This window comes from Streptomyces sp. NPDC058274, assembly GCF_042881375.1.
GTDB lineage: Bacteria > Actinomycetota > Actinomycetes > Streptomycetales > Streptomycetaceae > Streptomyces.
On the sequence record NZ_JBHVXW010000002.1, the window covers coordinates 416,572 to 530,196 of the forward strand.

101 protein-coding genes and 1 pseudogene (1 of these 102 only partly in view) are annotated in these 113,625 nt (G+C 71.6%); 66 read left to right on the top strand and 36 right to left on the bottom strand.

Annotated features, from left to right (window positions below; genetic code table 11):
- The first annotated feature begins 79 nt into the window (after positions 1-79).
- Complete coding sequence (locus tag ACFVYF_RS06330; protein WP_389451567.1) at positions 80-1,156, top strand: hypothetical protein; 1,077 nt, start codon at positions 80-82, stop codon at positions 1,154-1,156.
- 8 nt (positions 1,157-1,164) lie between these two features.
- Here ACFVYF_RS06330 and ACFVYF_RS06335 read toward each other — a convergent pair whose 3' ends face one another.
- The 3 genes from ACFVYF_RS06335 to ACFVYF_RS06345 all read right to left on the bottom strand — a co-directional run bounded on the left by ACFVYF_RS06335 (position 1,165) and on the right by ACFVYF_RS06345 (position 3,647).
- Positions 1,165-2,151, bottom strand: a complete 987-nt coding sequence (locus tag ACFVYF_RS06335) for an NAD-dependent epimerase/dehydratase family protein (RefSeq protein ID WP_389451570.1) — start codon at positions 2,149-2,151, stop codon at positions 1,165-1,167.
- A gap of 85 nt (positions 2,152-2,236) precedes the next feature.
- Positions 2,237-3,484 (bottom strand): amidohydrolase, encoded by a 1,248-nt coding sequence (locus ACFVYF_RS06340; RefSeq protein WP_389451573.1) that lies wholly within the window; start codon positions 3,482-3,484, stop codon positions 2,237-2,239.
- Between the two features lie 4 nt (positions 3,485-3,488).
- Positions 3,489-3,647: a hypothetical protein gene (locus ACFVYF_RS06345; RefSeq protein ID WP_389451575.1), complete on the bottom strand. Its 159-nt coding sequence runs from the start codon at positions 3,645-3,647 to the stop codon at positions 3,489-3,491.
- A gap of 149 nt (positions 3,648-3,796) precedes the next feature.
- Here ACFVYF_RS06345 and ACFVYF_RS06350 point away from each other — a divergent pair, with 149 nt between their 5' ends.
- Together ACFVYF_RS06350 and ACFVYF_RS06355 are read left to right on the top strand one after the other, a co-directional pair.
- Entirely contained in the window at positions 3,797-5,140 is a 1,344-nt protein-coding gene (locus ACFVYF_RS06350) for a tetratricopeptide repeat protein (protein ID WP_389451578.1), read from the top strand.
- Between the two features lie 321 nt (positions 5,141-5,461).
- A complete protein-coding gene (locus ACFVYF_RS06355) occupies positions 5,462-7,456 on the top strand; it encodes a TerD family protein (protein ID WP_389451581.1) in 1,995 nt (664 codons plus the stop codon).
- Positions 7,457-7,478: 22 nt separating this feature from the next.
- Here ACFVYF_RS06355 and ACFVYF_RS06360 read toward each other — a convergent pair whose 3' ends face one another.
- The 5 genes from ACFVYF_RS06360 to ACFVYF_RS06380 form a co-directional block, all read right to left on the bottom strand.
- Positions 7,479-7,706 carry a hypothetical protein gene (locus tag ACFVYF_RS06360; protein WP_389451584.1) on the bottom strand — a complete coding sequence of 76 codons (228 nt, stop codon included), beginning with the start codon at positions 7,704-7,706 and terminating at the stop codon, positions 7,479-7,481.
- 54 nt (positions 7,707-7,760) lie between these two features.
- Positions 7,761-9,215 carry a transglycosylase domain-containing protein gene (locus ACFVYF_RS06365; protein WP_389451587.1) on the bottom strand — a complete coding sequence of 485 codons (1,455 nt, stop codon included), beginning with the start codon at positions 9,213-9,215 and terminating at the stop codon, positions 7,761-7,763.
- Between the two features lie 224 nt (positions 9,216-9,439).
- Positions 9,440-10,369: a hypothetical protein gene (locus ACFVYF_RS06370; protein WP_389451589.1), complete on the bottom strand. Its 930-nt coding sequence runs from the start codon at positions 10,367-10,369 to the stop codon at positions 9,440-9,442.
- A complete protein-coding gene (locus tag ACFVYF_RS06375) occupies positions 10,366-11,082 on the bottom strand; it encodes a sigma-70 family RNA polymerase sigma factor (RefSeq protein ID WP_389451592.1) in 717 nt (238 codons plus the stop codon). Before ACFVYF_RS06375 ends, ACFVYF_RS06370 begins: the two co-directional genes overlap by 4 nt.
- A 159-nt stretch (positions 11,083-11,241) precedes the next feature.
- Positions 11,242-12,234, bottom strand: coding sequence for a L,D-transpeptidase (locus ACFVYF_RS06380; RefSeq protein WP_389451595.1), 993 nt, complete (start codon positions 12,232-12,234; stop codon positions 11,242-11,244).
- A gap of 135 nt (positions 12,235-12,369) precedes the next feature.
- Between ACFVYF_RS06380 and ACFVYF_RS06385 the strand changes: the two genes are divergently transcribed.
- The 3 genes from ACFVYF_RS06385 (at position 12,370) to ACFVYF_RS06395 (ending at position 15,225) form a co-directional block, all read left to right on the top strand.
- Positions 12,370-12,894 carry a SigE family RNA polymerase sigma factor gene (locus ACFVYF_RS06385; RefSeq protein ID WP_389451598.1) on the top strand — a complete coding sequence of 175 codons (525 nt, stop codon included), beginning with the start codon at positions 12,370-12,372 and terminating at the stop codon, positions 12,892-12,894.
- Positions 12,884-13,597 carry a L,D-transpeptidase gene (locus ACFVYF_RS06390; RefSeq protein WP_389451601.1) on the top strand — a complete coding sequence of 238 codons (714 nt, stop codon included), beginning with the start codon at positions 12,884-12,886 and terminating at the stop codon, positions 13,595-13,597. The genes ACFVYF_RS06385 and ACFVYF_RS06390 overlap by 11 nt, the downstream gene beginning before the upstream one ends.
- Before the next feature lie 899 nt (positions 13,598-14,496).
- Positions 14,497-15,225: a GAF and ANTAR domain-containing protein gene (locus ACFVYF_RS06395; RefSeq protein ID WP_389451604.1), complete on the top strand. Its 729-nt coding sequence runs from the start codon at positions 14,497-14,499 to the stop codon at positions 15,223-15,225.
- Positions 15,226-15,245: 20 nt separating this feature from the next.
- Here ACFVYF_RS06395 and ACFVYF_RS06400 read toward each other — a convergent pair whose 3' ends face one another.
- Positions 15,246-16,061: a hypothetical protein gene (locus tag ACFVYF_RS06400; protein WP_389451607.1), complete on the bottom strand. Its 816-nt coding sequence runs from the start codon at positions 16,059-16,061 to the stop codon at positions 15,246-15,248.
- Positions 16,062-16,551: 490 nt separating this feature from the next.
- Here ACFVYF_RS06400 and ACFVYF_RS06405 point away from each other — a divergent pair, with 490 nt between their 5' ends.
- The 7 genes and pseudogenes from ACFVYF_RS06405 (at position 16,552) to ACFVYF_RS06435 (ending at position 24,380) form a co-directional block, all read left to right on the top strand.
- Positions 16,552-16,755 (top strand): cold-shock protein, encoded by a 204-nt coding sequence (locus ACFVYF_RS06405; protein WP_010986199.1) that lies wholly within the window; start codon positions 16,552-16,554, stop codon positions 16,753-16,755.
- Between the two features lie 199 nt (positions 16,756-16,954).
- Positions 16,955-17,233 carry an SCO5918 family protein gene (locus ACFVYF_RS06410; protein ID WP_389451609.1) on the top strand — a complete coding sequence of 93 codons (279 nt, stop codon included), beginning with the start codon at positions 16,955-16,957 and terminating at the stop codon, positions 17,231-17,233.
- Positions 17,234-17,793: 560 nt separating this feature from the next.
- Entirely contained in the window at positions 17,794-18,690 is an 897-nt protein-coding gene (locus ACFVYF_RS06415) for a hypothetical protein (RefSeq protein WP_389451612.1), read from the top strand.
- Positions 18,691-19,169: 479 nt separating this feature from the next.
- Positions 19,170-20,270: a ferredoxin reductase gene (locus ACFVYF_RS06420; protein ID WP_389452120.1), complete on the top strand. Its 1,101-nt coding sequence runs from the start codon at positions 19,170-19,172 to the stop codon at positions 20,268-20,270.
- Between the two features lie 66 nt (positions 20,271-20,336).
- Positions 20,337-21,392: pseudogene (locus ACFVYF_RS06425) on the top strand (fatty acid desaturase family protein).
- Positions 21,393-21,753: 361 nt separating this feature from the next.
- On the top strand, positions 21,754-23,451 hold the full coding sequence (locus ACFVYF_RS06430; protein ID WP_389451615.1) for a hypothetical protein: 1,698 nt from the start codon (positions 21,754-21,756) through the stop codon (positions 23,449-23,451).
- Entirely contained in the window at positions 23,448-24,380 is a 933-nt protein-coding gene (locus ACFVYF_RS06435; protein WP_389451618.1) for a YbhN family protein, read from the top strand. The genes ACFVYF_RS06430 and ACFVYF_RS06435 overlap by 4 nt, the downstream gene beginning before the upstream one ends.
- A 69-nt stretch (positions 24,381-24,449) precedes the next feature.
- On the opposite strand, the gene ACFVYF_RS06440 is transcribed toward ACFVYF_RS06435, so the two are convergent.
- Genes ACFVYF_RS06440 through modA form a run of 3 tightly spaced genes read right to left on the bottom strand, consistent with a single transcriptional unit; the run spans position 24,450 to position 27,276 of the window.
- The gene (locus ACFVYF_RS06440) at positions 24,450-25,541 is read right to left on the bottom strand and encodes an ABC transporter ATP-binding protein (RefSeq protein ID WP_389451621.1); all 1,092 of its coding nucleotides are present in this window, start codon (positions 25,539-25,541) and stop codon (positions 24,450-24,452) included.
- Positions 25,538-26,434, bottom strand: coding sequence for a molybdate ABC transporter permease subunit (gene modB / locus ACFVYF_RS06445; protein ID WP_389451624.1), 897 nt, complete (start codon positions 26,432-26,434; stop codon positions 25,538-25,540). Before modB ends, ACFVYF_RS06440 begins: the two co-directional genes overlap by 4 nt.
- Positions 26,431-27,276 (bottom strand): molybdate ABC transporter substrate-binding protein, encoded by an 846-nt coding sequence (gene modA / locus ACFVYF_RS06450; protein WP_389451627.1) that lies wholly within the window; start codon positions 27,274-27,276, stop codon positions 26,431-26,433. The genes modB and modA overlap by 4 nt, the downstream gene beginning before the upstream one ends.
- Before the next feature lie 173 nt (positions 27,277-27,449).
- Between modA and ACFVYF_RS06455 the strand changes: the two genes are divergently transcribed.
- The 3 genes from ACFVYF_RS06455 (at position 27,450) to ACFVYF_RS06465 (ending at position 29,978) form a co-directional block, all read left to right on the top strand.
- Complete coding sequence (locus ACFVYF_RS06455; RefSeq protein ID WP_389452146.1) at positions 27,450-27,641, top strand: hypothetical protein; 192 nt, start codon at positions 27,450-27,452, stop codon at positions 27,639-27,641.
- Positions 27,642-27,716: 75 nt separating this feature from the next.
- Complete coding sequence (locus tag ACFVYF_RS06460; protein ID WP_389451630.1) at positions 27,717-28,652, top strand: LysR substrate-binding domain-containing protein; 936 nt, start codon at positions 27,717-27,719, stop codon at positions 28,650-28,652.
- A 150-nt stretch (positions 28,653-28,802) separates the two neighbouring features.
- Positions 28,803-29,978 (top strand): NAD-dependent formate dehydrogenase, encoded by a 1,176-nt coding sequence (locus ACFVYF_RS06465; RefSeq protein WP_389451633.1) that lies wholly within the window; start codon positions 28,803-28,805, stop codon positions 29,976-29,978.
- A gap of 29 nt (positions 29,979-30,007) precedes the next feature.
- Here the strand turns inward: ACFVYF_RS06465 and ACFVYF_RS06470 are convergent, their stop codons facing one another.
- From ACFVYF_RS06470 to ACFVYF_RS06480, 3 genes are all read right to left on the bottom strand, one after another.
- Positions 30,008-30,403 (bottom strand): molybdopterin-binding protein, encoded by a 396-nt coding sequence (locus ACFVYF_RS06470; protein ID WP_389451636.1) that lies wholly within the window; start codon positions 30,401-30,403, stop codon positions 30,008-30,010.
- 111 nt (positions 30,404-30,514) lie between these two features.
- A complete protein-coding gene (locus ACFVYF_RS06475) occupies positions 30,515-31,186 on the bottom strand; it encodes a DUF6445 family protein (RefSeq protein ID WP_389451638.1) in 672 nt (223 codons plus the stop codon).
- A gap of 95 nt (positions 31,187-31,281) precedes the next feature.
- Complete coding sequence (locus ACFVYF_RS06480; protein WP_389451641.1) at positions 31,282-31,926, bottom strand: MarR family transcriptional regulator; 645 nt, start codon at positions 31,924-31,926, stop codon at positions 31,282-31,284.
- 175 nt (positions 31,927-32,101) lie between these two features.
- Between ACFVYF_RS06480 and ACFVYF_RS06485 the strand changes: the two genes are divergently transcribed.
- Together ACFVYF_RS06485 and ACFVYF_RS06490 are read left to right on the top strand one after the other, a co-directional pair.
- On the top strand, positions 32,102-32,617 hold the full coding sequence (locus tag ACFVYF_RS06485; protein WP_389451644.1) for a YceI family protein: 516 nt from the start codon (positions 32,102-32,104) through the stop codon (positions 32,615-32,617).
- Positions 32,618-33,789: 1,172 nt separating this feature from the next.
- On the top strand, positions 33,790-34,188 hold the full coding sequence (locus tag ACFVYF_RS06490) for a DUF5994 family protein (RefSeq protein ID WP_389451647.1): 399 nt from the start codon (positions 33,790-33,792) through the stop codon (positions 34,186-34,188).
- A 57-nt stretch (positions 34,189-34,245) separates the two neighbouring features.
- Here ACFVYF_RS06490 and ACFVYF_RS06495 read toward each other — a convergent pair whose 3' ends face one another.
- The 5 genes from ACFVYF_RS06495 to ACFVYF_RS06515 form a co-directional block, all read right to left on the bottom strand.
- Complete coding sequence (locus tag ACFVYF_RS06495; RefSeq protein ID WP_389451649.1) at positions 34,246-34,812, bottom strand: hypothetical protein; 567 nt, start codon at positions 34,810-34,812, stop codon at positions 34,246-34,248.
- 975 nt (positions 34,813-35,787) lie between these two features.
- Positions 35,788-36,327: a hypothetical protein gene (locus tag ACFVYF_RS06500; protein ID WP_389451651.1), complete on the bottom strand. Its 540-nt coding sequence runs from the start codon at positions 36,325-36,327 to the stop codon at positions 35,788-35,790.
- Between the two features lie 72 nt (positions 36,328-36,399).
- Positions 36,400-37,422 (bottom strand): slipin family protein, encoded by a 1,023-nt coding sequence (locus ACFVYF_RS06505; RefSeq protein ID WP_389451653.1) that lies wholly within the window; start codon positions 37,420-37,422, stop codon positions 36,400-36,402.
- A 120-nt stretch (positions 37,423-37,542) separates the two neighbouring features.
- Positions 37,543-37,827: a hypothetical protein gene (locus tag ACFVYF_RS06510; RefSeq protein WP_389452123.1), complete on the bottom strand. Its 285-nt coding sequence runs from the start codon at positions 37,825-37,827 to the stop codon at positions 37,543-37,545.
- Positions 37,828-37,832: 5 nt separating this feature from the next.
- A complete protein-coding gene (locus ACFVYF_RS06515; RefSeq protein ID WP_389451655.1) occupies positions 37,833-38,381 on the bottom strand; it encodes a DUF5994 family protein in 549 nt (182 codons plus the stop codon).
- A gap of 747 nt (positions 38,382-39,128) precedes the next feature.
- Here ACFVYF_RS06515 and ACFVYF_RS06520 point away from each other — a divergent pair.
- From ACFVYF_RS06520 to ACFVYF_RS06530, 3 genes are all read left to right on the top strand, one after another.
- Entirely contained in the window at positions 39,129-39,857 is a 729-nt protein-coding gene (locus tag ACFVYF_RS06520; RefSeq protein WP_389451657.1) for a DUF4232 domain-containing protein, read from the top strand.
- A gap of 360 nt (positions 39,858-40,217) precedes the next feature.
- Entirely contained in the window at positions 40,218-41,222 is a 1,005-nt protein-coding gene (locus ACFVYF_RS06525) for an ANTAR domain-containing protein (protein ID WP_389451660.1), read from the top strand.
- Between the two features lie 80 nt (positions 41,223-41,302).
- Positions 41,303-42,019: a GAF and ANTAR domain-containing protein gene (locus ACFVYF_RS06530; protein WP_389451663.1), complete on the top strand. Its 717-nt coding sequence runs from the start codon at positions 41,303-41,305 to the stop codon at positions 42,017-42,019.
- A gap of 58 nt (positions 42,020-42,077) precedes the next feature.
- Here ACFVYF_RS06530 and ACFVYF_RS06535 read toward each other — a convergent pair whose 3' ends face one another.
- From ACFVYF_RS06535 to ACFVYF_RS06545, 3 genes are all read right to left on the bottom strand, one after another.
- The gene (locus ACFVYF_RS06535; RefSeq protein ID WP_389452149.1) at positions 42,078-42,251 is read right to left on the bottom strand and encodes a hypothetical protein; all 174 of its coding nucleotides are present in this window, start codon (positions 42,249-42,251) and stop codon (positions 42,078-42,080) included.
- A gap of 32 nt (positions 42,252-42,283) precedes the next feature.
- Entirely contained in the window at positions 42,284-42,640 is a 357-nt protein-coding gene (locus ACFVYF_RS06540; RefSeq protein ID WP_389451666.1) for a PRC-barrel domain-containing protein, read from the bottom strand.
- 356 nt (positions 42,641-42,996) lie between these two features.
- Positions 42,997-43,347, bottom strand: coding sequence for a hypothetical protein (locus ACFVYF_RS06545; RefSeq protein ID WP_389451668.1), 351 nt, complete (start codon positions 43,345-43,347; stop codon positions 42,997-42,999).
- Positions 43,348-43,879: 532 nt separating this feature from the next.
- Here ACFVYF_RS06545 and ACFVYF_RS06550 point away from each other — a divergent pair.
- The 18 genes from ACFVYF_RS06550 (at position 43,880) to ACFVYF_RS06635 (ending at position 65,142) form a co-directional block, all read left to right on the top strand.
- Positions 43,880-44,842 carry an ABC transporter ATP-binding protein gene (locus ACFVYF_RS06550; protein ID WP_389451671.1) on the top strand — a complete coding sequence of 321 codons (963 nt, stop codon included), beginning with the start codon at positions 43,880-43,882 and terminating at the stop codon, positions 44,840-44,842.
- Positions 44,839-45,633 carry an ABC transporter permease gene (locus ACFVYF_RS06555; protein WP_389451674.1) on the top strand — a complete coding sequence of 265 codons (795 nt, stop codon included), beginning with the start codon at positions 44,839-44,841 and terminating at the stop codon, positions 45,631-45,633. Before ACFVYF_RS06550 ends, ACFVYF_RS06555 begins: the two co-directional genes overlap by 4 nt.
- 73 nt (positions 45,634-45,706) lie before the next feature.
- Positions 45,707-46,654, top strand: coding sequence for an ACP S-malonyltransferase (locus tag ACFVYF_RS06560; protein WP_389451676.1), 948 nt, complete (start codon positions 45,707-45,709; stop codon positions 46,652-46,654).
- Positions 46,641-48,167 carry a class I adenylate-forming enzyme family protein gene (locus ACFVYF_RS06565; protein ID WP_389451679.1) on the top strand — a complete coding sequence of 509 codons (1,527 nt, stop codon included), beginning with the start codon at positions 46,641-46,643 and terminating at the stop codon, positions 48,165-48,167. Before ACFVYF_RS06560 ends, ACFVYF_RS06565 begins: the two co-directional genes overlap by 14 nt.
- A complete protein-coding gene (locus ACFVYF_RS06570; protein WP_389451682.1) occupies positions 48,148-48,402 on the top strand; it encodes an acyl carrier protein in 255 nt (84 codons plus the stop codon). The genes ACFVYF_RS06565 and ACFVYF_RS06570 overlap by 20 nt, the downstream gene beginning before the upstream one ends.
- Before the next feature lie 5 nt (positions 48,403-48,407).
- On the top strand, positions 48,408-49,613 hold the full coding sequence (locus ACFVYF_RS06575) for a PLP-dependent aminotransferase family protein (RefSeq protein ID WP_389451685.1): 1,206 nt from the start codon (positions 48,408-48,410) through the stop codon (positions 49,611-49,613).
- Positions 49,610-51,964 carry a lantibiotic dehydratase gene (locus tag ACFVYF_RS06580; protein WP_389451687.1) on the top strand — a complete coding sequence of 785 codons (2,355 nt, stop codon included), beginning with the start codon at positions 49,610-49,612 and terminating at the stop codon, positions 51,962-51,964. The genes ACFVYF_RS06575 and ACFVYF_RS06580 overlap by 4 nt, the downstream gene beginning before the upstream one ends.
- A complete protein-coding gene (gene sbnA / locus ACFVYF_RS06585) occupies positions 51,961-53,022 on the top strand; it encodes a 2,3-diaminopropionate biosynthesis protein SbnA (protein WP_389451690.1) in 1,062 nt (353 codons plus the stop codon). The genes ACFVYF_RS06580 and sbnA overlap by 4 nt, the downstream gene beginning before the upstream one ends.
- Positions 53,019-54,047 carry a 2,3-diaminopropionate biosynthesis protein SbnB gene (gene sbnB, locus ACFVYF_RS06590; protein ID WP_389451693.1) on the top strand — a complete coding sequence of 343 codons (1,029 nt, stop codon included), beginning with the start codon at positions 53,019-53,021 and terminating at the stop codon, positions 54,045-54,047. Before sbnA ends, sbnB begins: the two co-directional genes overlap by 4 nt.
- Positions 54,044-54,805 carry a 3-oxoacyl-ACP reductase FabG gene (fabG, locus tag ACFVYF_RS06595; protein ID WP_389451696.1) on the top strand — a complete coding sequence of 254 codons (762 nt, stop codon included), beginning with the start codon at positions 54,044-54,046 and terminating at the stop codon, positions 54,803-54,805. Before sbnB ends, fabG begins: the two co-directional genes overlap by 4 nt.
- A gap of 51 nt (positions 54,806-54,856) precedes the next feature.
- Positions 54,857-55,147 carry an acyl carrier protein gene (locus ACFVYF_RS06600; protein WP_383286218.1) on the top strand — a complete coding sequence of 97 codons (291 nt, stop codon included), beginning with the start codon at positions 54,857-54,859 and terminating at the stop codon, positions 55,145-55,147.
- A 2-nt stretch (positions 55,148-55,149) separates the two neighbouring features.
- Positions 55,150-55,683: a 3-hydroxyacyl-ACP dehydratase FabZ gene (fabZ, locus tag ACFVYF_RS06605; protein WP_389451699.1), complete on the top strand. Its 534-nt coding sequence runs from the start codon at positions 55,150-55,152 to the stop codon at positions 55,681-55,683.
- A gap of 114 nt (positions 55,684-55,797) precedes the next feature.
- A complete protein-coding gene (locus ACFVYF_RS06610; protein ID WP_389451702.1) occupies positions 55,798-57,846 on the top strand; it encodes a GNAT family N-acetyltransferase in 2,049 nt (682 codons plus the stop codon).
- A gap of 181 nt (positions 57,847-58,027) precedes the next feature.
- Positions 58,028-59,071 (top strand): aminomethyl transferase family protein, encoded by a 1,044-nt coding sequence (locus ACFVYF_RS06615; RefSeq protein ID WP_389451704.1) that lies wholly within the window; start codon positions 58,028-58,030, stop codon positions 59,069-59,071.
- Positions 59,071-61,386 carry a beta-ketoacyl synthase N-terminal-like domain-containing protein gene (locus ACFVYF_RS06620; protein WP_389451707.1) on the top strand — a complete coding sequence of 772 codons (2,316 nt, stop codon included), beginning with the start codon at positions 59,071-59,073 and terminating at the stop codon, positions 61,384-61,386. Before ACFVYF_RS06615 ends, ACFVYF_RS06620 begins: the two co-directional genes overlap by 1 nt.
- On the top strand, positions 61,386-62,216 hold the full coding sequence (locus ACFVYF_RS06625) for a hypothetical protein (protein WP_389451710.1): 831 nt from the start codon (positions 61,386-61,388) through the stop codon (positions 62,214-62,216). Before ACFVYF_RS06620 ends, ACFVYF_RS06625 begins: the two co-directional genes overlap by 1 nt.
- The gene (locus ACFVYF_RS06630; RefSeq protein WP_389451712.1) at positions 62,213-63,580 is read left to right on the top strand and encodes a hypothetical protein; all 1,368 of its coding nucleotides are present in this window, start codon (positions 62,213-62,215) and stop codon (positions 63,578-63,580) included. Before ACFVYF_RS06625 ends, ACFVYF_RS06630 begins: the two co-directional genes overlap by 4 nt.
- Before the next feature lie 59 nt (positions 63,581-63,639).
- Complete coding sequence (locus ACFVYF_RS06635; RefSeq protein ID WP_389451715.1) at positions 63,640-65,142, top strand: DHA2 family efflux MFS transporter permease subunit; 1,503 nt, start codon at positions 63,640-63,642, stop codon at positions 65,140-65,142.
- Positions 65,143-65,164: 22 nt separating this feature from the next.
- On the opposite strand, the gene ACFVYF_RS06640 is transcribed toward ACFVYF_RS06635, so the two are convergent.
- Entirely contained in the window at positions 65,165-66,160 is a 996-nt protein-coding gene (locus ACFVYF_RS06640; protein WP_389451717.1) for a LuxR C-terminal-related transcriptional regulator, read from the bottom strand.
- A gap of 343 nt (positions 66,161-66,503) precedes the next feature.
- On the opposite strand from ACFVYF_RS06640, the gene ACFVYF_RS06645 reads away from it, so the two are divergent.
- From ACFVYF_RS06645 to ACFVYF_RS06655, 3 genes are all read left to right on the top strand, one after another.
- Positions 66,504-66,806 carry a hypothetical protein gene (locus tag ACFVYF_RS06645; protein ID WP_389451720.1) on the top strand — a complete coding sequence of 101 codons (303 nt, stop codon included), beginning with the start codon at positions 66,504-66,506 and terminating at the stop codon, positions 66,804-66,806.
- A gap of 595 nt (positions 66,807-67,401) precedes the next feature.
- On the top strand, positions 67,402-69,264 hold the full coding sequence (locus tag ACFVYF_RS06650; protein WP_389451722.1) for a BTAD domain-containing putative transcriptional regulator: 1,863 nt from the start codon (positions 67,402-67,404) through the stop codon (positions 69,262-69,264).
- Positions 69,265-69,494: 230 nt separating this feature from the next.
- Positions 69,495-70,025 carry a GNAT family N-acetyltransferase gene (locus ACFVYF_RS06655; protein WP_389451725.1) on the top strand — a complete coding sequence of 177 codons (531 nt, stop codon included), beginning with the start codon at positions 69,495-69,497 and terminating at the stop codon, positions 70,023-70,025.
- Positions 70,026-70,052: 27 nt separating this feature from the next.
- Here ACFVYF_RS06655 and ACFVYF_RS06660 read toward each other — a convergent pair whose 3' ends face one another.
- Positions 70,053-70,547: a hypothetical protein gene (locus ACFVYF_RS06660; RefSeq protein WP_389451728.1), complete on the bottom strand. Its 495-nt coding sequence runs from the start codon at positions 70,545-70,547 to the stop codon at positions 70,053-70,055.
- A gap of 255 nt (positions 70,548-70,802) precedes the next feature.
- On the opposite strand from ACFVYF_RS06660, the gene ACFVYF_RS06665 reads away from it, so the two are divergent.
- Together ACFVYF_RS06665 and ACFVYF_RS06670 are read left to right on the top strand one after the other, a co-directional pair.
- The gene (locus ACFVYF_RS06665) at positions 70,803-71,153 is read left to right on the top strand and encodes an SCO4225 family membrane protein (RefSeq protein WP_389451731.1); all 351 of its coding nucleotides are present in this window, start codon (positions 70,803-70,805) and stop codon (positions 71,151-71,153) included.
- An 83-nt stretch (positions 71,154-71,236) separates the two neighbouring features.
- On the top strand, positions 71,237-71,593 hold the full coding sequence (locus ACFVYF_RS06670) for an SCO4225 family membrane protein (protein ID WP_389451734.1): 357 nt from the start codon (positions 71,237-71,239) through the stop codon (positions 71,591-71,593).
- A 41-nt stretch (positions 71,594-71,634) separates the two neighbouring features.
- Here the strand turns inward: ACFVYF_RS06670 and ACFVYF_RS06675 are convergent, their stop codons facing one another.
- Positions 71,635-72,231: a DUF6461 domain-containing protein gene (locus ACFVYF_RS06675; protein WP_389451737.1), complete on the bottom strand. Its 597-nt coding sequence runs from the start codon at positions 72,229-72,231 to the stop codon at positions 71,635-71,637.
- A 261-nt stretch (positions 72,232-72,492) separates the two neighbouring features.
- Here ACFVYF_RS06675 and ACFVYF_RS06680 point away from each other — a divergent pair, with 261 nt between their 5' ends.
- The 6 genes from ACFVYF_RS06680 (at position 72,493) to ACFVYF_RS06705 (ending at position 77,927) form a co-directional block, all read left to right on the top strand.
- A complete protein-coding gene (locus tag ACFVYF_RS06680; protein WP_389451739.1) occupies positions 72,493-72,711 on the top strand; it encodes a hypothetical protein in 219 nt (72 codons plus the stop codon).
- A gap of 92 nt (positions 72,712-72,803) precedes the next feature.
- Positions 72,804-73,151: a DUF6233 domain-containing protein gene (locus tag ACFVYF_RS06685; protein WP_389451742.1), complete on the top strand. Its 348-nt coding sequence runs from the start codon at positions 72,804-72,806 to the stop codon at positions 73,149-73,151.
- Between the two features lie 123 nt (positions 73,152-73,274).
- Positions 73,275-74,069 (top strand): hypothetical protein, encoded by a 795-nt coding sequence (locus ACFVYF_RS06690; RefSeq protein WP_389451745.1) that lies wholly within the window; start codon positions 73,275-73,277, stop codon positions 74,067-74,069.
- 116 nt (positions 74,070-74,185) lie between these two features.
- Complete coding sequence (gene sigJ / locus ACFVYF_RS06695) at positions 74,186-75,130, top strand: RNA polymerase sigma factor SigJ (RefSeq protein WP_389451748.1); 945 nt, start codon at positions 74,186-74,188, stop codon at positions 75,128-75,130.
- A gap of 102 nt (positions 75,131-75,232) precedes the next feature.
- On the top strand, positions 75,233-76,462 hold the full coding sequence (locus ACFVYF_RS06700) for an NAD(P)/FAD-dependent oxidoreductase (protein ID WP_389451752.1): 1,230 nt from the start codon (positions 75,233-75,235) through the stop codon (positions 76,460-76,462).
- Between the two features lie 265 nt (positions 76,463-76,727).
- Positions 76,728-77,927, top strand: a complete 1,200-nt coding sequence (locus ACFVYF_RS06705; protein ID WP_389451755.1) for a serine hydrolase domain-containing protein — start codon at positions 76,728-76,730, stop codon at positions 77,925-77,927.
- 107 nt (positions 77,928-78,034) lie between these two features.
- Here the strand turns inward: ACFVYF_RS06705 and ACFVYF_RS06710 are convergent, their stop codons facing one another.
- The 3 genes from ACFVYF_RS06710 to ACFVYF_RS06720 all read right to left on the bottom strand — a co-directional run bounded on the left by ACFVYF_RS06710 (position 78,035) and on the right by ACFVYF_RS06720 (position 81,243).
- Positions 78,035-79,198, bottom strand: a complete 1,164-nt coding sequence (locus ACFVYF_RS06710; protein WP_389451758.1) for a serine hydrolase domain-containing protein — start codon at positions 79,196-79,198, stop codon at positions 78,035-78,037.
- 105 nt (positions 79,199-79,303) lie between these two features.
- The gene (locus ACFVYF_RS06715; protein ID WP_389451761.1) at positions 79,304-80,014 is read right to left on the bottom strand and encodes a response regulator; all 711 of its coding nucleotides are present in this window, start codon (positions 80,012-80,014) and stop codon (positions 79,304-79,306) included.
- Entirely contained in the window at positions 80,011-81,243 is a 1,233-nt protein-coding gene (locus ACFVYF_RS06720; RefSeq protein ID WP_389452126.1) for a sensor histidine kinase, read from the bottom strand. The genes ACFVYF_RS06715 and ACFVYF_RS06720 overlap by 4 nt, the downstream gene beginning before the upstream one ends.
- A gap of 269 nt (positions 81,244-81,512) precedes the next feature.
- Here ACFVYF_RS06720 and hisS point away from each other — a divergent pair, with 269 nt between their 5' ends.
- Positions 81,513-82,832: a histidine--tRNA ligase gene (gene hisS / locus ACFVYF_RS06725; RefSeq protein WP_389451764.1), complete on the top strand. Its 1,320-nt coding sequence runs from the start codon at positions 81,513-81,515 to the stop codon at positions 82,830-82,832.
- A 389-nt stretch (positions 82,833-83,221) separates the two neighbouring features.
- Positions 83,222-84,574, top strand: coding sequence for a PLP-dependent aminotransferase family protein (locus tag ACFVYF_RS06730; protein WP_389451767.1), 1,353 nt, complete (start codon positions 83,222-83,224; stop codon positions 84,572-84,574).
- Here the strand turns inward: ACFVYF_RS06730 and ACFVYF_RS06735 are convergent, their stop codons facing one another.
- Positions 84,575-85,504 (bottom strand): LuxR C-terminal-related transcriptional regulator, encoded by a 930-nt coding sequence (locus ACFVYF_RS06735; protein ID WP_389451770.1) that lies wholly within the window; start codon positions 85,502-85,504, stop codon positions 84,575-84,577.
- Between the two features lie 681 nt (positions 85,505-86,185).
- Here ACFVYF_RS06735 and ACFVYF_RS06740 point away from each other — a divergent pair.
- The 11 genes from ACFVYF_RS06740 (at position 86,186) to ACFVYF_RS06790 (ending at position 98,539) form a co-directional block, all read left to right on the top strand.
- Complete coding sequence (locus ACFVYF_RS06740) at positions 86,186-87,490, top strand: MFS transporter (protein ID WP_389451772.1); 1,305 nt, start codon at positions 86,186-86,188, stop codon at positions 87,488-87,490.
- Between the two features lie 25 nt (positions 87,491-87,515).
- The gene (locus ACFVYF_RS06745; protein WP_389451775.1) at positions 87,516-88,733 is read left to right on the top strand and encodes an acetyl-CoA carboxylase biotin carboxylase subunit family protein; all 1,218 of its coding nucleotides are present in this window, start codon (positions 87,516-87,518) and stop codon (positions 88,731-88,733) included.
- A 52-nt stretch (positions 88,734-88,785) separates the two neighbouring features.
- A complete protein-coding gene (locus ACFVYF_RS06750) occupies positions 88,786-90,069 on the top strand; it encodes an ATP-grasp domain-containing protein (protein ID WP_389451778.1) in 1,284 nt (427 codons plus the stop codon).
- Positions 90,070-90,217: 148 nt separating this feature from the next.
- The gene (locus tag ACFVYF_RS06755) at positions 90,218-91,036 is read left to right on the top strand and encodes a class I SAM-dependent methyltransferase (protein WP_389451781.1); all 819 of its coding nucleotides are present in this window, start codon (positions 90,218-90,220) and stop codon (positions 91,034-91,036) included.
- Between the two features lie 9 nt (positions 91,037-91,045).
- Positions 91,046-92,071, top strand: a complete 1,026-nt coding sequence (locus ACFVYF_RS06760; RefSeq protein ID WP_389451784.1) for an LD-carboxypeptidase — start codon at positions 91,046-91,048, stop codon at positions 92,069-92,071.
- Positions 92,072-92,178: 107 nt separating this feature from the next.
- Positions 92,179-93,543, top strand: a complete 1,365-nt coding sequence (locus tag ACFVYF_RS06765) for an ATP phosphoribosyltransferase regulatory subunit (RefSeq protein WP_389451787.1) — start codon at positions 92,179-92,181, stop codon at positions 93,541-93,543.
- A gap of 78 nt (positions 93,544-93,621) precedes the next feature.
- Positions 93,622-94,161 (top strand): hypothetical protein, encoded by a 540-nt coding sequence (locus ACFVYF_RS06770; protein WP_389451790.1) that lies wholly within the window; start codon positions 93,622-93,624, stop codon positions 94,159-94,161.
- 11 nt (positions 94,162-94,172) lie between these two features.
- Complete coding sequence (locus ACFVYF_RS06775) at positions 94,173-95,162, top strand: hypothetical protein (RefSeq protein ID WP_389451793.1); 990 nt, start codon at positions 94,173-94,175, stop codon at positions 95,160-95,162.
- Entirely contained in the window at positions 95,155-96,345 is a 1,191-nt protein-coding gene (locus ACFVYF_RS06780; protein WP_389451796.1) for a cytochrome P450, read from the top strand. The genes ACFVYF_RS06775 and ACFVYF_RS06780 overlap by 8 nt, the downstream gene beginning before the upstream one ends.
- A gap of 29 nt (positions 96,346-96,374) precedes the next feature.
- The gene (locus tag ACFVYF_RS06785; RefSeq protein ID WP_389451799.1) at positions 96,375-97,286 is read left to right on the top strand and encodes a hypothetical protein; all 912 of its coding nucleotides are present in this window, start codon (positions 96,375-96,377) and stop codon (positions 97,284-97,286) included.
- A gap of 221 nt (positions 97,287-97,507) precedes the next feature.
- Entirely contained in the window at positions 97,508-98,539 is a 1,032-nt protein-coding gene (locus tag ACFVYF_RS06790) for an amino acid--tRNA ligase-related protein (protein ID WP_389451802.1), read from the top strand.
- A gap of 317 nt (positions 98,540-98,856) precedes the next feature.
- On the opposite strand, the gene ACFVYF_RS06795 is transcribed toward ACFVYF_RS06790, so the two are convergent.
- Genes ACFVYF_RS06795 through ACFVYF_RS06820 form a run of 6 tightly spaced genes read right to left on the bottom strand, consistent with a single transcriptional unit; the run spans position 98,857 to position 110,926 of the window.
- Complete coding sequence (locus tag ACFVYF_RS06795; protein ID WP_389451805.1) at positions 98,857-99,552, bottom strand: formyltransferase family protein; 696 nt, start codon at positions 99,550-99,552, stop codon at positions 98,857-98,859.
- Between the two features lie 34 nt (positions 99,553-99,586).
- Positions 99,587-99,769, bottom strand: a complete 183-nt coding sequence (locus ACFVYF_RS06800; protein ID WP_389451808.1) for an MbtH family NRPS accessory protein — start codon at positions 99,767-99,769, stop codon at positions 99,587-99,589.
- Complete coding sequence (locus ACFVYF_RS06805) at positions 99,769-101,007, bottom strand: cytochrome P450 (protein ID WP_389451811.1); 1,239 nt, start codon at positions 101,005-101,007, stop codon at positions 99,769-99,771. Before ACFVYF_RS06805 ends, ACFVYF_RS06800 begins: the two co-directional genes overlap by 1 nt.
- The gene (locus tag ACFVYF_RS06810) at positions 101,004-102,788 is read right to left on the bottom strand and encodes a beta-ketoacyl synthase N-terminal-like domain-containing protein (protein WP_389451814.1); all 1,785 of its coding nucleotides are present in this window, start codon (positions 102,786-102,788) and stop codon (positions 101,004-101,006) included. Before ACFVYF_RS06810 ends, ACFVYF_RS06805 begins: the two co-directional genes overlap by 4 nt.
- A gap of 36 nt (positions 102,789-102,824) precedes the next feature.
- On the bottom strand, positions 102,825-104,645 hold the full coding sequence (locus ACFVYF_RS06815) for an amino acid adenylation domain-containing protein (protein ID WP_389451817.1): 1,821 nt from the start codon (positions 104,643-104,645) through the stop codon (positions 102,825-102,827).
- Positions 104,642-110,926, bottom strand: a complete 6,285-nt coding sequence (locus ACFVYF_RS06820; protein ID WP_389451819.1) for an acyltransferase domain-containing protein — start codon at positions 110,924-110,926, stop codon at positions 104,642-104,644. Before ACFVYF_RS06820 ends, ACFVYF_RS06815 begins: the two co-directional genes overlap by 4 nt.
- A gap of 736 nt (positions 110,927-111,662) precedes the next feature.
- Here ACFVYF_RS06820 and ACFVYF_RS06825 point away from each other — a divergent pair.
- The 3 genes from ACFVYF_RS06825 to ACFVYF_RS06835 all read left to right on the top strand — a co-directional run.
- A complete protein-coding gene (locus tag ACFVYF_RS06825) occupies positions 111,663-111,917 on the top strand; it encodes a hypothetical protein (protein ID WP_389451822.1) in 255 nt (84 codons plus the stop codon).
- On the top strand, positions 111,914-113,260 hold the full coding sequence (locus tag ACFVYF_RS06830; RefSeq protein ID WP_389451825.1) for an MFS transporter: 1,347 nt from the start codon (positions 111,914-111,916) through the stop codon (positions 113,258-113,260). The genes ACFVYF_RS06825 and ACFVYF_RS06830 overlap by 4 nt, the downstream gene beginning before the upstream one ends.
- Before the next feature lie 206 nt (positions 113,261-113,466).
- On the top strand, positions 113,467-113,625 hold the 5' portion of the coding sequence (locus ACFVYF_RS06835) for a hypothetical protein (RefSeq protein ID WP_389451828.1). 144 nt of this gene lie beyond the right edge of the window; 159 of the gene's 303 nt are visible here — the first part of the coding sequence; it begins with the start codon at positions 113,467-113,469; its stop codon lies beyond the right edge, outside the window.

The following is a 113,625-nucleotide window of genomic DNA, read 5'->3' on the forward strand; positions in this document are numbered from 1 at the left end:
GATTCCCGCCCACCGCCGTCCCCCTTTGCACGCGCAGCGGTTACGGTGCTGCGGTACGTGATCGATGGGGGGAGGGACGATGCCCGGAACCGTGCTGCTGCTCGCGGCCTCGCCGGTGGGCAAGGGATGCCTGGTGGACGCGGCGTCGGTGCTTCCCGTTCTCGCCGCCGTGGCCCCGTCCGTGCTGTCCGGTACGGACACGGCGAACGTGGTGGAACTCGCCGACCCCCTGGAGCCGCAGGCGGTCCTCACCCGGCTGCGCGCCGCGGCGACCGCGCCCGGCCCGCTGACCGTCTATCTCGCCGGCCAGCTCCAGCTCGACCGCCGCCAGCACCTTCCCCACCTCGCCCTGGCCCGCACCACACCGTCCACGGTCCGCTACACGGCCTTCCCCTGGCACTGGGTGCGGGAGGAACTGCGGCTGCGGCCGCCGGGGACGACCACCTTCTTCGCCGATCTCCACGCGGACGCGGACGCCTGGCAGCACCTGGTGTCCCACCCGCTCACCGCGGGCCCGGGCGTGACGCTCTACGGCCGGATCGCCCCGCCCCCGCCGCGCCGCGCGGTGGCGACACCCTCGTACATGAAGGCCCTGGCCACGCTGTTGCGCAGCGGACAGCGGCCGGTGCCCGCGCAGTTGCACCAGCACGCCCTGACGCGGGCGTGGGGCGAGGGCGAGCCGGCCGGGATGGTGCTGGCCGCCGAGGCGCAGGTGCCCGCGGCGTCCGATCCGCACGCTGTCATCACGGCCGCCGTGCAGGCGGGTCGGCACGGGGAGGCGGCGGCGCTCGCCGCGCGGTGGGAGCAGTCGGCGGTCCGTGCGTACGGTCCCGGGTCCGGGCAGGCGCTGCACTGGATGGAGGTCCGCGCGGATCTGGCGATGTTCGCGGGGGACCCGGTGCTCAGCTGCCGCGTCTGGCTGGCGGTGGCCGCCGCACGGCTGGGGGCCGGGGAGTCGCCGGACACGCCCGCCGTCGAATCGGCCGTCGACCGCGCCCACCACCAGTGGGGCAGCATCCGGGACGCGGCCCGCGCCCGTGAACTCGGCCCCGCCCTGGCCGATTTGCGCCGGCGCGTCCCCGGCCGCCGCGAGGGCGCGCTGCGGCACATCCGGCAGCACCTGGACGAACTGGGCGCCGCCCAGCTCACGGGCTGACACACGCCCTACGGCCGCTCCCCCGCGAACTCCTTCATCCCCGCCGCGAAGGTCACCTCCGGCCGCCAGCCGAGGTCGGTGCGCAGCCGGGTGGAGTCCGCGGTGATGTGGCGGACGTCGCCGAGCCGGTACTCGGCGGTGACGACCGGGTCGGGGCCGCCGTGGGCGGCGGCGAGGGCCCCGGCCAGCTCGCCGACCGTGTGGGGGTCGCCGCTGCCCGTGTTGTAGGCGGTGAAGGTGCCCTCCGCCGAACCGGCCTCCAGAGCCAGTGCGTTCGCCGTCGCCACGTCCCGTACATGGACGAAGTCGCGCCGCTGGCCGCCGTCCTCGAAGACCCGCGGGGACTCGCCCCGCGCCAGGGCCGACCGGAAGAAGGCGGCGACCCCCGCGTACGGGGTGTCGCGGGGCATACCGGGGCCGTACACGTTGTGGTAACGGAGCGCGATCGCCGTGCCGCCCGTGCTGCGCGCCCATGCCGCCGCGAGGTGCTCCTGGGCGAGCTTGGTCGTCGCGTAGACGTTGCGGGGGTCGGCGGGCGCGTCCTCTGTCACCAGTCCGGGGCTCAGGTCCTGCCCGCAGGAGGGGCAGGCCGGCTCGAAGCGGCCGGCCGACAGGTCGGCCGCGGAGCGCGGACCCGGCCGCACGACCCCGTGCCGCGCGCAGTTGTAGCGGCCCTCGCCGTACACGACCATCGACCCCGCGAGCACCAGCCGCCGGACGCCCGTATCGGCCATCGCCGTCAACAGCACCGCCGTACCGAGGTCGTTGCGCGAGACGTACTCCGTCGCGTCGGCGAATCCGTCGCCGAGGCCGACCAGCGCCGCCTGGTGGCACACCGCGTCCACTCCGGCGAGCGCCTCCGACACGGCGGCGTGATCGCGCACGTCCCGGCCGTCCCGGAGGTCGTACGAGACCGCCTCGTGCCCTCGCGCGCCCAGCGCGGCGACGACCTCCGACCCGATGAACCCGGCTCCGCCGGTGACCAGTACGCGCATACGCCACAAGCTAGGCGCGCGGACCGCCCGGACGGCGCGCCCGCGCCCGCACGTCACCACTCCGTAAGAACGGGGGCGGTGCGGCTCAGCGCACGAGGTAGGACAGCGCCCCCGACACCAGGGTCCGTACGCCCGGAGCGAGGGTCGACAGGTCCGGGGCGAAGTGCGGGCTGTGGTTGCTGGGGACGGCAGCGAACTTGTCCATCAGGTCGGTGCCGGGCGCCGCGTTCCAGACGTCGGCCGGAGTGCAGGTCACGAACCAGTAGGAGTACGGCAGCCGGGTGCCCTCGTGCTGTGCGAGGTGGGCGAAGTCCTCGCTGCCCATCGCGGGGCCGGGGTCGAGGATGGTGGCGGCGCCGAAGACCTGGCCGTGCACGGCGGCGATCCGGCGGTCGGTCTCGGAGTCGTTCACCGTCACCGGGAAGGTGTTGCCGACGGTGACCTCCGGCTCGCGGGGGCAGCCCGCGGTCCGGCACTCCCCCGCGGCGATCCGGCGGATCGCGGCGATCATCCGCTGCCGGACCTCCTCCGACTGCGTGCGGATGTTGAGGGCGATGCGCGCCTCGGACGGGATGATGTTGTGCCGGGTGCCCGCCTCGATGCGGCCCACCGTCAGGACCGCGGACTCGCGGGCCGCGATCTCCCGGCTGACGACGGTCTGCAGCCGGGTGACCAGGTAGGCGGCGGTGACGACCGGGTCCACCGTCGCCTCCGGACGGGAGCCGTGGCCGCCGCGCCCGTGGACGACGATGTCGACGTCCGTGGAGGCGGACATGATCAGGCCCGGGGAGTGGGCGTAGAGGCCGGCCGGGCCCGGGACCGCGTGCTGGGCGAGCAGGACGTCGGGGCGCGGGAACCGCTCGTACAGCCCGTCCGCGGTCATCAGGGCCGCGCCCTGGCCGGTCTCCTCGGCGGGCTGGCCGACCACCAGGAGCGTGCCGGACCAGGTGTCCCGGCCGGCGGCGAGCGCCTCGGCCGCTCCGGTCAGCCAGGTCACGTGCAGATCGTGGCCGCAGGCGTGCATCACACCGTCGTGCTCGGAGGCGTACGGCAGGCCCGTCTCCTCGGTGACCGGGAGCGCGTCCATGTCGGCGCGCAGCAGGACGGTCGGCCCGTCCCCGTTGCGCAGCATCCCGACCACGCCGGTCCCGCCGACGCCTTCGGCCGTCTCGTACCCCGCGGTGCGCAGCCGTCCGGCGAGGCCCGCCGCCGTCCGGTGCTCGGCCAGCGACAGTTCGGGATGGCGGTGCAGGTCCTGGTAGAGGTCCTCCAGGGCCGGGACCGGGAGGTCGGCGGTGAGGTCCCGTGCGGTGCGTGCGGCGGCAGAGGTCACGGGATCAGCGTAGGCGTGCGACCTCTGCGGGGGCGGTGTGCGGGGCGTGCGGGGGCTGGGCGGCCCTGGCCGGACCGGCGTTCGCGGCGGTGACCAGCGCGGCCACGGCGACGACCGCGGCGCCCAGTCCGCGGAAGTAGCGGGCGGAAATGCGTCGAAGCACGGCGACCTCGCAACAGCGGCGTATTAAGCACGTTTAATACGTTGCTTAACGTAGAGGCTGCTTAAGCCCAAGGGCAAGAGTAGGTAAGGGAGTTGGACAAAGGTCAGGACTCGCCTGAGAGTAAGTCGCCTTAATGGCATGCTTAATTCATGGCGGAGCGCGACGACCCGGGAATCATCGGGCGCAGGGTCCAGAATTTGCGTACGGAACGCGGGCTGACACAGAAGCAGCTGGCGGAACCGGCGTACACGCCCGCCTACATCTCCACCCTGGAGGCGGGCCGGGTGCGCGCCTCCGAACCGGCGCTGCGGCACATCGCCGAGCGCCTCGGGGTGGCGTACGAGGAGCTGGCGACGGGCCGTCCGGCGCACCTCGCCACGGATCTGCGGCTGCGGCTGACGGACGCGCAGCGGACGCTGGCGACCGGTGAGGCCGAGGTGGCCGCCGAGCAGTACACGGCGCTGCTCGCGGAGGCCGACGCGCACGGGCTCGTCGCCGAACAGGCGGCCGCCCTGCTGGGCCTCGGCGAATGCGCCCTGGAGACCGGCGACCTGGAATCGGCCCGCACCCGCTTCGAGCAGTCGGAGCAGCGGCTCGGGGACGCCCCGCTGCCGTTGCGCGTCCCCGCCCTGCGCGGCCGGGCCGTCTCGCACTACCTCGCGGGCGAACTGCGCTACGCCTGCTACCTGTTCGAGTCCTCCCTCGACGAGCTGAACCGCACCGGACTGCACGACCCGGACGCGCTCCTCCTCCTCTATACGGGCATCATCGCGCCGTACATGGACATGGGCGCGCACGCCCGCGCCGCCCAGGCCGCCGAGTTCGCGCTGGCCCTCGCGCCCCAGGTCGGCGACCCCGCGCTGGTCGCCCGGATGCACCGCTCCGTCGCCCGTACGCTGCTCGCCGAGGGCCGCACCGCCGAGGCCGACGCGTCCCTGGCCAAGGCCGCCGAGCTCTACCGCCAGCTCCAGATCCGTACGGAACTGGCGAACTGCCACTGGATGCGCGGCTATCTGTACGCGCAGAACGGCGAACTGGAGCGCGCCGAGAGCGAGTTGCGGGAGGCCCGGGCCATGCTGTCCGCCAAGCGGGCCGCCCTGTACACCAGCCAGGTGGTCGTCGAGCTCGCCGACGTACTGCACCGGCGCGGCAAGTCGGATGAGGCGGCCGGGCTGCTGCGCGAGGTGCTCGGGGACCTCAGCTCCGAGCGCGGCGCCGTCCACTCGGCGGGCGCGCACCGGCTGCTCGGAATCATCGCCGAGGACGCGCGGGACACGGAGGCGGCCGAGGAGCACTACGTCAGGGCGCTCAGCCTGCTGGAGCGCGCGGGCGCGGCGGGCGATCTGGCCGACCTGTGCCGGATGCTCGGGGATCTGCTGCGCAGGACCGGCCGGGTCGAGGCCGCGCTGGACGCGTACCGCACGGGCCTCGGCCACCGCACCGCCCCCGGCACGACGACCCTGGGGCCGGCCCCCGCGCAGCCGCCCCTGTGACGCCTCCGTCCTCCTGCCGCCGCACACCGTCCCCTCTTTGCCCTCTGCGGGGTGCCCCACAGCGCCGGTGATCCCTGACATCAGCGGGGTGCCGCACAGCGCCGGTGAAACGGCACGTCCTCCGGCGGACGCAATGCGTCGAACGGCTGGATATGCCGGTGGAAAGAATCCGCACGGCGCTCACGCGTGGCCCGGGGCCGCGCTAAGGTGCGACCAATACGCCAAATGTGGCGTGCGTCACATGATGGACGCGCGGCGCTCAAGGCTACGAACAAGGGCCGCCGGGAGGCTTCCCGGGCGGCCGTGCATCTGGGGGGCCTCATGCACGAGATGGTCAAGGGCGCCAATGTCGGTCTGGCGTCCTTAAGCGAGGACATCGGCTCGGTGATGGTGAGTCTGAGCTGGAGCAGTCCGACCGGGGAGGGCGACGCGGACGTCTCCGTGCTGTTGTTGACCGCGGACGGCAAGGTACGCAGCGACGCGGACTTCTACTTCTACAACAACCCCGTCGCGCCCGACGGGAGCGTGCAGCTCCTGGGCAAGGCGCCCACGGCGAACGGCAACGAGGACCGCATCACCTTCGACCTGACCGCGATTCCGCCGGACGTCGAACAGATCGTCGTGGCCGCGAGCCGGGACGCGGGGGACCGGTTCGCAGACCTGGAGGACCTGCGGCTGACGCTCGCCGACGGCGCCGGTCAGAGCCTGCTCCGGTTCGCCGTCGAGGGGGTCGACGAGGTCGGCGCGCTGCTGTTCGGGGAGTTCTACCGGCGGAGCGGCGACTGGAAGTTCCGCGCCATCGGCCAGGGTTACGCCTCCGGTCTGGCCGGCCTGGCCCCGGACTACGGCGTCGACATCGACGACGAGGCGGAACCGGAAGAGGCGGCCGAGGTGGCAGCGGTGGCCCTGGAGGCCGCCGCGCCGATCGTGGCGTCCCTCCCGGCGCAGGCCGTGAGCGGACCGGTCGAGGTCGTGCCGAAGGCGGCACCCCGGCCGCGTACCGCCAAGAAGAAGGTCACGCTGCCCAAGGTGACGAGGAAGTCCCTCGCCGAGAACGAGACCTGGCGCACCGCCCGGCTCTTCCCCGTCTCCGCGCTCAAGAGCGACCGGGAGCGGGAGACGAGAGCGACGTCCGTGCTGCTGTCGGTGATGGCGCAGGTACCCGAGTTCGGCCGCCGGCTGACGGCGGCGTTCGGTGCACCGGCCGGGCGCATGGATACGTTCACCGAGGTCTCGCTGCCGAACGGCGACTCCCCGAGGCGCCCTGACGGCGTCATCCGGGTCGAGCGCGCGGGCAAACTGTGGACGGCGCTGGTCGAGACGAAGACCAACGGCAACTCCCTCAAGCGCGACCAGGTGCAGGCGTATGTCGACATCGCCGCCCGGCGCGGATACGAGGCCGTCATCACGCTCTCCAACGACGTGGAACTCGACGGCAGCCCGCTGCTGGACGTGAAGGTGGACGGACGGCGCAAGAACAAGGTCGCCCTGTGGCATCTGTCGTGGGCCGAAGTGACGCACCAGGCACAGATGTTGATCCGCCACGAGGGTGTGGGAAACGCCGCTCACGCCTGGCTCCTCCAGGAACTCCTGCACTATCTCCAGCACGAGAACTCCGGCTGCCACGGCTTCCAGAACATGGGCCCGGCCTGGGTACCCGTGCGCAACGGGATCGACGACGAGACCCTGTGCCAGGGCGATCCGCGGGCGATGGAGGTCGTGGAGAGCTGGGAGCGCCTGGTCCGGCAGGTCTGCCTGCGACTGGGCGGCGAACTCGGGCAGAAGGTGCTGCCGGTGCAGCGGGCGAAGCGGGGGACCGATCCGCGGCTACGGCGGGCGGCGCTGGCCGACCGGCTCTGCCGGGACGGCAGACTCGACGCCGAACTCCGGATCGAGGGGACGGCCGGCATCCTCGCCCTCTGCGCCGACCTGCGAACAGGCAAGCTGCGTACGTCCATTGAGATCGCCGCTCCCGAACAGGGCTACCCCCTCACCTGGGCCAAGCGGCTCGTCCGACAGCTGGCCGAGGCGCCGGCCGACCTGCACGTCGAAACCCTCGTCACCGGTGACGCGGGCGGCCCGCGCGGAACGCTGGAGCGGCTGCGCCCCGAACCCGCCGACATCGTCCCCAAGAACGGCGCGCCGATCACCGGCTTCCGGCTGTCCCTGTTCCGCGGCATGGGCAACACCCGCGGTAACGCCGAGTCCGGCTTCATCCGCAGCGTCGACGAGTCCGTCGACCGCTTCCACGCCCTGGTGGTCGTCCCCTTGGACGGCCGCACCCAGCGCACCCGGCAGCCCGCCGCAGTGGGGTGAACCCTCGCAGCCGCGCGGGCACCTACTTGTCCGCGCGGTACAGCTGGAGGGCGCTGTTGGCGAAGAGGTGGACGTAGCCGCATTGCCAGCAGATGAGGCCGGTGGCTGTTTCGTCGGCCCAGGCCAGTTTCATGAACTCCATGCCGGTGCTGTTGAGTTTGATGCCGCGTCCGCGGAAGCGGTCGCTCTTGCAGACCTGGCAGGTGATCCAGTGGTCGCCTATCGCGGCCCTGACCGGCTTGGGTGCCATGAGTGGTTCCTTTCCCCCGAGTTGAACAGCGGTACAGCCTACGGCGGGCGTCGGTCAGGGGAGGAGGGCGGTGCGGGCGGTGGCGGCCAGACCGGGGGCCAGTTCGGAGGCCGCGGTGGGGAGCGGGGCCGGGGTGGGTGGGTGTTTGCCCTTGGCGGGATGTTCCGCGAAGAGGGCGACGGTGACGGTGAGTCGGTCGTCGTAGGTCGTGTGCCAGCGGGTGCGCGGGCCTGCCGTGCCCGTGTAGATGGTCAGCGGGTCGTAGGGGTCGTAGGCCGTCTGCCGGCTCTTGGTGAGGGTGTCCGCCAGGGTGGGCGGCATCGTGGGTGTCGTGCGGGGGCGGGCCTTGTAGAGGGTGTCGGCGGCCCGGGTGATCTTCGAGACGGTGTACGGCGTCGCGTAGCTGCCGCGGGCCGCCACCGTGGCGTAGGCCGAGGCCAGGCGCAGCGGCGTGGGGGCCGCGGTGCGGGGGAGGCCGGTCAGGGGTGCGGCGAGTTTCATGCCGCGGAAGGGCTCGAGCGCGGTGCCTGCCTCCACCGCCCCGTCGAGGGCGTCGTTGAACGGCTGGCGGGCGTAGTCGGCGCCGCCGTACAGCACACGGACCGCCCCGTCGCCGGGGACCATCGCGACGACGGCCGTGTGGACACGGGTGTTGTCGGGCACGCCCTTCGTGCCCTCGTCGACCCGTTCCGCGGTCTCGTCCTGCGCGGCGAGGTCGAAGGTGGTGTGCACGGTGTAGCCGCCCCGGGCCAGTTGGTCCTCGGTGATGCCCAGCCGTCCCGCGGCCTCCGAGGCGGCCGCGTCGATCAGGTACTGGCGCTGGCCGTCCGTGTCGCCCGGCGGATAGAAGCGGAACGCCGGGAACGTGGCGGCGGCCCGCCGCGCCGCCGTGATGTCCCCCGATGCCGCCATCGCGTCCAGGACCCAGGCCCAGCGGCGCTGCAGGGTCGCCGTCACCTTCGCGTCCGAGCCCGTCCTCTCGTAGTACGACGGCAGGTTGATGATCGCCGCCAGCGCGGCGCCCTGCGCGAGGGTCAGGTCGTGGGCGTCCACACCGAAGTAGTTGCGCGCCGCCGCCTGGATGCCCGCCGCGCCCCGGCCGAAGTACACGGTGTTGAGGTAGCCCTCCAGGATGTCGTCCTTGGAACGGGTGCGGTCCAGCTTGACCGCGATCAGCGCCTCGCGCGCCTTGCGGCTCAGTGACTGCTCGGGGCTCAGCAGGGCGTTCTTCACGTACTGCTGCGTGATCGTGGAACCGCCCTGCCGCGCGCCGCCCGTCATCGCGGCCAGGGTCGCGCGGGCGATGGCGCTCGGCGAGATCCCCGAGTCCGTACGGAACGAACGGTTCTCCGCGGCGATCACCGCGTCCTGCACCGGCCGCGGGACCTGGGCGAGTGCCACGTCCTGGCGGTCCACCGGGCCGCGCCGGCCCAGATAGGCGCCGCTCGCGTCGAGGAAGACCGTGCTCTGCGTCACCGTCTCGGGATGCGGCTCGGGAACGTCCGTCATCTCGTACGCCACCACGACGGTGCCGCAGACGACAGCGAGCAGCGCGAGAACCGCGACCCCCGCCCGCCGCAGCCTGCGCCCCCGGGAAAGCGGCCCACGCGAGAGACGGCCGAGTGGAGGACGCCCACGCGAAAGGCGGCCTCGGGTGCGGGCGGCACGTGTACGGGGCCTTCGGATACCGGAGGTTCGGCCGCGGCGGACCTCGCGCAGCCGCTCGTAGGCGTTCATCCGGCGAAGTCCGTCCGTGCGATCACCCCGCCCGAGGAGTCGTACACCGTGACTCTCCCGGTGACGCCGGAGAGCGCCGCCGATCCGCTCGTGCCGGAGCCGGGCAGCTTCACCTCGGCGTACCAGACGCCCCAGCCGGGATCGCCCGCCAGGGTCAGGAGTGAGCCGCTGAACCGGCCGCCGGCCGTCTCGATCTCGACGCGCGCCGCCTCGCCGGCCCCGTGGTAGACGCCGGACACGAACCAGTTGCCGTGTTTTCCCTCTTCCTGGAGGGTGATGCCGGGCTCGTCCTTGGTGGTCCCGGCGTACGTGCCGGTGCGGACGGGCTGGGGAGCGTCCGGTGCCGACCAGTGCTCGCCGTCCTTGGTGAGCCACACCTTGACGCCGGGGGCGACCGGCACGCGCTCGCCGGGAGTCACGATCCGCACACTCCCGCCGAACGACTCGGCGGCGTTCGCCCCCGCGGACCCCGACGCCCCCGACGACCCCGCGGAGCCGCCCGCCCCGGAAAACAGGTCCGTGCCCAGTGCCGCACCGCCCGCCGCGATCAGCAACAGCCCGCACAGCGCGCCCAGTACGACGCCCCGGCGTCGCCGCCGCAGCCTCCGCCCGCCACGGGTGACGGCGGCCAGCGGCACGGCCGACGGCACGACGCCGTACACGGCGTCGGCGAACACCCCACGCAGCCAACGGGATTCGGGGTCGCTCTCGTGCGGCTGTCCGGTGCGGCTCGCGAGGTCGTCCTCACGTGGCTGTCCGACGCGGTTCGCCGCGTCGTCGCCGTGCGGCCGTACGCCCCGGTCGTCGGCGGTGGTCCCGCAGGGCTGCACGCTCCAGTCGGCCGTGGGCGCCGGGCGAGGTCGTACGGCCCGGTTCACGGTGGTCGCCTCGCGCGGTCGTACGGCGTGCTTCGCGATGTGGTTCATCGGTGGCCTCCGGAGAGGGTGTGGGGGGTGAGTACGGAGTGGAGGAAGAGGTCGGCGTGGAGGGCGAGTTCGGGGTGGGCGCGCAGGGCTCCCAGACCGCGCCGGGCCTGTCTCCTGACCGCGCCGGCCGAGCAGCCGAGGAGTTCCGCCGTCTCGGCCTCGCTCAGCCCCTCCCAGTGGCGCAGCACCAGCACGGCACGCTGCCGGCCGGGCAGCGCGGCCAGCGCCCGACGCACGGCGTCCCGTCCGCCGACGTCTTCCGCGGACCCCGGCCACGACCTCGCCCCCGGCCACGACCTCGCCCCCGTTCCGGAACCCGCCCCCGTTCCGGAACCCGCTCCCGCCCCGGGTCCCGCTCCCGTTCCGGGTCCCGCTCCCGTACCGGAACCCGCCCCCGCCCCGGGACCCGGTCCCGTCCCCGCCCCCGGCCCCCGGAACGCCACCAGCCGCGCCACCCCTCTCCGCCGAGCCCGCCCGAGATGGCTGCCGACCAGCGACCGGCGTGCGCAGAAGTCGACGTCGGCGCGCGCGATGCGGCGGCGGCCGGCGTACACCTCGGTCAGCGCGGCCCGGACGAGATCCTCCGCCTCACGGAGGTCGCCGGTGAGCAGGTGCGCGGTGCGGACCAGACGGGGCCACGCCTCGGTGGCGTACGCGGCGAAGTCGCCGTCCTGGACGGGGAGTTCGGAAGCGGGGGTTTTGTGGTGGGGCACAGCCGGCGGTCCCTCGGGATCGGGTGCGGGTGGGGAAGGCGGGTCCCGGTGAGCCGGCGGACGGGGGCGGGGGACCGGACGTGGGGCCGGTCCCCCGCCCCGGCTCGGCTCAGCGGAAGGGGCGTCTGCGGCGGGGGGCTCTCGTGAGCGGTCTTCGGGTCACGTCAGCGCGCTGCCCGTCCGCCACTGGTCCCAGGAGAGGTTCCAGTCGCCGTAGCCGTTGCCCGCCGCCACCGTCTCCGTGGAGCCGGTCACCTTCACGACGTCGCCGGGGATGACCTCGCCGTAGAAACGGCTCGCGGTGCCGTCGGTCGCGAGACCGATGCAGCCGTGGGTGACGTTCTGGCGGCCGGCGTACGTATTGGCCTTCGGATTCTGGTGGAGGTACGTACCCGAGGTGGTGAGATGCACGGCGTATGCGTAGTAGCCGGCGTACGAGTCGCCATAGCCGACCGTGCGGGAGTCCATGAACACGCGGCGCTGTTTGTCGGAGACGACCATCGTGCCGTTCCAGGTGTCCATGCCCGGGGCACCCGCGGTCACCGGTACGCGCCGGGTCGAACCGTCCTTCTCCACCGTCATGGTGTGGGTGCGCACATCGACCGTGGCGACGAGGGAACGGCCGACCGTGAAGCGGCGGGTGAGGTCGGCCCCGGCCCGCACGGTGACCTCCGTGCCGGGCTTCCAGTACGTACGCGGCCGGAAGTCCACCCGCTGCCCGTCGAGGAGGTTGCGGTCCTTGATCCAACTCCATGATCCGGTCGTGCCGTTCGAGGTGGTGACCTTCAACTGGCGTTCGGTGTCGGCCCGTTCGGCCGCCGGCACCGGACGGCTGAACGTGACGGATATCGGCATGCCGACCCCCACGGTCCCCCGGTCGGCGATGTTGACGCGCGCCCCCGCGAGGGACTTGAGAGGCTTCGGCTTCGGTTGGGCGGCCGGGACACCCGTGGTGCCGCCGGTCTTCGCCGCCGCGTCCGCACCGGTCCCCTTGCCCCCGCCTGCCACGGCCTGTGCCGAGCAGCCGGTCAGCGCGAGCGCGCACACGGCCAGCGCGGCCCCCCACACCCGCACCCGCCCGAGGCGCCCGGCCCCGGCCGCTCCCGCCGATCCCGCACGTCTCGTGGTCCCCGTACTTCCCATGGTCCCCATGCCCCCCGTACTCCCCGTGGTCATTCCGCTCCCCCTGTGGTGTGTTTCGATGTGCGACGTACGGGACCTGTACGCACGGCGCGGTCGGCCGGGTTGCACGGGACCGCGGAAAATCCGCACACTCCGGCGAGGGGCATGACCGAGGACGAGTTCGACACGTTCTACGCCGCCGCGTTCCCCCGGCTGACAGGCCAGCTCTACGCCTTCACCGGGGACCACGGCGAGGCGCAGGATGTCGTCCAGGAGGCGTTCGTACGCGCCTGGGACCGGCGGCGGGATTTCCTCGCCGAAGGGGCACCCGAGGCGTGGATACGGACCGTGGCGATGCGGCTCGCGGTCAGCCGCTGGCGCCGCGCGCGCCGCTGGCTGGAGCTCGTACGCCGCACCCCGCCGCCTGAGCACACACCGGGCCCCGACCCCGAGCGCATGGCGCTGATCGCCGCGCTGCGCACCCTGCCCGAACCGCAGCGGATGGCCCTGGTCCTGCACCATCTGTGCGACCTGAGTGTCGAGCAGGTAGCCTCCGAAACCGGTGCGCCCGTGGGCACGGTCAAGGCCCGGCTGTCCCGCGGCCGGGCGGCGCTGGCCCGGGTGTTGTCGGAGGGGGAGGCCGCCGCCGCGGCCGGCGAGGGTGAGAAGGAGGACGACCGTGTCCGATGAACTCACCACTGAGCTGCGCGAGTTGGCGGAAGCCGGCGTGACGCCACCACCCGTGTCCGGTGCCGAGATCCGCCGGCTGGCGGTCCGCCGCCGACGTCGCCGCCGTACGACCGCCGCCCTCGCCGGAGTCTCCGCGGCCGCGGCGCTGGCCCTCGGTCTGACGCTCACCGTGACCCTCGGCGACCGTGCCGAGGAGCGCCCGTCCCCGGCCGCGAGCCCCACCGGCACGCCGAGCGCCCTCCCGGTGCGGGCCGACGCCACCATCGACCTCCGCCGGCTGGTGCTCACGATCGACGGCCGCATGCTGCCGATCTCGGCGGGCACCGTCAAGGCGCCCACGCCGACCGGCCGGATGACGGTCACGGCCAAGGAGGAGGCCAAGACCGTCGCGTCCGACGGCATCGCCTTCCCCAGTGGCTACAACCTCAAGGCCCTCTGGGTGCTGGAACTCCGTGCCGCGGACGGCCGTACGACCTATCTCGCCGCCCTGACCTACGACGACAAGGCGCCCGGCAACTACGACACCACGGGCGGCTGGATCGGCCTGCGCACCGCCGACGCCCAATGGCTCTACGGCCAGTTGCGGAAGGGCTCGGTGGTCGATGTCGAGAGCTCGTTGCCCGCCGCGACCGTGCGGCCGCCGGCCGCGACGTCCCCGTCCGCGAGCCGCACCCGTGCCCCGGAAACGGCCCCCGCCGGCTGAACCGCACGTGGCCGACTTGGATCTGTTCGGCTGGGTACCCGGACGCCGGCACGCACTCCACCCGAGAAAGCCCGTCGCAGGGCGGGCGGCGGAAGGAGGCGGTGGTCGTGCGGTCCGAGAAGGAGGGTCACGGCTCCGGTGCCCCGGAAGCCCACGGCCCCGACCGTGAGAACGACGCATACGGCACCCGGCTGCCCCCGGAACCGGACACCAAGCCGGAGCCGAGCCGCAGCCCTGGTCCGGACGGAGGCGCGGACTTGAAGCCAGAGCCGGACTCCGCCGCTTCCGGGAACCCCGGCCCGGGGAACCCGGACCCGGACTCCGCCGCTGACGGAAGCGCGGGCTCGGGAGGCGCGAACCCGGATTCCGCCGCTTCCGGGAACCCCGGCGCGGGGGAGCCGGACCACGATTCCGCTGCTGACGGAAGCGCGGGTTCGGGAGGCGCGAACCCGGATTCCGCCGCTTTCGGGAACCCCGGCGCGGGGGACCCGGACCCGGACTCCGCCGCTGACGGAAGCGCGGGCTCGGGAGACGCGAACCCGGATTCCGCCGCTTTCGGGAACCCCGGCGCGGGAGGCCCGGACCCGGACTCCGCTGCTGACGGAAGCGCGGGCCCCGGGGACCCGGAGCCGGAGCATGACTCACCGGAGCCGGACTCCGCCGTGGGGCCCGACCCGGGAGCGGAGCCGCACGAGGGCTCTCGGTCCCTGCCCCCTGCACAGCCCCCTGCAGAAGGGGACGTGGGCGCGCACCCGGATGCCGGCCTCGGGCCGTCCCGGGACCACGGTCCGCCGGGTCGCCCGTCCCCGGGCCACGGTCCGCCGGTCGAGCCGCCCCCGGGCCAGGGAACCCCGGGCCACGGGCCGCCGGTCGAGCCGCCCCCGGGCCAGGGGACCCCGTTGGAGCCGCCCCCGGGCCGCAGAACCTCACTCGACGTAGCCGCGCTGATCCGTGACGCCGTGCGGAACCTGACCCCCGAGGAGGTCCCCGCACGGCTGTGCGCGCTGGCCGTCGACCTGCTGCCGGTCAGTGGCGCGAGCATGTCGCTGCGCAGCGACGGCCTGCCGGTACGGCTCGGCGCGAGCGACGCGACGGCCGCCCGGATCGCGGACGTACAGGGCACGTTGGGGGAGGGCCCCGGCCTGGACGCCGCGTCGGCCGGGCGGCCGGTCCTCGCCTGCGACCTGACGAGCGGCGGCGACGCGGTCCGTTGGCCGGTCTTCGCCCAGCAGGCCACGGAGGCGGGCGCCCGGGCCATGTACTCGCTGCCTCTGGGCGACGCGGCGGTGTGCGTCGGCACCCTGGACCTCTACTGCGACGTCCCCGCCGAGCCGACCGGAAGCGACCTGCGCACCGCGCACCTCGTGGCCGGAGTCGTGACGGTCGCCCTGATGTCCCTGCCCCGCGGCGAGTGGGCGGCGGCCCGCGGGGACGACTCCTGGCTGAGCACACTGGCCTCGGACCACGACGAGATCCACCAGGCGATCGGCATGATCATGGCCCAGCTCGGCGTCTGCGCCGACGACGCACTCGCCCGGCTGCGCGGATACGCCTTCGCGCACAGCCGTACGGCCGGATCCGCGGCCCGCGAGGTACTCGCGCACCGCAAGCGGTTCCACCCCGAGTGAGACCGTGAGGCCAGAAGGGCTTAGCCCTCCTGGGCCGCCGGTGACGCGGCGGCCGGCGTCTTTCCGGCGGCGACGTCCTTCAGCCGCTGCGTGCCGAGCTGGGAGGCCAGTCGGGTGGACTCGTCGTCGGCGCCTTCGAGGCCGCCGTCGGTGAGGGTGAGGGCACTGTCGCCGACGCGTACGGAGGCGATGTCCAGGGTGAGCGTGGCGGGGGCGCCCTCCAGGTCACCGGTCATCATCATGCGCAACCCCTGCCGTGCGTCGCCCAGTTCGGGAAGCGAGGAGTCGACGACCTGGACCGCCCACCGGGTGCCCTTGGCGTTCGTGGCCGTGAACTGGCCGCACTTCACCGGCATGGTCTGCAGCCAGGTGATGCCGGCGTCCAGCTGGGGCCGCCCGTACGCGGCGACCTCGTAGCGCAGCTGCCCCCCGCTCTCACCGTCGTCGAAGCCGGTGACGACCCGCGCCCCCGACGGCTCACCGAGCAGGTCGTCCTCGTATAGGCCGTCGAGCAGCCGCTGGCAGTCCGGGCGGTCGGCCCGTGCCTTGAGGACGGCGTCGTGCCAGGTGGCGGCGCCCTCGCTCGGCGCCCACCGGGGGCCGAGATCACCGGCGGTGACCATCGCCGCCCCCGCCTGCGCCTCGGTGAGCGCGGCCGGAGCGGCGGAAGCGGACGCCGGTGCGCTCGGGGCCTGCCGGGCCGCCGGGGACGCGGACGCCACCGCGTCCCCCGCTCCACGGCCGCCGCCCCCGCCGCCGCCCGAGCAGGCCGCCGCCGACGTCAGCAGCGTGCCCGCTGCCAGAGCGGTGGCGAGGACGCGGGGACGACGGTTCATGGCGGTACCTCCGGCGCGGGTCATGGCGGTGCGTGTCACGGGGGGTGCGGACACGGTGATCGTCCGTGGCTCCCTGCCCCAAGGCACCACTCCTCGTACGCGTCCACCACCGCGCCGGACCGTACGGGTGATGTCCCCTGCACCGGGCCCGCGACGACCCTGTGAAGCCGCCTGCCGTACCGTCGCTGCGGAGCATCAGCCCGACGGCGGAATATCTGTCATGGCGGCCGTAGAAATATCCGCGATGCGCCGACAGGTTTAGGTATTCCCCCGGACGAGGTGACATAGTGGGCCGTCCCCCTTGGCCTGTCCCGTGCTACTGTCGATTTCAGTTGCAGTTGTGGTTCCCAAAGTCTTGGGGCGTGCCTACCGGTCAGTACCGGGCGGCTCGCTTCTGAATTTCCGGTCTTTTCCGGACGGGGCAATCATCGCGGCGACGCGGGCCCACACAGTGTGGGTCCACGAGCACTGCTCCCGAAGGAGAATTGACATGGCTACTGGCACCGTGAAGTGGTTCAACGCGGAAAAGGGCTTCGGCTTCATCGAGCAGGACGGCGGCGGCGCCGACGTCTTCGCCCACTACTCGAACATCGCCACCCAGGGCTTCCGTGAGCTCCAGGAGGGCCAGAAGGTGACCTTCGACGTCACGCAGGGCCAGAAGGGCCCGCAGGCCGAGAACATCGTCCCCGCCTGACCTGGGACACGGCTGACGCCTGACCCACGGGTTGGCTGACGCGTACAGGTGGCCGGGGCCCGCACCACGGGGTGCAGGCCCCGGCCACCTGCTTTTTCGTTTTCCGGGCATTTTCGAGTAGAGGTTCCGGCGTTTTCTCCAGCACGCCACTCACCGTCCCCGTCCGGATCAGCATTGAATCTCAACCCGCGGAGGCACCATGCGTTGTGTGATCGCCCGATTCCCGTTCGACCTCATCAAGAGCGAGGTGGAGCAGTCGATGTCCGGCATCCGCCCCGAGCCCGTCACGGGCTCGTCCGTGACCATCGGCTCGCACACGTACCCCGTCAAGCAGGTCGGCGAAGTGATCACCAAGCAGGACCGCCGCGACTTCACCGAGTTCGAGGTCGCCCGCGCCCTCACCCGGCTGGGCTTCACCTGCCGCCCCGCCGCCGCTCCCGCCCGCCCCGCCGCGGCCGGCTGGACCGAGACCGCGTAACTCCGTACCTCTCAGGCGAATCGTCGCGGTGCCACTCCCGCGACGCACTCCGGCGCCACCCCTGCGGGGCGGCGCCTCCGCCATGTGGCGCGCATCTCATGACGCGCTTCCGTGGCGTGACTCCGTGAAGCGCTTCCCGCGACGTGCTCCCCTGACGTGACTCCGTGGCCGGCCCGGACCTTGAGTTCTGGGCCGCCTGGTCTCCCGGGCCCGCACCGCATCGCGCCCGGCCCCGCACCGCATCGCATGTATCGCAGGTACGGAGCCCCGGTGCATCGCGTCCTGCCGCACCGCGTTCCTCTGCCCCGCACCCCGCCGCGGCGCTCCGCGCGCCGGCCGGAACGTGTGGTTCCTAATGGGGTCAAAGGGTGAGGGCATGTGAAGTCGCCGTGTTTTCACCGAGGTTGACACCGTTGCCACGGTGATCGACGATGTGGTCCCTGTGGCACATGTGACCTGTGTGCCCAGTGTTCATCACTGTTCCCGGTGCGACCGGCCCCCGGCGTTGCTGTGCTGCCCGCTGCCGTCGTCCGGGTCCCGCAACGTCAGATGGGATCCGTATGTCCATAGCGAGACGTGTCACGATGCGCTGCCTGGTGGGGACGGGCGTCGCGGTCCTCTCCCTCTCCGCCGTCTCGACCAGCGCGTGGGCCACCGGTACGCCGGGCGGCGACGGCTGGGACAAGGGCGGCCGCGCCTACTCGTCGGGGCAGGGTCCGGGCACGGTGACGGAGACCGATCACTGCCAGTTCTCCCTGAACGGGACGGACTTCGCCGACTCCGTCGGTCTCGACGACCAGAACCTCAAGCCCACCGAGGACGGCAAGGTCCACGTCAAGGTGCGGGCCGCGCAGGACGCGACGACCTGCACGGCGTCGCTGGCCGCGTACCGGGCGCACGGTGCGACCTTCAAGACCTCCGGGGTCCAGGTCTTCCACGACTTCGACTCGGTGACGGTGAAGCAGGGCGAGACCGACTCGCTGGACATCTCGGTGCCGGACGCCGGCTGCTTCGCGCAGATCGACCTGTACCGGGGCAAGGTGAAGTTCGACGGCAAGCTCGACGCGAAGGACGGCTTCGAGCACGGCGACGTGCCCGAGGGCCCGGACCACCCGGTCATCAAGGACAAGCTGATCGCGGCCTGGAACGGCGGCTCGAAGGACTGCACGGCCGAGACGCCGGGTACGCCGGAGACCACCCCGCCGGCCACGACCCCCGCCGCGACCCCGTCGAAGTCCGCGACCCCCTCGGCGTCGGCCTCGACCCCGGACGACGCGGAGTCGACCACGGCGGCCGCGCCCACCCCGAACGGCGGTGGGTCGACCCCGGCGGGCGACCTCGCGGAGACCGGTGGCGGCAACACGCTCCCGATCGCCGGCGGGGCGGCAGCCCTGCTCGCGGCCGGCGCGGCCCTCGCGGTGGCCGGCCGCCGCCGTACGGCCAAGTCACGCTCCTGACCGACCCTGTTGGTCCCCACGGGCCCGGCACTCCTCCACCGAGGAGTGCCGGGCCCGTCCCGTTTCCGCGGCGGTGCTCCCCCTCTCGCCCGTGCCGTCACGACGGCTTCCGGCCAATCGGGCAGCGCGGTGGGAGCGCCGGGGCGGGCGGCGTCGTCGCAGGCCGCGTCCGTACGGCTCGCGGCGGGTGGTCGCGCGCTGGGGCGCCCGGGGCCGGAGGGGTGACCCGGCCGGCGTGAACCGGGCGCCGGGGCTGACGCGCGATCACGGCACCGTGGTTGTCTGACGGCAGCCGGCCCGCGCCCCACCCGGACGCACCGGCGGACAGCTGCGCCGACGCGACCCGCGGTGCCCGCGCTTCCCCGCCCCGCCCCGCGAGGAGAGGACCACCGCGCATGCCCGTGTCCCCGCCCCTTCTTCCGGCCTCCGTGCGCAGAGGGCCGCTCGGGTCCTGGGCCGGCCGCAGCGGCGGCCGGCTGATGCGGGCCGCGGCCTGGCTGACCACGCCGCTCGCGCCCGACGACTACCTCGGTCTGCTCGACCCCCTGCTGTCCGCGCGCCATCCGGCGGGACGGGTCACCGCCGTGCGGTCCGAGGGGCCCGGGGCGGTGACCCTGACGATCCGGCCGGGGCGGGGCCGGCCCGAGCACCGGGCGGGGCAGTACCTGCCGGTCGGCGTCGAGATCGACGGCGTACGGCACTGGCGTACGTACTCGCTGACCTCGCCCCCGGACGCGCCGGGCGGCGAGCTGACCATCACGGTCAAGGCGGATCCCCGGGGCCGCGTCTCACCGCACCTCGTGCACCGGACGCGGCCGGGCACGGTGCTTCGACTCGGGCCCGCGCAGGGGGAGTTCACGCTGCCGGATCCGCCGCCGGCGCGGCTGCTGATGGTGACGGCGGGCAGCGGCATCACCCCGGTGATGGGCATCCTGCGGACGCTGGCGCGCGGCCCCCGTGTCCCCGGGGCGAAGGGCGCCGCACCCGATGTCGTCCTCCTGCACAGCGCGCCGACTCCCGAGGAGTCCCTCTTCCGCTCCGAACTCGCCGTCCTGGTCGAGACGTTGGGGTGGCTGCGGGTGGAGGAGCGGCACACCCGTGCCGCCGGCCGGCTCACCGCGGAACACATCGCCGCGCTGTGTCCGGACTGGCGGGAGCGGGAGACCTGGGCCTGCGGGCCGGACGGAGTGCTCGACATGGTGGAGGGGCACTGGGCCGGGGCGGGAGTCGGGGACCGGCTGCGGCTGGAGCGGTTCCGGCTCGCTCCCCTGATCTTGCCCGACGGCGGTGAACCGGGGCTGTCCGGTGGCCGGGTGCGGTTCGGCCGCGGCGGTGTCGAGGTGGATTCCGGGGCCGCCGCTCCCCTGCTGGAGACCGGAGAGGCGGCGGGCGTCGTCATGCCGTACGGGTGCCGCCGGGGTGTCTGCCTCGGGTGTCTCGTCCCGCTGCTCCATGGCCGGGTCCGGGATCTGCGGACCGGTGAAGTGCACGGCGAACCGGGTGAGTTGATCCAGACCTGCGTCAACGGTGCGGCAGGTCCCCTCGCCCTCGACCTCCGGGTCCCGCCCCTCCGGCACTGACCGGCCGGGCGGCCCAGGTGCAGACAGGAGCTCCACGTGACCGCAACCGTCGTACCCCTCCGAGCCATTGCCGCCGAATCGCCGCTCGACTCATCCGACCGGGCTGACGAGTTCGGGGCGGAACTCGACCGTCTCCGGGCGCGGATCGTCGCCGGGCGCGGCGCCCGGGACGCCCAGTACATCCGTACGGTGATCGCCGTCCAGCGCGGTCTGTAGGCCGGCGGACGCCTCGCCCTCGCCGTCTCGCTGTTCCCGCCCGCGTGGTGCGCGGGCACCGCGCTGCTCACCGGGGCCAAGATCCTGGAGAACATGGAGCTGGGCCACAACATCCTGCACGGCCAGTGGGACTGGATGGGCGACCCGGCGATCCACTCCACGACCTGGGAGTGGGACTTCCTCACCCCGGCCGACGCCTGGAAGCACACCCACAACCATCTGCATCACACGTACACGAACGTCGTCGGCCGCGACCGCGATCTCGGCTACACCGTCCTGCGTATGAGCCCCGAGCAGCCCTGGCGCCCGTTCCATCTCCTCCAGCCCCTGTACGCCGCCCTGCTCGCGCCGGTCTTCGAATGGGGCATCGCCCTCTACGACCTGGAGGCGGACGCGGTGCCCTCCGGACGCAAGAGCGTGGGCCGGCTGGCGGGGGAGGTGGCGGGCCTCGCGCGGAAGGTCGTACGGCAGTTCGCCAAGGACTACGTCCTCTTCCCGCTGCTCGCGGGGCCGTCCGCCCTGCCCTGTCTGCTGGGCAACCTCACCGCCAACAGCCTGCGCAACATCTGGGCGCACACCATCATCTTCTGCGGCCACTTCCCCGGTGACGTACGGACCTTCGACGAGGCGGAGATCGAGGGCGAGAGCCGCGGGCAGTGGTATCTGCGGCAGATCCAGGGCTCGGCGAACATCGAGGGCAGCCCCCTCTTCCATGTCCTCAGCGGGAACCTCAGCCACCAGATCGAGCACCACGTCTTTCCCGACCTGCCCAGCAACCGCTACGCCGAAGTGGCCGTCCGGGTGCGCGAGTTGTGCGAGGAGCACGGTATTCCGTACGTCACCGGGTCACTGTGGCGGCAGTACACGTCGATGTGGGGGCGCGTGGTGCGGCACGCGGTGCCGTAGCGGTCGCGGGGGTGTCCGGGCGCCGGTGCTCGCCGTGCCGGGTACCGGCCTGCTCGACCCGGACCGGGCCGGGCAGGCGGGTGCCGTACCCGGCGGGGAAAGCGGAGGGCCTCGGCCACGGTCCCTCATATGGAGGGTCCCGGGCCCTCGGGTCGCCGCCCCCCTGAACCCCGAGTTCCCACCGGCCACCGCGCCGGAACGCCCCACCCGCGGCCCGACCGCCCTCCGCCGGCTCCCCGGCCCGCTCTGCGCACCGCCGCGCCCCGAGGTAATTTGTCCATGATTTCCGGACTTCCACCTTCCGTCCTGCGTCGCGTGGGACGGGAGGCGCTCTCCGAGGCGCAGGGGTGAAGGGTGGGCGATGGTCAAGACCCTGTACGTGCCGCTCGTCGGTGCGGGGCGGCGCGGCCCGGCTCCGGTCGCCCGCACGGCGGAGCGCCCCGGCGACCGGGCCTGGCCTGCCCTGGTCGCGTGCGCCTTCGCGCTGGCCCAACTGGCCCTTGTACGGCCGGGGATGGGTCTCGGCTGGGACGAGACGGTGTACGTCAGCCAGGTCGGCACCCATGCCCCGGCCGCGTTCTTCAGCGCGCCGCGCGCCCGCGGGGTCACCCTCCTGGTGGCCCCGGTCGCGTCCTGGTCGTCGTCCACCGCACTCCTGCGGGTCTATCTGGCCCTGCTCTCCGGACTCGGGCTGTACCTGGCGCTGCGCACCTGGCGCGGTCTGTTCCCGACCCGCGTCCTGACGCTCGCGGGCGCTCTGTTCGCGACCCTGTGGGTGACCCTCTTCTACGGCCCGCAGGCCATGCCCAACTACTGGGTCGCGATCGGCGCCCTGACCGCCGTCGGCTGCTTCCTGCGCGTCGGGTGGGACCGCGCGGGGCGGGACCGCGTCGGGTGGGACCGCCCGGGCGGTGCCGGCCGCCGTGGCGGAGGGGCCCTGTGGGGCCTGGCCGCGAGCGTCGCGCTGATGGCCTGGATGCGGCCCACCGACGCGGTCTGGGCTTCCCTGCCCCTGCTGGTCCTGGCGGTGTGCGTACCGCTCCGGCGGCGACTGGGTCTGCTGGTGGCGCTGGTCGGCGGGCTGGTGGCCGGGGCGGGCGAGTGGGTCGTCGAGGCGTACGCCGGTTTCGGCGGCCTGGACGCGCGGCTCGCGGAGGCCTCCGCGATCCAGGGCGGCCTGGGCTGGAACATCGCGATCGGGGACCAGCTGCGCAGTCTGGGCGGCCGCGCCCTGTGCCGTCCGTGCACCGGGCCGATGCCGAGCACCGCCGTACTGGCGTGGTGGTGCGCGCTGCCACTGCTCGCAGCGCTCGGCCTCGCGGTCGCGGTCAGGACCCGGCGCACCGCCCGTACGCTGCTGCCGCTGGCCTGCGCCACGACGGCGGGATTCCCGTATCTGTTCATGATCGGGTACGCGGCTCCGCGCTTCCTGCTGCCGGTCTACGCCCTGCTCGCGATCCCGGTCGCCGACGGGCTCGTCCACCTGGTCACCGCCACGGGCCGCTCCTGGCGGGCGCCGGTCTTGACGCTGGTGGTGCTCGGACTGGCCGGGCATCTGGCGGTCCAGTACGCGGTACTGGCGAACACCGTGGACCGCACCACCGCCGCCCGCGACCAGTGGACCCGTGCGGCTGCCGAGCTGCACCGTCTGGGCGTACGGCCGCCCTGTCTGCTCACCGGCGACCAGGCCATTCCGCTCGCCTTCTACGCCGGGTGCGCCTCCGCCAACGTCGGCGGGCACAACGCCAACACCACCCCCGCGGCCATCGAGCGGACCGCGCTGCGGATGCCGGTCGCCGTCCTCGGGGCCTCGGGGGACCGGCCGCCGTCCTACGCCCGCACCTGGCGGGCCCACCGCGTGGCGGGCCTGTACGCCTTCGTCGCGCCGGAAGCCGGTGAGGCGCCGCAAGCCGCGCGAGCCCCGCAAGCCCTCGAAGCCCAGCACGTGCCGCTGACTCAGCAAGCGCCCGAAGCCCCCGAAGTGCGGCGAGCCCAGCAAGCACCAGTGGCCCCGTACACCCCGTACACCCCGTACACCCCGGAAGCCCCGGGCGCATGACCCTGCCGACCGACGCCCCCGCGGCCGTACGCAGGCGTGTCCCCTGGGAGGCCGGGATCAGCCTCGTCGTCCTGGGGTGCGCGGCGGTGTTCGGGCTGCGGCACTGGCCGGTGATCGAGACCGGGGCGGACCGGCTCGCCGTCGCCGACCGGGGCTGGCTGCTGACGGCGGCCGCGGCGACCGTGGCGACCTGGGTGTGCTCGGCGCTCGCCCAGCAGGGGGCGGTGGCCCAGCCGCTGCCCGCCGGGCGGCTGACGGCGGTGCAGTTCGCGGCGTCCGCCGCCAACCACGTGCTGCCCGCGGGGCTCGGGGCGGGGGCGGTCAATCTGCGCTTCCTGACCCGGTGCGGGCTGCCGGTCGCCCGGTCGGCGACCGCTCTCGCGGTCAAGGCGACCGCCGGCACCGTGGTGCGCGCGGCCCTGATCGGCGTACTGGCCCTGGTGTGTCCGGGCGTACTCCGCCTCCCGCACGTTCCGCCGCTGGTCTGGGCGGTGGCCGCCGTGGTGGCCGTGGGCGCGGTGCTGCTGCTCGCCGGTCCGCTGCGGCGCGCGGTGCGGGCCGTGCTGGCGGACGTCCGCGCCGTGCACGAACTCCCCGCCCGGGCCGGGGCCCTGTGGGGCGGCTCGCTGGCCTTCGCCTGTCTGCACGCCGGTGTGGTGATCGCGGTCGCCCAGTCCCTCAGCCTGCCCCTGCCCCCGGCCCAGGTCGCCCTCGCCTACCTCGCCGCGAGCAGCGCCGCCGTCCTCCTGCCCACCCCCGGCGGTCTCGGCTCCCTGGACGCCGCGCTCGCCGTCGCCCTCACCCTCTCCGGCGTCCCCGCCACCGCGGCGGCCTCCACCGTCCTCGGCTACCGCCTGCTGACCGGCTGGCTCCCGCTGATCCCGGGCCTGCTGACCCTCGGGCTGCTGATCCGGCGCAAGGTGCTGTGACGGCCTCGGCGGGGACGGACCGGACGTGGCCCGGGTCCTGGGAGCCGGATGGCCCGCCTTCCGGACGGATCAGGCCGGATAGGCGTGGGTCTGCGTGGCCTTCACCGTCGCCCAGACCGGCGCGCCGGTGTGCAGGCCGAGTTCCGCGGCGGCGACGGTGGTCAGGTCGGCGGCGAGGGAGAGTTCGCCGCTGAGGTCCGCGCGGATCTGGTCGCCGTGGGTCTCCAGCCCGCTGACCCGGCACTCCCACAGGTTCCGGGCGCTGGAGCCGGTGGGCCGGTCGCGGTGGAGCGTGACGGCGACGGGCGGGAACGCCACGAAGACGGGGCCGGTGAGGTCCTCGGTCGTGGTGATCGAGGGGCCCGTGTCGAGGTGCACGGTGTGGCCTTCGGCCCGGCCCCGGTACAGGTTGAGGCCGACCAGCTGGGCGATGTAGTCGGTCCGGGGATGGCGGGCGATGTCCGACGGGCTGCCGTCCTGGACCACCTGCCCGTGCTCGATGACGATCAGCCGGTCCGCGAGCACCATGGCGTCCAGCGGATCATGCGTGACGAGTACGGCGACCGCCTCGAAGTCGGCCAGGTGGCGCCGGAGCTGCGCCCGCACGTCGATACGGGTGCGGGCGTCGAGCGCGGCCAGCGGCTCGTCCAGGAGCAGCAGCCGGGGGTGCGTCGCCAGGGCGCGGGCCAGGGCGACCCGCTGGGCCTGGCCCCCGGAGAGCCGGCGGGGCTTGGCACTCGCGTGGTCGGCCAGGCCCATGCGGTCCAGCCAGCCGGCGGCCTGCGCCCGGGCCTCGGCCTTCGGCACCCCGTGACAGCGCGGCCCGAACGCCACGTTGTCCAGGGCGGACAGGTGCGGGAAGAGCAGATAGTCCTGGAAGACGACACCGACCGGGCGGGACTCGGGCGGCGTACGGTCCAACGAGGCGCCGTCCAGGCGCAGATGACCGCCCGCGGAGAGCGGGGTGAGCCCGGCCAGCGCGCGCAGGGCGGTGGTCTTGCCGGCGCCGTTCGGCCCGAGCAGCGCCACGACGTCCCCGGGGCCGGCGGTCAGCTCCACGTCGAGGCGGAAGGAGCCGCGGTCGACGACGAGCCGCGCGTCCAGCCCTTCGCCGCGGGTGCCGGTGGCGGGAACGCCCTTGAGATCGTCGATGCCGGTCATGACGCCGTCATCCAGCGGTCCCGCAGGCCCGCGAGGACCGCGATCGACACGGCCAGCAGGACCAGGCTCAGCGCGATGGCCGCCTCTGGGTCGTTCTGCAGGGCGAGATAGACGGCCAGGGGCATCGTCTGGGTGCGGCCGGGGAAGTTGCCGGCGAACGTGATCGTGGCGCCGAACTCGCCGAGCGCGCGGGCCCAGGCCAGTACGGAACCCGCCGCGATCCCGGGCGCGATCAGCGGCAGGGTGACCCGGCGGAACGCGGTGAAGCGGGAGGCGCCCAGTGTGGTCGCCGCCTCCTCGTAGCGGGGGTCGGCGGCCCGCAGCGTGCCCTCCACGCTGATGACCAGGAACGGCATCGCCACGAACGACTCGGCCACCACCACCCCCGCCGTCGTGAACGGCAGGGTGATTCCGAAGGCCGAGTCGAGGAACTGGCCCACGACGCCGTTGCGGCCGAGCGCCAGCAGCAGCGCCACACCGCCCACCACCGGCGGGAGGACCAGCGGCAGCGTCACCAGGGCCCGTACGAACCCACGGCCCGGGAAGTCGACCCGCGCCAGCAGCCAGGCGAGCGGTACGCCGAGGATCAGGCTCACCGCGGTGGCCGAGGTCGCGCAGATCAGGGACAGCTGCAGGGCCTGCCAGACCTCCGTGCTGGTCAGCTGGTCCGGCAGGCCGCGCCACGGAGCCCGTACCAGCAGGGCGATCAGCGGCAGCAGCAGGAACGCCAGCCCGACGAGGGCGGGCAGCAGCAGCGGAAGCGGCACCCGGCCCCGGACGCCCGCCCGGACACCCCGACGGCGCGGCCGGTCCCCGTGGGTGGTGCCACCCACGAGGACTTCGGCCGCGGCACCGGACGGGTCGGGCGCGGGCCCGGGCTCGGGCTGGGTCACGGCTTGAGGAACCCGGCCTCGGTCAGCACCTTCTGGCCCTCGGCGGACTGTACGAGCGCGATGAACGCCTTGGCCGTCTCCGTGTTGGGCGCGTCCTTGAGCAGGGCGATCGGATAGTCGTTGATGGCCTTGGCCGACTCGGGGAACTCCACGCCCGCCACCTTGTCACCCGCCGCCTTCACATCGGTCTTGTAGACCACGGCGGCATCGGCCTCCTTCAGCTCCACCTTGGTCAGGGCGCTCTTGACGTCCTGCTCGTAGGAGACCGGGGTGAGCTTGAGGTCGCTCGCGTCCAGCGCCTTCTGCGCGGCCGCGCCGCACGGCACCGTCTTGTCGCACAGCACGACCTTGAGACCCGACTTGGTGAGGTCCTTCAGGGAGGCGACCTTGTCCGGGTTGCCCGGCAGGGTGGCGATCTCCAGCTGGTTGCGCACGAAGGTGGCCGGGGTGCCGACCGCGTCCTTCTTGTCCGTCACGATCGCCATCGTCTTGGGGCTGGCGGCGGCGAAGACATCGGCCGGGGCGCCCCCGGTGATGCTCGCGGCGAGCGAGTCGCTGCCGCCGAAGCTGAAGGTCACCTTGGTCCCTGGATGGGCCTTCTCGAAATCCTTGCCCAGCGTCGTGAAGCTCTCCTTGAGGGAGGCGGCGGCGAAGACCGTCACCGTCCCGGAGAGTTCCTTCGAGCCCGCGGCGCTGGGCTTGCCCGAGGCGTCGGAGGAGCTGGAGTCGGAGCCGGAGCCGGAGGAGCAGGCGCTCAGGGCCAGCAGCGCGGCGGCGCCGGCGCCGGCCACCTGAAGGGTGCGGCTGGTACGGCGGGTCCGGCGCGCGGAACGGGTCGTCACGGGTCTACTCCCTCGGACTGTTCAGATGGGGCATGCGCCGTTCATCTTTCCGCAGATGCAGGCCGAAAGTCACCTGTCGCATCGCATGAGCCGGGTCAAGGACAGGGGGGTGCCCGCATGTGCGTTTGTACGGGACCACTGTCCGGGTACGTTCCTGCGGGAGGTGGTGGCCAGTGAGCCAGTCCCTGACACACCCGCTCGCCCATGCGCCGGTGCTGCTCGCCGCCGGCATCGACGGCACCCCGCTGGACGGGGCGGGCCCCCAGCTCGTGCTGCCCCAGGACCGCTGCGGCGCCCGGCACATCAGCGGGATCAACGCCATCCGGGTGGACGGCCGCTACCCCTCCTGGCCGGTGGCCGGCTGACCTGCGGGCCGGCCGCGGGCGCACGGCTGGACGGTGTCTGCGAAGCTGGCCGGCACCCGTGGACGGAGGTGACGCATGCTGCTGCGTCAGCTGGAGTATCTGGTGGCGCTCGCCCGTGAGCGGCATTTCGCGCGGGCGGCGGCCGCCTGCTACGTCTCACAGCCGTCGCTGTCCGCCGCGATCCGGCGTCTGGAGCACGAGCTGGACGTGCCGATCGTGCGCCGGGGCCGGCGCTATGAGGGCCTGACCCCGGAGGGCGAGCTGGTGCTCGCCTGGGCGCACCGCATCCTCGCCGAGCGGGACGCCCTGCACCAGGAGCTGTCGGCGCTGCGCGGCGGCCTGAGCGGCACCCTGCGCCTGGGTATCGTGCCCACCGCGCTGCCCGCCGCCTCCCTGCTGACCACCCCGTTCTGCGAGCGGCATCCGGGAGCCCGGGTCAGCCTGGAGTCGCTGTCGTCCGCGGAGATCAACCACGGCCTCGCCGAGTTCGAGCTGGACGCGGCGATGACGTATCTCGACGACGACACCCTCCGCCACGTACGCCGGTTCCCGCTGTACGAGGAGCGCTATGTGCTCCTGACTCCGGTGGACGGCCCGCTGGCCACGGCGGTCACCGCCCGCTGGGCCGAGGCCGCCGCCCTGCCGCTGTGCCTGCTGACTCCGCGGATGCGCAACCGCCGGATCATCGACGAGTGCTTCGCCGCCGACGGCGCGACGGCCACCCCGGCGATCGAGTCGGACAGCGTGGCCGGCCTGTACGCGCATCTGCCGAGCGGCCACTGGTCCAGCGTCATCTCGCACGCCTGGCTGCACATGTTCGGCGTACCGGACGGGATGACCGTGGTGCCGCTGGAGGGCCCGGTGCACGGTCCCCGGGTGGGCCTGGTGGTCGCCCGCACCGATCCGGCGTCCGTCCTCGCCGGAGCGCTGCTCAACGTGGCGCGGGAGGCGGGCGTGCGGGACGCGCTGGACACCCTGCTGAAGACCTACCTGGCCGACGGCAGTTCATAGCCGGCGCCTATACCGGTATAGCAACGTTCGCTTTGACCAGCGGATTTCACCCCGAGGAAGGTGAGGAGCACTCCCGGCGACGGAGTTTTCTCCCAACGGAGCCGGCCGGCGCGGGAGTTCATCCGATCCACGGAGCTGAGGAGCCGCGACATGGCAAAGGTGCTGTGCGTGCTGTACGACGACCCGACCGACGGTTACCCCACGACGTACGCCCGTGACGACCTCCCGGCGATCGACCACTACCCGGGGGGCCAGACGACACCCACCCCGCAGGCGACCGACTTCACGCCCGGGCACCTCCTCGGCAGCGTGACCGGAGAGCTCGGGCTGCGGCGCTTCCTGGAGGAGCGCGGCCACACCCTGGTCGTCACCTCGGACAAGGACCGGGACGGCTCGGTCTTCGACCGGGAGCTGGCCGACGCGGACGTCGTCATCTCGCAGCCGTTCTGGCCCGCGTATCTGACCCCTGAGCGGATCGCCACCGCCAAGAACCTGAAACTGGCGGTCACCGCGGGCATCGGCTCCGACCACGTCGACCTCGACGCGGCCATCGCGCACGGCGTGACGGTCGCCGAGGTCACGTACTGCAACAGCATCAGCGTCGCCGAGCACGTGGTGATGATGACGCTGTCGCTCGTCCGCAACTACCTTCCCTCGCACCAGGTGGTCCTGGCCGGCGGCTGGAACATCGCGGACTGCGTGGCCCGTTCGTACGACCTGGAGGGCATGCACGTCGGCACGGTCGCTGCCGGGCGCATCGGCCTCGCGGTCCTGCGCCGCCTCGCGCCCTTCGACGTGAAGCTGCACTACACCGACCGGCACCGGCTGCCGGCGGAGGTCGAGCGCGAGCTGGGGCTGACCTTCCACGAGAGTGCGGAGGACATGGCGCCGCACTGCGACGTCATCACCATCAACGCGCCGCTGCACCCGGAGACGGAGGGCCTGTTCGGCGACAAGCTGCTCGCCACCATGAAGCGCGGCGCGTATCTGATCAACACGGCCCGGGCGAAGATCGTGGACCGGGACGCGGTCGACCGTGCCCTGCGCAGCGGGCAGTTGGCGGGTTACGCCGGTGACGTCTGGTATCCGCAGCCGGCCCCGCCGGACCACCCGTGGCGCACGATGCCGCACCACGGCATGACCCCGCACATCTCCGGCTCCTCGCTCTCCGCGCAGGCGCGCTATGCGGCCGGCACCCGGGAGATCCTGGAGTCGTGGCTGGAGGGCACCCCGATCCGCGACGAGTACCTGATCGTGGACGGCGGTGCGCTGGCCGGAACGGGCGCGCACTCGTACTCGACGGCGACGGCCACCGGCACCTCCTGAGCGGCCGGGCCACCGCCCCCGTGTCGCCCCTACGTGCGATCGATGTGCACGTTCGTGGACTTCACCCGGGCGGTGGCCTCCATGCCGACCTCCAGGCCGAGTTCCTCGACGGCCTCCCGGGTCAGCAGGGAGACCAGCCGGTGCGGGCCGGCCTGGATCTCCACCTGGGCCGCGACGTCGCCGAGCTTGACGGCGGTGACGATGCCGGGGAACGCGTTGCGGACGGAGGTGTAGGAGGTGTCCTCCTCACCGTCGCCGTTCCTGGCGAGCTCGACGGAGAACGCGGCCAGGTCGCGCCCGTCGATGAGGCGGCGGCCGCCTTCGTCGCGGTGGGTGCTCACCCGGCCGGCGTCCGCCCACCGCCGTGCGGTGTCCGGGCTCACGCCCAGCAGACGGGCCGCCTGCCCGATGGTGTAGGACTGCATACGCGCCAAGATAGGCGCGAAAACTTGGCATATGCAAGGAATGCGGGCCGCGTCGTCGCGGGCCCTGTCGTCGCCGGGCGGACGAGGAAGTGGACGACAGCCCCTGGCCGGTCAGGCCATCCAGAAGAAGACGGCCGTCATGCGCTTGTCCTCCAGGGTGGCGCCCCAGTATCCGGTCGCGCTGTGCATCATGTTGGCCGTGTAGAGCAGCAGCCGGTTGTAGCGGAGCGGCACGGTGACGTCCTCGGTGAACGCGTCGGGCGGGACGAACCGCGTGCCCAGGGCGTCGACCAGGTTGTTGTGCGGCGCCGTCACCATGTTCCCGCCGAGGACACCGCCGGGCAGGCTCTGCCGGTAGAAACCCGTCCCGCAGTCCTTGGGCACATTCGGACTCAGATAGAGCACCGCGGCATATCGGCACAGCGCGCGCGAATCCGTATGCGGACGCGGCTCGCATTCGTCCTTTCCGACGACCTGAATGCAGTTGTGATTCAGCGTGCCGCCACCGGGCGCCGATTCCTGCCAGAGCCGCTGGGCGCCGGTCTCTTTTTTTACGAGCCTTTCCACGCGCGCGAGTTCCGCCGGCTCGAGACCGGGCATGGTCCGCAGACCGGGCCAGCTCTCGGGCTTGCAGGGATATCCCTCGGTCCAGTCGTCCTTGGCGAGACAGCGCTCCCGGACGGCATCCACATTGGGCAGCACATTGTCGAGAACCCAATAGTCACGCCCGCGCGTGGGTTTGCGGTAAGGGAGAACCGGAAGGGGTGGGGGCGGTGGAGGCATGCGCCAGAACCTACCGCTCGAATTTCCCGCCGTTTCCCAGCAGTTGGTCAATCTTCTGCCAACTCGAAGTGCTTGCGCGGGGCTTTTCCCCTTGTTTATCCCGCGGCGTCGGGCGGACCGGCCGGCTGGGTCGGGGTGTCGAGGGTGCCTGCCCGCTGGGTCGCGGACTCGGGCGTGCCGACCGGCTGGGTCGCGGACTCGGGCGTACTGACCGGCTGGGTCGCGGCGTCGGGCGTGCCCGCCCGCTGGGCCGCGGTGTCGGGTGTGGTGCGCAGCAGGCCGCGCAGGGCCGCGTGCTCCTGGGGGCCCATCGTGCGGGCGATGGCCTCGGTGACGATGTCGGCCAGGGAGGCCGAGGCCTCGCTCAGCAGGGTGCGGGCCTTTGCGGTGAGGGTGACCTCGACGCCGCGCCGGTCGCCGCAGACGGCCTCGCGCGTGACCAGACCGGCGTGCTGGAGGCAGGCGACCTGGTAGGTCAGCCGGGTCTTGGGGCGGCCCAGCAGCTCCGCGATCCGGGTCATCCTGAGCCCCGCCCCGGGCTGGTCCGCGAGCAGGCACAGCACCAGGAACTCGTCGTGCGAGACGCCGAGCGCGCTCTTGACGTGCGTGCGCAGCTGTTGCTCGATCGCCCCGGCCGCGGCCAGCAGGCGCATCCAGGCTCGCAGCTCGTCCGGGAGCAGTCCGCCCTGGCCCTGGTTGGGACAACCGGGCGGGACGGCGGGGGGAGGGGAATCGGCCATGGTGCGTCCAGTCTACTGGTTGTTCATTTTTGGATAACAGGCTAGCGTGTGACTGTCCAAATTTGGATGACTGGGCTCCTGTCCCGCCTGCGGGGCTCGCGCACCGCATCCGCCCCCGTTCCCCAGGGCAGACCGCCCCGGCGGCTGCCCCGCCCGCATTTTCAGGAGAAACCTCATGTCTGTCGCAGTCGAAACCGGCCTCTGGCAGCTCGACCCCGCCCGCTCCACCGTCGCCCTCCAGCACAAGACGATGTGGGGCCTGGTCACCGTCAAGGGCACGTACACCGCCGTGACGGGCGAGGGCGAGGTCCGGCCCGACGGGTCCGCCTCGGGCACCCTCACCCTGGACGCCGCGTCCCTGGACACCAAGAACGCCAAGCGGGACAAGCACCTCGTCTCCGCCGACTTCTTCGACGCCGGCCGGCACCCCGAGATCACCTTCACCGTCCACAGCGCCGTACCCGGCGCGGGCGACACCGTCGAGGTCTCCGGGCAGCTGACCGTGCGCGGTATCAGCCGCCCGCAGTCCTTCACGGCGCACGTCACCGACGCGGACGCCGACGCGGTCACCCTGAACGCCGAACTCACGGTGGACCGCGCGGAGTTCGGCCTGGGCTGGAACCAGCTGGGCATGATCCGCGGCCTGACCAACGTCACCGCCTCCCTCCGCTTCGCCCGCAAGGCCGTCTGACGCAGCCGCCGGCTCCGCGGACCCGGCGTCGCTCAAGTCCCCTTTGCCCGCAGGCGGAGTAGGGTGAGTGGGCCGAGGACTCCTCGTACGCCGGCGATCGGGCCGGTTTCGCCCCCGGCTCACGACGACGCCGGGCAGCGCATCGCCCGGGGCAGGTTCCGCCCTATGACGGCCGAAGGCGTCGGACGCACGGGCCGTGCCGTCGGGCCCCGCCCCGCGGCAGCCGGCCCTTCGAGCGCCGTCCGCGACCGGCCGCCCACCTGCGACAACCGCCCGGTCCCCCGCGGCAGTCGCCCCCGCTTCACCCCCGTACCGCTCGCGCTCGGCGCGACGACGGCACGGGGGAGGCCGACGTCCGTCGGCCTCCGCGTCCTCTGGGCGCACCTCGCCGGTCGTGCGCCGCCCGGACACGTCGTGCGGCGCACACCGCACGGCGTGTCCGAGCGGCACACCGCTCGCCCGCGCCACGCGCGTCGCCTCGCTCGCACGGGCCACGTACACCGCACCACTTGCACGCGCCGGGTACGTTGCGCGGATCACCCGGGCCGCGGACACCGCACCACCCGCACGCGCCACGTGCGTCGCACCGCTCACCCGGGCCGCGTACACCGCACCACTCGCACGCGCCAGGTACGTCCCGCGGCTCACCCGAGCCGCGTACACCGCACCACTCGCATACGCCACGTGCGTCGCACCGCTGACCCCGGCCGTGTTCGCCGCACCGCTCGCACGCGCCGCGTACGTCGCACGGCTCACCCGAGCCGCGTACATCGCACCACTCGCACACGCCGCGTACGTCGCACGGCTCACCCAAGCCGCGTACCCCGCACCACCCACCCGCGCCGCGTACCCCGCACGGCTCACCCGAGCCGCGTACCCCGTACCACCCACCCGCGCCACGCATGCCGCATCGCGCACCCGCACGGCACAGCCCACGCGGTACGTCCGGCCCCTGGTGGCCGGCGTGCCGCTCGTGGCACCGGACGCGCACGCCGCTCGACGCATCCACGAGGACAGCCCCGGACCCCGGCCGTACCGACCGCCTCGGAGTCAAGGGCGCCTGCCTGTCTGCCGGTTCGACCGATCCGCCCCGCTCGTCCGCATCGCCCCGAGGTCCGCCGTACCCGAGCCGCCGGCCCGCCGTGCGGACGGACCCCAGACAGGAGCGCCCCATGGCCACCGTCCTGAAACCCCTGCCGCCGCAGCCCGTCGCCCGGCTGCGGCTGGCGCCGCGCAGCCCCTTCCCGCGTCCCATCGACGGGGCGTGGTGGCCCCGCTCGCGCGACCTCCTCGTCGAACTCCCGTTGCTGATCGGCGCGTTGCCCGCCGCATGGGGTCAGATCGCCGGCATCACCGTCAACTCGGCGATGTGGTTCTCGGGTCCCGGCCGCATGCTCGTCGAAGGCCATGTGGTCCGGCTGCACCGGACCGAGGGTTCGCACGGCCGGCACACGATCTGCCTGATCAGCCCCGGGCACGGGCGCTGGGACCTGCTGGTCGTGCCGCCGGAGGTCGACGCGGGGGACGCGGAGCCGCTGATGGCGGCGGCCGCGGCGGCCACCGCCCGCTGACGGAAGCGGCGCCAGGCGGTGCGGCCAAGGGAGCGACCCCGCCGCGCGGGCCGCGGATCAGCGCGGCGGTCTGCGGATCCACACCTCCCGTACCGCCGGCTCCGGCCCTGCGCCGGGGCCGAGTTCGCCGAGCCGCTGCCAGCCCCAGGAGCGCAGGGTCTCGGCCGCCGCGTTCGTCCGGCCGTCCTCGCCGGGGCGGTCCACGGCCGCGACGACCAGGTCGGTGGTGAGCCGGACGAGCAGCCGTTCGCCGAGCCGGGTCGCGACGCCCTGGCGGCGGTGGGCGGGCAGCACCATCAGCTCGGCCAGCAGGAACGTCCGCCCGGACGCGGTGAGTTCCTCGATGTCCGTCGGCAGCTCACCGCGGAAGCCTGACCACCACGCGCCGGTACGGGCCACCCGGTAGCCGTAGGCACAGGCGGCCAGCCCGGGCCCGTCGGCGACCACCATGTCGAAGTCCGTCTGCTGCACGTCCTGTTCGAACCGGCGCAGAAAGCCCTGCCGGTCGCGGTATTCGGCTCCCGCGATCCCGTGGTACGCCGCGACGTGGACGTCCGCCACGGCGTCCCGCTGTTGCTCGGCCTGCCAGCGCGACAGCCTGCGCAAGTACACCTCGGTCGTCATCCGGACCTCCCCCGGCCACGGGACGCACAGCCCCGGACCAACATCGTGACAACCCGAGCCGACGGGGTAAACCGTGCCTCACGCCACGGGGTGAACCGGGCGTCGGGATGCGGGGTCGAGCGGCCGTCGGGGCGCGGGGTGAAGCGGCCGTCGGGACGGTATCAGGCGGGCGGGTCCGGCCCGGCGCGCGCACCTCCGGCCGCCGGGTCCCCGCCCCCGCCGTTTCCTTCCGCGAAACGGCGGTCGCGCGACCGCGGAAGCCGGGGCGACGCACCCCCTTCGCCCTCCCACCGTCCTTCGGAACCCCGCTCGTAGGCGGCTTCACTCCCCGCGGCGGTGTGCTGCTCCTCGGCCGCCATGAGGGCGCTCGCGGTGAGGCGGTGATGCGGGTCGGTCGCCGCGGTCATCAGCCGGGCGGCCGAGGAGGGATTCGTACGGGTCGGGCAGGGCCGCCTGCCGTTCACCTGCCGTCCGGCATCCGTTGCGAGCGGCCGTACAGGCGGGTGTGCGAGGAGGGGTGCTCGCGGCCGTGCCGTCGGGGGCTGTGCGGACTTGGGTCGTCCGCGGGGGTGTCCACGCCCGTCCGGTTGACCTAAGGTCAATAGGGAGAGGTTCTTTCGTGAGCCTTCACCACGGTTTCGAAGTCGCCGTCGCAGTCCCCGACTTCCCGCGCCCCAGGCCCCCGGGTGCCATCGCCCCAGCTTCCCGGTCGCCGAGCCGCCCACAACCGTCCGCAGCACCCCGTACCCCTGCCGCCGCCTCGTGCCGCGGCCGGGCACTTGCCACATGTCCCCTGTTGGCATTCGCCCCGGTGCACTCCCGCGTACCGGCGCGAACCGATGGAGGACCACATGCCCTGGAACCGCCGCCCGGGGGGACGGCGCGGCAGGGCGGCGCGGTCGTCGCCGGTGACGCATCACCGGCGGCGACCGCCGCAACTCGGGGCTGTCGCACCACGGTTCGCGGTGGCCGGGGTCAGCCCGGCTCGTCCTCGTGCGAACGCCGGGCGTGCGTACCGCTGCTGGTCAGCCAGGGCCCGGCGGCGTCGGCCGGCGGATCGTCGGTCCCGGTCTCCCCGCGGAACCCCGTGTCCCCGCGGAACCCCGTGTCCCCGCGGAACCCGGTGTCCACCGTGAAGTGGAGGAGCGTACCGCTGCCGTCCTCGCCCGCCGGATAACTGCGGGGCTCGTCGCCGGAGAAGTACCGGCGAAGCACCTGGGCGACGAGCTGGGCGGTGTCGGGGTGCGCGGCGATGATGCGGACCTCGGCGAGGCCGGTCGCGGCGGGCGGCCGCTCGGCACCGGGCGAGGACACGGATGCGGGCGCCGGCTCCGGTACGCGGACGGCGGCCGGGGAGCCGGGGACCGGGTGGCCGGGGACGGGTGCCCGGGCTCTCTCACGCGCCGCCCGTGGGCCGAGCCCGCCGGGCACCGACTGGTGACGGCGGTTGCGGTCACGGAACCGCAGGACGGCCGTCTCCCGGTACGGCAGGACGGTTCTCTCTCTGTTCAGCATGACGCTCACCTCTCCTGTGCGGATGGCCGTGCCACCGGGGTGGCACGGCCACGACTGCCGCCGGCCCCGGACTCAGGGCTGTTCCACCGAGCCGTTGACGGCCGGGACGACGGGCGGGGGCGAGGCGGGCGTGACGAGGGCCTCGACGGGGTCCGCCGTGCCGAGCGCCGGGCCGTCGGTCCTGTCGTCGGTCCCGCCGTCGGTTCCGCTCTCCGCCTGGCCGTTCGGGCCGGTGTCCGCGGCGGCGTCCGCCCGGCGGTCCTTCGCGGCGTCCCGCTCGGCGTCCGACCTGGCACTGTCGTGGGCCGAGACGGCCGCGGCCGAGGCCGCGCTCTCCCGGGCCAGGAAGGTGCCGAGTTCGCCGATCGTGCTCATCAGCGGGGCCGGGAAGACGACCGTGCTGTTCTTGTCCACGCCGATCTCCACCAGGCTCTGCAGATTGCGCAGTTGGAGGGCCAGCGGGTGGGCCATCATGGTGTCCGAGGCGTCCCCGAGCGCGGCCGCGGCCAGCGACTCGCCCTCGGCGCTGATGATCTTCGCTCGCTTCTCCCGCTCGGCCTCGGCCTGGCGGGCCATCGCGCGCTTCATGCTGTCGGGGAGCTGGATGTCCTTCAGCTCGACGAGCGTGACCTCAACGCCCCAGGCGACGGTGGTCACATCGAGGGTTTCGCGGATGCCCAGGTTGATGCGGTCGGTCTCAGAGAGCGTCTCGTCGAGCGTGTGCTGGCCGACGACCTTGCGCAGGGTGGTCTGGGCGATCTGGTTGATCGCCGCGTAGACGTTCTCGATGGCGACGACCGACTTCACCGAGTCGACGACCCGGAAGTAGGCGACCGCCGACACGTCCACGCTGACGTTGTCCCGCGTGATGATCCCCTGGGACTGGATCGGCATGGTGACGATCCGCAGCGAAACCCGGTGCAGTACGTCGACGAACGGGACGATGAACCGGAGACCGGGGGCCCGGGTCCCCATCAGCCGTCCGAAGCGGAACAGCACGCCCATCTCGAACTGCTTGACGACCTTGATGGCCAGCGCGGCGGCCAGCACGGCCAGCACCACGACGATGACCAGAAGAAGAATGAATACGCCCATGCGATGCTCCTCTGCTCATGGGTGCCGGTGCGGCATCCATGAGGCCTGTGGAATGCCGGCGCTGCCCCTGCGGCGCCGATGAGGCGTGCCCGCGGGGGCACGCCTCCGGGTTGTGCGGACTCACCCGGCCTGTGAACTCGCGTCGTGCGTGCGGCGGCGCGGACGCAGTCGCCCACGGCCCCCGTCGCGGTGATCGCGACCGCCCTGGGCGGCGGCGGGAGCCTCGGGGGCGTCCGGCGACGGGAACGGGGGCTGCGCGCCGGACCCATGCCGGGTGCCGGGCAGCCGCGGGCTGTAGGTGTGCAGCGCGATTCGCTCGTCGTGCTGGGCGTTGAGCCGGTGGATGACGAGCGCCGCGACGACGATGAGAAGGATGAACGCGGCAGCGGTCAGGAACGCGTCCATGACCGTCACGTCCCCACGATCAGAGGTTCGGGCCGGCCGGGTACGACCGTCTCGGGCAGATCCGTGACGACCGCGTCCGCCGAGGCGGCGTCGTCCTCGTCCTCGTGCGCCGCCGCCATGAGCGCGCTCGCGGTCAGCGGGAGGCCCTCGTCACCGGAGGCCGCCGCCATCAGGCGCTCGGCCGAGGCGGGGCTGGTCTCGGGCGGGATCACCAGCAGGTCCCAGCGGCCGACGGAGTACGACAGCAGCAGGATCTTGTGCGGGTCGAGCTCCGCCGTGAACCAGCCGACCTTCACCACGTGTCCGTGGACGGGGATCTGGTGCGGAACCGCCGGCCAGTACGTCGGATTGACCGCGACGCGTGTGACACGGCCCCACAGGGGATCGAGTACGTCCATCAGCGCGGGCAGTTCCCGCGTCAGGTCACGGGAGCGGGGCCACCAGGCGCCGTCCAGGAGTCCCCGGGTGTCGCCCTTGGGCTTCAGCGTGATGCGGGCGGTCGAGGTCTCGGGCTGCGATTGCCGCGGCAGCCGGCGGTCGAAGGTGGCGGACATGATGCCGACCCGTCTCCGGGACGACTCGCGGACGGCCCGGTGTCACCGATTCTCACTGAGGACGATTCCGGCATGGCAGCCGGTATGCGAAGTGCCCTCGGTGTCTCAACGCTACTCCGCGACAGAGCCGAACGGACGGCCCGGCCACCCCGGGTTTCCGCGCCTGCCCGGCGGGCTGCCGGGGCGCCGTACCGGCCACCCGCGAGGGTTGCGCCCGGTTGCCGACGCGGCTTTCTCCCACCCGCCCACGTGGATTCGCCCGGGCGTTCACGCGGGTTCTCCGACCGGCCCAGGTGGGTTCACCCGGCCGCTCACGTGGGTTCCTCCGACCGGCCGCTCACGCCGCTCTCGCCCGACCGCTCACGCGAGTCTCGTCCACCAGCCCACGTGGGTCTCGCCCGGTCGCTCACGTGGGTCTCGTCCACCAGCCCACGTGGGTCTCGCCCGGTCGCTCACGTGGGTCTCGCCCGCCGCCTTCGAGTCCGCTCCAGGTGCCCCGGCCGGCCGCGCCCGTACGCCGAGCCGTCGCGCGCGTCCCGTCCCCCCGTTCCAGGCAGATCGCGTTTCCGCAGGTCAGATGTCGTGCATGCATTCCAGCGTCCCGTGCTGCCCGCGCCGCCTTGCCCTCGCCGGGTGACCCCGGTTCTCTGGTGATCACCCACCGCACCCCGGAACCGGCGGCCTGACGGCCGCGGGACCGAGACCAGGGCCGTGGGGTCCATACGACGTCATACCGGGGGGACACCCATGCGCATCACCAACAGCCGCAAGATCCTGCTCGCCGCGCTCGGCCTGACCGCCGCGCTCTCCCTCACCGCCTGCGACGGGACCGGCACCAGGGACGAGGGGGCGGCCGACTCGGCGTCGACCGCACCGTCCGGGAAGACCGCCGGCACCGCGGGCGGTTCCACGGGCGGCACCACGGGCGGTTCCACGGGCGGGGGAACGGCCGGCGGCAGCGGCGGTTCGGCCTCCGGCACCGGTTCGTCCGGCTCCTCGGCCACGGGCGGCACCGCGGGCGCCGGTTCCGGTTCCGGTACGAGCGGCAAGGCGTCCATGTGCCGCACCGACGAGCTCGAGGTCTACGCCGTGGACAACACGACCGACAAAAAGGAGGGCGTCGTCACCGTCCAGTTCAAGAACGGCGGCGGACGCGACTGCTCCGTCAACGGATACGCGGGCGTCGACCTGAAGACCGCCGACGGGTCCACGATCTCCGTCGACCGCAACGGCGAGAAGGCCTACCCCTCGGTCCTCAAGGACGGCGAGTCGGCCGCTTTCAACATCACCTTCCCGGTCAACAACACCGGTGGCTCAGGCGTCCGCCCGACCAAGATCCTGGTCACGCCGCCGAACGAGACCAAGTACGTCGGCGTCGCCTGGCCCGCCGGTTCGCTGCCGGCCTCCGACGGCTCCGGTGGCGTCAAGCTCGCCATCGGCCCGGCGAACAAGGTGAGCGACTCTCCGGCCGGCTGAACCCCGGTCCTCTCGGGAAGCCCACAGCCCCGGCGGCAGGTACGCGTACGCCGCCGAGGGCCGCCCGGCGTGCCCGCCCGGCGACTATGCTGAAAAACGTGGAGCCCCGGACCCCGACGGCGCAGGACCGGTCGGAGGCCACGCCCGCGGTGAGCGGTCCCTCGCACGGTCGCCGCGGACTCTCCTGCCGCGAACCACGGCCCGGACGCCACCACTTGGAGGGTCTCGTGAACCGAGACACGTCATGTTCCTTCCCCCGCTGACCTCGTCGCAGGGGAATCCGGCCGTGCCCCGCGACCGGGACGCGGCCCTGCTCCGCGGGGAGCTCTCCCACCGGCGCGGTACCCGTCGGGCCGTCCGATGAGCGCCGGACGGTCGTCCCGGATCACGCTGCTGGTGGCCGAAGCGGCGGCCAGACGCAGAGCGAAGGTCGGCGTCGTGGACGTGTGCACGGCCGCGGTGGACGCACTGCCGATCGGTGGTGCCGGCCTTTCGGCCAGGTCCCGCACCGGGCCGGGCCACCCGTTGTGCAGCACGGACGAGATCAGCGAACGCCTGGAGGAGCTGCAGCTCACGCTCGGCGAGGGCCCCTGCGTCGACGCCTTCACCCTCGGACTCGCGGTGCTGGCGCCCGATCTGCGCACCGCCGAAATGCGGGCCCGCTGGCCCGTGTTCACGGTCGCGGCCATCGACGCGGGCGCCGCCGCGGTCTTCGCCCTGCCCCTGCAGATCGGGGCCATCAGCCCCGGCGTCCTCGACCTGTACGCGGATGCCCCCGTCGAGCTGGACGCCGAACACCTGGCGGACGCGCGGGCCTTCGCGGACTGCGCCACCCTGGTGCTGCTCGACACCAGGATCGAGGAGTCGGCCGCTGTCCGGGGCGGGCCGCTCCGGCACGGCCGCGGCGAGGACCTGGGCCGCTACCGCGCCGAGATCGACCAGGCCAGCGGCATGCTCACCGTCCAGCTGGGGGTCGGCATCGAGGAGGCCTTCGTACGGCTGCGCGCCTACGCCTACGCGCACGGGCGCCGGCTCGCCGACGTCGCGGCCGACGTGGTGGGCCGCCGCCTCCGCCTCGAGCCCGACCCGCCCACGGGCCCGAGTACGCCCACGGATCCGAGTACGCCCAGGGGCCCGAGTAAGCCCGCGGGCCCGAGTAAGCCCACGGGCCCGAGTAAGCCCACGGACCCGAGCAAACCCACGGACCCGAGCAAACCCGCGGGCCCGAACACGCGCCCGGCTTCCGATCCGCCCGCGGCGACGGACGTACCACCGGAAAGAGCTCCGACCGCGGCGGCCGGCCTTCACGAGGGTCCGGATACCACCCCGGACGCGACGCCCGAAGGAACGCATGATGAGAGCTGACGTGGTGCCACGAGCCCCCGACCGACCCCTGCTTCCCGCGTCCTCCCGGCGAGGCCGGCTTCCCAGAGAGGATGTGCACGATGGATGAACGACTGCTCGCCAGGACGTTCGTCGAATTGGCCGACAACCTGGTCGCCGACTTCGACCTGGTGGATTTCCTGCGTCTGCTGACCGACCGCTGTGTGAGCATGCTCGACGTGAGCGCGGCCGGTGTGCTGCTGGCCGGCCCGGACGGCGAACTGCGCGTCATGGCCGCCTCCGACGAACAGGTGCGTCTCCTGGAGCTCTTCCAGCTGCAGAGCGACGAGGGCCCCTGCCTGGAGTGCTTCCGTACGGGAGCGCCGGTGACGGTGCCCGATCTGCGCGAGAAGGCCCATGCATGGCCCCACTTCACCGAGGCGGCACGGCTGTGCGGTTTCGGGGCGGTCCAGGCCCTGCCGATGCGGCTGCGGCACGAGGTCGTCGGCGCCCTGAACCTCTTCCGCGCCACCCCGGGCCCCTTCGACCCGGCCGACACACCGCTCGCCCAGGCCCTCGCCGACGTGGCGACGATCAGCCTGCTGCAACAGCGTTCCGCGGAGCGCAGCACCGTCCTCAACGAACAGCTCCAGACGGCCCTGCACAGCCGCGTCCTGATCGAGCAGGCCAAGGGCAAGCTCGCCGAACGCCTGGGCCTGGACATGGAAGAGGCCTTCAGTGCGCTGCGCTCGTACGCCCGCGCCCACAACCGCCGGCTGTCCGATCTGGCCCGCGCTTTCGTCGACGGCTCCGAACCCCTGCCGGACCTGACGTCCTGACCGCACCACCAGTGCGCCGGCGGGTGCACCCACAACCGTCGCCCGGTCGGCCGCGCGCTCAGCGCAAGGGGCGCCGCTTGGCGCGCCGGGACAGCCGCACGCCGGCGATGACCACATCGAGCACGAGGACCGCGATGCCGATGGCCAGCAGATAGCCCAGGCCCGAGGCCGCCACTCCGATGATGCCCAGGATGACGGCCACGAGGACGAGCAGCAGGAAGAGCACCATCACGCGAACAACTCCCTCGGACGTGCGGCCACCGCTCAGCGGCGGGCGAGCTGCCGTTCGCCGGCCGCTCCCGGCTTGTAGGTCATGCCGTAGTACTGGAAGATCGACTCCTCCTGCTCGGCGGGCAGGATGTCGTCCGTGCCGATCGAAGGCGCCTTGCGCACCTGGTTCTTGGCGAAGGAGACCTTCAGGTAGCCGGGGCCGAGGACCGCTTCGTCGACGGGGACGAAGACCAGGCGCTGGCGGGTGGGCAGTCCGGCCCGGACGGTGGCCATGGCCGGTTCGTCGGTGGCGGTGTCGACGTAGACCGCTTCGAGCACGCCGATCTTGTGCCCCTTGGAGTCGACGACGTCGTGATTGCGCCACTCGCGGATGTCGGCTGCCTGGATCATGCCTTGTCCCTCCTGTTCGGGGCACCGCCCGGTGCGCGCCTGTCCACGGCCGAGACAACGACTCCGGCGCGCATACGCCGGAGTCGCCCTTCCGGGCGGTTCACGTGAGCGTGAGCCAACCCGAAATCAATGTTACTGCGATCAAGGCGGCCCAGTCGGTTCCGGAGCGCGCAAAAGCGTTTCTCTGTATCTGCTGATCCGCGGGCCATTTCGTCGCGTCCGGCGATATGGCCCGAACAGATCTTCATTCCTTTTCCCGGTACGGCACCGGTGGGTTCCCGGCGCGTTCCCGATGGTTTCTCCGGCGTTGTCGGTGGTTTCTCCGGCGTTGCCGGTCCGGTGCCCCCGCTCGCCGATTACATGCGCAGCAGGCGTTCGGTGATCTCCCGGTACTGCCCGAGGGCCAGCCGCAGTTCGTCCGAGCGGGCTTCGGGTGTCTGGCCCTCCCAGCCCTCCCGCAGGAGGCGCCGCCGCTCCGCCAGGGTGTTCACGAGGTGGGCGGCGACTTCGTCGAAGGTGCCCTCGGCCTCTTCCAGGGCCTCGCGCGGGCTGTCGCCGAAGTCGTGGAGGGCGTGCCGGAGGCGCTGGGTGAGCCGGGACCGTTCGTCCGCCGGGAGCAGGGGCTCCGGGCCGCTCGGGGTGCGGCGCAGGGCCGAACCGGAGTTCTTGTCGGCGGGCTGCTGGGCGCGTGCCTGGTCGTACATCATTTGTGTGCCACTTTCCCAAATCGAAGATCGGCAGAATCCATGACGTCGCCGGACCTCCAGAGCGCGGGGAATTCATTCGTCCGCGGGGCCCAGGCGAAGCGGGGAAGGTGGAATGTCCCGGCCGGACAATCCCGGGACATGGCCCTGCACCGTGTCATCAGTGAACGCCCGGTGATGGCCCGTGTCAACGCGGGTCCCGGCCGTGGTGAGCGACCGGAGCGGGGCCCGGCGGAGGGCCTCGTGCACCGCCCTCGCCCGCGAACCTCCTCAGGAGCGGCTTCACGCCAACTCCCGCGCGGGTGATGAAGTCGCCCTGCGGACAGGGGAGTTCACGCCCCCGGTCCCGAACGGCCGGGGCGGGCGCGGGTGGACGGCCGCTCCGGCCCGGCGTGCGGGCACCGTCCGAGGGCGGTGTCCCGGAGCCGGATAGGGCCTCGATAGGCGGCTGGTAGTGGCTCCGGTTCGGGCGGATAGGGGGGCGCGCAAGAGTGAATCCCGCCAAGGCGACATCCGTTGAATCGTGAGGACTCAGATGACGATCGAAACCCAAGCCCGTCCGGCACCGAGGGAGGTGACCTCTCCGGATGCCGCCGTGCTCAGCACGGTCGTCAAGCGCTTCGCCAACGCCAAGGGCGAGGAGTTCACCGCCGTCAACGGGCTGGACCTGCGGATCCGACGCGGTGAGGTCGTCGCGTTCCTCGGTCCGAACGGCGCCGGCAAGACGACCACCATCGACATGCTCCTCGGGCTCACCCGGCCCGACTCGGGACAGGTGGAGCTGTTCGGGATGGCGCCGCGGCAGGCGGTGCGTGCCGGCCGGGTCGCGGCGGTCCTCCAGTCAGGAGGCCTGCTGCCGGACCTGACCGTCGAGGCCACCGTGCACATGCTCGGTTCGCTGCACCCCGGCGCCGACCCGGAGCAGGTCATGAGCCGGGCCGCGGTCACCTCCCTGCGGCACCGCAGGGTCGCCGAGTGCTCGGGCGGTGAGCAGCAGCGGGTGCGGTTCGCCCTGGCGCTGCTGTCCGACCCCGACTTCCTGGTCCTCGACGAGCCCACCGCCGGTATGGACGTCTCCGCCCGCCGGGAGTTCTGGGCCACCGTCCGCGAGGACGCCGGCCGTGGCATGACGGTCATGTTCGCCACGCACTACATGGAGGAGGCCGACCAGTTCGCCGACCGGGTGGTGATGATCGACCGGGGAGAGGTCGTGGCCGACGGCTCCGCGTCGTCGATCCGCGCCGCCACGAGCGGACGTACCGTCTCGGCCCTGATCGGCCCGGGCGAGGCCGCCGCGGTCGCCGCGCGGGCCGCCGTCCGCTCCGTCACGCGCCGCGGTGAGCGTCACTTCTTCGACTGCACCGACTCGGACGCCCTGCTGCGGGCGCTGGTCACCGAGACCTCCGCCACGGAGATCGAGGTCACCCCGCGCAGTCTTGAAGAGGCCTTCGTGGCCATCACCGGCCCCGGCCGCACCGCCCAGGAGGGGCCCCGATGACCACCCTCGCGGCGCCCGGCGCCGGCCCCCGCACCTCGCCCTTCAGCGGGGTGAACCCCACCTTCGTCCGCTACGAACTGCGGCGCCGGTTCAACCGGCAGACCACGATCTTCACCCTGCTGCTCCCCGCGGTCCTCTATCTCGCCCTGTTCCGCACCAGTCCGGCCCACGCGACCCTGCCGCACGGCAACTTCGCCGCCTGGATGATGATCGGCCTGGCCGTGTACGGCGCGGCGATGGCGGCCACCAGCGCGGCGGCCACCATCTCGGTCGAGCGGTCCGTCGGCTGGATGCGCACCATCGCGCTGAGCCCGCTCGCCCCGCCCGGCTATCTGCTGGTGAAGGTGGTGTGCTCGGTGGTCATGGCCGCCGTGCCGGTGGCGATCGTCGGGGTGCTCGGTTACGTCACCGGTGCGCGCGCCGATGCCGAGGTCTGGGTGACCTCGCTGCTCGTCGCCTGGATCGGAGCGGCGGTCTTCGCGGCGCTCGGCATCGCGATGGGCCTGGCGCTGAAGCCCGAGGTCGTGATGCACATGCCGGGACTGACCATGACCGCGCTCGCCTTCCTCGGCAACCTGTTCATCCCGCTCAGCGGGACCATGCTCGACATCTCGCGGTTCACGCCGATGTACGGGGTGTCGACCCTCGCCCGCTACGCCCTCACCGACGGCTACTCGTTCAGCGGTGAGCACTCCAGCCTCTCGGGTGCCGTGTTCAACATCGTCGCCTGGTTCGCCGGGTTCTCGTTCCTGGCGGTCCGCCGGTTCGCCAAGAGCACCGGGCGCCTCTAGCCAGTCCGTCCGTACCGCACCGCTCGCCGAGCGCCGTGCGTCGGGTACGCAACACGAAAGGGGGATAGAACACATGTTCGGAATAGTTGCGCCGGGTCAGGGATCACAGACACCTGGAATGCTGGCCGGCTGGTTGCGTGACCCGGTCCACGCCGAGCGGGTACGGGCCTGGTCCGAGGCCGCCGACTGCGACCTCGTCCACTTGGGCACCAAGGCCTCGGCCGCGGAGATCGCCCGGACCGAGAACACCCAGCCGCTGCTGGTCGCCCAGGGAGTGCTCGCCCACGAGGCGCTGGCCGGGGCGGTGTCCGCGGGGGACGCGGTGGTCGCCGGCCATTCGGTCGGCGAGCTCACCGCGGCGGTGTACGCCGGAGTGCTGAGCGCCGCCGACGCCGTGCGCCTCGCCGCCATCCGCGGTCGTGCCATGGCCGCCGCCTGCGCCGAGGCACCCACCTCGATGGCGGCGGTGGTCGGCGGGGACGAGCCCGAGGTGCTCGCCCGGATCGGCGAACTCGGCCTCACCGCGGCCACGTTCAACGGCCCCGGCCAGATCGTGGCCGCGGGAGCGCTCGAGGACCTACGGCTGCTGACCGCCGCGCCGCCCCGCGGGGCGACGGTCAAGGCGCTCACGGTCGCGGGCGCCTTCCACACCCCGTACATGGAGTCGGCGCGGCGGACGGTCGCCGCCGCCGCCGCGGCCATCCACTTCGAACGGCCGCGCGGCCTGCTGCTCTCGAACGCCGACGGAGAAGTGGTGGACACCCCCGAGGTGATCCGGCAGCGGCTCGTCGACCAGGTGGTACGTCCGGTGCGCTGGGACCTGTGCCTGGGCACGCTCGCCCGGCTGGCGCCCGCGGTCACCCTCTCGCTGCCGCCCGCCCGCACCCTCGCGAGCATCCTCAAGCGCCAGCACCCCGGACTTGACGTCCTGTCCGTCAACTCGGCCCGGGACCTCGACAAGGCCCGTACCCGCCTCGGCGAGGCCGTCGGCCGAGGGGAGCCCGTCCATGCTGGTCGCTGACCTCCTCGACCGTCCGCGCGCCGAGCGCGCCGGCCACCCCGCGGTCGTCGACACCGACGGCACCCTCACCTATCGCGAGTTCGGCACCGCCGTCGACCGGACCGTCGGATGGCTGCGCGGCCAGGGCGTGACCACCGGCCAGCGGGTCGTCTACGCCGGCGGCAACGACCGCGCCTTCCTCACCTTCTTCTACGCCACCCTCCGGACGGGCGCCGTCTTCGTCCCCGTACACCCGGAATTGACGGACCATCAGGTCGGCGCGATCGTCGACGACTGCGGGGCCGCCCTGGCCATCTGCTCGCCCGCGGCGGGCGCCCGCGCCGGACGCACGGTCGACGTGGCCCGGGCCCGGCAGGAAGCCGAACACGCGGACGCCGACGCCTTCACCGCCCAACTGCCGGACGACAGCGTCGCCATGCTGATCTACACCTCCGGCACCACCGGCCGGCCCAAGGGCGTGATCTGCCCGCACCGGCAGATGATCGCGGCGGCCGAGGCGGTCAACGCCTGTCTGCGGTACGACGCCGACGACGTCGTCCTGTGCAGGCTGCCGCTCTCCTTCGACTACGGCCTCTACCAGGCCCTGCTCTGCGCCCTCACCGGCGGCACGCTCGTCCTGGCCGAACGCAGCAGCGACGTGGGCCTGTTGCGGATCATCGAGCGGCACGGCGTCACCGTCGTCCCGCTGGTGCCCTCCCTCGCCCAGATCCTCACCCTGCTGCAGCGCAAGCTGCGCCGGCCGACGAAGGTGCGCCTGTTCACCAACACGGGCGCCCGGCCGGGCCGGGCCATCATGTCCGAACTCCTCGACGCCTTCCCCGGTTCGGGCTTCGCCTCGATGTACGGCATGACCGAGTGCAAGCGCATCTCGATCCTGGACCCCGCCGAATACGCGACCCACCCCGAGTCGGTCGGCCGGCCCATCCCCGGCGACCAGGTGCGGATCGTGGACGGCGACAAGCACGACCTCGGACCCGAGGAGACCGGCGAGATCGTCGTGTCGGGCACCACGGTGATGGCCGGCTACTGGCGGATTCCGCTCGACGAGCAGAGCCGCTACGTCCGCCGGGCCGACGGCTCGCTCGAACTGCACACCGGCGACCAGGGATACCTCGACGCCGACGGCCGGCTCTACTTCGTCGGCCGCGACGACGACATGATCAAACGGCGCGGGATCCGCCTCGGCCTGACCGAGATCGAGGACGCCGCGGAGCGGATCCCCGGGGTGACCGCGGCGGTGGCCCTGCGACCCGAGCCCGAGGACGGGCCGCTGCACCTCGCGGTGCAGACCGGCCTGCCGGTGGAGGAGGTCCGCGACCACCTCGCCGGACGGCTCGACCGCGCCCGGATGCCCGATGTCATCACCCGCATCGACGCCGTACCCCTCACCGCGAACGGCAAGCCCGACCGCAAGGCCGCCCGGCGCCTGATCGATCCGCCGGCCGGCGACCGGCACACACCCAAGCCTTCCATCGCACAGACGAGGACGTCTCATGAACCAGTCGCAGTTTGACCAGCTCGTCGAGCAGATCTGCGCCGTCACGGTCACGGATCCGGAGAAGCCCCTCGTGGACCTCGGCGTGGACTCGCTGCACACGGTCGCCCTGGTGATGGCCGTCGAGGAGGAGTACGGCGTCGAGATCGACCCGGACGTGCTCGCCGACCCCGCGCTCACCTCCCCGGCCGACCTGTGGCGCTCCGTGCACGCGCAGGCGGCGGCCTCGATACCGGCGACAGCCAGGAACTGATACCCATGTGGACCGACACCAGACCCGCGGTCGAGATGCCGCGACTGTTCGAGCGGGGCGGGGACCTGATCTCCTTCGCCGGGGGGCTGCCCGACCTGGACGTCCTTCCGCTGGAGGCGATCTCCAGCCAGCTCTCCCGTCTCGTACGGCTCGGCGGCAGGCTCGCCTTCCAATACAGCACCCCGCACGTGGCGAAGGCCCTCGTGCCGGCGATCACCGACCTGATGGCCCAGGAGGGGGCCGCCACGACGGCCGAGAACCTCGTGCCCACCGGCGGATCCCAGATGGGGCTGATGGCCGTGGCACTCGGGATCGGTACCCCGGGTGAGACCGTCCTGTGCCAGACACCCGCCTACCCGGGCGCCGCCGCGGCCTTCCGGACCGCGGGCCTGAACCTGCACGCCATCCCCGAGGACCCCGGCACCGACGGCGGGATGGACCCCGTGGGGCTGCGGGAGACGGTGCTGCGGCTGCGCGCCGCCGGACACACCGCCCGGCTGCTGTACTGCAACCCGACATTCCAGAACCCCACCGGCGCGACCGTGTCCGTCGAGCGCCGCAAGGAGCTGCTGACGGTCTGCCAGGAGCTGGACCTCCTGGTCATCGAGGACAACCCCTACGGACTCCTCGCGTTCGACGGCGGGACCACCGCCACCCTGCAGGGGCTCGACCCGGACCGCGTGGTGTACCTCGGCACCTTCTCCAAGGTCTTCGCCCCGGGCCTGCGGTGCGGCTGGATCTCCGCACCGGCCCACCTGGCCCAGCACCTGCGCCGCACCACCGAGGTCATGTCGCTGTCGCCCTCCGCCCTGGCCCAGGCCGCGCTCGCCGCCTTCCACACCCGCAACGGGTGGACGGCGCTGGTGGACGCCTACCGGCACAGCTACCGGGAGCGCAGCACGCTGATGGCCGACGCGCTGGAGCGGGAGCTCGGCACCACGGGCCCCTGGTCGTGGGAGCGCCCGACGGGCGGCTTCTACATCTGGCTGCGCCACCGCGAGGGCGTCGACACCGGCCGCTTCGCCGCGGCGGCCGCCGCGCACGGGGTCTCCTTCGTGCCCGGCAGCCACTTCGGCATCGACGGCGAACACGCCGACGCACTGCGGCTGTGCTTCAGCCACGTCCCCAGGAAGCGGATCACCGAGGGCATCTCCCGGCTGGCCGCCGCGTTCGACGCACCCGACCCGCTTCCGGAAGGAGGAACCCGATGACCGGCACCGGCACGCTGGAGGCGACGACCCGCCGCACCCTGGACTGGTCGGCCTTCGGGCCCTCCTACCGGCTCGGCGCCACGAACTGGCGTGTGTGGGGCGTCGGACTGCTCCGCAGCGCGGGCTTCCCGGTCTCCGGACTGGACCTGCTCGGCGGCCGGCGGGCGACCGACGCGGCGGCGCTGCTGGCGAGCGGCGCGGCCGGTCACGACGAGTTCGTGGCCGCGTACCAGGCGGACAGTGCCGCCGAGGCCGCCCGGCTCGGCCGGCTCGCCACCGACGACCGGGTGCGGACCGCCATCGCCTGGCAGAACCGCACCGTCTACCAGATCCTCGACTCCCTCGCGGCCGGCAAGGGCAAGGAGTCCAAGCGCAAGCAGCGCGAACGCACCCTGGCCATGTACTGGCTGCGGTACTGCGCGAAGGCCGACACCATCGGCTTCTTCGGGCCGGCCGCCTGGATCTCCGTCGGGCGGACACAGCGCGCCATGGAGTTCGAGCACGGCCCGTCGCTCACCGCGGCCGACCGGGTGTTCTTCGAACGCTGGACGGTGGCCGCGCTGGCGGAGTGGATGGCCGGGCAGCCGGGCGCCCGCTGGTGGTTCCCGCCGGTGCTGCGGCCCGACGTGCACCTCGACGGAGACCGGCTGGTGATGCCGGGCCACAAGGTGCTGCGGCTGCGCGAGGACGACGTACAGGTGCTGCGGTACGCCGACGGCAACCGGAACGGCGAGGCCATCACGGACGCGCTCCTCGCGGAGCCCGGACAGCGGTGGGACGCCCCGACGGCCCGCGACCGCGTGGAACGGACCCTGACCCGGCTGCTGGGCCGGCGCGTGCTGACCTGGGACGCCAACATCCCCGTCGACGTACGGGCCGAGGAGATCCTGCGCCGACGGGTGGCCGCCATCGGCGACCCGGAACTGTTCATCCGCTTCGACGCGGTCCTCGGCGAGCTGGACCGGCTGCGGGACGGCATCGAGCGCGCGGCCAGTGCCGAGGAACTCGTCGGGGCCCTCGACCTGCTCGACGACTTCTTCGTCCGTACGACGGGACAGTCGGCGTCCCGGGAAGAGGGCAAGGCCTACGCCGGCCGCACGCTCTGCTACGAGGACTCCGTCCGGGACTGCCGGATGGAGCTGGGGCGGGACTTCCTCGACCCGATCGCCCGTCCGCTGGCCCTGGTGGCCGACGCGGCGGACTGGTTCGGCAACCGCCTGGCGGAGCTGGCCGAGGCGGAGGTCGCCCAGCTCGTACGTGCCGCCGCGGCCCGCCGCCCGACGGTCACGCTCGCCGATGTCTGGCCGCAGGTGCTCGGCCTGTTCTGGGGACAGCACGCCACCCCCGTACAGACCGCGACCGCTGAACTGGCCCGGAAATGGCGGGAGATCATCGACCTGGACCCGGCGGCCGCGCCGGGCGAGCACGTGCGGCTGTCGGTGCCGGACATCGAGGAGCGCGCCCGCGCGGTCTTCGCCACCGGTCCCGTGCGGTCGCCGCACCTCGCCCTGCACAGCCCGGACCTCCAGGTGGTGGCCCGGTCCGTGGAGGCGGTGAACGCCGGCGACTACACCGTCGTACTCGGCGAACTCCACGCCTGCCTGGGCACCCTCGACCTGCCGTTCCTGGACTGGACGACCGACGAGGGCTCGCTCCGGGACAAGGTCAACGCGGCGGTCGGCGCCCCGCGGCTGGTGCCGCTGCTGCCCGTCGACTGGAAGCGCAACAGCGGCCGGATGGTCCCCGCGCCGATCGGGGCCGGCGACCGGCTGATCGGATTCACCCGCGCCCCCTTCGACGAGCGGTCCCGGGTCGACCCGGCGGCGGCCATCACGGTGGCCGAGACGGAGGGCACCGTCACCGCCACCACCCCCGACGGGCGGGTGTGGAGCATGTCCGAACTGCTCGCGGTGCCGGTCTCGATCATCGCCGCGGACGCCTTCAAGATCGGCCTCGACCGCCCGCACGCCCCGCGGGTGAGCGTCGACGACCTGGTCCTGTTCCGGGAGACCTGGCGGCCGCGGGCCGACGGGATCGCCCTGCCCGCCAAGCCGGACCGGCACGGCGACTACCTCGCCGTACGCCGCTGGATCACCGAACACGCCCTGCCCGACCAGGCGTTCGTCAAGTTCCCCGAGGAGACCAAACCGTCCCTGGTCGACTTCACCAGCCCGACGCTGGTGCTCTCCTTCGCCAACCTCGTCCGCCGGGCGCTGCGGCTCGATCCGGACACCGTCCTGACCGTCAGCGAGCCCCTGCCGGCTCCGGACGACTCCTGGCTGCCGGACGCCGACGGCGAGCGCTACGTCAGTGAACTGCGGCTCCAGATCAGCAGAAAGGCACCGCAATGACAGTCCTCGCCTCCGACGGCGCGGCACTGGCGGCCCGCTCGACCCGCGCCTGGGAGACCGACATCGTCGCGACGATCGGCGGGACCCCGCTGGTCGCCCTCGACCGGCTGTTCCCTCCCGAGCGGTTCCAGGTGTACGCCAAGTGCGAGCGCTTCAACCCGGGCGGCAGCATCAAGGACCGCGCCGCCAAGTCGATGATCGAGCACGCCATCAGGACGGGCAAGCTCGTCCCGGGAGTCTCCACGGTCGTGGAGTCCTCCTCGGGCAACCTCGGCATCGCCCTCGCCCAGCTGTGCAACTTCTACCGGCTCAACCTCATCTGCGTCGTCGACCCCCGGACCACCGCACAGAACGCCGCCATCATGCGGGCGTACGGCGCACGGGTCGAGGTCGTCGAACGGGACCCGGCCACCGGCGAGTTCCTGCCGGCCCGGATCAACCGGGTCCGGGCGCTGCTGGAGAGCGTCCCCGACGCGTACTGGCCCAACCAGTACGCCAACGAGTACAACGCCCGGGCCCACCACTCCACGATGCGCGAGATCTGCGAGGCCCTGCCGGGCGGCCCCGACTACCTCTTCCTCGCGGCCGGCACCTGCGGCACCCTGCGCGGCTGCGCCGAGTTCATCCGCGACAACGGCCTGGACACCCGGGTCGTGGCGGTGGACGCGGTCGGCAGCGTGATCTTCGGGCCGCCGGAGCCCTGGGAACGCTCGCACCGGCGCACGATCCCCGGTCACGGAGCGGCCGTGGTGCCGCCCCTGCTGCAACCCGGGCTCGCGGACCGGGTGCTGAAGGTGACCGACTTCGACTGCGTGCGCGGCTGCCGTCAGCTGCTGGCGCAGGAGTCCATCCTCGCCGGCGGCTCCTCCGGCGCCGTCATGGCCGCGCTCCTGAGCTCCTCGTCCTGGATCGAACCGGGTGCCACCTGCGTCGCGGTGCTTCCCGACGGCGGCGACCGCTACCTCGACACCATCTACTCCGACCAATGGGTCGAGGCCCACTTCCAGCACCTCGAACACCCCCAGTCCCACGACGACCAAGAAAGGAGCGCGTCATGAGAATCCTCGGTCGCGACGCCGTCCGCACCGCGCTGACGGGCCTCGAGTCCGCCGTGCTCGACGCGGTGCGCAGCGCCTACGTCCTGCACGGCCAGGGCCACTCGAACCTGCCGTTCTCCAGCTTCCTGCGCCCGCCGCGGCCCACCGGCTCGCGCATCATCTCCCTGCCGGCCTACCTCGGCGGCCCGGAGCCGGTGATGGGCCTGAAGTGGATCTCGTCCTTCCCGACGAACGTGAACCAGGGCCTGCAGCGGGCCTCGTCCGTGCAGATCCTGAACGACCTGGAGACCGGGTATCCGCAGGCCCTTCTCGAAGGCAGCCAGATCTCCGCCTCGCGGACCGCGGCCAGTGCCGCGCTCGCCAGCGGTGTGCTGCACGGCCGCCGCCCGGTGCGCACCGTCGGACTGGTCGGCTGCGGCACGATCAACCACCGCGTCCTCACCTATCTCACGGTGACCCACCAGGACATCGAGACCGTCGTGCTGCAGGACGTCGTCCCCGGCCGTGCCGAGGTGTTCGCCGCCGAACTGGCCGCCGAACACCCGGGGATCGCCTTCCGGACCGGCGAGGTGGCCGACGCGCTCGGCGCCGACACCGTCAGTGTCGCCACCACCGACTCCACCTACTGGCTCGACCTGGCCGACTTCCCGGACCGCCCGGCCGGCCAGGTGATCCTGCACCTGTCGCTGCGGGACCTGAACACCGCGTCGGTGCTCTCCTCGTACAACGTGGTCGACGACATCGAGCACGCCGTCCGCGAGCAGACCTCCCTGCACCGCGCCGAACAGGAGGTCGGGCACCAGGACTTCGTGCACGCCGAGATCGCCACCGTGCTCGGCTGGACCGACCCGCCGGCGACCACCGACACGATCGTCTTCTCGCCGTTCGGCCTGGGCGTCCTGGACCTCGCGGTCGCGCAGGCGGTGCTGAAGGCCGCCGACCGGGTGGGCCTCGGCACGGACATCGAGGGCTTCGATCCGGGCAGCCACCGGGTCACCGCGGCGATGAGCGGGAGCGCCGCATGAGCGCGCCGGGAACGCTGTTCGCCGAGGGCACCAAGGCCCTGGTCACCGGCGCCTCGCGGGGCATCGGCGCGGCGATCGCCGTCGCGCTGGCCGAGCACGGCTGCGACGTGGCCCTGAACTTCCGCTCCAGCGCCGCGAAGGCCGAGGAGGTCGCCGAGCGCGTCCGCGCCCTCGGCCGGCAGGCCCTGCTGCTGCCTGCCGACATCTCCGACGAGGCCCAAGTGGCGGCCATGTACAAGGAGTTGCGCTCCACCTGGGGCGCCCTCGACGTCGCCGTCCTCAACTCCGGGGTGACCGCCGACGGGCACCTGGCCGCCATGAGCAGCGCCAAGTGGCAGGAGGTCATCGGCACCAACCTGACTGGCACCTTCCTGACCGCCCGCGAGGCGACCAAGCAGATGTACGCGACCGGCGGGTCGATCGTCCTGATCGCCTCCACCAGCGGCATCGCGGGCCGGGCCGGCCAGGCCAACTACGCCGCCAGCAAGGGCGGAGTGATCTCCATGGCCAAGACCCTGTCGTACGAGGTGGCCCCGCGCGGCATCCGCGTCAACGTGGTGGCGCCCGGCTTCATCGACACCGACATGGTCAAGAAGGTGCCGCCGGCGCAGATGAAGGAAGCCCTCCAGGTGATCCCGCTCGGCCGGATGGGGACCCCCGCCGAGGTCGCCCAGGCGACGGTCTTCATGGCCAGTCCCGCCGCCTCCTACATCACCGGCAAGGTGCTCACCGTCGACGGCGGAATGATCCCCAACTAGCCCTCTGTACAAGAGATCTGACTACTCATCACTTATCCGGAAGGAACTCCCATGTCCGTCGCCACCTTCGAGGACGTCCGCGCCCAGGCCGAGGCCCGCCTCGAGAAGAACGTGAAGGTCAAGTCGATGATCATCGACCGGCTCGGCCTGGACGTCGAGCCGGCCGTCGTGTCCGACAACCAGCCGCTGTTCGGCCGCGGTCTGGAAATGGACTCGCTGGACACCCTGGAGATCGTCGTCATGGTCAACAACGAGTACGACGTGCTGATCAGCGACGACGACTTCGAGGCCTTCGGCTCGATCAACGCCCTGGTCGACTTCATCGAAGCCCGCGAGGTCTGAGCATGACGACCACGCCGGTTGCCCCCGCCCCCGCGCCCACGCGCCGGGCAGCGGCGGCCAAGGACACCTACAGCTACTCCTCGGACGACATCAAGCGGATGCTGCCGCACCGCTGGCCGATGCTGATGATCGACCGGGCCTACGACGTCGTACCCGGCGTCTCCGGGCGCGGGATCAAGAGCGTCTCGGTGAACGAGCCGTTCTTCGCCGGGCACTACCCGGACCACTCGATCATGCCCGGCGTGATGATCGTCGAGGCGATGGCCCAGCTGGTGGCGGTCGTGTACGTCGCCGAGCTGGTCGAGGCGCCCGACACGGGGGAGACCGGCGCAGACCCGTCCGCCAGCGTCGGCTACCTCGGCTCCATCAGCTCGATGAAGTTCTCCCGGCTGGTGGTCCCCGGCGATCAGCTGACGCTGGAGGCCCGGCTCGGCCAGCGGCTCGGCGGACTGCGCCAGGTGTCGGTCCGGGCCAGTGTCGGCACGGAACTGGCCGCCGCCGGCTCCCTGATCGTCACCACGGAACGCAAGGCCTAGTCACCGGCCCCCGCCCGGGAAGCCGTGCCCCCCGCCCCGGGAACCCCCGCCCGGGAATCCGTCCCCCCGCCCCGGGATCCCCCTGCATCCGATCCGAAGAAAAGGAGGTGTGGAATGTCCATCACGATCCGCCCGTACGAGGAGGGCGACGCGCAGGACATCGCGGAGCTGTACAACCGCCACCGCGACAACCCCAACCCGGTGGCCGGCGGCATCACCGGCGACGAGCTGGAGCGCGAACTGGCCGAGCGGGACACGGCCACATTCCTCGTGGCCGTCGACGGCGGCCGGGTGGTGGGCACGTTCGGCCTGTTCCACGGCACCGGCCGGCGCTCCGCACGAGCCGGTGAACTCATCGCCGACATGTTCTTCGTCGCCCCGGCGTACCGCAACGGTGTGATCACCGGGCGGCTGTTCACCGAGGCGGTCGAATGGATGATGCGGTCCGGCTGCCTGGTCCTGCGGCTGACCGTGAACCCGGCCAACACCGTGGCGTTCCGGCTCTACCGGCGCGTCGGCTGCGTCTCCGTCGGCCAGACCGTGCCCGGCGAGGACGGCAACGTCGAACTGCACAACTACATACCGCTGATCCTGCGCAGCGTCTTCGCGGACCTGGGGGCCGAGGGCCGCGCCGCTCTCGGCGGCCTGAACAGCTTCGCGACCGTCACGGAGGCCCGCGACGACGAACTGCGCTCCGACGTCCGCCTGGTGGACGGTGTCCGCACGGTCACCTACTGCCTGGCCCTCGGCGAGCTGCAGCTCACCGCGAGCGTCGACGTCGACCGGGGCCTCGTGCTCGGGGCCGAACTCGCCGGGCCCGCGGGAGCGCGTCAGCTCCGGATCGCGGAACCCCCGTACCGGGTACGGGCCCCGCGTCACCCGGCACCGCACCGGTTCGGCTCCGACGGACTGGTCTGCGAGGTGGACGGCGACGACGGAACGCTCCGTGTCCTCGCCCCCGGCCACCACGGACCCGTGTACGTCTCCACCTGGCCCAGCTGCCGCGCCGACCGCTCGGCGGGCTGGCGCGAGGGCGAGCCGGGCGACCTGGACATCAGCCCCGTCGAGCACGGCGTCCGGATCGTCGAGCGTTCCGGTGACGACGAAGTCGTCGGCACGGTCACCTTCGACGGTGGTGTGCTGCACCAGGACTTCACCTTCACCGCCCGGCCCGGACGCCTCTTCCAGACGGTCGGGCTGCGCCAGGGCACCTTCGCCCTGACCGACCCGGCGCAGGGTGACGGGCAGGAGCACCCGCTGGGCCTCGGGATCGGCGTCCGGGACTCCTCCGAGGTGGTCGCGGCGGCCCAGCTCGCTCCCCTCGGCAGCGAACTGACGTGGAACGGCGCCGGGTTGCGCATCGAGGTGCCGGTGCGGCAGCCGGTCCGGCTGATCCACAGCGGTCTGCTGGAACCCCGGCTGGAGCCCGGCGCGGACGGGGTGGCCCGGCTGACCACCGTCTTCCGGACGCAGCCGGCACCCGCCGACAGCGCCGGACGACTCGCTCCGGCCCCGCGGTCCGCCGCGGGGGCCCGCCGGCTCCAGGTGGACGCGAACGCCGCGGGAGTCACCACGTGGGCGGAGGGCGCGTCCAAGATCCTGCGCAGCCCCTTCCCCCGCACCCGTGCCTTCGGCTACAACCCCCGCTGGTCGGCGGGGATGTGGGTGACCGCGGAACGCAGCCGGTTCAGCCGCGACAGCGGTCTCGGCTGGGGCGTGCCGCCGACCGCGGCCTGGGAGGAGAAGCACCCGCTCGGCCTGTTCGCCCCCCGGGAGCGGATCGGCTGGGAACTCACCGCTCCCGACGACCCCGCCGAGCCGGTCCGCGTCGACGTCCAGGCCCCCGACGTACCGGAAGAGGTCGTCCTCTGGATCACCCCGAACACCTCGCGCCGGACCTCGGTGGTGATCGACTCGGCCGGCTCCCGGTGGGAGCTCGACTCCTCGGACTTCCGGCAGGTGTGGGCGGCGGCCGCCTCGGTACGGCTGTCCGACGGCAGCTGGCTCGACTGCCGTCCCGCGCCCGGTGGAGCCGGCCACGCGGAGATCGTCCTGCGCCCCACCCCGTCGGGCCTGCTCATCGGCTGTGTCTGTGCGGCCGAGCGACCGCACGGCGCCGAGAACGCCTGGCACCTGTCCGTCCGCACCGACCCCGGCCTCTGACCGGCCGACGGCCCACCACACCTCGTACGGCCGACTGCTTTGTGTACGCCGCCGCACCTCGAACGGCACGCACGCGCCACCGAACAGCAGAACTCCTCGGCACTCGCCCACTTCTGAAGCACCGAAGCACCACCGAGCACTCGCTCCTCACATCAGAACTTCCGGAAGGAATCCGCACATCATGACCACCACGACCATCGCCCCGAGCCGTACCGAGAAGGACGACTACGCCACCGTCCGCACCACCGTCGGCGCCTACCGGGTCGACGCCCCGCTGGTCCGGCTCTCCGGTGACGACCGGCTCGCCCTGCTGGACCAGTTCCTGGCCAAGTCCGGCGAGTACGTCGACCCGGACACCGTCCGCGAGGCGCTGGCGCTGAACGCCGACGGCACCCCGTTCGCCGTCCTGCTGCACTTCGAGATCGGCGAGGAGTCCTGGCTGCTGCCGCGTACCCAGGTCACCGCCGACGTCCTGCGCGGCTACCTGGACGAGCTGGACGTCCCCGAGGGCGTCACCGTCGAGATCGAGCCCGAGGGCTGGGGCGCCACCGCCTTCGAGGGCCCGATCGCCTGGTCCGTGGCGGCCCGCTTCGTCGACTTCGACATCTCCGGTCTGACCCTGCACGCCGTCACCGAGTCGGCGCTGCCCGCCGACCCGGCCGCCTTCGCCCACCTGGCCCGCGTCGGCACCACCGGCGAGTACGGCTACCTCCTCATCTCCAACGCCCCGGACGCCGCCCACGAGGCCGTGCTCGCCGCGGTCGCCGAGCAGGGCGGCGCGCCGGTCGGCCCCGAGGGCCTGGCCCGCGTCCAGGCCGAGGCCGGCATGGCCGTCTACGCGTCCGGTTTCGCCGGTCTGACGGTGGACCAGTCGGACCTCTCCTGGATGATCGACTGGAACCGGATCGGTGAGTTCCAGGGCTCGGAGCACCTGGTCAAGCCGACCACCGGGACGGCCCGGCTGACCGCGCTCGCCGCCCCGGCCGACAGCCGGTTCACCGCCGGCTCCGAGGTCACCGCGGGCGGCCGTCCGGTCGGCACCGTCATCTGGCAGGCCCCCTCCGCGAACCCGGAGGAGGAGCTCGTCCTCGCCCTCCTGGACGCCCCGTTCTGGGTCCCCGGCCTGGAACTCTCCGCCCAGGACGAGCAGGGCGCCGACCGCCCGCTGCGCACCGTCACCCTGCCCCGCGTCATCGCCCGTTCGCTCACCACGAGGATCTCCTGATGACCACTCCCCGCATCGCCCTCACGGGCCTCGGACTGATCACCGGTGCCGGTGACGACGTCGAGAAGGGCTGGTCGTCCATCTCGGCGGGCATCTCCGGCATCCGGACCAACACCCAGTTCGACACCTCACAGCTGCTGACCGACTGGGCGGGCATGGTCACCGCCCCCCAGCCGACGGAACCCGACCGCTGCTACAGCCTGGCGGCCACCGCGATCCGGGAGGCCCTCAGGAACAGCGGGCTCGACCTGGACACCGTCGACCGGGACCGCGTCGCGGTCGTGGTGGGCTCCAGTCTCGGCGCCATGCCCACGCTGGAGAACGTCCACCGGGGCCTGGTGCACGAGGGACGGCTCGACGCCGAACAGGCGGCCGCGTCCCAACTGCCCTGCGTGGGTGACTACATCGCCGCCGAGTTCGATCTGCGCGGACCGCGCGTGGTCCTCTCCAACGCCTGCGCCGCCAGCGCCGTGGCACTCGGCTACGCGGCCGAGCTGCTGTGGAAGGAGGACGTCGACTACGTCATCTGCGGCGGCGTCGACCCGCTGGCCGAACTCTCCGCGTACGGCTTCAGCGCCCTGGGCGCCCTCGACCCCGAGCCCTGCTCACCGATGTCGGCCTCCACCGGGCTCACCCTCGGGGAGGGCGCCGGGTTCATGGTCCTGGAGTCGGCGGACCGGGCGGCCGAGCGCGGCGTACGGGTCCTGGCGGAGCTCGGCGGCTACGGCCTGTCCTGCGACGGCTACCACCAGACCGCACCCGACCCGAGCGGCAAGGGAGCCGCCGCCGCCATGGCGCAGGCCCTGGAGACGGCGGGCCTCGTCCCGGACGACGTCGACTACCTCAACCTGCACGGCACCGGCACGCCCGCCAACGACGCCTCCGAACCCAAGGCGCTGAAGCTGCTGTTCGGCTCGTCGATCCCGCCGGCCAGCTCCACGAAGTCGATCCTCGGGCACACGCTCGGCGCCGCCGGGGCCGTGGAGGCGGTCGTCAGCACCCTGGCGATCGACCGCGGCATCCTGCCGCCGACCGTCAACACCCGTGGTGTGGCGCAGCCGTTCGGCCTGGACGTCGTCCCGGACGACGGGCGCAGGGCCGACCCCGAGGTGGTGGTGTCGAACTCGTTCGCCTTCGGCGGGAACAACGCCTCCGTGGTCCTCAACCGGCCGGGCCGGCCGGGTTCGGCGCCGCGCCGTACCGAGTCGGTGCACGGTGTCGTCGTCACCGGCGCGGCCGGCCTGGCGGGCTCGGCCGGCAACACCGAGCAGCTCATCGCCGCCCTGGCGGACGGCCGCCCCTGCTTCACCGGCCTCGAACACGTCGAGGGCGTCGGCGAGGTCCCGATCGGCCGGGTGGACGTCAAGTCCGCGTCCCGGGGCATCAATCCGAGCCGCGCCCGCCGGATGGACCCGCTCAGCCTGCTGGCCGCCGCGGCCGTCGGCGACCTGTACGCCCGGCACGGCAAGCCCTCACGCGCCGAGGCCGAGGGCACCGGCATCGTGTTCGCCACCGGCTACGGGCCGGTGACCTCGGTCCTCCAGTTCCACAAGGGCGTCCTGGAGCAGGGCATCACCGGCGCCAACCCCTCGCTGTTCGCCAACACGGTGGTGAACGCGGCCGCCGGACACGTGGCCATGCTGCACCGCTACCGCGGCTACACCGCCACCATCGCCAACGGCGGCACCAGTTCGGTCCTGGCGCTGCAGCTCGCGGCCCGGGTCATCGCCCGCGGCGCGGCCGACCGGATCATGGTCGTGATCGCCGACGAGTTCCCGGAGCAGGCCCTCGCCACGCAGGCGGGCCTCCCCGGCTACGCGCGGTCCACGCGGGTGGTCCCGGGCGGCCGTACCGGAATGGTGCTCAGCGAGGGGGCGGCCGCGATCCTGCTGGAGAGCGAGGCGTCGGCCGCGGCCCGCGGCGCGCACGCCCTCGCCACCGTCAAGGGATACGGCGCCTCCGGCGAATCGGTCGGCATCGGCCGTATCGGCCGCGACGGCGAGGCCTGGGCCCGTGCCCTGCGCGGCGCGATGGCCGAGGCCGGGACCGCCCCGGACGAGATCGGCACCGTCGTGTCGGCCGCCTCCGGCTACAGCCTGGTCGACCACGCACAGCGCCGGGCCCTGGGCCTGGCCGGTCTCGCCGACCGTCCGCTCGTGACACCGAAGGCGCTGATCGGGGAGACCTACGGCAGCGCCGGGGCACTGGGTCTGGTCGCCGCGCTCAGTGGCGCGGCCCCGGGCGGACCGCTGCTGCTGTCCAGCTTCGCCTACGGCGGCAGCTACGCGGCGGCAGTTTTCGACACGGGGGCGTGATGGGCGGCCTGCTGGCTCTCGTGATGGATCCGGCGGTGCGCCACCCGGCCGACCCGGCGGTGCGCCACCCGGCCGACCCGGCGTCGCACCGGCCGGTCCGCCCGCTGTCTCCTCGTCCGACGCGGCAGGCGCGGTCGGCGTTCGACGTCGAGGCGGTGCGTCCCGCGCGTACGGCGTTCGACGTCGAGGCCGCCGGGGCCGGCGGGGGGTCCCGGGGCACCACCGCCGGGCAGGGGCACATCGACTGCCTGGTCACCCGGCATCCGCACCTCCCGAGGGACCGCATGGGCCACCGCCTCAACGGCTCCGGCCGCTCGCTGATCATCGAGGCGCTCGCGGAGGTGTACGGGGTCGAGGTCACCGCCCGCGACCTCGCCCGGGACGAGCACAAGCGCTGGCGCGTCCCGGCGTACGGCCTGACCGTCTCGGTGGCGCACTGCGACGAGTTCAGCGCCGTGGTCCTGTCGAGCGGCCCCCGGGTGGGCGTGGATCTGCAGGACGAGCGGGACCGGCCGGCCGCCATGCGCTGGCTCGGCACCCTGCTCGGCCGGGCGGAGCCGGCCGTCATCCGCGACTTCGCCGAGTGCGAGGCCCTCATCAAGGCCTCGCACGTGACGAAGGAGACCTTCGACGGAGTCCGGCTGCCCGCCTGGCAGCCGGGCTGGCGCCCCACCAACGTCCCCTCCTACCAGGTGCGTTCGGCCGCGCTCGGGCCCGCGATGCACCTGGCCCTCGCCGCCGACACCGCCGTCCCGGTGCGGTGGTGGTGGCAGCCGAGCCGTACCGAACCCGCCACCCGCACCGACGTCCTGACCCTGGAGCCGGCATGACAGCGACAGCCGTACGCACGAATGCCGCGACCGCGGGGCCGGCCGCCACCACGGAGCCGACCCCTGTCACGGAGCCGACCGCGACCGCGGGGCCGACCGTGACCGCGGGGCCGACCGTGACCGCGGGGCCGACCGTGACCGCGGAGCCGGCCGCGACCGCGGCGGCCTCCACCACCGCCTCCACCACCGCCTCCACCACCGCGGCCACCACCACGGCGCCGGCCGCCCGACGGCCGTACGCCCGCCGTATCTCCCAGATCGAGCGCGGCTACCTGAACGCCGCCGCGACGGGCACCCCGCAGCTGATCCAGATGGTCGTCGAGGGGGAGGGCCGTATCGACCCCGATGCCCTGCGGGAGGCGGTGCGGGTCGCCACGCTCGCGAATCCGGGCCTGGCGGTCCGGCGCCGGGCGGCCACGTGGCGCGCCGACGGTCCGCCGCCGCCGGTCGTCGAACTGCCCGCCTCGGCGGGGTTCGACGCCCCCTTCTTCCACCGCGACCTCGACGTCGTCACCGGCCCGGTCTGCGAAGTCGGCCTCATCGAGGGGCCGTTGACCCGGCTGGTGGTGCGGGCGAGCCACATCGTCACCGACGGGCGGGGGCTGCGGCAGTGGATCGCCGACGTGTTCCGGGTGCTGCGCGGCGAGCAGCCGGCCGGCGCCGGCTCCGTGGTCGACGACACCCACTTCCGTACCGCGGCCGGCACCGTGCGCCCGGCTCCCGTGCCCGCCCGGCTCGGGGGGCTGCCCGCGATCCTCGGCGCCGGGCCGGCCGACGGCACCCCCCTGTGGATCCGGCGCAGGGTGCCGGCCAGTCCGTCGGCGGTCACCGCCCGGGTGGCCGCCGCCCTCTCCCGGCACCTGGCCACCGACGAGGGCCGGCTGATCATCCCGGTGGACCTGCGCCGCCACGACCGCTCGGTGCGCTCCACCGCGAACCTCACCTCGCAGCTGGTGCTGGACTTCCACCGCGAGGACAGCTGGAAGCGGCTGCACGGCCAGATCGTCGGCGCCCTGCTGCGCAAGCGCGAAGTCGCCGCGCTCGACCGCGACTTCCTGCGCAGCAACCCCTTCGCCAACTCGCTGCGCGAGGCACAGGAGCTGGACGGCACCCGCTTCCCCTGTACGGCGATCATCTCCGACCACGGCCGGATCGACACCGACGACTACCGCACCGGACAGTTCCGGCCCACCGGCTTCTTCACGCTTCCGATGCTCGTGCCCTACGCCGAGATGTTCCTGAGCGCCTGCCAGATCGGCGACGAGACCGAACTGACCCTGTCCTGCCGGGAACGCCCCGGCGCGCGCGAGGCGAGCGAGGCGGTCCTCGACGAGATCGCCCGCGGTCTCCTCGCAGCGGACTGACGTGGTTCACCCCCCTGTCCGCGGTCCCACCCACTGTTGACTTCGAAGGAAGCCCACCCATGTCGATGACCGACGAAACCAGCACAGGCACCCCGAGCCCGCCGCAGAGCCCGGAGCCCCCCGGACCGCCCGCTGCGCCCGCTCCCGAAAAGGCCGCGCCCAAGGGGTCCGCCGGACCGACCGCCTTCACGATCGCCGTGGCGATCACCGGCGGATTCCTCGCGCTGCTCGACACCACCATCGTGAACGTGTCCCTGGAGGACACGACGGCCCGGTTCGGCGCCCTCAGCCAGGTCCAGTGGGTGGTGACCACCTATCTGATCGCCCTGGCCGCCACCATGCCGGCCACCGGCTGGCTGGCCACCCGGTTCGGCGTCAAGCGCGTCTTCGCCGGCGCGATCGCGGTGTTCGCCCTCGGCTCGGCGGCCTGTGCCTTCAGCCAGACGCTGCCCGAACTGATCGCCGCCCGCGGCCTGTCCGGCGCCGCCGCCGGCGTGCTCACCCCCGTGTCGACGATCCTGCTCACCAGCGGTGTCCCGCGCGAACACCTCGGCCGGGTCCAGGCGTTGAACGGCAGCGTGATGCTGATCAGCCCGCTGCTCGGCCCGACGATCGGCGGACTCCTGGTCTCGGCCGGTGGCTGGTCCGCGGTGTACGCGATCAACATCCCGCTGTGCGCGGCCCTGTTCGCCGTCACCCTGCGCCGGGTACGCAAGGACACCCCCGCCGGCCGGAACGCCAAGCCGCTGGACGTGGTCGGGCTGCTCACCTCGGTCGTCTGCACGGTCAGCACGGTGCTGGCCATCAAGGAGTTCACCGACCTCGGCCCCACGCTGGAGCCGGCCCTGCTGCTGCCGCTGGGCCTGGCCCTGGCGAGCGGCACCGTGTTCGTCGTACGCGAACTGCGCGCCCGCTTCCCGCTCCTCGACCTGCGTCTGTTCGGCAACCGCGTCTACGCGATGGCCGTGGTCAACGTGTTCTGCCTGGGCTTCGTCCTCTACTCGCCGATGATGCTGATTCCGCTGTACTTCGAGAGCGCGCGCGGTGAGACGCCCGTGACGACCGGCCTGCTGATGTCCACGGGAGGCGTCGGCGTCGTCACCGCCGCCTGGCTGTGCCGGGTCCTGATGAAGCGGCTGGGCGGTGGCGGCACCATCGTCGTCGGCATCACGCTGACCATGCTGGCGACGGTGCCCCTGACCGGCCTGTCGTCGGACACGCCGTACGCGCTGATCTGCGCCAGCCTCGTGGTGCGGGGCCTGGGCACGGGGCTGACCATCGTGCCCGCCATGACCCGGGCGTTCCAGTCGATCCGCCCCGAGTCCATCGCCGACGCCTCCTCCCAGCTCAACCTGATCCAGCGCATCGGCGGCGCCGTCGCCATCGCCGCGGTGACCGTGGTGCTGGAGGACGCGGCGCACCAGCGCCACGGCCTGGTGCCGGGCGCCTTCGCCCACTCCTTCGGCTGGGTCCTCGGGGTCTACGCGTTCACGCTGATCCCCGCACTCGCCCTGCTCGCGGCGGACCGCCGGGAAGCGCGCCTCGCGGGTGCGAGCGCGTAACGGCGCATCCGGGCGCCCGCGGTCAGCGCGAGGAGGGGAGCCAGCCGTCCTGGACGGCGTGCACCCCGGCCTCGAAGCGGCTGCGGGCGTCCAGCCGTTCCATCAGGTTGGCGGCGATGCGCCGGGCCGTACGAGGCGAGACGCCCAGGCGCTTGGCGATGGCCTCGTCGGTGTAGCCCTGGGCGAGCATCCGCAGTACGGCGCGTTCCTGCGGCGGCATGCCCTTGGCGTCGCACTGCGGAAGGCTGCCGAGCGGGAGCGCGGTGCTCCACACGCTCTCGAACAGGGCGCACAGCGCGGCGACCGTCCCGGCACCGCGCAGCACCACACCGCCGGCCCGCGCGTCGTCGGTGTCGATGGGCAGCAGGGCCTGGCTCCGGTCGAAAATGATCATGCGGATGGGCAGGTCGGGCACGGTACGGACCTGCCCGCCGTGGCCGTGCAGCCAGGTGACGTGGTCGAGCGTGGGCTGGTGGTTGCGCACGCTGTCCAGGTAGATGGTCCGCATCCGCACTCCGCGTTCGAGGAGGGCGGAGTTGGGGCCGCGGCTGGCCCGGAGGTCCTCGGCGGAGTGCGCGCCACCGGGCGCGAAGGTGGTGACCTCGGTCTGGGCGGAGGCGGCCAGTTCCGCCAGCCGTTCACGGATCGCCTCCGGGCCGATCAGCTGCTCGGAGGCGTTGTCCAGCGCGCGTGGCCGCAGGGTCGAGCACTCGGCGATCAGCTGGGCCGCCGCGGCGCGGGAGGCCTCCACCCGCATCTGCTGGGCTGCCAGGTCGGCCTGCTGGCGGGCGAGCAGCACCTCCATCGCGGTCTCCGGACCCACGGCGCGGAACCCGCTGCCCTCCCGGGCGGACGGCTGGACCAGGGCCAGTTCACTGAGCCGGTCCAGGCCCGTGCGGACGCGTTCCTCGGTCAGACCCAGCCGGTCCGCGAGCGCCGCCACACCGTCCTGCGGATTGCTCAACATCCCCCGGTATATGGCTTCTGCCTCTATATCGAGTCCCAGAATGTCCAACATGATGCGATTCCCCCCGGTACACGCCATCAGGTCACTTGGCTTGAAGTTACCGGCCTTGAGCTTACTGACCTTGAACTCCTGATGTCGGCGGGACGCAAGTGAGACCGGTTCCGGTTCCGGGGGCGGTGCCGGCCCCGGCCGCCGCGGGGCTCCCGGCGACGGCGCGGACTTCGGCCGACACGACGGCCCATTCCGTGAGCCCCGTACCTTGATCAACTTATTCCACGCATCCTGATCAATTTAGGCCCTCCGGCTCGAAATCGATCTGGACGCTTTATGACATGGCACAAAGCGTCCGGCGCGAGCCGGTTCACGCTCGAATGCGGGCGCCGAAGATGAGTTCATGTACCTCATTCACGTGCGCCTTCGGGCACCCGGCGACAAGACGCCGTCGCCCGGCCTCGCCGAGACCATCGCCCTTTACGCGGAGGAGGCGGCCGGACTCGAACACGTCTCCGTCCACCTCGATGCGGCGGGGGACGTGACCCTGGGCCTTTTCCTCGTCGCCGCACGTCTCGCCGAGGCCGAGGAAAGCGCCGCGCGATTGGTCGACCGGGCGGTCTCGGACCATCCCGATCTGCGCGGTTACCGCATTGTCACCGCCGAGGCCGTGCTGATGCCCGGACCGTGGTGGGGCACGTCGTGACCGGAAGCGGACGCGGCCGTGACCGAACGCGTACGCGACCGTCGTGACCGGATGCGGACGCGGTCGCCATGGCCGTAGAGCCGCAGGAAAGGGCAGGTCACAGGGCTGCCCGGCGGATCGGACAGGCGGCCGGGAGGGGGTGGACGGCTTAGGACACTGCATGTTCCGTCCAGCCTTCTTCTGTTCCATCCGGCCTTGAGTTCGACCAGAGTGGAGCCATCGGCAGGAACGAACACAGCCGCGAAGCCCAGGGGGGACACCCGGGATTCCGGCTGGTAACAACAGGGGGAAACAATGATGGGCACTCGTGCTTCGAGAATGGTCGCAGCCGTACTGATCGCTCTGGGTGGAATGACGATGACGGTCGCCGTCACGGATTCCCCGGTGCACCTCTCGCCGATTTCCGATGCTGACCTGCGGACCACCGCGGGTGACGCCCCGGACGGGGACGTCACCTGGGGTCCGTGAATTCCACGGACCCGGCCGGACAGCGGCGGGGCGGCGACAGCGAAGCCGAACGGCCGGGTGCCGCGCAGGCACCCGGCTCCTGGACAGGGACGCTGAATTGAGTTGATGCAAGCGGGGGACGAACGAGATGGAATTCCTGGTACTGGGTTCTCTTGAGACGCGTGAGTCGGGCGAACTGATCCGCGTCCGGGGGATGCGGCAGCAGCGGCTCCTGGCTCTGCTGCTCCTCAACGCCAACCGGGTCGTTCCGGTGGACGCGTTGGTGGACGAACTGTGGGAGGACCCGCCGCCGTCGGCCCGTCCACAGGTCCACAACGCGATCCGCGACCTGCGCCGCATCCTGTCCGCCGCCGACGAGTGCAGTCTCGTCACGGTGGACGTCGGATACCGGCTCGTCGTCCCCGAGGACGCCGTCGACGCACACCGCTTCGCCGCCCGGGTGCGGGCCGCCAAGACGGCGGAGCGGGAGGGCCGGTCCGCCGAGGCGATCGGCCTCCTGCAGTCGGCGCTCGACCTCTGGCGCGGTGACGCCTTCGCCGGCATCCACTGCCCGGCGGTCGCCGGCGCCGCGATGAGGTTCAACGAGCAGCGGCTGACCGCCATCGAGGACCTGATGGCGCTGCGGCTGCGGGCCGGCGAATACAGCGCGCTCGTGGGGGAGTTGCACGGCCTGACCGCGGAGTACCCGCTGCGGGAATCCCTGCGCGGCAGCCTGATGATCGCCCTCTACCGCAGCGGGCGGCAGGCCGACGCCCTCGCGGTCTACGACGAGGCCAGGCGCCACCTGGCGGAGGAGCTCGGCCTGGAGCCCAGTCCCCAACTGCGCTCCCTGCACGCGGAGATCCTCGCCGACTCCCCGAACGTCCATGGGTCCGGGGGCGCCGACCTCACCGCGAACGACACGGCGGCGCAGCGCTCCCCGCACTCGGCCGCCCGCCGCGAGGTCTCCGCCGCCACCCCGGCCCCGGAAATCCACCGGAACTACCTGCCCCACGACCTGACGGACTTCACCGGCCGGTCCGCCGAGCTGGACTCCCTGCTGAGCGTGGCAGCGCAGGAGCCGGGCGGATCACCGCTGATGATCGCGATCGACGGGATGGGCGGGGTGGGCAAGACGACCCTCGCGGTCCGCGTCGCCCACCGGGTCGCGGCGAGCTGCCCGGACGGCCAGTACTTCATCGGTCTGCACGGGTTCAGTGCGACCCGGCCACCACTGCCACCCGAGCAGGCCCTCGGCACCCTGCTGCAGGCCAGCGGGCTCGATCCGGGCGCGATCCCCGACAGCCTGGAGGAGCGCAGCGCCCTGTGGCGGTCGCGCCTCGCGGGCCGGCGCTGCCTGGTGGTCCTGGACGACGCAGCGGACACCGCTCAGATCACCCCGCTGCTCCCCGGCACCGGGAACGCGGTGGTGCTGGTGACCAGCCGCCGCAAACTCACCGCGCTGGACGGCTCGTTGCCGCTGTGGCTGGATGTGCTGCCGCACGACGACGCCGTCGCGCTGTTCAGCCGGATCATCGGCGAGCAGCGGGCCGCCCGCGATCCCGAGCAGATCGCGAAGGCCGTGGAGCTGTGCGGTCATCTGCCCCTCGCGATCCGGATCGCCGCGACCCGGCTGCGCGGCCGCCCGTCCTGGTCGGTCGTCGACCTCGTCGACCGGCTGGCGAGCACTCCCGAGCGGGTGCGCTGCCTGGAGACCGCCGACCGCGACCTGATGTCCATGCTGCGCACGTCGTACCAGCATCTGAACCCGTCCCAGCGGCGGTTCAGCCGGCTCATCAGCCTGAATCCGTCGCCGTCCTTCGACATCGATCACGCGGCCGCCATCACCGGACTGACCCGTGGCGACGCCGAGCGCTGCTTCGACGTACTGATAGAGAACAACCTCATCCGCGAGGACACCCCGGCCCGCTTCTCCTTCCACAGCCTCATTCGCGACTGCACCCGGGAACTGGTCGCCGACACCCCGGACCTCGTCACCGCCTTCGGCTGAGGGCGCGGACCGACTCCGCCCAGGGCTCCGCGCCACGCTGCAGGGGACCGCTCCCCATGGCTGAACATGCGGTGCACCGGGTGATCGACTGAGTGCGGAGACGTCGGCGGAAACGGTGGGGCGGCCGACGTCGGCGCCGCGGCCGGCCTCGGTGGCGCGGCCGGCCTCGGTGGCGCGGCCGGTGGAATTTCGGTTGATCGGCCCGGCGCGCCTGCGATACCCATTGCCAGGTGATACGCGGCGAGAAGACCGGGCTGCGCGCCCGGCACGAGACGGATGTCCCCCTGCTCCACGCGGAGTTGTACGACGACGTGGCGGCCCGTTCGCGCACGGACGACCGGCCGTGGCGGCCGATACCGCCGGGCTCCTCCCACTCGCCGTTCGCCATCGGAGAGCCGTCGGACACCGCGGCACCGTTCTCGGTGGTGGAACTCGCCTCGCAGGAACTGGCCGGATCGGCCACTCTGTGGGGCATTGACACGCACAGCCGGGCGGCACACCTGGGGGTCTCCCTGCTGCCCGCCTTCCGGGGCCGCGGGCTCGGCTCGGACCTCGTCCGCGTGCTGTGCGAGTACGGGTTCGCGGTACGCGGCCTGCAGCGTCTCCAGGTGGAGACGCTGGCGGACAACGCCCCGATGATCGCGGCGGCGACGAGCGCCGGCTTCACCGTGGAGGGCACGCTGCGGCGCGCCGCCTGGGTGTACGGCGCCTTCACGGACCTGGTCGTCCTCGGCCTCCTCGCCGACGAATGGGCTGCCTGAGCGCGCCGGCCGCTCCCGCCCGTCCGGTCAGAGGGCGTCAACACGCCAGGCGATGACGCCGGTTGACCCCTTGGTGCCGTCGACATCGATGCGCAGCGTCCGACGCCCGGTGATCCGCTGCCGTACCAACGACTGGTCGCAGGGCACGGTGGTACGGGTGCCGCCGCGCGCCGGAGTGAACGCCAACCGCGCGCTGCCGCTCCCGAAGCACACCAGGCTGAGCTGATAGCTCTTGCCTTCGCTCAGGCCCGGCTCGGTGTGAATGCCGTCGGTCACCCGCTCCGCGCCGGCCTCGACCATCCTGCCGGTGTGAACGGCGTCGAGCGCCGCCTGCGCCTGCTGGACGAGCTGCTCCTCGGAGAGCGTCGGCGCCGTGGCCGAGACGCTCGGCGCCGTACGAGAGCCGTCCGGCGGCGCGGACGGCGACGAACCGGTGGCCTTCTCGCCACCGCCGCCGGACGAACAAGCGGCGACCAGAAACACCGAGGCGACGACCGCGCACCACCCGCCCCGGACCCGCATCCACCGCGACACCCGCGCCCGCACCGGCCCCCGCCCCCGCCCCCGCAAAGAGTTCACACCGAAGTCTCTCAGTCCCACAGGGAGTTCACCGCGGGCACCTCCGTACGACGCGCGACGTGCTCACGCGCGCTCGGTTGAGTGAACAGCGTGGTAGGTCCTCCCGCCCTGGCCGATGAGTACCCGTACTCATGCCTGAGCGCGCCTTGCAGGCCACCGTGGAGACCACCGCACACGGACCGACCGAAGGGACCCGCGATGCCGAACGCCTCTCGCTCGCGCCGTTTCCCGCGCCTGCGTCAGCTGCTTGCGCTCGCCACGGACAACTGGCCCGCCCGGGGCTATCTGGCGGTCTTCGCCGCCTCCGTCCCGGCCGCGTACCTCCTCCCGGAGAGCGGCTATGCCGCGGGCCACCTGCTGCTCACGGCGCCTCTCTCCGCCGTTGCCATGGTTCTCCCCTTCGGGCCCGGCACCGAGGGCGGCGGGGCGGCCGAGGTGCTCGCCACCGCCTTCTGGGCCGGCTGGCTCCTGCTGAGCGCCCTCGTCAACGCCGCGGTGCTCGGCGCCCTCGCCCACGGCGTCCGCGACCACCGCGCCGCCCGCGCGTGAGCCCCGCCCGCGCCGAGGCCCTCCGGCCTCCCCATGCCCCACCCGCATCTCGCACCACTCCGAACACGAAGGAAGGCACGCACATGGCGCGTTCCGCACGTCCCCGACTGGAGAGAACCCGGGCCCTGCTGGCGCCCGCGGTGGACAACTGGCTCTCGCGCGGTTACCTCGCGGTGGTCGCGGCGTCGCTGGGGGTCTTCCTGTACGCCGAGTACCTGGCGCCGGACCCGGGGTTCGCCGGGATCTGGCCGATCCTGGCCACGGCGCCGTTCAGCATCGTCGCTCTTCTGACGCCGATACTCGACTGGTACTCCTCGCTCGACTGGCTGACCCCGTTGATCTTCTCCGCCGCCACGGTCCTGGCCGGGCTGGTCAACGCCTCGCTGCTCGGCCTGCTCGCCCGCAGACTGCGGACGCCGGCCCGGCACCCGGCCGCCTGAGGCAGACGCCGGGCCGGCCGGCCACGTCCGGGGGCTGTCGTTCAGCGGATGATGAAGGCCGGCAGACGCTGTTCCTCCACTTCGTCGCGAGGAAGGGAGAGACCGAACCGCGCCTCTATGAGCGACAAGGTGTGGCGGTCCCGGTCACGGTAGGGCTCGTCCTCCGATCGTGCGTACTCGCCGTCGGGGTACAACACGCCGGCCGCGATCAGCTCCGGCAACAGCAGGTCCGGCTGGGTCCCCCAGCGCCAGACTTCTTCGCCGATTCCGAAAACACAGACGCCCTCGCCGTCCCTCGCGTAGGAGAACATCGCCGGCGGATGGTCCGGGGAAGGATCCAGACGGATCGCCTCCACACCGTTTCGGGAGATCTCGGCCGGCCCCTGACCCCCGTCGCCCACCCCGTACTCAACGGCGAACGACCAGCCGCCGCACGCGCCGACCCGCACGACGTCGTCGTCATCCGTCGCCAGGTCCAGGACCATGTGCCATGCCTCGGTGCCCGTGATCGGTGACACGACGGATCCCGGCACGCCCCCCATCCGCAGCCCCAGCTCCTCCGGCGCGATGCCGCGCGCGAAGACGACGGCGTGCCGCCAGTCGTCCTGATCCGCGAGCCATTGAATGCCGCCATCCATGGCGCCCCCTTACAGGCACAGGTGGACCCTCCGTCCGGCCCACCGAGGCGATCACCCTAGCCAGGGGAACCGACAAGCTCAGGCACACACTGATCGCCCAGTGGACCGACCTGGGGTGATCAGCCTTCGGTGGCGCGAAGGGCTGGTGACCGGCCTTCGAGGAGACACGCTCAAGGTCCGCCGACACGGGACGAACGTGCCAGCAGCGCCGACGGGAGTGGCGGGTGGCACAATAAATCGAACAAGTGATTGAATTTGGCCATGAGCCACCCCATCCCCTCCGACCTCGTCCGTGCCCAGCGGGAGTGGAACGCCACGTACGGGCAGCTCGCCGGCCAGCCCGGCCGGACGGCCCTGCGGCGGCGCCTGCTCCTGCTCTCACGAGCACTGATGACACATCCGTACTGGACGGCCGAGACCTGGACCCCGGCCGTACGGATGGAACTGCGCCGCCTCGCGCGAGCGGACACCGCCGGCTGATATCCGGCCGCCTGCCCCGCAAGGTCGGGCGGCACCGGCCGGCATCCGGTATCCGCCGCGCACCCGAAGGCTCAGACAGGACACACCCACCCGTGAACGAGCGCCCTCCGTCCAAGCTGGAGCTGCTGCACTTCGCGCGCCGTGTCGCCGTGCAGCAGGCGAGGGACAAGATCGCCCAGATCGACCGGTGGATCGCGGCCGAGGAGCGGCGCGAGGCCGAGCGGCGGCGCGGGGCCGAGGCGCGGCCGGCGGTGCCGGACTGGCTGATCGAGCAGGGCCTCAGCGGCCGGGCGCCCGTGTACGTCCATGTCGGCGGCTGCTGGAGCGCGAAGAAGCGGTGCCGTGGTGTCGGGCGTGACCAGGCGCTGCGCGCGCTCGCCGACGGGGTCGACGCGTGTCCGCACTGCCGGCCGGACACCGAGCTCGGGTACCTCGGCTGAATCGGGCGGCCCCCGCACTTTGCCAGGAGTTCTTCAGGTGGCACACAGCATCCTCGTATCAACGGGCAGCAAGCTCAGCGCAGTTGACCGAGTGATCAGCTGGTCGAGCGATGAGGAGCCGCTATGTATGACTACGACCCGACAGACCACACGCCGGCCGGGTCCGCCCCGGCGACGACGGCCGTGCGCACGCACCGGTCGAGCGGCGTACGACGGCTGCTCTCGAAGAAGAAGGGCGGGCTGATCGTGGCCGCCGGGCTGACGTGCGCGGTGGCCGGACTCACCAGCACGTCCGCGATGGCGGTCTCGTCGTCCGGATCGTCCACCGCGGACGCGGCCACGCCGACCGCGACCGCCAGTGTCCCCGCCGGTGGCGGCCCCGTGGCGGATCCGTCCGCCGGCGGCGCGACCGGCATCGTCGACGCGACGTCCGCGTCGGGCTTCACCTTCAAGACGGCGACGGGTGTGGAGGTGACCGTCACCGAGGCGTCCTCGACCACCTACAAGAAGGGGACCCACCGCGCGACGGAGCACGCCGTGAAGAAGGGCGCGAGCGTCCTCGTCCTGGGAACGGTCTCCAGCGCGACCATCGCGGCCACGCAGGTCGAGGTGCAGCCCGGCGGCGACGGCGGAGCCGCGGCCGCCGAGGCGGCCGGAGTGATCCCGTTCCAGCAGGGGACGCCGTCCCCGGACAAGTCGGTCGGCACGATCCCCGACTACACCGAGGGAGAGGGCACGATCCTCAGCGGAACGGTGGCCGACAAGGCGACGAAGGCCGCCCAGGCCGTCGTCCCCGGCGGCATCAACAACCGCGTCGTGGAACTGAGCAGCGGCGTCTACGAGGTCCACAACATCAGCGTCAACTGGCCCCACCACGTCTTCGTCACCAAGGACTTCAAGGTCCTCGGCTACGAGTAGGCCCCACGACACCACCGCCCGACCCGGGTGGCCCCTGGCGCACTTCGCCAGGGGCCACCCGCCTTTCCCGGTCCCGCAGCCCGGCGTCGCGTGTCCCGCGAACTACACTCCCCGTCATGGCGCTGACCGCACGGGACGTCGAGCTGTTCGAGGGGTCCAGGAGCCGGCTGGAGGCCATCGCCTATCGGCTTCTCGGCTCGGCGAGTGAGGCCGAGGACGCCGTGCAGGAGACGTTCCTGCGGTGGCAGGGCGCCGAGGTCGGTCGCATCGAGGTCCCCGAGGCGTGGCTGACGAAGGTGCTCACGAACCTGTGCCTCAACCAGCTCACCTCCGCCCGCGTCCGGCGCGAGACCTACGTGGGCCAGTGGCTGCCCGAGCCGCTGCTCGGCGGGGACCCGATGCTCGGCCCGGCCGACACCGCCGAACAGCGTGAGTCGGTGTCGTACGCGGTCCTCGTCCTCCTGGAGCGCCTGTCCCCGAACGAGCGGGCGGTGTACGTGCTGCGGGAGGCCTTCGGCTACTCGCACCGGGAGACCGCCGAGATCCTCGATATCACCGAGACCGCCAGCCAGCAGATCTTCCACCGCGCCAGGAAGCACGTCGCGGACGGCAGGGCCCGCAGCGACATCGACGAGGGCGCGGCCCGGCGGATCGTCGAGGAGTTCCTCGCGGCCGCCACCAGCGGGCAGACGGATCTGCTCGTGCAGATGCTCACCAAGGACGCCGTCTCGGTCGGCGACGGCGGCGGGAAGATTCCGGCCCGCGCCAAGCCGTTCGAGGGCGCTCTCGCGGTCGCGACGTTCATGCGGGGCCTGTTCAAGCCCAGCAAGGCCAAGCGCGCCATCGCCGGTGGCTCGCCCGAGCTCTACGTCACGACCGCCAACGGCGAGCCCGCCGTCGTGGTGGTCGTCGACGGCCGGGTCATCGGCGTCATGTGCCCGGAGATCACCGCCGAGGGCGTCTCCGCGTTCCGCAACCAGGTCAACCCCGACAAGCTCGAACGCGCGACGCGACAGTGGGCGGCCACCGACCACGGCGACCCCCTGTTCATCGCCTTCTGACCCTGCCGAGCCCGATGTGAGGTGCTTCACATCGGGCTCCTGTCAGGAAACGGCGGGCCGCCCGGTTCAAGTGGCGAATCCGTTTACGACAGGAGCCACGAAATGCAGCACCGCATCGTCGTCCTCGGCGCCGGATACACCGGCGCCATCGCCGCGGGACGCCTCGCCAGGCGGCTGTACCGCGAAGACGTCGCCATCACTCTCGTCAACGCCGAGCCCGACTTCGTCGAGCGGGTCCGGATGCACCAGCTCGCGACCGGCCAGGACCTCGAACCAAGGCCCCTCGCCGAGATGTTCGCGGGCACCGGCGTCGCACTGAAGCAGGCGAAGGTCACCGGCATCGACGTCGACCGCAGGACCGTCACCGTCACCGACGTGAACGGCCCCGACGGGCCGGAGCACGAGCCGGGGCACGAGCCGGAGCACGAGCTGGAGTACGACACCCTCGTGTACGCCCTCGGCAGCGGCTGGAACGACCAGGGCGTCCCCGGCACCACCGAGCACGCCCACGAGATCGCGAGTCGTCCCGGAGCGCTCCGGCTGCGTGAGCGCCTGGCCCGCCTGGACGCCGGACAGCCCGTGGTCGTGGTCGGCGCAGGCCTCACCGGCGTGGAGGCGGTGACCGAGATCGCCGAGGCCCGCCCGGACCTCGACGTCGCCCTTGCCGCCCGCGCCGGCCTCGGCGACTGGCTCTCGCCCAAGGGCACCCGGCACCTGCGGAAGGTCTTCGGCCGGCTCGGCATCACCGTGCACGAGCACGCCGCCGTCACCGGGGTGGAGGCCGACCGCCTGGTCACCGCCGACGGCACGTCCATCCCGGCGGCGGTCACCGTGTGGACCACGGGCTTCGCCGTCCACCCGATCGCGGCGGCGACCGCCCTGGAGGTCACCGGTACGGGCCGGATCGTGGTCGACGGGACCATGCGCTCGGTCTCGCACCCGGACGTGTACGCCGTCGGCGACGCCGCCCTGGCGATGGGGCCGGGCGACAAGCCGCTGCGGATGTCGTGCGCCTCGGGCACCCCCGCCGCCTGGCAGGCCGCCGACGCCATCGCGGCACGCCTGACCGGCGGGAAGCTCCCCAGCATGCCGATCCGCTACTTCAACCAGTGCATCTCGCTGGGCCGCAGGGAAGGCCTGATCCAGTACGTCACCGCCGACGACCGCGCCGTCCGAGCGGCCCTGACCGGACGGTTCGCCGCCCTCTACAAGGAGCTGATCTGCAAAGGCGCGGCCTGGGGCGTCGCCCACCCCGTGTTCCTGCCCTCCCGACGCCGGCACGTCGTACGAGACCAGGACCGGGCGGCCTCGACGGTCACGTCACCGGCCTGACCCGCACACCTTGGTCGGACCGGGCCAAGAAGTTCACCGTCCCGTCCGCCGCCGTCCGCCGCCGGTACGGACCCCGCTCCACGGGGCCCTGCCGGCGCCGGACGTGTCCGGGGGCGCGCCCGCTTCGGGCCGGCGACGCCTCACGGAACCGCGTGGCTCCGAACGAGTGGACTTCACCGGAACACGTGCCCGAAAGAGCCCTCCACCAGGGGCCGGATGGTGACGTTGCCGCCTCTGCCCCTGGCCTGAAAGAGGCGCCCCGACCATGCGACGTACCCCCTCCCGCCGTGTCCTCGCCGCAGCTCTGCTCGTGGCGTCCGTACTGGCACCGATGGCAGCGATTCCCGCTACGGCCGACAACGCGGCGGCCGTCGGCCGGCACGACGAGGGTGGCGAGCACCCGCCGGGGCTCGGGCACAAACTGACCGCCAGGCTGGACGCCGCCATCGAGAAGGTCCGCCGGCAGGCCGCCATCCCCGGCGTCGCCGTCGGCCTGTGGATGCCCGGCAAGGGAAGCTACGTCCGCGCGACCGGGGTCGCCGACAAGGACACCGGCGAGCCGATGACCACCGACAAGTACATCCGGATCGGCAGCGAGACCAAGACCTTCACGGCCACCGCCCTGCTCGAGCTCGTCGACGACGGCCGCGTCGGGCTGGACGACCCGATCTCCGATTACGTCCACGGCGTGCCGGGCGGCCACCGGATCACCCTGAGACATCTGGCCGAGATGCGCAGCGGTCTGTTCCCCTACAGCTCCGACGCCGACTTCGAGCACGACCTGCTGAGCGACCCGAGCCGCACGTTCACCCCGGAGGAGCTGCTCGCGTACGGCTTCAAGCACAAGAACACCGCCGCGCCGGGGAAGGTCTTCGAGTACAACAACAGCAACTTCGTCCTCCTCGGCCTGGTGATCGAGAAGGTCACCGGTCACCGCCTCGAGGACGTCATCCACAAGCGGGTGCTCCGCCCGGCCCACCTGCACCGGACGTTGTTCCCCGAAGGCGCCGAGTTCCCCGAACCGCACCCGCGCGGGTACACCAACCAGACGCTCAGCGGCGAGGTCGCCGACTCCACGGACTGGAACCCCAGTTGGGCCTGGGCGGCCGGCGCGATGATCTCGGACCTGCACGATCTGCGGCGCTGGGCGAAGATCGTCGCCACCGGCGAGCTGCTCAGCCCAAAGACCCAGGCGGAGCGGCTCAAGACGCTGCCGACCGGCTATCCCGGTACGAGCTACGGCCTCGGCATCTTCGAGTCCGGCGGCTGGATCGGCCACAACGGCTCGATTCCCGGCTACGAGACCGTGACCGTCTATCTGCCGTCGAAGAAGGCCACGTTGGTCGTCATGCTCAACACCGACATCACCTACGAGGGCAAGGAGCCGTCCTCGCTGGTCGCCCGGGCCATCACGGAAATCGTCACCCCGAAGAACGTCTACGACCGCCCGGTCCCCACCCGCTGAGACACCGGACGGCGATTGATCACTGCGGACAACGGACAGGCCCGGGTCGACGACCCGGGCCTTCACCGTGGGGCCGACAGGCCCGCCGCCCCACACCACGGCGTCGCCTATGGCCTGCCGAACGCCGCCACCATGATGTTCAGCGCCACCTCGTTCATGTCCTGGCCCTTGGCGTCGGTGGAGTTGACGCTGTAGACGAGGGTCCTGGAACCGTCGCGGGTGGCGGCGATGGCCGTGTTGTAGCCCCAGCGGCCGCCCGTCTTGCCCCATACTTCGAGGCCGCCCAGCTTCTTCATCGAGAGGCCGACGGAGTACGCGGCCCGCTCGCCGCTCTTGAAGTCCGTCACCTTCGGCAGCGTGAACATCTCCTCCAGGAGCGGGCCGCGCACCACCCGGCCCTGGAACAGGGCCTTCGTAAAGCGTTCGAGGTCTGCCGTGGTCGAGACGATGTCACCGGCCGCCCAGCCGTCCGTCGCCCCCCACACGGACACGTCGCGCAGACCGGTCGTCCCGTCGTCCAGCGTCATCGTCTGGTAGCCGTGGTTGTGCGGACCGACGATGCGCGGGTTCGCCTCCGGATAGTACGTGTCGCGCAGCCCGAGCGGCTTCAGGATCCGGCGGGCGACCTGATGCTCGTACGAGTCGCCCGTGACGCGCTCGATCAGCAGACCGGCGATGGTGTAGCCGATGTTGAGGTAGTGCTGCCGCTCGCCCGGCGCGAACTCACGCGGCTTCGCCGTCGCGGAGCGGACCATCTCCTCGGGGTCATGGATCCGGAAGCGGTCGGCGTACGCCTCCTCGACCGTGTCAGCGGGGAAGTCGGGGGCCGGGATCCCGTGCGTGTGGTTGAGCAACTGCCGCACGGTGACGCCCTCGTACGACGCCGGGATCAGCTCCGGCAGATACGAGCGGGCACTGCGGTCCAGGTCCAGTCCGCCCTCGGCGGCCAGCTGCAACGCGACCGCCGCCGTGAAGACCTTGGTCACCGAACCGGCGCGGAAGCGGGCGGCCGGATCGGCCGGCCGCCCGGTCTTCAGGTCGTGCACGCCCGAGCTGCCCCGGTAGACGCCTTCGGCACCCCCGACCCGCACCAGAGCGGCCGTCGCCTCGGCTGACGGCAGACCGGCGATGGCCGCCTCCAGGGCGGGGTCCGCGGCGAGCACCCCGGAAGGGGCGGACCGGGTGGACGCGACGGCCGGCAGGGCCGCCGGGCCCGCCGCGACGCCCAGGACGAGCGCGGCGGCCAGCAGCGTGCGGGTCGTGCTCTTCATGGTCAACTCCGAGGATGTGAGCCGTTGTTCAAGTGAGCTCCATCCTTCTGAGCAGCGGCCGGCCGCGGATCCCCCGCGCGGGCGGTGTCCGGGGGCCGGTTTCCGTCAGTTCCTCGCCGACGCGGGGGAGGAGTCCGGCCCGGACGATCCCCCGGGCGGGGGATCCCCGGCAGCGATCAGGCCCGTCTCGTACGCGCAGATCACGGCCTGGATCCGGTTCCGCAGCCCCAGCTTGGCGAGCACGTTGCCGACGTGCGTCTTGACCGTGTGGTCGCTGACGACCAGTTCCGCGGCGATCTCGGCGTTCGACATCCCCCGCGCCACCAGCAGCAGCGTCTCCCGCTCGCGTCCCGTCAGCACGTCCAGCCGGGGATCGGAGCGCCGTGGCCGGACGGCGGGCCGGGTGTACTGCTCCACCAGGCGCCGGGCCACGGACGGCGCCAGCAGTGAATCGCCCCGCGCCACCACCCGTACGGCGTGCACCAGATCGTCCCGGCGGACATCCTTCAGCAGGAAGCCGCTCGCGCCCGCGTGCAGCGCCTCGTACACGTACTCGTCGGAGTCGAAGGTCGTCAGGATCACCGTCCGGCAGCCGCTCGCCGTACTGATCGCGCGGCAGGCCTGGATGCCGTCCATGCGGGGCATCCGGATGTCGAGCAGGGCCACATCGGGTCCGTGCCGCCGCACGGCCTCGACCGCCTCCGCCCCGTCACCCGCCTCCGCGACCACCTCGATGTCCGACTGTCCGTCCAGGATCATCGCGAAGCCGCTGCGCACCAGCTCCTGGTCGTCGGCCACCACCACCCGGATCGTCACCGCGCCCCCTCCGCCGCGGACGGTACGGAGGTCGTGGACGGTGCGGGGACCGCGGGCGGTACGGGGATCGTGGACGCTGCGGGGATACGGACCCGCACCTCGAAGCCCCGGCCGTCCGGGCCCGGCCCGGTGACCGCCGTGCCACCCTGCGCCGCCGCCCGCTCACGGACCCCGACGAGCCCGTGGCCACCGCCGGAACCGGGCTGCGGACCGCGTCCGTCGTCCGTCACGTCAACGCACAAGTCGCGATCCCCATAGGTGAGTTGCACGCACACGGAGCGGGCGGACGCGTGCTTGACCGTGTTCGTCAGTGCCTCCTGCACGATCCGGAAGACGGTCGCGCCGGTGGCCTCCGGCAGCGTCCGCGCGCTCCCCGCCGTCCCGTACACGACATCGAGACCACTGGCCCGTATCCGGTCGAGGAGATCGGGCAGATCCCCGAGCCCCGGCTGCGGCTCGCGCGGGGAGGCCGGCGGCTCGTCGCCCTCGCGCAGGACCCCCAGCATCCGGCGCAGCTGTGCCATGGCGTCCCGGCCCGTCTCGGAGATCGCGTCGAAGGCGGCCTCCGCCCGCTCCGGTGCCGTCCGCACCGCCACCGGACCGGCCTCCGCCTGCACGATCATCAGGCTCACCGCGTGGGAGAGGATGTCGTGCATCTCCCGTGCGATCCGGGCCCGTTCGCGCGCGGCGGCCCGCTCGGCCTCGACCCGGTTCGCCCGCTGCCGGGTGTCGGTCAGCCGCCCGAAGACATAGGCGGCGACCAACACGAAGAAGGAGAAAGACAGTTCGCGCGCCGTGCGGGTGTTGAGCCACACCGCCCCCGGCACGGCGACCAGCAGCAGCAGTCCGGTGGCCAGCCGTTTGCGTGGCGGCGACAGCGCGGCGATCGTGTAGACGACGACGAGCCCGGTGTACGGCAGCGGCTGCCCGGGCCCCTCCACGGCCAGCTTGTACAGGGCGCTGGCCGCCAGGACGGCGAGCAGGACGGCGACGGGAGCGCGCCGACGCCACACCAGGGGAACCACGGTGAGCGTCGTCAGCCCGTACGCGGGCCAGGTCGCCGGCTCGAACTCGGCCGGGCGCGGCACCACGAACGGCATCGTCATCGCCGCCTGGACCAGCAGCGCGATCCCCAGGTCGACCACCAGGGGATTGGCCGCCCCCAGCGCCCGCCCCCGCTCCCACCACCCCCGCACTCCCGTGCGCATCAGCTCGCCGGGCCGGAGCATGCTCACGCGAGTCCCCCGATTCACGTCCCGCTCCGGTCGGACCCGGAAGCCTGACTCCCCACGGTAACGGGCGTACCGGCCCGGCCGAGCGGAAGAGAGCCGGCGCATACGGCTGCGCGGAACCGCAGTTCGTGCCGATGAGGCTGTGAGATGGGGTGAGCCCGCCCCGTACGATGATGCGGTTCCATGCGACGGACGCACGCTGACGGGGTGTTGACACCTCGGCCTCTCGGAACCCATCCGTACCCGTATCAAGGAAAGCAGCGCACATGACCGACCAGCAGCTGGTCCGACCCGCGGCAATGAGCGGCTTCCCCGAGTGGCTCCCCGAGGTACGGATCGTCGAGCAGCATTGGCTCGACGTGGTCCGTGCGGGCTTCGAGAGGTACGGCTTCTGCTCGGTCGAGACCCCGTCGGTGGAGTCCCTCGACGTGCTGATGGCGAAGGGCGAGACCTCGCAGGAGGTCTACACGCTCCGGCGGCTCCAGGAGGACGCGGACGACCGTTCGGATGCCAAGCTCGGTCTGCACTTCGACCTGACCGTCCCGTTCGCACGCTATGTGGCGCAGCACTTCAACGAGTTGGTGTTCCCCTTCAAGCGCTACCAGATCCAGCGGGTCTGGCGGGGCGAGCGGGCCCAGGAAGGGCGCTTCCGGGAGTTCACCCAGTGCGACATCGACGTCATCAACATCGATCAGGTGCCGCTGCACTTCGACGCCGAACTGCCGCGGATCATCCACGACGTCATGACGGACCTCAAGCTCCCCGCGTGGACCCTCAACGTCAACAACCGGAAGGTCCTGCAGGGCTTCTACCAAGGGCTCGGCATCGAGGATCCGCTGGAGGTGATCCGGACGGTGGACAAGATCGACAAGATCGGCGTCTCCGGGGTCAGCGAGCTGCTCTCCAAGAAGGCCGGCCTGACGGACCGGCAGGTCGGGGCGTGCATGGAACTCGCCGGTATCCGCGGCACGGATGCCTCCGTGGTGGAGGACATCACCGCGGCCGGCGTCCGTTCCGAGCTGCTGTCCGAGGGCTTGGACGAACTGGCCTTCGTGATGGACTCGCTGAGCGATCTGCCCCGCGGGAGCGTGGTGGCGGACCTGTCGATCGCACGCGGTCTGGACTACTACACGGGCACCGTCTACGAGGGCAAGTTCACCGACTGGCCGGACTACGGCAGCATCTGTTCCGGGGGCCGGTACGAGAACCTGGCGGGGTCCTACATCCGCCGGAACCTGCCCGGGATCGGCCTGTCCATCGGGCTGACGCGCATCTTCGCCAAGCTGCTGGCGGAGGGGCTGCTCACCACGGGGCCGGTGTCCGTGAGCGATGTGCTGGTGGTGCTGCCCGGCCAGGAACAGCGGGCAGCCGCCACGGCGGTCGCCGACCGGCTGCGCCGTCGTGGCCTGAACGTGGAGCTCTATCACCAGCCCGACAAGATCGCGAAGCAGGTGCGGTACGCCTCGCGCAAGGGCATCCCCTTCGTGTGGTTCCCGCCGTTCTCCGAAGACCGTGCGCACGAGGTCAAGGACCTCGCGACGGGAGAGCAGACAGCTGCCGACCCGGAGGTCTGGCAGCGCCCCTGACACCCCCGCGCCGTGGTGACCTCCCGGACGCCGGGAGCGGCCGGGAGGGAGCGGGCACGCACCGGATCAGCGCCCGGAGGGACGGCAGCCGCCGCCCCTCCGGGCGTCTCGCGTTCCGGCAGCTGGGACAGCAGCTGAGACACCGTCTGCCGTGGCGGATTCCGGACATGGCGGGTAGGGGCCTGCCCAAGATCTGGAAACGCGCGGGGGGCCGCGCACAGGATGGGGACCCGGATGCCGGGGACGTCCGCTGGTCCCTCCGCAGGGGGTGTGCTCCCGGCATCCGGCCGGAGTTGTGGCCCGACGGTCTCAGGACCGAGGGATGCGACCCCACCGAGCCGTTGGATCAGCGGCACCCGGCACCGCCCGTTCGAGGAGACGGAATCACCATGGCCATCCTGTCCCGCCAGACCGATCCCGCTGCCTGCTCGGACACCGCCCGGGTGCCTGCCCTCCGTATCGACGCGGCCGAACTCCACGACTCCGTCCTGGATCCGGTGCTGTCCTCGATGACCCTGCTGAACGAGATCGCCGGGCGTCATCCGGAGGCGGTCTCCTTCGCGGCGGGCCGTCCCTACGAGGGTTTCTACGACACACGTCAGCTGGCCGGATACCTGAACACCTTCGAGACCTACCTGCGCGAGGAACGGGGTCTGAAGGACGAGGACGTCACCCGCACCTTCTTCCAGTACGGGCGGACCAAGGGGGTGATCCACGAGCTGATAGCCAGGCACCTCGAGAACGACGAGGGACTCCAGGTGGACCCCGAGTCCGTGCTCGTGACGACCGGTTGCCAAGAGGCGATGGTGCTGGTCATGCGGGCGCTGTGCCGGGACCCCCGGGACGTCATCCTCACCTCGTTCCCGTCCTACGTCGGCTTCCTGGGCGCCGCCCGCCTGGTCGGCATGCCGGTCCGGGGCGTGCGTGAAGGCGAGGCGGGCATCGACGCCGACGATCTCGTCGTACAGATCAGGCGGGCCCGGCGGGAAGGGCTGCGGCCCCGGGCGTGCTACGTCGTCCCGGACTTCGCCAACCCCAGCGGCGCCACGATGACCAGGGCCGGCCGGCAACACTTGCTGGACGTGGCGCGCCAGGAGGACATCCTCCTGGTGGAGGACAACCCCTACTCGATGTTCCGTCTGGGCGGCTCACGCCTGCCGACCCTCAGGGCCCTGGATCGCGAGGGCCGCGTGGTGTACCTGGGATCGTTCGCCAAGACCGCGTTCGCCGGCGCACGCATCGGCTACGTGATCGCCGATCAGCCGGTGGTGGACGGTGCGGGCGGCACCACGCGCTTCGTCGACGAGCTGGCCAAGCTGAAGAGCATGCTCACGCTCAACACCTCCACCGTCGCCCAGGCCGTGATCGGCGGCTTTCTGCTGGAGAACGGGTGCAGCGCGGAGCGCGCCTCCGTCAGGGAGGCAGCCGTGTACCGCGCCAACCTGGGACATGTGCTGCGGGGCCTCGCGGAGCGGTTCGGCGAGGGGAAGCAGAACGGGACGGTCACGTGGAACACGCCCATTGGCGGCATGTTCACCGTGGTGACCGTCCCGTTCCAGGCGGACGAGACCATGCTGGAGTACTCCGCGCGCCACTTCGGAGTTCTGTGGACCCCCATGCGGCACTTCTACGCGGGCACCGGTGGCCTCAACCAGCTCCGCCTCTCCTACAGCGTGCTGTCACGGGAACAGATCGAGACCGGACTGGACCGTCTCGCCGCGCTGGTGGCGGACCGCAACTGATCAGCTGGCCAGGCCCCGCACCGGGGAGCCCGCGGGGTTCAGCACTCCCGCCCGGGCGAGCTTCACCGCCGCCTGGAAACGCGTCTGCACGCTCAGCCGGTCCAGCATCTGCGAGATCTTCCGGCTCAATGTGCGGGTGGAGATGCCGAGTTGACGGGCGATCGCCTCGTCCTTCGCGCCCATCGCCATCATGTGGATGACCATCTTCTCGGACGGGGACAGCAGTTGACTGACCTCGTACTGCTCGGACACCGTCTCCAGGGGTGCGGCGCAGGCCCAGTGGAAACGGAAGACGGCTTGCAGTACCCCGATGACCTGACGGCTGCGGATGGCGAACGCTCCCCGCGTGGTGTCCCGTGGGTCCATGGGGAGGATGGCCAGGTCGTCATCGATGATGATCATGCGCAGCGGCACCGCGGGGGCGACACGTACGTCAGCACCGTGATGGGTCACCTCGGTCAGATATTCGTGGAGATGAGGCACTCCGACCAGGTGGTGCGCGTAGATGGCCTCCAGACGCACGCCCCGCTTCAGCGCCGCGATGTCCCGGTGGATCATCTCGTCGACCAGCTCCACGGGTGGAATGCCGCCAGGATGCATGGCCTGTTCCTGCAGGCGGGCCTCCAGCGTGTGCTCTTCGATGAAGTCGTTGACCGCCGGCCCGTTCGGCAGCACATCGATGGTCGCGTCGGACCTCGGGCCGGTGTTGAGCGGGAAGTCTCTCAACAGGGACAGGATCTGCTCCTGTCGGTGTGCCCGCTCCTGCATCCATCCCTCGGTCAGCTCGCGTTCCATCGACATGAGCCGGGAGAGGGCACTGCTGGGTCGTACAGCCTGGTAGCCGGATGGGTGCAGCGGAGCCGGTATCAGCAGGTTCATCTGCTTCAGGCACTCGACTGCCTGCTCTGCCTCCAGGGGCGAGCAGGTCATTTCCTCCGCGACATCCTCTGGATCCCAGGAACATCGGTCCTGTGCCGTGCTGTAGAGCATCTGTGCCAGCACATCTATGGAATCGCTCCCCGTCCTCACGATTCTATCCCCCGTAATTCGGCCAATATTCAGTTCCTGCTTTGTCGTGAACAATCCGAATTCACAGCCAACTGACAGGGGCCCATCCGTGCGATGCCGCCTGTGGGCGCGACCGGATTATCTGCGGCCAGGGGTGTGTGCGCGCCCGGCCGCCGACTCGGCGAGAGTACACGACCTGCAAGAAATCTTTAAGGGACGATTGAGGATTCAACTTACCTCGCGATCGCCGTACCCCGGGGACGCCTTGCACTGACAGTGACGCCCGGGGGAATCGCCCCCCGCGCGGTCGCCTGGACCTGATGTCCCGGCTGAAGCACAGGTGGGGGCACCGGCGTCTCACATCCTGATACGAACGTCCCTTCTGTCCGCCTCACGCCAAGGCGATGGGACGAAGCGGCAAACGCTGGACCGGGACCCCTATTCCGAGAAATGATTTCAACACCAAGCGATCGAGCACCTGGTCGCATCGCACATCCGTGTTCATGGAAAGGGGGATTAATGGAGCAGCTCATCAGTGGATGGTGGTAACGGATCCATGGAAACCCGTCACGGCATATCAGGAATCAGAATCGGGAGTTACAGATGGCGGCCGGACTGGGTAAACGGTTCTGGTTTCTCTGGTCCTCGTCCACCGTCGCCAATCTGGGCGACGGGATGCGTCTGGTAGCCCTGCCCCTGCTCGCCTACTCCGTCAGTGACAATCCGGTCGACATCACCTTGGTCGCCGTCTTCGCCTCATTGCCCGGACTTCTTCTCGGTCCGCTGGCCGGCGTGGCAGTGGACCGTTTCGACCGGCGGCGGGTGATCGCGATCGCCAACGCCCTGCGAACGATCCCCATACTCGTGTTCGCCTGCCTGGTCCACGCAGGCAAGATCGAACTCTCCTACATCTACGCGCTGGCCATTCTGCTCCCGGTCTTCGAGGTGTTCGTGGACAGCGCGGCACCGCCGCTCATGTCCGAGTTGCTGCCGGAACATCTTCTGGAAAAAGGCAACTCGCGGATCTTCATCGCTCGCATGGTCTCCCAGGACGTCCTGGGGTCACCGGTTGCCGGATTCCTGATCGGGGTGTCCGCCAGCCTGCCGTTCTTCGTCAATGGAGCGACCTTTGCCGGGGCCACGATCCTGATCCTCCTGCTCCGCGGCCCGGCGCCCTCGCCCGGACCCGGCGCGGGTGTCGCGGCGGGTACGCGGACGCAGAAGGCGCGCTCAGGGATCTCCGTCATCGGACGCGATCTCAAAGAGGGGTTCGCGGCGATCTGGCACACGCCGCTCCTGCGCGCCATCACGCTCACCTCGGCCGTACTGAACTTCGTACTGCTCGCCGGCTCGGCCCTGCTCGTGGTGTACGCCAAGGAGGACCTCGGTCTCGGGGACGAGCAGTACGCCCTGCTGTTCACTTCGGCGGCTGTCGGCAGCGCACTGGGCGGATGGGCCGCGCCGCACATCGTCGCGCGGCTCGGGACGAGCCCGACCATGGTGTGGGCGCTGGTCGCCATCGGCGCCTCCCGCGCGGGTTTCGGCCTCGCTCAGGGGTTCTGGTCGGCCCTCGCCTCCTTCTTCGCCATCGGCATCGCCACCTTCGTCTACAACGTGGCCGTGGCCTCGTACCTGCAGCGGGTGACACCGAATTCGCTCATCGGACGCGTCTACGCCACTTCGCAGGCCGCGAGCTACGGAGCCGCCGTGATCGCGGCGCTCACCGCCGGCGGACTCACTCAGGTCACCAGCGTGCGCAGCATCATGCTGATCGGTGGCCTCGCCGCGGTCGGATGCGGAATCGCGTGCTGGTGGACCACGTCCCGCGGCGGGATGGCGGACGGCCCGGCCAAGGAGCAGGCCCCCGTTCCCGCCGGACGCTCCGCCGACAGCCCGGCCGAGAAGTAACCGACTCAAGCAGAGGAACTTCCTGATGCCAGATTCCCAAGACGTGCTCGTCCTCTCGAAGAGGTCGGTCGGAGGCGTCCGTCACGTGGCGGAACTGCTCAAGGCGCTGGGCAAGCGGCCGGTTCTCGTCTCGGAGAACCACGACGACAGGAATCGCGACGCGTGCGACGCGCACGTCGTGGTCGACTGGGACGGGGCGGCGCCGGACCAGGCGCCGGCGGCCATCGACGCGGCCGGTGTGGTTCCGACGGGCGTGGTCAACCTCGTGGATCCGCTGGTTCAGTGGCAGGCGCGCATCGCCCGGCACTACGGACTTCCGGGCGGTGAGGCCGCACGCGAGGTACTCGTCAGCAAGGCCCGGGTACGGGCCGAGATGCGCCGGCTGGGACTGTCGTCGCTCTGGTTCGACAGTGGGCCGGCCGGCTCGTACCGGACCGAGGCGGTCCCGGCGTACCCGGTGATCGTGAAGCCGAGTGTCGACTCCGGTTCCTCGCGGCTGGTCCGGCGGGCCGACACCGGGGAACAACTCCGTGAGCATCTGCGGGACATCAGCCGGCACGCCGGACCCGACTTCGAGGTCATCGTCGAGGAGCACATCGGCGGTGTCGAGATATCAGTCGACGGACCCGTCATCGACGGTGACTTCCGGGGCTTGTTCTACGTCGAGAAGCGCGGGCGCGACGAGGAGCGCAACCACGACACCGGCGTACTGCTCTCCCCGCTTCTCGACTCCCGGGTACGGGCCGGAGCCGAGTCCATGGTGCGGAAAATCAGCGCACTGTGCACTGATCTCGGTCTCGCCAGGGGATGGCTGCATGTCGAGGCCCGGGTGCGCGAGGACGGCACCGCGGAGCTGATCGAGATAAACCCCCGGGTCGCCGGCGGTATGCATCCCGCCGCGATAACGCGCACCTGCGGCATCGATTCCGTCGAGGCGATGATTCTCATGGCCCTGGGGGAAGAGGATCTGGAACACCTGCGCACGGCGGTGCGGAATGACGAAGTGATCGGCCTCGTCAATGTCGAACCCCGGCAGAAGGGTGCGGTCACCGATGCCACCCCCCTGGAACAGATGAAGAAGATCCCCGGCGTGGTGGACGGATATCTGTGGGACGACTTCCAGGTCACCTCGCTCGACAACGAGAACTTCTTCGCGGCGTTCCTGATCAGTGGCGACAGCGAGTCCGCGGTACGTACGGCCGCCGACCGTGTCCACACGGAGTTCTCCTTCAAGGTCGTGTAATTCCACCGAGCCCGTTTCTTTCCGGTCCGACACCTTTTCCAGGCAGGTTCCCATGAATTCTCCCGCCGACCCACCGCAGGTCGTCGTCTGCAAGTGGAGTGCGCAGCTGACCCGGTCCATGCTGGACCTCACGCCTCATGTGTTCGTCGTCCTTGACGAATTCGACACCGCTTACATGGACCCCGACTGGGAACTGCTGGCCCGGGCCGAACGGGTGTACCGGATCAAGGACTTCGACTCGCTCGAGGAAATGTCGGCCGTGGCCTCGGACCTCGTCCTGCGCGGGGCGTCCATCGACCACATAGTGAGCTTCACCGAATTCAGCCAGTTCGGCGCCGGCTACCTCGGGGTGCTGCTCGGCCTGACCGAGGATCCGATGCAGCATGTCGCCTTCCGCGACAAGCGGTTGATGAAGGAGCGCGTCCGCCGCGCGGAGGTCCCGACCGCCGACTGGATCACGCTGGCGGACCCCTCGCGCGAGGACGACGTCGCCGCCGTGCGTGAGCGGCTGACCTTTCCGATCGTGGTCAAGCCGGTGGCCGGATCCGGTGCCATCGGGACGCTCAAGGTCGAGGATCCGGACGACCTGTATCCGATGCTCCAGGAGATCGTCCCCGACCCTCACCTGAAGTCGCACCAGCTGACCGCCGAGGAGTTCGTCTCGGGGCGTGAGTATCACGTGGACGCCCTGTGGCACGACGGCCGTCCCCTGTACCTGATCGTCAGCGCCTACTACCGGCCGCGCATGTCGGTGCTGGACGCGGATCCCGGCACAGACGCCAACGAGACGTCTCTCGACGGCAGTTACGTCGTCAACGAGAACGAGGCGCCGGAGCTGTACCGCCGGGTGACCGACCTGCATCACAAGGTCAATCACGCGCTGGGCATCACCGAAGGCGCCACCCACCTCGAGGTCTTCGAGCGGCCCGACGGCGAACTGGTCTTCTCCGAGATCGCTTCGCGCATGGCGGGCGCCTGGATCGGCGCCGTGATCAGCGAGTGCCTCGGACACGAGATCCACCAGGCCATCGCCCAGGGCGTCGTCACCGGCGAGATCCCCGAACTCCGGCCGAGCAAGCCCTATCTCGGGGGACTGCACCTGCGCCCCGCGGGCCCGGGACGGATCACGGCCATCCCCAGCGAGAAGGAGATGCTCGCGGTCGAGGGCGTGCTGCGGGCGCAGCAGCTCCGGACGGTCGGCGACAGCGTCGACCACGCGCATCCCTCCGAATGGTGCGCCTTCGTGGTCCTGGGCGCAAAGACGCGCGAGGAGTACGAGGCGCTGGTGCGGCGCGTCTCGCTGGAGCTGAGGGTCGAGGTCGAACCCGCCGGCTGACGCGGCCGTGGCAACGCGTCACAGGCCCCCCAGACGCTCACGGCCATCGGCCGCGAGGAGAGCCCAACCGAATTCCACAGCCCAGTACGGGCTATGGCCCGATAACCCCGATAACCCCGATAACCCCGACAACAGGGAGACAACGCACATGTTCAGTGTGGGCGAGATCGAGAAGATGGACTACAACCAGCTCATCGGCGTGGTCCGCGAGACCAACCGTCCGCCGGGCGGCATCCGCAGCATCGCCCAGATCGCGCAGAACGGATTCCTCACGAAGGACTCGCACGTTCTCGAGATCGGCACCAGCACCGGCATCACCGCCGTCGAGCTGGCCAAGCTCGTGGGCTGCCGCATCACGGCGATCGACATCAACGAGGAGAGCCTGGTCGAGGCCCGCCGGCGCGCCGACGAGGCGGGCGTCTCCCACCTCATCACCTTCGAGCGCAACGACGCCACCGACACCGGCTACCCGTCCGGGCAGTTCGACATGGTGTTCTGCGGGAACGTCACCTCTCTCATCCCGGACCGCGACAAGGCCCTGACCGAGTACACCCGGGTCCTCAAGCCCGGCGGGTTCATCGGCGCGATCCCCATGTACTACATCGACACGCCCTCCGAGCAGCTGATCGCCGACGTGTCGGCCGCCATCCAGGTGGACATCACCCCGCTCTACCGCGACTTCTGGATCGACTTCTTCGTCGGGGCCGAACGGCACGAGTACTGGCGCCAGGACTACCGGTTCGACAACGTCCCGGTGGACGAGGTCGACCGCTTCGTGGACGACATCCTCCGCCGGCCGCACCTCGCCGAGCTGCCCTCCGACGCCGGCGAGCTGCTCGAGAAGCGTTACCGCGAACACATGCAGCTCTTCCGCGTGAACCTCAGCCAGATGGGCTTCACCACCCTGCTCCTGCGCAAGGAGCCGGCGGACGTCGAGCCCGAGCTGTTCACCTCCACCGCTCTGTAAGGAAGCATCATGACCACGTGGCCGTCCCCCCTGGCCGAGGGCGCAACCCTCGCGGTGTGGGCGCCGAGTTCGCCGGCGCCCGTCGCCTTCCCCAAGCGGTTCGCCCGGGGCATCCAGGCTCTTCAGGACGACGGGTTCACGGTGCGCCCGATGCCTTCCTGCGCCGCCGCCCACGGGGTGTCGACCCTGCAACCCGCGGCGCTGGCAGCGGAGTTGCACCAGGCCCTGCTCGACCCGGAGTGCGACGGGATCGTCGCCGCGGTCGGGGGCTGGACCCTGATCAACGTGCTGCCGCACCTGGACTGGCAGTTGATCGGTGAGGCCGCCAAGCCGCTGATCGGCTACAGCGACATCGCCTCCTTGCTCAACGCCGCCTCGCGCAGGTCGGACCTGGTGTCCTTCCACGGCCCGATGGTGGTGTCCGAATGGGGTGAGGCGGCCGGGCCCTGGGACTACACCCGGAGCGAGTTCCGTGCCGTCACGGGCCTGGCAGGTCCCTGGACGGAGCACCCGGTCACCGAACCCGCCACGTGGTCGGACGAGATGCTCTGGTGGGACAAGGCGGACGACCGGCCCCGCTCGCCCCGCGACGGCGGTGAGCGGGTCCGGACCGTGCGCGGTGGTTCTGCCGAGGTCGAGGGGACCCTCTGGGGCGGGTCCCTGGCCGTTCTGTCGCTCGTCCTCGGAACCCCTTTCGCGGACCAGCCCGAGGACAGTCTGGTCTTCGTCGAGGGCGAGGGCCTCGCGCCGGACGAGTTCGCGGCCCGGCTGCGCCAGCTGCGGCTCGCCGGTGTCTTCGACCGGTCGGTGGGCGTGATCGTGGGCCGGATCGGCAGAGCTCAGGCATGTCTGAGCGGTTTCACCGACTTCGACGAGGTGCTGCGCGACATCGTGCCCGCTCACCTCCCGGTCGCGGCCGGCTACGCCCTCGGGCACTCGACGCCCATGCTCACCGTGCCGGTCGGCGGCCGGGCACGACTGCACTGCGCGGGGGAGGCCCCGCCCCGGCTGACGCTCCTCGGCCCAGCCGGCTGATGGGCAGGTACAGCCCTCGTGGCAAGGGCTGGACCCGGCTCTCCGCGGAACAGCCGTACACGGGACAGGCCGGCCGTGCTGTCCCTCACACGAGATTGGATCAATCCATGAGCATCGCAACACCTGGTCGTGAAGAGGTCGCAGCCAGGCAACTCGACATCTCCATGCCCGGGTTCCCCGAATCCCTGCCCGCCGACGTGATGTTCGAGCAGGGCGTCATCCGCACGATCGGCAGAGGGTTCGAGGCGAGGGGATTCCGGCCGCTCGACTCGGCCTGCGTCCAGCGCCAGGAGGTGCTGGTGGCCGGCGGTGCCCAGTACCTCGACGGCGGCATTCCCGAGTTCGCCTTCACCGTGCAGGAGCCGCCGGAGTCGTACACGGGCGCGAATCTCGCCCTGCGCTACGACCTGACGGTCCCCGTCTCGCGCTTCATCGCCGAGCACTCCAGCAAGCTCTCCTTCCCGCTGCACTGCTACCAGATCAACAAGGTCTGGCGTGCGGAGCAGATGCCCACCGCCACCCACTGGCGGGAGTTCTACCAGTGCGACGTGGACGTCATCGGAGACGGCGAACTCAGCCTGCTCTACGACGCGGAGATCGCGAACGCGCTGGTCGGTGCCTTCCAGAACATCGGAGTGGCCGGCTTCACGGTGCGCATCTCGAACCGCAAGGTGCTGGCCGCGCTGCTGGACAGCCACGGAGTGCGGGTGCACCGGGCGCGGTCGATCGTGCAGATCCTCGACAAGGGCAACCGGCAGCCCGTCGAGGAGACCGTGAGCCAGCTGGTGGCGTCCGGCATACCCGAGCACGTCGCCGCGGACCTCGGCCGGCTGGTCGAGTCGCCGACCCTGTCGGAGGCCCGGGACCTGCTCAAGCTCAGGGGTGCGGACCTGACGGGCGTCGAGGAGCTGGACACGGTGCTGCGTGCCGCCGACGACCTCGGTATGCCGGAGAACCACCTGATCCTGGACTTCTCGATCACCCGCGGGCACGACTACTACACGGGCACGGTCTTCGAGACGTTCGCGACCGGACGCGAGCACTGGGGGGCGATCGGCGCCGGCGGCCGCTACGAGGACCTGCTGAAGCACGTCAACGGAAGCAGCTACCCGGGCGTGGGCATGTCCGTCGGGCTCGCCCGGCTCATGGGGCTGCTGCGCGAGGACGGCGTGCGCCAGCAGCGGGGTCTGCGGCAGGACGCCATCACCGTCGTACGGCACGAAGGCGGTGACGCACAGAACGTCCTGCGGTCCGTACGGGAGTTGCGGGGCGCGGAGCTGTCGGTGCAGGCGGTCTTCGACCCCGTGAGCGAGGACAAGGCGCGGAGCATCGCCGAGGAAGCCGAGGTGGGCTACCTCGCCTCGATCCGGGGCGCGGACCAGGCCGTGGTGCGGGACATGGCCTCCGGGGCCGAGCAGCAGGTGCCCGTCGACGGTGTCGGGGCGGCCGTCGCCCAGCTGCGCGACTCCTGATCCGCGCGGCCGTCAGTGGCCGGCCGGGGTGTGGGTGCACACATCGCTCGCACCCCGGCCGCCGGGCTGGAGACAAGCATGCATTCCAAGTTCCGTTCGCGGGCCGTCATCTCAGGGGCGGCCGGCTATCTCGCCGTCCAGTTCTGGCACACGTTCCGGAACCGGAACACCTGGCCCTTCTGCGCGTACAACATGTTCAACTACGACTTGCCGGACCGGTGGCACCAGTTCCGGGTCGTCCTCCATGACGCGGACGGCAACGCCATGGGACCCACCGATCCGTGGTGCCTCCTTCCCGTGGAGTTCTTCAGGGTCGTCTCGATCCTCAACAAGATGTTCTTCGGCTCGGCGGACGAAACCCTGCGGAGCACGTTCTGTGAACGCACCCTCCATCTGATCAATGAATCCCCCTGGGAAGACTTCGACGAAGTGCGGGCTTCTCCGGTGTCGCCGTCGGCTGCCCCTTTCGTAGCACTCGACGTCTATCTGGTGGAAGTCGACAACACCTGTGACGCGTTCGACCGGTCCTCGGTGTTCTCGGCGGAACTGCTCCATCGGCACGATCCACAGGGCATCACCGCAGGAAAGCAGATCCAGTGGCTCATCCAAGAGAAGTAGGGAATCCCGCCATGGGTTGTTCAGACGTGGACGGAGCCAGTCCGCCGGCAGGGCCCGCGAGCCGGTGGCTGAGTGACCTCTGCATCCGCCAGGACCGCGCCGCGGAACGCCTGTTGCTGTGCCGCCTCACCACGGGCGCCGCCGTGCTGCGCACCGTGTGGCACCTCCCGACGGGCACCTTCCTCGCCACGTACCAGCCCCTGGTGGAGGAGGCCGCCGGCACCCCGGGGACAGGCCGGGCCGTCAACCCCCTTGCGTACGAGGCACTGCGCGGGATCACGGTCGTGTCGGCGGGCGCCTGGATGCTCGGCGCCCGCCATCCAGCCGTCAGGATCGCGGCGAACGTGTCCTTCGCGCTGCTGCAGCGGCAGGTGGTGAAACTCGACGACAGCCTGTACAGCTACAACAGCCACCTCAATGTGTTCCTCGGTCTCCTCTCCCTCGCCGACGACCCCGAAAAGCCCCAACGTCCGGGCTCGTCCGACGCGTACGCCTCGGCTCTGCTGGCCGCCATGCAGGCCTACTACGCCGCGATGTATCTGCAGTCGGGTATCTCCAAGCTCGCCACGGTCGGCTGGAAATGGACCCACGGCAGGACGCTCCAGGGCGCGTGGGCCGAACTCGGGACGCCGGCCGGGAAGCGCCTTTCGGCGATGAACCCGAAGCTGGCTCAGGCGGCGTCAACGGGAGCGCTGCTCTATGAACTGGCCTTCGCCCCCGCGCTGTTGGCGGCATGGCGGCACAGGGCCCTGCTGGGGCTCTCCTCCGCGGCCTTCCACGGTGCGGTCAAAGCGACGATGAACATTTCCTTCTGGCATCTGTCCTGGTTCTCGGCCCCGCTCTTCGCGGTCCCGGACAAGGCCGCCCGCGGGTACTCCCAGCTCCTGTCGACGGGCCGCCGCGGCAAGTGGCCGGCCCGGGGCATCGCAACGGCGGGTGCGCTCGTCGGAGCGGCACCACTGGTGAAGTCCTGGCTGAAGAGGAGGGCCGGCAGTGTTTGACGGATCCGTACTGCTGACGCACGAGACAGCTGTCGACCCCTACCCGGTCTTCGCCCGCATGCGCGCGGTCGAACCGGTGCACTGGAACGAACCCACCAACTCCTGGTACGTCACGTCCTACGAGCTGGTGTCCGGCCTGCTGAGGGAGCCGACCCTGTCGGCCTGTCCCGGGGACTACATGGGGCAGCAGCGTCCCGAGGACGTCGCGGAGGTGGAGCGGGCCGTCGCCTTCTTCAACTCCTGGATGGTCTTCAGCGATCCGCCCCACCAGGCCCGCCTGCGTGATGTGGTGGCTCCCGCGTTCCCGCGGCGCACCGCCGAGGCATGGGCGCAGTTCGTGCGGCAGACGGCACAGGAACTGCTCGACGCGTCCACGCCGGGTGAGATCGATCTGTTCGGCGATTTCGCCGCACCGCTCGCGGCACGTCTCACCTGTGCCGTGCTCGGCGTGCCGCCGGGTGACACGGCCCTGGTGCGGGCGTGGTCCACGCAACTCATCGCCTTCCTGAGCACACCGACGGCGGACGCCCGGCGAGCCCGGGTCGCGCTGAAGGCGGCCGACGAGCTCGGGGCGTATGTCCAGGCCACCGTCCTGCCCCGGCTGCTGTCGTCGGAAGACGAACGCCTGATGGCGCTGCACGGCATCGCGAAGCTCGACAGGGACGATGCGCTGGCCGTCTTCTCGCAGTTGCTCACGGGCGGCATCGACCCCGTGGCGAGCGCTCTGGCCACGACGGCCGACGTGATGATGGGCTGGAGCCCGGCCGAACGGCAGTCGGCCGCAGCCGAGGCCACGCGCCTGGAGGCCGTGGTCGAGGAAGCCCTGCGCTATGACGCGCCGTTCCATTTCGTGCCGCGTACGACCACCACCCCCCTGGAGATCGGGGGGTGTTCGGTGCCGGCCGGTCAGCGGGTGGTCCTTGTGATCGCTTCCGCCAACAGGGACGAGACGGTCTACGAGAATCCGGACGAATTCATCCCCGGGCGGGCCGGGCCTCGCCATCTGTCCTTCGGTATGGGCAAGCACTACTGCTTGGGAGCCATGCTGTCGCGTGTCGTACTCCGGGAAAGTCTCGGTGTGTTCTTGAAGTGGCTCCTCGAAGCCAGTCCCCGTGCGCTGGAGAGCGTGCGTTCCCCTGCATTCGGTGCCACCACCTGGCAACGAGTGATGATTTCTGTCTGAGTGGCGGCACTCGGCCCCGGAAGTGAACTATGCCAATCCTGACGACTGTTGTGGGCGACGGCCTCGCGGCCCACCGAGCGTGGGCGTCCCTGCAACGCTGCGAACTCTTCGAGATATACGAAGGGCACGGTCCTTTCGGCGTACGAGGGGTCGGCGAAGCCGCCGCGGGAAGCTGGACCGAGCTGCTCGAGAGGCCGGAGATCGAGCTGCTCGTCCTCGCGGTACCTCACGCGGATCGCCTCACCCTCAGCCGGGCCGCCCGCGCCGCCGGCAAGGCGGTGCTGCTGGAAGAGGGACCACCGCTCTCACTCAGGGAGCTCGACCAACTGGCCGAGGACGACGCCAACTACGCGGTACCCATGGGAATGGTGCTGCCGCTGCGGGGGCTGCTGATTCCCGATCACGGGATCACGGGCCTGACGTGGACCTCCACTGCCTGCGGCGGGCTGATCATTTCCCACTTCACTCCGGCCTCGGGCCCGCTGTGCCACGCGGCGCACAACCTGGCGCAGGGGCCCCTCGAACGGTGGCCGTCCCAGGCGGTCATCGGCGCTGTCACGCCGTATCTCGACCTGGTGTGCCAGCTCTTCGGCAAGCCCGTTTCGGCGCACATCGACGGCGCCGAGAAGGGCTCGGCCGTCGGATCGGTCGAGTTCGACTCCGGTGCCCGGCTTTCGCTGGTGGTCACGGTCAGATCGGCCATCGAGGAAGCCCAGTTGAAGATCATGGACGCCGATCGCACCGTCACGCTGCAGGGCCGGGAGCTGCGGGTGGAGGACGCGGGGGGCCTCGTGCTGCACAGGGTTCCCCCACTCAGCGACCTGCGGCTGTCCTCCTACCGGGAGATGGCCTTCGCCGTGCACTCCGTGACCACCGTGAGCGGCCACTCACCCACGTCGGCGCGGGCCCTGGCGGACTGCCTGGCGCTGCTTCACGGGTGAACCCTTCAAGCCCGTCCGTGGACAGGGCATCCGGCAGCGGCCGGCCACCGCCGTGCGGCGTCTCAGCATGTGAGAGCGGCCCCGCGAATGGCGATGAGAAGTCATGGCGACCGTGCGCAGAGCCCGGACCTGGACTGCTGACGCGAATGTGAAAAAGGATGGGCCCAAGAGGCCCGGCGGCAAAGACATTTTTTCCGCCTTCGATCGACGGAGGATTATTCATGTCCGTTGCACCTGGGGGAACCGTGGAGGCTCCTCGTTCCTGGCTGACTCCCGAAAAGCACTATCTGGCCGTGCTGGAAAATCCGTGGTACCGCAACCTGACCATTCTGCAGGACATTGTCACGCACAGCACGACGGAATTCTGGACTCGACGGGGTGCGCGTAACCTTCACCTCCCCATCACGACCGGATCCATTTCCAGCCCGATGGGCCGCGGCAGCGACAGCTCCCCGGTCGAGGTGGAACTCGAAGGAGTTCCCACCTATCTGGCGGACTCCATGCAGTTCATGCTCGAGTTCGGCTGCCGGCTGGCTCCGCAGGGGTCGTATTACCTCATGCCGTCCTTCCGCGGAGAGTCCGCGGACCAGACGCACCTGTGCCAGTTCTTTCACAGCGAGGCCGAGGTCGCCGGGGGACTCGATGACGTCATCGAGGTCGTCGAGGCCTACTTGAGGCACCTCGCCACGTCCTTCCTCACCCATGGCAGGCAGGCCATCACCGAGATGGCCGGCAGCGTGGAGCACCTGGAGATCCTGGCCGGCAGCGGCTCACTGCCCAGGGTCCCCTTCGAGGAAGCGGTCGAGCTGCTCAGGGACCAGCCGGACGCGGTCAGCGTGCTGGAGCCCCAGTGCAGGAGCCTGACCCGGCAGGGCGAGCGCGCTCTGATGGACAAGTTCGGCGGGTACGTCTGGCTGACGCATCCCGACCACCTCAGTGTCCCCTTCTACCAGGCGTTCGCCGAGGAGGATCCGGCCAAGGCCCTGAGCGCGGACCTGCTCTTCGGGATAGGGGAGACGGTGGGCGCCGGCGAGCGCCACACCGACGTCGCCGACCTGCGCCGCGCGCTCGCGCTGCACGAGGTGCCGGAGGACGCCTACGAGTGGTACGTGAACATGAACGCCCGCCATCCGATGCGGACTTCGGGGTTCGGACTCGGAGTGGAGCGCTTCCTGCTCTGGGCCACGCAGCACGACGACATCCGTGACCTCGCGCTGCTGCTCCGGTTCAACGGATCGGCCATCCTGCCGTGACGTGGCCGTTGCCGGCCGGCGGCGCCTGCTCCGGAGCGGCCGACTGCACCCGCTGCGCCCACGACGGCCCCCGGGCCGGCCGCCCGGAATCCGTACCCGGTCCACACGACCGCGAGGCCGACCCGGGACCGCCGCCGATGGAGTGCGTCAGGCGATGGGTGCGCGACGAGTAGCGCAGCCGGCAGGAGCCCAGGGCGCGACCTCCCGACCGACCGCCGCCTCGGTGCGCTCCGGGGTGCGGGCGCGTACCCGCGCCCGCACTCCGAGGCGACAACTCAGCTCTCTCCAGGGCCGGTTGAGGGAGTCCCCCGTGGCCTTCACTGCGCGTGAAGCGCCCACCTGCTGCCATCGACGGACGTCGTTCCGGGCAGCGCGATGAGTTCGGGCTTGAACAGCGGTGGCGCGCCCATCGCAGGCTCCCAGGTCGCCAGCTTCTCGTCCTGCGGGACCTCGATCCGCCTGCCGTCGGCGAGGTCGGCGACCACCCGCAGCAGCAACCGCACACCGAGCGGGGCCAGATGCTCGCGCCACAGGCTCTGCGCGGTCGAGCCCGGGGGCACGAACAGATGCTCCTGGGCGGCGAGCGGGCCGGCGTCGGTGCGCTCGGTGAGGTGGTAGACGCTCCCGCCGGTCACCTTGTCACCGTCGCGGATCGTCCATCGGATCGCGTCCCGGCCGCGGTGCAACGGCAACAGGCTGGGGTGATAGCCGATGGTGGCGACGGCGGCCCTGGCGCGCGTCCGGCGGCCCAGGAAGGCGTGGGAATGCGCGGCGACGATGAGATCCACCCCGTCCGGCACGTGCATCGCGCGCAGCTCGGCCGAGTCCGTCCACGGGATGCTCCGGGCGAACGCCCAGGAGCGCAGACGGTCCCAGGACAACGCGTTGTTCTCGTCGGACTGCCCCTTGCGCAGCCGGGGGGCCGCCACACCGGCGATCCGGTGCCCTTCGTCCTGCAGGGCCTCCGCGACTTGCACCGCGAATGCCCCTCGTCCCGAAATGTAGATGTTCACTCGCGCTCCAGGCGGTCGCCGGTCGGATTTCTGTTCAGCAAGGGGCGGTGAAGTTCCGCTCGACATGGTCGAGGGCACCGTCACGGTCCGGGGCGGAGTGGACGATCCGCCAGCCCCTCGGCACCTCCAGGTACGGCCGCCACAGCGCGTACTGCCCGGCTGCGTTCGCCACGACCAGCCAGTCGGCTTCGCCGCCGTCGAAGGGGCTACCGCTCATCAGTCGTCCTCTCTCAGTCCGGAGTGATCGGGCCGGAACCGCACCGACAGCGTGGAGAACCCGGTCAGGAAGTTGGACCGGATGCGCAGCGCGTCATCGGTCTGCTCGAATCCGGTGGTGAAGTCCCGCAAAGCCATGAGGAGTTCGGAGATCTCCACCTTGGCCAGGTACGACCCGACGCAGAAGTGCGGCCCGTAGCCGAAGGCCAGGTGCTTGTTGGGGGTGCGGCCGAGATCGAACACCCCGGGCCGGTCGAAGATCCGTTCGTCCCGGTTGCCGGAGGAGTGCCAGAGCGTGACGATCTCGCCCGGCCGCAGCCGTACGCCGTGCAGTTCGGTTTCGTGGACGGCACTGCGCCCGAAGTGCATGGTGGGTGACGCCCAGCGCAGCACCTCGTCCACCGCGGTGTCGATCGCGACCTCGCCGTGCTTGAGCCGCCGCCACTGCTCGGGCTGGGCCGCGAGGGTGTGGATGCTGTCGATCATCGTGAGCCGGCTGGTCTCGTCGCCCCCGATGATCAGGCTGTAGCAGTTGAGTACGACGTCCTCGTCGGACAGGGGCACACCGTCGATGGAGCTGCCGAGCAGCATGCTGATCACGTCGTCGCCCGGCGACTCGCGCCGCAGCTCCACCAGGTCCATGAAGTACAGCAGGATCTCGTTGCGGGCCATCTCGGAGTCGACCTCGTCGATGTCCTCGTCGTCGGTCGACAGCGCGGCCTTGGTCTGTTCGAGCAGGTGGTCCCGGTCCTCCTCGGGCACGCCGAGCAGGTTCGAGATCGTGGTCATCGGGATCCGGCCGGCGATCTGTTCGGCGAAGTCGCAGACGCCGGTCCCGACCGCCTCGCGGATCAGCTGCCGGGTGTTGACCCGCACCGCCCGGGCCACCTCGCTGAGCACCCTCGGCGAGAGCACCCGCTGCAGGATCTTGCGCAGTTCGTGGTGCCGGTGCCCGTCGGTGACGGCCAGCATCCGGCCGGCTCCGGCGTCACCCCCGCCCAGCAGCGTGACGAGCACGTTGCCGCGCTCGGACGTGAAGTTCACGTCGTCCCGGTAGGTGGCCATGATGTCGTCGTAGCGGGAGAGCACCCAGAACCCCCGGCGGCCGCCGGCCGGCGGGTTCCAGTACACCGGGGCGGTGTCGCGCAGGGTGCGCCAGAACTCGTCGAGGTTGTTTTCGGCGAACGTGCCCGGGTCGCCCAGGTCCACGGTGTCCAGTGCCGGTGTGCTCACGGTCACCAGTCCGTACGCCAGAACCGGCGCGGCTGGAACGGGTAGGTGGGCAGGGGCACGCGGTGGCTGGTCTCCCCGAGGTGCAGGGAGTCGAAGTCCACCCGTTGGCCGTTCACCCAGGCGGCAGCCAGATCGGACAGCGCCGGTGCGTCCGTACCGGACTGCACGATCCCGTTGTCGCCTCGGTGGAAGGAATCCAGGTTCACCCGCGGCGCGTTGCCGGCGGCGGCGGCCGGGCCGCGGGGGGAGTCGGCGGACAGTGCTTCGATCAGCTCCGCACGGCTGCGGACCACGGCCGCCCACCGGCGGTCCATCACCTTGCGGCCCACGTTGAGGCTGAAGCAGACGTCGTCCAGACGCAGCTCGGGGTGGGTGACCAGCCAGTCCCTCAGCCTCGCGCGCTGACGAGCCAGCGCTTCGTCGTCCAGGGCGGACAGGGTGGCCAGTCGCGGCCTGCCGACGGCTTCGGGCGCACGCTCGGCAACCGCCGGCGGCTCCTCCAGCACCAGGTGCGCGTTGTAGCCACCGCCACCGATCGAGGTGACGCCCGCCCGGCGGATCCCGGACTCCGGGTCCCAGTCCGCGGCCTCCAGCTGCGGTACGAAGGGGGTGCTGGGGAAGTCGAGGTCCTGGTTGACCTCCGTCAGGTTGACCGTCGGTGCCAGCTTCTTGTGATGGAGGGCCAGCACGGCCTTCATCGCACCGAAGCCGCCCGACACCACACCGCCGTGGCCCACGTTGCCCTTGACCCCGCCGATCGAGCTGGTGCCGGTCTGTTTGCCGAACGCCATGCTCGCCGCGTGCACCTCGAGCTCGTCGGTCATCGGCAGGCCGAGACCGTTGGCCTCGTACATGGACACGGTGTCCGGGGTGACGCCACCGACCTCCATGGCGCCGGCGATGCACGCGCTCAGCCGCTCGGGCTGTGCCAGACCGTAGGCCATCGCGCTGACACCGTTGTTGTTGATGGCCGAGCCCTTGACCACGGCGTAGATGTGGTCCCGGTCGGCGACGGCCTGGGCCACCGGCTTCAGCAGCAGCGTGACGACACCGCTGGACAGCGCGGTGCCGGTGCCGTTGGCGTCGAACGGGCGGCAGTGGCCGTCCCTGGACAGGATGCGGTTCTCTTCCCACAGGTGACCACGAGGGTGCGGCAGCCGGACCATGGCTCCACCCGCGATCGCCATGTCGGTCTGGCCGAGCAGCAGCGACTGGCAGGCCAGGTGCACCGCGTAGTGGAAGCCGGCGCAGACGGCGGCGAGGGTGACGGCCTCGCCGGTCAGCCCCAGGTAGTACAGCGCGTTGGACGTCATGGTGTCCGGCGACCACGCCAGGCTGGCCTCGATCGCCTCGGGGCCGACCGACACCCGGTCCGGCGGGGCACTGTAGAGCGCTGCGGTCTGCGGGTTGTTGGCGCCGTAGACGCCCACCTCGGCCTTGACCCGGTCCGGGTCGTAACCCCCGTCCTCGAGCGACTCCCACGCGCTCTCCAGGAACAACCGGTTCTCCGGGTTCATCCTGTTCGCCATCCGGTCGCTGATGCCGAACACTCCCGGATCGAACCGGTCGTAGCCGTCGAGCAAGCCGCAGGCCCGCACGTAGAACGGGCTGTGGATCAGGGTTTCGTCGACCAGGATCTCGTCCTTGGCCAGGAACGACACGGACTCCCTGCCGTGTATGAGGTTGTCCCAGAACTGTTCCTTGGTGCCGGCGCCGGGCGTCCGGCACGACATGCCGATGACGGCCACATCGCCCGGGTCGTAGTCCTGCTCGGGGCTTTCGGTCATGGCAAGGCTCCTGCTTCGAGTCGAAGTGGGGGTGGCTCAGCTGCCGGTGGAGGTACGGCGGCCACGCAGCGCGGCGCGGCGGGTGTGGGCGCGGAGGCGGGCCGACTGGACCAGCTCGGGGGTGGCGCCGCTCTCCTCGTCGAGCCAGCGGCCGAGGGAGGAGATGTCACGGAAGCTGAACAGGTCGGGCACGCGGACGCGGCGGTCGAACCGCCGGGTCATCAGCCTGGCCAGCCGGACGAGGAGCAGTGAGTCGCCGCCGAGGTCGTAGAAGGCGGCCTGGACATCGATGCTCGCCGGTTCGAGGTGGAGCAGCTGGCCCCAGATCTCCGACAGCGCCACCTCGGTCGGTGTGCCGGCGGCCGTCAACGGGCGGCCGGAATCGGCGGCCGGCGGCTCGGGAAGCGCGGCGCGGTCGAGCTTTCCGCCCGGCGCCGACGGAAGCGCGGCCAGGAACACGATCGTCCCCGGCACCATGTACTCGGGCAGCTCGGTGGCGAGCCTGCCGGTGATGGCGCTCTGGAGTCCGGCGTCCAGCCGGACACCGTCCTGGTGGCCGCCCGCGGGCACGACATAGCCGATGAGGCGGTTGCCCCGTACGACCGCGGCGGCCTCCTGGACCTCGGGGCAGCCGGTCAGGCGGGCCTCGACCTCTTCCAGCTCGATGCGGAAGCCGCGCAGCTTGACCTGGTGGTCGGAGCGGCCGCCGAACCGGAGCTCACCGTCGTCGGTGAAGGTGACGACGTCACCGGTGCGGTACATGCGTTCGCCGTCCATGAACGGGTCCGGCACGAACCGTTCGGCCGTGGTGCGCGGCCGGTTGACGTAGCCGTGGGCGAGTCCGACGCCGCCGATGTAGAGCTCACCGGGCACGCCCGGCGGCAGCCGTTCCAGGTTCTCGTCGAGCACGTAGGCGCGGGCGCTGACCGACGGTGTGCCGATCGAGGGCTCATCGGTCTCGTCCTCCGGCACCAGCTTGAAGGAGCAGAAGACGGTCCCTTCGGTGGGGCCGTAGGCGTTGAAGACCCGGTCCGCGCTGGTCTCCCGGTACGCCCGGTCCACCAGCTTGCGCCGCAGGGGCTCTCCGCCGAAGACGACCGTGCGCACGTTCGGCGGCAGACAGACGGCGTCGAGCAGTCCGTTCATCACCGACGGGACGACGTTGAGATGGGTGATCCTGTCGGCGTACGGACTCTCCGGCAGGTGGACGGCGCTTTCCACGAGCACGACGGCGCCGCCCCGGCACAACGCGCCGAAGATCTCCATCACGGACATGTCGAAGCAGACCGAGCTCGCCGCGGAGACGCCGCTCAGGTCGCAGCCGTCGAAGATCCGGTCCATTTCGGACAGCATGGCGACGCAGCCGCTGTGGTGGATGGCCACGCCCTTCGGCCGGCCGGTGGATCCCGACGTGTAGATGATGTACGCGGTGTCGCCGGGCACGACCGGCACGGGCTTCTCGCCGGGCTCGGTCGTCACCGTCTCACCCAGCAGGACCACGGTCGGGCCGGCCGGGCAGTTGGCCCGGGACGCGGGCGTGGTCAGCAGCAGGTGGGTCCCGCTGTCCCGGACCATGAAGGTCAGCCGCTCGGCCGGATACTTCGGGTCCAGTGGCACATAGCAGGAGCCGGCCCGCAGGATGGCCAGGATGCCGACGATCAGGTCGGGGGTGCGCTCGACGCAGATGCCCACCGGGACACCGGGGCCGGCGCCGTCGGCGACGAGCCGTTCGGCCAGCACGCGGGACCGCTCGTTCAGCTCGCCGTACGTCAGGACGCCGGCGTCGGAGTAGACGGCGGGCGCGTGCGGGTTCTTGACCGCTTGCTCGACGAACTCGGAGTGCAGGGTCTCGGTCACTGGTCTGTCTCCTCGGGGCGGCCGCTCGGGGCGATGTCCTGGAGGGCCAGGTCGGGGTGGGCGATCGAGTCGAAGAGCACCGTGCGGTAGAGCGCGAGCAGTGCCGTCACGGTCCCCGTCTCCAGGTAGCTCGGTTTGTACTGGACGTGGCCGACCACCTCGCCGTCGATGTCGGCCATCGAGATTTCCAGGTCGAATTTGGCGAGGTGCCTGCGCACCGGCAGCGGTTCGAGCGGCAGGGCACTGTCGGGCGCGATGGTGTCGCCGATGCCGTGGAAGAGCTTGACGGACCGGGGAAACGCGTCCGAGGAAAGCCAGTTCACCACCACGTCGAACCACGGGGAGCGGCCCTCGGCCCTGGTCGGCTTCAGGGTGGACGCCAACAGGTCGAGCGGGTAGTTCATGTGCTCGAGCAGGCCGAGCGAGAAGGCGTGGACCTCGTTCAGCAGGTCCCGGAAACTGCGGTCGCCGGCGGGTGCCGCGCGTACCAGCACCGTGTTCAGGTAGTAGCCGATGGCCGATTCCCAGCCCGGTTCGCTGCGTTGGGCGATGGCGGTGGCCAGCACGGAGTCCTCCACCCCGGCCGCGCGGTTGAGCGTGGCGAAGAAACCGGCCAGCACGACGGTGCTGATCGACACGCCCTCGCGGACCGCGAACTCCCTGAGCAGGCACGTCTCTTCGGCACTCCAGCGGAACCGCAGGTCGCGGCCCTCGTAGGTGACGCCGGGAGGCCGCTCCATGGTGGACAGGTCGAGGTGGGCGGGCGGGTCGGCCAGTTTCCGCGACCACCAGTCCAGTGCCGCGTCGGCCGCGGGGGCGGCCAGCCACTGCCGTTCGGAGTCGACGAAGTCCGTGTAGGGGACGACCGGCGCGCTGCCGGCGGGGTCGACGCCCTCGTAGAACTCCTGGAGTTCGCGGATCATCACGTCGGCCGACGCCGCGTCCGACGCGATGTGGTGCACGAGCACCAGCAGGTAGTGGTCCGCCGGCCCGCGCGTCATCAGCACCACCCGCACCAGCGGCCCATGGTCCAGGTCGAGCGGCAGGTGGCCGAACCCGGCCAGTTCCTCGCGGGCTCGCTCGTCGTCCAGGTCGGTGCTGTCCACCAGGAGGAACTCGTACACCGGCTCGTCCAGGATGACCTGGTACGGGCTGCCACCGGCCTCGACGAAGAGCGTGCGCAGCGGGGGATGCCGCTCCACCACGGCCCGCACGGCGCGGTCGAGCGCCTGCTCGTCGACCGCCGTCCGGATCCGGGCGGCCACCATGAAGTTGTAGGGCACGGCGTCCGGGGCGATCTGCTGCATGAACCACAGCGAGGCCTGGCCGTGGGACGCCGGTGCCAGTTCGAGCCCGAGACCGTCGGCGCGTAGCTGCTCGAAGGCCGGTGCGTCGCTGGGCTCCAGCAAGCCGCGCGCGGCCAGTTCGTCCACCAGCTCCTCGGCGTCCAGTTCGGTCAGATCGTCGAGGAAGGTCCGGGCCGGTTCGCCCCGGGGCGCCCGCGTCGGCTCGGCCACCGCCTCCGGCTGTGGCTCCGACGCCGGGGACGGCTGCTCCGCCGCGGCCGGTGCCGACGGGACCGCCGTGGTGGCAGTGGTCCGGCCGAAGGTCTCGACGAGGTGGCCGACGACCTCGGATATGGTCCGGCCGTCCAGGAACACCACCGGCGACACCCGCTGCCCGAACAGCGACTGCAACCTGTTGACGAGGCGGATCGCCAGCATCGAGTCGAGACCGAAGTCGCGCAGGCCGGCGCCTGCGTCGAACTTGCTCGCCGGCACGCCCAGCGCGTCGGCGATCTCACCGAGGACGACCTCCTCCAGCGGCTTGGACTCCACGGTCCCGGCCACCGCCTCGGCCACGGTCTCGGCCACGGTCTCGGCCCCGGTCTCGGCCACGGTTTCGGCCACGGGTCCGGCGACCGGTGCCGAGGTGACCTGGGGCCGGGGTGTGGTGTCCAGCCAGTAGCGGTCCTTCTGCCACTGCACGAGGGGGGTCTCCACCACCTCGACGTCGTCGGCGAACAACGAGTCGAAGGCCAGCGGAAGGCCCCTGACGTACAGCGAGGCGGCGGCCCCCAGCAGGCAGCGGACGTCATTTTCGTCGCGCCGCAGGGAGTTGACCGCGTGCACACCGGCACCGCGGGTCAGCGCGATCTCCTCGACCGCGCCGCGCAGCGTCTCGTGCGGGCCGATCTCGATGAAGGTGCCGATGCCGTCCTCGACCAGGGCACCGATCGTCTCGGCGAACCGGACCTGGTTGCGCAGGTTGTGCACCCAGTAGTCGACGTCGACGACCGGGTTCACCGTGTCGGCCAGTGCCGTGGAATGGAAGTCGATGGTGTTCGACAGTGGGGTGATGCCCTCGATGCTGTCGCGCAGTGGCTGGATCAGCGGATCCATACCGGGGCTGTGCACCGGCCGTTCCACCCGGATCCTCCTGGTCGGGATCCCGGCCCGCCGGAGGTCGGCCTCCAGGGCGCCGATGGCGTCGGGCGAGCCGGAGACCGCCGCGCTGGTGGGGCTGTTCACCACGGCGACGGCCACGTGCTCGGCGTACGGGGCGATCCTCGGCAGCAGCTCCTGCTCCGACAGGTCCACCGAGATCATGGCGCCGGCGGCAGCTCGCCGTTCGAGCAGATGCGACCGGGCGACCACGACGCGGGCGGCGTCCTCCAGCGACAGCGCGCCGGCCACACACGCGGCCGCGACCTCCCCCAGGCTGTGCCCGACGACGGCGGTCGCCGGAACACCGAGTTCGAGCCAGACCTTCGCCAGCGAGACCTGCAAGGCGAACAGCACAGGCTGCTGGAAGTCCATCTCCTCGAACCTGGCCCGGCCGGCCGGGGCGGCGAGCTCGTCGAGCACCGAGCAGCCGCCGGCCGCGCGCACGGCGGCATCGCAGGCGTTCATCCACGTACGGAAGCCGGTGTGCGAGCGCATGAGTTCCCGGCCCATGCCGGCCCACTGCGTTCCGCCGCCGGAGAACACCAGCGCCACCCGCCGGTCGCCGCTGCCGGCGACCGTGCCCGTGACGACATCGGGGTGCGGCTGCCCGGCGGCGACCCGGGCAAGTCCGTCCAGGACGTCCTGACGGTTGCGGGCGAACAACGCGATGCGGTGGTTGTGGTGCGAACGCCTGGTCGCGAGGGTGTGGGCGAGGTCGGAAACCCGCAGGCCCGGGTCACGTTCGACGTGGTTGGACAGCTCACGGCAGGTGGCGGCCAGCGCGTCCGCCGAGCGCGCCGTGACGGGTACGAGCTGCACCTGCTCGTCGGCCGCCACGTCGCCCTGGCCCGGCGTGACGTGGCGTCCCCGGTCGCCCGTGACGAACGGGCCGGCCACGACGGGGTGGCCGGCGGCGTGCAGCGCGCCGAGCGAGCCGAGCAGGGTCCAGGCTTCGTCGGTGCCACGCCGGAGCGAGGGCAGGGTGGTCGCCGGCAGGATCTCCGCCACGGACTTCAGCAGTACGGGATGCGGACTGAGCTCGATCACTGCGTCGATGTCGTGGCCGCGCAGGGTGGTCAGCGCGTCGACCACGCGGATCTCCCCGCGCAGATTGTCCGCCCAGTAGTCCGGCCCGAGCTCCGCGCCGTCGACGAGTTCGCCGGTGACCGTCGAGATCATCGGGACGCGCGTGGTCCGGGGCGCGATGCCGTCGAGTTCGGCCCTCAGCGGGGTGAGGACGTGGTCGACCAGCGGCGAGTGGGGTGCGTGGCCCATCCGCACCCGGTGGCTCGTGATGCCCTCTTCGGTCAGCCGCTGGACGAGGCCGTCGATCTCCTCGGGCGTACCGGTGACCAGTGTGGAGTTCAGGCCGTTGTAGCCGGCGACCGTGAGCCGGCCGGTCAGGTACTGCTTGACGACGTCCGCACCGGTCGTGACCACGATGCCCTCGCCGCGTCCGACGGCCAGCTGCTGGAGGAGCCGGCCGTGTGCGGCGGCCAGGCGGGAGGCGTCCTCGAAGTCGAGTGCGCCGGCGATGTGGGAAGCGGCGAACTCACCGACGCTCTGTCCCACGACGACGTCCGGCTCCACCCCCAGCGAGCGCCAGGCGTCGGCCAGCGCGACCTGGATGCAGAACAGCAGCGGCTGGAAGACGTCCATGTCGTCGATGCGGCCGTCCGGCGCCAGCATCTGGTCGACGAGCGAGAAGCCCAGCAGCTCCCGCATCCGCTTGTCGGAGCGCATCATGGACCGCCGGAACACGGGCATACCGGCGAGCAACTGCCTGCCCATGCCCACCCATTGCGAACCATTTCCCGAGAACAGGAACGCCACCCGCGGCCTGCGTCCGGTCAGCTCCCCGGCACTCAGCCCGTCAACCGTCGTGCCGGCGGTGAAGGCAGCCAGCTGCGCCCTGAGCTCGGTCATGTCGCGGGCCGCGGCGGCGAGCCGGAACGGGCCGTCGCCGGGTGTCCGACGGCAGATCTCCCGCAGGTCGTTCTCGTCACGCAGCGCCGAGACCCGCTCGGCCAGCGCCTCCCGGGAGTCCTCCGCCAGCAGGAGGAGCGAGCCCTCGGGCCGCGGCAGCTCCTCGACGACGACGTGGCAGATCGCGCCGCCGAAGCCGAAGGAACTGACGCCCGCCCGGCGTGCGTCGGACCGTCGCGGCCACGGCGTCAGCCGGTCCTGGACGGTGAGGTTGTACTCGTCGAACATGATCTGCGGGTTCGGGGTGGCGTAGTGCAGGCTCGGCGGCAGCACGCCGTTGCGGATCGACAGGGCGAGTTTGACCAGTCCGACGATGCCGGCTGCCGCTTCCAGATGCCCGACGTTGGACTTGACGGAACCGAGCCGCAGCGGCGCCGCGCGGTCACCGCCCAGGACCGCGCCGATGGCGTTGACCTCGATCGGGTCGCCGAGGGGCGTCGCGGAGCCGTGGCACTCGATGTAGTCCACGAGGGACGGTGCGATGCCGGCCCGTCGGTAGGCGTTGCGGAGCATCAGCTCCTGCGCCCGGGGGTTCGGCGCGGTCATGCCGTTGCTCAGCCCGTCGTTGTGGGACGAGCTGCCCTTGATCAGGCAGTAGACCGGCAGATCGCGCTCGAGGGCCACGCTCAGCGGGGCGAGCACCACGACCCCGGCGCCCTCACCGCGGACGTAGCCGTCGGCCCGGGCGTCGAACGACTTGCAGCGGCCGTCCGGGGCGAGCGCGCCCATCTGGTCCATGGCGGTGTAGTAGTCGGAGACGAAGCTCAGGTTCACGCCGCCGGCCAGCACCAGCTCGCTCTCGCCCATCCAGATCGACTGGCATCCCACGTGTACGGAGACCAGCGATCCGGCGCAGGCGGCGTCGATGGCCATGCTCGGGCCCTGCAGGCCGAGGAAGTAGGAGACGCGGTTGGCGATGATGCCGTCGTGCATGCCGGTCGCGGTGTGCGGGGTGATCTGGCTGTCAGGGCCGCGGTAGTGGGCCAACGCGGCGTAGTCGCCCCAACAGGAGGCCATGAACACGCCGGTGTCGCTGCCGACGAGGCTGAGCGGCGGGACACCCGCGTCCTCCAGCGCCTCCCAGGCCAGTTCCAGTACCAGCCGCTGCTGCGGATCCATCTGGACGGCCTCGCGGGGCGAGATGCCGAAGAACAGCGGATCGAACTGGTCGATGCCGTCGATGAATCCGCCCCAGCGCACCTTGTCGCCCAGGAGATCGCGCCGCGCGGCCGGCACCGGGCCGACGGCGTCGCGGCCCTCGGCCAGCAGCCGCCAGAACGCGGACGGATCCGGTCCGCCGGGGAACCGGCAGCCGATGCCCACGATCGCGATGGGCTCGTGCGATGCCACCCGGCGATCGCTGCCCGGGGCGGTCTGAGCGGCTCGTGGACCGTCGACAAGCGCATGGGACAGCTCGTCGATGGACGGGTACTGCCACATCCAGGTGACCGGAACTTTCCAGCCGACGAATGCGGACAACGAGGCGGCAATGGTTGACAGTTTAAGCGAATCCAGACCGTACCGGTGCATCGGTGCCCAGCGATCCACCGAGTCCCGGGATATGTCCATCAGCTCGACAACACGAGAAATGAGAAACTCTGTTACGGCGGATAAGTCTCGGGCTGCGCGCTCTTGGGGCATTTCGGCTCCTCGGCAGGGCAAATGAAATGTACGCGGGCAGAGCTTGCGGCCGGCAGTTTCAGGGCGCAGAAACTCCGTCAACGGTGCAATGGCAGCAGGATTGAGGTGGCTGCGGCACACATGCGGGCAGGCCGGAAAACGCGGCCGAGACGGGCGGTTATCGAAATGGTCAGACGGTGCCCGGCCAACGGGCCGTGAAGAGAGCATGAACCGGAAGATTCACTCCGCCGTGTCGAGCGCCGCACTGGGGCCGCACGCGAGGAAGCCCGCTCAGGGGCAAAGAGATCCGTGGCGCGCTGGGCGGGCTGTCCCACCACGGAAAGAAAGACATGGCTGTGGAAAAACTGGTGCGCGCACCGAGACCCAACCCCCGTTAAGTCGTCCTGGCTGAACCGGATCGTGATCCGGTTCAGGTTCACTGCCCGGCAGTCCAGCCGCCGGGTTTCCTCGTCAGTCTCCTGGTCAAGCCGATCCGCGACTGCGTTGCCTTCAGCAACGTACAGGCGAAAATCTTCCGCCGCACTACCACTGCCGACGAGCCTCGAGACCCCATTCACCCAAGTCAGGAACTATGCGGACTGACGTGGTCCGGATTATGGGCTCTCGCCCGGCCGACACCTCAGACTGCCACTGTGTGAATGGAGAGACAAGTGTGATTCGTGGGTCGGAAGGAGCGCTGACGAGATTTAGCCCCCGAAGTGACTGGTTCGCTGTTCTTCTCGCGCTCTGGCCGTGAGTCGGTCCGGACGTCATGGGCGACAGCGGGCATCCCTGTTCAACCCGGGTCAATCCTCACGCATCCCGGTCCTGGCCGGTAATCCATTGCGGTCGCCGGCGGCACAAGTCGGCGGGAGATGTGGTGGCCTTGTGCGGGATACGCTTCGGTGGCATAGGAGTTGGGGCGGCCTGGACAGCAGGCGAGTGCCATTGCAAGCTGCTCGGCATGAAATCCATGAACCACAAACCGGTGTCGGCCGACACTCGTGTCCTGGCGGTGGGCACCGGACAACTGGAACTCGCCATTGCCCAACAAACCCTAACGAGCGCTGCCGGCGTGACGTTATCCAGACGTCCACCGCACCGCCTTGCGGCCGCACCTTTCGGCGTACGGACCGAGGCCGCCGGCCCGCGGGATCCCGCGGACGCGGCCCGGCCGGCCGGCACCGCCGGCGGCGAGTTCACCGGGAGGTCCGCGTGACCCGTACCGAGGTGAGGCCACAGCACCGGCCGGGCCTGGCACTTGGAGTGCTGGCCGGGGCGCTGGCACTGGACGTGAGTGGTCTCGGGGTCCTCAATGCCGCCCTGCCGTCCGTCGGAACACATTTCGGCCTGGACGACACCACGCTCCAGTGGGTCATGATCGCTTACGCCGTGACGTTCGCCGGGTTCCTGCTGGTGGGTGGCCGGCTGGCCGATGTGTTCGGCCGACGGCGGGTGTTCGAACTCGGGGTCGCCCTGTTCGCGCTGGCCGCGCTGGCCGGGGCGCTGGCGCCGGACACCGCCGTGCTGCTCGGCGCGCGGGCGGCCCAGGGCATTGGCGCGGCCCTGTCGGGTCCGGCCGCGCTGGCTCTGCTGACCGAGGTGTTTCCACCAGGTCCGGCGCGCAACCGGGCGCTCAGTGTGTACGCCGCGGTCGGCGCCGCGAGCTTCAGCGGCGGGGTGCTGCTGGGCGGCGTACTGACCCAGTTCCTGGGCTGGCGGTCGGTGCTGTGGTTCTCGGTGGTTCTGGGGCTCGCCGTGCTGGCCGTGACGCGCGCCGGTCTGCCCCATGGTGTCGGGCGCGGCGGCCGGCTGGACCTGCCCGGGGCGATATCGGGCACGCTGGGCCTCACCCTGTTGGTCGTCGGCGCGAGCAGCAGCGGCGCGGTGGCCTGGAGTGCGCTCTGCGCCGCGGTGGCCTTTCTGGTGCTCTTCGTCGTGCGCGAACACCGCACCGCCGACCCGGTCCTTCCGCTCGGCCTCTTCCGGATCTCCTCGGTACGGGCCGCGAGCCTGGCAGCGTTCCTCCAGTACATGGGCTCGGTCGGGATGCTGTTCTTCGCGCCCCTGTATCTGCAGGGGATGCTGGACTACTCTCCGCTCGAGTCCGGTCTTGCCCTGGTGCCGATGTCGCTGGCCGTGTTCCTCACCGCCAACTACGCCACCGGACACCTGCTGGCCAGGCACGCTCCGTACCGGCTGATGGCCGTCGGGCTCGTCCTGATCGGCGGCGGAACAGCGCTGTGGCTGAGCACACCGCACCACGGCAGCTACGTGCTGCACGTGCTGCCCGGCCTGGTCGTCAGCGGCATCGGCCAGGGCCTGAACTTCCCCTCGATGACGTCCGCCGGGCTCACCGGCGTTGAGCCGGACCGGCACGCGGTCGCCGGGGCGGTGAACGTCGTGGCACAGCAGATCGGCGCCAGTGTCGGAGTGGCGGTCATGGTCCTGGTCGCGGCGACCAGCGACGACCAGCTCACGGGCTACCACCTCGCCTACCTCGCGGCCACCATCGCCTGCGCGATCGGGGCGCTTGCCATCGCCACGGTGCGGCGCCCTTGAGCCGTAACGCCACATAACGCCACGTAACCCCATGTAATGCCAATGTCACGTAACGCCGACGGCCACGGCGGGTGATCACCCGCCGTGCTCGCGGGCCACGTTGTGCGGGAGCGGCCCGACCCGTTCCTGGCACCGTGCCGCCCGGTCATCGAGGACCGACCGGCACCCGGCGCACGCCTTCACAGGCTTTCTGCTTGGATCGGTCCATGACTTCCGTCGGCGCACCGGACGAGACCCGAGAGCGGGCAGAGCTCGCGGTCTGGTTCGGCGGTGCGTCCCTGGCGTGCTGGCTGTGTTGCCCGTTCTGGATGCTGGTCTGCTTCATCGCGCTACCCCTGGCTGTCGTCGGCCTCGTGCGGGCCCGC

Bases quoted from the DNA above. Each gene is read 5' to 3' on its own strand.
- ACFVYF_RS06330 (WP_389451567.1), top strand. From the start codon at position 80: ATGCCCGGAACCGTGCTGCTGCTCGCGGCCTCGCCGGTGGGCAAGGGA.
- ACFVYF_RS06335 (WP_389451570.1), bottom strand. From the start codon at position 2,151: ATGCGCGTACTGGTCACCGGCGGAGCCGGGTTCATCGGGTCGGAGGTC.
- ACFVYF_RS06350 (WP_389451578.1), top strand. From the start codon at position 3,797: ATGGCGGAGCGCGACGACCCGGGAATCATCGGGCGCAGGGTCCAGAAT.
- ACFVYF_RS06355 (WP_389451581.1), top strand. From the start codon at position 5,462: ATGCACGAGATGGTCAAGGGCGCCAATGTCGGTCTGGCGTCCTTAAGC.
- ACFVYF_RS06360 (WP_389451584.1), bottom strand. From the start codon at position 7,706: ATGGCACCCAAGCCGGTCAGGGCCGCGATAGGCGACCACTGGATCACC.
- ACFVYF_RS06365 (WP_389451587.1), bottom strand. From the start codon at position 9,215: ATGACGGACGTTCCCGAGCCGCATCCCGAGACGGTGACGCAGAGCACG.
- ACFVYF_RS06370 (WP_389451589.1), bottom strand. From the start codon at position 10,369: ATGAACCACATCGCGAAGCACGCCGTACGACCGCGCGAGGCGACCACC.
- ACFVYF_RS06380 (WP_389451595.1), bottom strand. From the start codon at position 12,234: ATGGGGACCATGGGAAGTACGGGGACCACGAGACGTGCGGGATCGGCG.
- ACFVYF_RS06385 (WP_389451598.1), top strand. From the start codon at position 12,370: ATGACCGAGGACGAGTTCGACACGTTCTACGCCGCCGCGTTCCCCCGG.
- ACFVYF_RS06400 (WP_389451607.1), bottom strand. From the start codon at position 16,061: ATGAACCGTCGTCCCCGCGTCCTCGCCACCGCTCTGGCAGCGGGCACG.
- ACFVYF_RS06405 (WP_010986199.1), top strand. From the start codon at position 16,552: ATGGCTACTGGCACCGTGAAGTGGTTCAACGCGGAAAAGGGCTTCGGC.
- ACFVYF_RS06410 (WP_389451609.1), top strand. From the start codon at position 16,955: ATGCGTTGTGTGATCGCCCGATTCCCGTTCGACCTCATCAAGAGCGAG.
- ACFVYF_RS06415 (WP_389451612.1), top strand. From the start codon at position 17,794: ATGTCCATAGCGAGACGTGTCACGATGCGCTGCCTGGTGGGGACGGGC.
- ACFVYF_RS06420 (WP_389452120.1), top strand. From the start codon at position 19,170: ATGCGGGCCGCGGCCTGGCTGACCACGCCGCTCGCGCCCGACGACTAC.
- ACFVYF_RS06430 (WP_389451615.1), top strand. From the start codon at position 21,754: ATGGTCAAGACCCTGTACGTGCCGCTCGTCGGTGCGGGGCGGCGCGGC.
- ACFVYF_RS06435 (WP_389451618.1), top strand. From the start codon at position 23,448: ATGACCCTGCCGACCGACGCCCCCGCGGCCGTACGCAGGCGTGTCCCC.
- ACFVYF_RS06440 (WP_389451621.1), bottom strand. From the start codon at position 25,541: ATGACCGGCATCGACGATCTCAAGGGCGTTCCCGCCACCGGCACCCGC.
- ACFVYF_RS06460 (WP_389451630.1), top strand. From the start codon at position 27,717: ATGCTGCTGCGTCAGCTGGAGTATCTGGTGGCGCTCGCCCGTGAGCGG.
- ACFVYF_RS06465 (WP_389451633.1), top strand. From the start codon at position 28,803: ATGGCAAAGGTGCTGTGCGTGCTGTACGACGACCCGACCGACGGTTAC.
- ACFVYF_RS06470 (WP_389451636.1), bottom strand. From the start codon at position 30,403: ATGCAGTCCTACACCATCGGGCAGGCGGCCCGTCTGCTGGGCGTGAGC.
- ACFVYF_RS06475 (WP_389451638.1), bottom strand. From the start codon at position 31,186: ATGCCTCCACCGCCCCCACCCCTTCCGGTTCTCCCTTACCGCAAACCC.
- ACFVYF_RS06480 (WP_389451641.1), bottom strand. From the start codon at position 31,926: ATGGCCGATTCCCCTCCCCCCGCCGTCCCGCCCGGTTGTCCCAACCAG.
- ACFVYF_RS06485 (WP_389451644.1), top strand. From the start codon at position 32,102: ATGTCTGTCGCAGTCGAAACCGGCCTCTGGCAGCTCGACCCCGCCCGC.
- ACFVYF_RS06490 (WP_389451647.1), top strand. From the start codon at position 33,790: ATGGCCACCGTCCTGAAACCCCTGCCGCCGCAGCCCGTCGCCCGGCTG.
- ACFVYF_RS06495 (WP_389451649.1), bottom strand. From the start codon at position 34,812: ATGACGACCGAGGTGTACTTGCGCAGGCTGTCGCGCTGGCAGGCCGAG.
- ACFVYF_RS06500 (WP_389451651.1), bottom strand. From the start codon at position 36,327: ATGCTGAACAGAGAGAGAACCGTCCTGCCGTACCGGGAGACGGCCGTC.
- ACFVYF_RS06505 (WP_389451653.1), bottom strand. From the start codon at position 37,422: ATGGGCGTATTCATTCTTCTTCTGGTCATCGTCGTGGTGCTGGCCGTG.
- ACFVYF_RS06510 (WP_389452123.1), bottom strand. From the start codon at position 37,827: ATGGACGCGTTCCTGACCGCTGCCGCGTTCATCCTTCTCATCGTCGTC.
- ACFVYF_RS06515 (WP_389451655.1), bottom strand. From the start codon at position 38,381: ATGTCCGCCACCTTCGACCGCCGGCTGCCGCGGCAATCGCAGCCCGAG.
- ACFVYF_RS06520 (WP_389451657.1), top strand. From the start codon at position 39,129: ATGCGCATCACCAACAGCCGCAAGATCCTGCTCGCCGCGCTCGGCCTG.
- ACFVYF_RS06525 (WP_389451660.1), top strand. From the start codon at position 40,218: ATGAGCGCCGGACGGTCGTCCCGGATCACGCTGCTGGTGGCCGAAGCG.
- ACFVYF_RS06530 (WP_389451663.1), top strand. From the start codon at position 41,303: ATGGATGAACGACTGCTCGCCAGGACGTTCGTCGAATTGGCCGACAAC.
- ACFVYF_RS06540 (WP_389451666.1), bottom strand. From the start codon at position 42,640: ATGATCCAGGCAGCCGACATCCGCGAGTGGCGCAATCACGACGTCGTC.
- ACFVYF_RS06545 (WP_389451668.1), bottom strand. From the start codon at position 43,347: ATGATGTACGACCAGGCACGCGCCCAGCAGCCCGCCGACAAGAACTCC.
- ACFVYF_RS06550 (WP_389451671.1), top strand. From the start codon at position 43,880: ATGACGATCGAAACCCAAGCCCGTCCGGCACCGAGGGAGGTGACCTCT.
- ACFVYF_RS06555 (WP_389451674.1), top strand. From the start codon at position 44,839: ATGACCACCCTCGCGGCGCCCGGCGCCGGCCCCCGCACCTCGCCCTTC.
- ACFVYF_RS06560 (WP_389451676.1), top strand. From the start codon at position 45,707: ATGTTCGGAATAGTTGCGCCGGGTCAGGGATCACAGACACCTGGAATG.
- ACFVYF_RS06565 (WP_389451679.1), top strand. From the start codon at position 46,641: ATGCTGGTCGCTGACCTCCTCGACCGTCCGCGCGCCGAGCGCGCCGGC.
- ACFVYF_RS06570 (WP_389451682.1), top strand. From the start codon at position 48,148: ATGAACCAGTCGCAGTTTGACCAGCTCGTCGAGCAGATCTGCGCCGTC.
- ACFVYF_RS06575 (WP_389451685.1), top strand. From the start codon at position 48,408: ATGTGGACCGACACCAGACCCGCGGTCGAGATGCCGCGACTGTTCGAG.
- ACFVYF_RS06580 (WP_389451687.1), top strand. From the start codon at position 49,610: ATGACCGGCACCGGCACGCTGGAGGCGACGACCCGCCGCACCCTGGAC.
- sbnA (WP_389451690.1), top strand. From the start codon at position 51,961: ATGACAGTCCTCGCCTCCGACGGCGCGGCACTGGCGGCCCGCTCGACC.
- sbnB (WP_389451693.1), top strand. From the start codon at position 53,019: ATGAGAATCCTCGGTCGCGACGCCGTCCGCACCGCGCTGACGGGCCTC.
- fabG (WP_389451696.1), top strand. From the start codon at position 54,044: ATGAGCGCGCCGGGAACGCTGTTCGCCGAGGGCACCAAGGCCCTGGTC.
- ACFVYF_RS06600 (WP_383286218.1), top strand. From the start codon at position 54,857: ATGTCCGTCGCCACCTTCGAGGACGTCCGCGCCCAGGCCGAGGCCCGC.
- fabZ (WP_389451699.1), top strand. From the start codon at position 55,150: ATGACGACCACGCCGGTTGCCCCCGCCCCCGCGCCCACGCGCCGGGCA.
- ACFVYF_RS06610 (WP_389451702.1), top strand. From the start codon at position 55,798: ATGTCCATCACGATCCGCCCGTACGAGGAGGGCGACGCGCAGGACATC.
- ACFVYF_RS06615 (WP_389451704.1), top strand. From the start codon at position 58,028: ATGACCACCACGACCATCGCCCCGAGCCGTACCGAGAAGGACGACTAC.
- ACFVYF_RS06620 (WP_389451707.1), top strand. From the start codon at position 59,071: ATGACCACTCCCCGCATCGCCCTCACGGGCCTCGGACTGATCACCGGT.
- ACFVYF_RS06625 (WP_389451710.1), top strand. From the start codon at position 61,386: ATGGGCGGCCTGCTGGCTCTCGTGATGGATCCGGCGGTGCGCCACCCG.
- ACFVYF_RS06630 (WP_389451712.1), top strand. From the start codon at position 62,213: ATGACAGCGACAGCCGTACGCACGAATGCCGCGACCGCGGGGCCGGCC.
- ACFVYF_RS06635 (WP_389451715.1), top strand. From the start codon at position 63,640: ATGTCGATGACCGACGAAACCAGCACAGGCACCCCGAGCCCGCCGCAG.
- ACFVYF_RS06640 (WP_389451717.1), bottom strand. From the start codon at position 66,160: ATGTTGGACATTCTGGGACTCGATATAGAGGCAGAAGCCATATACCGG.
- ACFVYF_RS06645 (WP_389451720.1), top strand. From the start codon at position 66,504: ATGTACCTCATTCACGTGCGCCTTCGGGCACCCGGCGACAAGACGCCG.
- ACFVYF_RS06650 (WP_389451722.1), top strand. From the start codon at position 67,402: ATGGAATTCCTGGTACTGGGTTCTCTTGAGACGCGTGAGTCGGGCGAA.
- ACFVYF_RS06660 (WP_389451728.1), bottom strand. From the start codon at position 70,547: ATGCGGGTCCGGGGCGGGTGGTGCGCGGTCGTCGCCTCGGTGTTTCTG.
- ACFVYF_RS06665 (WP_389451731.1), top strand. From the start codon at position 70,803: ATGCCGAACGCCTCTCGCTCGCGCCGTTTCCCGCGCCTGCGTCAGCTG.
- ACFVYF_RS06670 (WP_389451734.1), top strand. From the start codon at position 71,237: ATGGCGCGTTCCGCACGTCCCCGACTGGAGAGAACCCGGGCCCTGCTG.
- ACFVYF_RS06675 (WP_389451737.1), bottom strand. From the start codon at position 72,231: ATGGATGGCGGCATTCAATGGCTCGCGGATCAGGACGACTGGCGGCAC.
- ACFVYF_RS06680 (WP_389451739.1), top strand. From the start codon at position 72,493: ATGAGCCACCCCATCCCCTCCGACCTCGTCCGTGCCCAGCGGGAGTGG.
- ACFVYF_RS06690 (WP_389451745.1), top strand. From the start codon at position 73,275: ATGTATGACTACGACCCGACAGACCACACGCCGGCCGGGTCCGCCCCG.
- sigJ (WP_389451748.1), top strand. From the start codon at position 74,186: ATGGCGCTGACCGCACGGGACGTCGAGCTGTTCGAGGGGTCCAGGAGC.
- ACFVYF_RS06700 (WP_389451752.1), top strand. From the start codon at position 75,233: ATGCAGCACCGCATCGTCGTCCTCGGCGCCGGATACACCGGCGCCATC.
- ACFVYF_RS06705 (WP_389451755.1), top strand. From the start codon at position 76,728: ATGCGACGTACCCCCTCCCGCCGTGTCCTCGCCGCAGCTCTGCTCGTG.
- ACFVYF_RS06710 (WP_389451758.1), bottom strand. From the start codon at position 79,198: ATGAAGAGCACGACCCGCACGCTGCTGGCCGCCGCGCTCGTCCTGGGC.
- ACFVYF_RS06720 (WP_389452126.1), bottom strand. From the start codon at position 81,243: ATGCTCCGGCCCGGCGAGCTGATGCGCACGGGAGTGCGGGGGTGGTGG.
- hisS (WP_389451764.1), top strand. From the start codon at position 81,513: ATGACCGACCAGCAGCTGGTCCGACCCGCGGCAATGAGCGGCTTCCCC.
- ACFVYF_RS06730 (WP_389451767.1), top strand. From the start codon at position 83,222: ATGGCCATCCTGTCCCGCCAGACCGATCCCGCTGCCTGCTCGGACACC.
- ACFVYF_RS06735 (WP_389451770.1), bottom strand. From the start codon at position 85,504: ATGACCTGCTCGCCCCTGGAGGCAGAGCAGGCAGTCGAGTGCCTGAAG.
- ACFVYF_RS06740 (WP_389451772.1), top strand. From the start codon at position 86,186: ATGGCGGCCGGACTGGGTAAACGGTTCTGGTTTCTCTGGTCCTCGTCC.
- ACFVYF_RS06745 (WP_389451775.1), top strand. From the start codon at position 87,516: ATGCCAGATTCCCAAGACGTGCTCGTCCTCTCGAAGAGGTCGGTCGGA.
- ACFVYF_RS06750 (WP_389451778.1), top strand. From the start codon at position 88,786: ATGAATTCTCCCGCCGACCCACCGCAGGTCGTCGTCTGCAAGTGGAGT.
- ACFVYF_RS06755 (WP_389451781.1), top strand. From the start codon at position 90,218: ATGTTCAGTGTGGGCGAGATCGAGAAGATGGACTACAACCAGCTCATC.
- ACFVYF_RS06760 (WP_389451784.1), top strand. From the start codon at position 91,046: ATGACCACGTGGCCGTCCCCCCTGGCCGAGGGCGCAACCCTCGCGGTG.
- ACFVYF_RS06765 (WP_389451787.1), top strand. From the start codon at position 92,179: ATGAGCATCGCAACACCTGGTCGTGAAGAGGTCGCAGCCAGGCAACTC.
- ACFVYF_RS06770 (WP_389451790.1), top strand. From the start codon at position 93,622: ATGCATTCCAAGTTCCGTTCGCGGGCCGTCATCTCAGGGGCGGCCGGC.
- ACFVYF_RS06775 (WP_389451793.1), top strand. From the start codon at position 94,173: ATGGGTTGTTCAGACGTGGACGGAGCCAGTCCGCCGGCAGGGCCCGCG.
- ACFVYF_RS06785 (WP_389451799.1), top strand. From the start codon at position 96,375: ATGCCAATCCTGACGACTGTTGTGGGCGACGGCCTCGCGGCCCACCGA.
- ACFVYF_RS06790 (WP_389451802.1), top strand. From the start codon at position 97,508: ATGTCCGTTGCACCTGGGGGAACCGTGGAGGCTCCTCGTTCCTGGCTG.
- ACFVYF_RS06800 (WP_389451808.1), bottom strand. From the start codon at position 99,769: ATGAGCGGTAGCCCCTTCGACGGCGGCGAAGCCGACTGGCTGGTCGTG.
- ACFVYF_RS06810 (WP_389451814.1), bottom strand. From the start codon at position 102,788: ATGACCGAAAGCCCCGAGCAGGACTACGACCCGGGCGATGTGGCCGTC.
- ACFVYF_RS06820 (WP_389451819.1), bottom strand. From the start codon at position 110,926: ATGCTCTCTTCACGGCCCGTTGGCCGGGCACCGTCTGACCATTTCGAT.
- ACFVYF_RS06825 (WP_389451822.1), top strand. From the start codon at position 111,663: ATGAAATCCATGAACCACAAACCGGTGTCGGCCGACACTCGTGTCCTG.